Consider the following 115343-nt stretch of genomic DNA (forward strand, 5'->3'; position numbering starts at 1 on the left):
AGGTTTTCTGATACTTCAATTTCAAATCACTAACTTTTCAAAATCGATACGGGGTGGACTTCGCACGACTGCCGTGAACCAAGTCCAGGCAAGCCTAGTCTTGGCCCTGCGGGCTTGCATCCTCACCTCTGCGAGCGCCGCATGCTAGCCCGCGTTGCGGAATATTCGATCTGAGCCTATGTGGCGGCCTATGGACTCTCACAAATCAATTCAAGCTTCAGTCGATATGCTGACGGTTACGCTGGAGAATGCGCAAGATCTTTCCGATGACGTACTTCGCGTGATTATATTCGTGACAAAGGGTATCCAGTAATCGTCTGAAAGAAAGGTCAGTCGCCAGTGATGGGCGGCTTGAATTTTTCCTGAGAGGGGGCTTCGGTGGCCAAAAGCGACGTCTAGATGGTGTTGATCCCTTTTGAACCTCCAATATCGTGACCTACGAAAAGCTACAGGGCTACGTGGTCGCGTGCGCTCTCAACAGCACATGTGTGGTCTGCGATTGGGCAAAAAAACATAATTCTGCCCCACGGCGTGCGGCATGGAATACATCAGCATCGGGCAAGAGGATGTTGGCCGATTTACCGCCTAACTCCTGGCAAACGCGCTTCACACTATCTGCTGCAAGCTTCGCAACAGCGATGCCTGCACGTGTCGAGCCGGTAAAGGACACCATATCCACAAGCGGATGCCTGGCCAACGCAGCCCCTACCTCGACGCCTTCACCATTAACGAGGTTGAAAACCCCGCGTGGCACGCCCGCTGCTTGAAGGATTTCGGCGAACAAAATGGCGCTGAGAGGCGTTTCTTCACTTGGCTTGAGAACCATCGTGCAGCCTGCAGCTAGCGCCGGGAGCACCTTGCAAACGATCTGGTTGATCGGCCAGTTCCAAGGGGTGATAAGCGCGACGACACCTATGGCCTCTCGAACGATACGAGTGGTACCGCTTTGAGTTTCAAAGTCGAACGCCCGTAGTGTCTCGATATGCTGGAGCAACTGGGCGTGAGCACTGCCTACCTGAACGTCACGAGCGAACTCCAACGGAGCACCCAGCTCACGCGAAATGATCTGTGCCATCTCCTCCGCGCGCTCGTTGAAGCACACAAGGATGCGTTCAAGGAGTTCCAGGCGCTCTTGGCGCGTAGTTAAGGAGTATTGAGGGAAAGCAGCGGCAGCGGCCCTGACTGCCCGATCCACATCCACGGTGTTACCGAATGCCACCTCAGCAAAAGGTGATTCTGAGGATGGATCGTAAATGGGAGAGGTCTGAAGGCTGGACGGAGTTACCCAGTCGCCATCGATGAAAAAAGAAAGGGAGTTGGCCATTTTAGTTTCCTGGCCCGGTCGTATCTACTTCCATCCAAATAGCGGACAGGCGTAACCGGGGCGTAGGCTGTCATCTGACCGCGCCTATTTACCCCGTACAGCACGCCCCGAAACGACCGTGTACGGCATTGTCATCACCCCTTGGAAGGAGTGACTGGAACACGGTATACCATAAGATCGGGTAAGCCAATAGACATTTGCGTTCCACTCATCAGCTTATCTCGCCGTGTTGCCAGATGCACCGCGTCCAACGGTAGCTATGAGGGAACCGCTCTATCAGTACATGTTCAGCAGAAACAAGTCGTGATGGAGCTCTGTCCGGAGGAGATCTCGACCCTCATGGCTATGCGCTTTCTCATGTGGCGGTGTACTGGAGATTGAGTCAGCAAGGCTTGATCAATATGAAAACCTAGATGATCGATTAAACCGCAGTGCGTGCAACCCGAGCCTCCTTTTACGCTCGAAAAAAAAGGGGCTGACGTGCCTGCCAATCACGCTCTAGGCAGCAGCCGCGGCGGATTCACAACCAAAATTCACAAGCTCTACGACTCCGACTGGACACCGTTGCGCTTTCTCCTCTCAGGCGGTCATGCCAGCGTCATCAGCTACGCCCAGCCGCTCCTGGACGAGGTCAGCATTCCATCAAGCCAACGTTTTCGGTGCGTAGATTCGGTTTAAATGTTACTTGTTCCAGATTTAGCTAATTGAAGTGGAGGCTCGCTGTAGTTGATAATAACTAGGATGATGCTTTGATGAAAAAAAGGAGGACTTACGTCCTCCTTATTTGTCAGGCGTTGGAAAATATCTTACTCAGCTTACTTGCCGCTTTCTCAAATGCAAATTTCATCTCTTCGATAACAATGTTGCTGTGGTCGAACGAGATGTAAAGGCGGCCATACGGAGATGGCATCAATAGGACGCCATATTCGCGAAGTGCCAAGTGTAATTGCTTACTGAAGTCGGGATTGGCGATTTTCTGGGCTTGCTCATAGGTCATGGGGGCTACGTCGCCCAGCCAGATGCTGAAGACACTGCCGTAACCTGTTGTAGTGATCTTGATGCCATGCGAGGCGAATGTCGATGTGATCGCATCCCTCAATCCGTCACCTTTCTTAATCAGCGCAGTATAGTCCGCAGTATCGAGTTGAGCCAAGGTAGCCATGACTGCGGCGCATGCCATAGGGTTTCCGCTGAAGGTACCGCCCCGAAGTACTCGACCTTCTTCAAAAGCTGCTAGAACATGTGGTTTGCCAACGATAGCGGACACAGGAACACCGTTACCGATGGCCTTACCCACGCTTGCTAAATCAGGATCCAGCCCCGCTTGAAGCCCCGCGAGACCTGGATGAAGCCTGAAGCCCATCAGCACTTCGTCGCATATGACGAGGGCCCCGTGCTTATGTGCTACATCCTGCACATGTTTAAGGTAGCCAGGTAGAGCCATGATGCATCCGGCGTTTGCCAACATCGGCTCTAAGATTACCGCGGCGATGTTATCGTCTTCTGCGAAGATACGCTCGACATCGTCGAAGTCGTTGAAGCGCAGCAACGTTGTGCGGGCAGTGGAAGGGCGATCACCGTCGGCAAAGTTTGCTTCTTTGGAGGTCACATTGCCATAGCTCACATCGTCGAACCAACCGTCGAAGCCTGCAGCCATCTTGGCGATTTTGGAGCGGCCTGTGTAAGCACGAGCGGCCCTGCAGGCCAGGTGTACGGCTTCGCTGCCAGAGTTGGTGAAAATTACGCGACTCAGCTCGCCGGTATGCATGGCCAGCGCGGTTGCAGCAGAATGCTCGCGAACATGCGCCCAAGAAGGTGCTGCGCTGTCTCCGAGAGCCTCGATAACCGCATTGTTGACCACTTCATTGGAGTGGCCGAGGAGGATCGCACCAAAGCCCAGTGCTGTGTCAATGTACTTTCGACCTTGATCGTCCCAAAGATATGCGCCTTTACCTTTATTGATGAAAAGCTTTTCCCCGTTCAGGTCTGGCAAGATGCGCGCGGCACTGGATACATCACCAATTAAGTTTTTCATGTCTGTCTCTGAATCGTTTTTAAAGTGGCGAGCATTGGCGCTGTTCGATAGCTGAGTGCTGTGATGGCTAGAAACAAGCCCAGGCCCGCCTGTCTGAATTTTCGGCTAGCGATTGCTGGCCATATTGATCATAGCGATACGCGTTTTAATTTAGCAGTACTAATAGATACCGAAGGGTTCACTGGTTTACTCCCAAGGAGATTCATTAAGCTTTTGCTCCATGAAATCACGGAACGCCCTTATGCGAGGGCTTAAATGTTTTCGATTTGAGTAAACCATATAAATCGGCTCTTTCTTCGAGATATCAAAATCACTAAGGATTCGCACCAGGCGACCAGCCTTGACATCTGCTCCGATGTGAAACTGCGCCAGCTTCACGATGCCGCCACCACCTAAGGCGATATCTCTAAGTAGGTCGCCATGCGCAAGCGTCGCTTTCGGCTTTATCGGGATCGTCAGCTCATGCCTATCAATTAAAAACTGCCAGTTGTTCCAAATGCTGTTGAAACCAAAGTTGAAGCAGTCATGCTCCAATAGATCCTTGGGATGAAGAGGAGTACCCCGGCGAGCGAGGTAGTCAGGGGATGCGCACGTAATCCAAGCGCTTTCCCCGATCTTCTTGGCAATCCTCGAAGAGCTAGGTAGTACTCCACTGTGGATCGCGATGTCGAGTCCCTGATCGAAGTGATCAACATATTGAGGGCCTACCTGCAAATCGATCGTGACCCCCGGATACATGGCAAGAAATTCTGAGATCCAAGGCACGATCTGATGCTTCGCAAAAGTTGTCATCGTATGGATGCGCAGCGATCCTCTCGCTCGGTTAGGGAATGCTTCTGCCAAAGAATCGGCCTCTGCCATGGCATTGACGACTTCCCTAGCACTGACTAGGTAGGCCGAACCCTCTTCGGTGAGAGTCAGGCTGCGTGTCCCGCGCTGAAATAGACGCACCTGAAGACGGTCTTCCAGGCGAGTAATCAGTTTGCTGATTGCGGAAGGAGACAAGCCGTGCGCCCGGGCGGCGGCCGAAAAATTTCCTTGTTCCGTAGCCCATATGAAGGCCAGCATCTGAGAGTAATTGTCCATCGAGAAACCAGCGTACATAGATTAGGGTCAGCCTGACATCATAGGACTCAACGAACAAGCGCGCCGAAGAGAGGCGCGCTTGGTCATATCCGATCAGCGAATGAACTGCTCGATGTAGTCGTCCGGCAGTCCCAGCTCTTTGTAATGCTTGCGAGCAGTTTCAAGCTTGGTGAACACGTCTTCGTAACCAACCGCGTTGCCCTGGGGGTCTACGTATGTATAGCCACCCTGAACGTGGAACCACGTGATCATTTCCTCGACGTCTTCCGGAACGAAGAGCGTGTGGGTCTCTCCTGGTGGTTCGAACGCGAAGGAGCCCTCCTCAGCAATCCAGTCATGCTCAAGGTAGAACCAGCGCCCCTTCAGTACGATGGCGTGCACGCCACCGGTATGACGGTGGCGCGACAAGACGCCGCTTTTACGAACGCGTAGCAGGTTGATGTAGTAGCCGCCAGACACACTCAGGAGCAGTGGCTTGAATGAAACCGAAGCAGTTACAGGCACCCAAAGTTTGTCATCTTCCAGCCATTTGGTCATTACGCCTGGATGCACCATATCGGGAGACATGAATGGCACTTGTGGCAGTTGATAGGGGATAGCAAGTTCATCAGGTTTTGGCAGGGCGGTCATTGTATGTTCCACGGTCGTATGTGAATTCCCAGTAGCTATGAACTGGAGTTATAAGTAGATTAATCCACCAATTTCCCACTAAAAAGAGTAGTTACGTCATAGTGGGTATGACGGGGCGTCACAGGTGTAGTGGAAAAAAAAGCCGCTGCCCTAAACATTGGATGGCAGCGGCTGGAGTGATGGAACGTCAGGCGAAGGCTCGTTCTTGACTGGTTTGTCCCGGCCTCTCGCTGGTCATAATTGCGCGTTGGGCGGACAGCTCGGGTTGGCTCTTTTGCAAGTAGAAGCCGATCAAAACCAGAGCGGTTGCCAAGCCAAGAGTGGAGAGTAGTTCGATCCGTTGACCAGGGAAGGCTGCCATGATCCCGAACACCACCAAAATGAACCCGATGGTCAAAATGGTGAGGTATGGGAAGAGCCACATTTTCACTTCCAGTGCGTGGCCTTGGGAAACCAATTTACGTCGCATGCAAAGCTGGGTGACTGCAATTACCAAGTACATCAGCAACGCAATGGCACCGCTGGTAGCGAGCAGGAATTCAAATACCTGTTTGGGCATCAGATAGTTCGCCGCCAGTGCTGCCAAGGCAACCACTGAAGTCAGCGCGATCGCGTACACCGGTACGCCCTTCGTTGTGGTTTGCGAGCATGCTTTAGGAGCATCACCACGCTTGGCCAACGAATAGGTCATCCGCGAGGCGGTGTAGATAGCAGAGTTTAGGCAGCTGGTGACTGCTACGAGGACGACAATGCTCATGATGCCCGGGGCCCAAGGGATGTTCATCGCGGTCAGCACGGCTTGGTACGAACCTTTTGCAAGCTCAGGCGCGTTCCAAGGAATCAAGCACACGACTACGAACATCGAACCGAGGTAGAACAGGCCCAGGCGCCATACAACAGCCCGGATAGCCTTTTTAATATTCGCCTTCGGCTGCTTGGACTCAGCTGCGGCAATGGTGACTACTTCGCTCCCTTGGAAGCTGAACATGGCGGTCAAAAGTGCCGCTACGATCGCAACGTTGCCGTTAGGTGCGAATCCACCATTGCTGAATAGGTTATCAATGCCGCTGGTTGAGGATCCCGGAAGCAAGCCAAGAATCGCCAGCACACCCAAGACGATGAAGCCCACGATGGCAACCACTTTGAACAGTGAGAGCCAGTATTCCAAGGTGCCAAAATTCCCTACACTCAAGCTGTTGCAGGCGATGAGAATAAACGTGACGCCGAAGGCTGCCACCCAGTGCGGAATGGCTAGCCAATCTCCTAGAATGTTACCGGCGACGATCGCTTCTATCGCGATGACGAGAACGTAGAACCACCAGTAAAGCCAGCCAATCGAAAAGCCAGCCCAGCGCCCCATAGCCTGGTCGGCGTAAGCCGAAAATGATCCCGTATCTGGGCGAGCAGTCGCCATTTCGCCCAGCATCTGCATCACCAATATCACGATCAATGCAGCGATCAAATAAGAAACGAGCACGGCTGGCCCAGCCGCCGCGATCGCGTTCGATGACCCGACGAACAGGCCTGCACCAATGACGCCACCGATCGAGATCATGGTGACCTGTCTACTCTTTAAGCCGTTCCCTAGCATGTTGTTAGCGATTTGCTTGTTGTTACGCATCGGCTCGCACCTCGGCTCTGTTGCTAATCATTTTTTTTCTAGTCAGCCGCAGTAAGGCGGCGAAAATCCCGGCCACCTTATGACCAAACCTGAGTGTCGATTAGGTCGTTTTTCGTCATAGCTGGTGTGATCTCTCGTCATACATCAACTGGCACGAGTTCTGCGCTGTAATCAGGTTGCACTGCGCCCCATGACTCGAGGGAATGCAAGCCCGCCAATGTTCCGGGGCCTCATCCTCATATTTCCACTGCACCTGGCGTTCACATGCAGTGCGGAAATTCAACGAGCGCACCATCAGGGGGCAAATCAGAGTGGTGCATCTTCTGCGAAAAGAAATTGTGCTGTAAAAACAATTCTTGACAATGTCCGGTGGGTGCTTTAGGCGAATTGCTTACCATCAATTCTTTCACGTTTAGAGCTTCGTAGCAGAGGGGCGGTAAGCCCCATAATCTTGCCTAATGTCCCGTGCACTGCTCTAACTCGGGGCATGCAAGCGACTCCGTGCTCGCTAGTTGCACCTTTTGGGTGTCGGTGATTGTCATTTGAGAGCGTGCGGCCGTTTTTGAAGGCGTTTCACGGCAAATCACGAGCGAATGAGTCCGCCAAGCCCACCTGAGGTCATGCGCGAGACGTGTAGACCCACTGCTCGGGAGTTGAGCTGTAAATGTTCATGAAAAAATGGATGCATTGAGCAGCTCTACTCGACCCTCGTTGGGCTGGGGACGCATTTTCTAGCCCAAATAGATGTTTTTACTGAGAAATTTTTCCTCTTCCGCCGTCGGTCGAGTCGCTATTGAGGCAGGCCTGGAGGCGTCCTTTGCCTTATCTCGATACCGCTCTCGGCGGTCGTGAGCTTGATGCGAACGGTGGGGCAACGGTTAGTAGCTGAGCTGAAAGCCTGCATAAGAATGGCTTAAGGATATAGCTACGCATCGAGATTAGATTTAAGGTCACTCCACAGAACAAGAATTTTGGAGGCGGCATGATCAGCGTGGAAAACTCGTTCCTCATGGATTGAGAGCTGGCACTGTGTTCCGTCCCAAGCCCTTGTAGGTGCGCGACTGACGTAGAGGGAGATCTCGCGTCACACAGTGCAAGCTTCATCAGAAGAACGTCTTTTTTCATAGCTGCCGCCTATCCTCGCTCCGCTGGGCTTCAGGATGTCTGCCCGCGTGAGCAAGCTGGACGACAAAGACATGAAAATAAGCTGGACGTATCCACGCAAGACCGACGTAGCGAACCAGAGCCAACTGCCAGGCAAAGTTCGCGTCCTCACACCAGGTGGCGTTCTGAACCAATTGCGTTTAGAGCTCTTTACGGGTCGGTGGGATGTCAGTGGTCATAAAAAACTGAGGACTTCCCAAGTCCCAGCAATTCCTCCTTTCACCGCTCGCCAATACACTTCGTTGGCGCTTCTGGAATTAGCTACCCATCAGGCTGGCTCTTCCGGATTTTCCTTTGGAAAACCTTCGATAGGCAGTTTTCTGCGGGCTGTGTCATTCCCGAAATAATTTTGGCTATGCAGTTAATGCATTCTCCAGCCTAGACGCTCAAATATTAATAATGTGCGGTAAGGAGACACCTTGAAAGAGTATGACTATATCGTTGTAGGGGCTGGTACTTCAGGTTGTGTTGTTGCCTCCCGACTGGCCCAGCGCTCTGGTAACCGTGTTCTCTTGCTGGAAGCCGGCCCATCTGATCGTCACTGGACGATCCAAATGCCGAGTGCCTTTGGCCGAAATTTCGAGGGTGGCCCATACAACTGGGGCTTCTGGACAACCCCGCAAAAGCATCTCGATGGTCGCAAGGTGTTCCAGCCTCGTGGTCGCGCTTTGGGCGGATCGTCTGCGATCAATGGCATGGTCTACTTGCGTGGTCACGCGCTTGACTATGACCGTTGGGCCAAGAAAGGGGCTACCGGCTGGTCGTATGCGGACGTATTGCCTTACTTCAAACGTGGCGAGCGCTACAGCGGTGGTGGAGACGCATATCGTGGTGGCCAAGGCCCTGTCTCAGTCCTGCGTGGCACCGTGGACAATCCGCTTGATCATGCATTCTTGAAGGCTGGCCAGGAAGCGGGTTACCCGCTCACCAGTGATGTGAATGGCTATCAGCAGGAAGGCTTTGGCTGCTGGGACATGAACATTGATAACGGTGTTCGTGCCAGTTCTGCACATGCTTACCTGAAAACAGCTTCCTGGCATCCTAAAGTCGATATAGTCACTGGTGCACGTCTTCGCAAACTGGAGTTTTCTGGCAAGCGCGTGGTGGGTGTCCGCTATGAACACCACGGTGTGGAGGTGACTGCTCGTGCGCAAGCAGAGGTCATCCTCAGCGCAGGCGCCGTGCATTCGCCGCAGTTGCTTATGTTGTCCGGCATTGGCCCGGCAGATCACCTACGTGACATGGGCATCAAGGTGCATACCCACCTCCCGGGTGTTGGCGAGAACCTGCAGGATCACATGTACATGATGATCCAGTACGAGTCCAAGCAGCCGGTCACACTGAATAAATACGCCCGCCTGGACAAGCAGGCTGTTGCAGGGATTCAGTGGTTTGCTTCCAAAACGGGCCCTTTGAGCACAAATCACGTTGAGGTAGGCGCTTTCTTCCGCAGCCGCGCTGGCATCGAGCACCCGGACGTTCAGATTCACTTCAAGCCGGTGTTGCTTGAAGGGTGGCAACTGAGCAAAACCCATGGCTACAACTTCGGCGCCGGCACGCTTCGAGCTACTAGCGTTGGTTCGCTGCGCTTGAACAGTGCTGATCCGAACGATGCTCCTCTGATTGACCCGAATTACTTGGCGACTCAAGAGGACATCATCGATATGCGTAACGCATTAAAGCTGACGCGTGAGGTGGCCATGCAAGATGCATTTGCACCATTCCGAGGTCGAGAAATCACCCCAGGCAGTCAGCACCAATCGGACAAGGAAATCGATGCCTACATCCGTGCCAATGCGGGTAGCGGCTACCACTTGTGTGGTACCTGCCGGATGGGCACAGACGATCTCTCAGTGTGCGCTCCGGATTTGAAGGTGCATGGGTTGGAGGGCCTTCGAGTCATTGACGCGTCGATCTTCCCCGATGAGCCGAGTGCCAACACAAACGCTCCTTCCTTCATGGTTGGGGAGCGAGGCGCCGACCTGGTGCTCGGAAACGGCATGCTCCGCGCAGAGAACATTGAAATATTCGAATCGCCGCGCTTTGCAGTTGCGCAACGTTGATGAGGTAGTTATGGACTCCAAACTTTACATCGAAGGCCGTTGGATCGAAGCACGTGAGCGGGATGCGATCCCGAACCTCAACCCAGCTACTGATGAAGTGATCGGTGCGATACCGGTCGCAACCGCGGATGACGTTTCGCGGGCGGCAGAATCGGCTGGCAAAGGATTCGATCAGTGGTCTCAATTCACACCTGATGCGCGAGCCAACATCCTCACCAAAGTCGGCCAGCTGCTGCGCGAGCGCCGCCTGGATTTGGCCCGCACGCTCACCTGCGAGCAGGGCAAGATCCTAAGTGAGTCTCTTGTTGAAATTGACGTGAGCGCGGCCATCTTTGAATGGTATGCAGGAGAAGCTCGACGTTTGTATGGCCGACTGATCCCCGCGTCTCAACCAGGTATGGAGCTGAAGGTCACCGTCGAACCGGTAGGCCCCGTCGCTATTTTCACCCCGTGGAATTTTCCACTGATTGAGCCAGCGGCGCACGCCGCAGCGGCGCTCGCTGCAGGGTGCTCGGTTGTTATCAAGGTTGCTGAGGACACTCCGCTTACCGGTGTAGCGCTAATCCAGGCCCTTATTGATGCCGGTGTTCCACCTTTGGCAGTCAACCTGCTGACGGGCAACCCTGGCGCCATTGCCTCTCGATTGATTGAGTCGCCACAAATCAGAAAGGTATCGCTTACCGGTTCTGTGGCAGTCGGGAAGCTGTTGGCAGGCCAGGCTGGGAGCCTGTTGAAGACTTCGACGATGGAGCTGGGTGGGAATGCTCCGGTCATCATCTATGACGATGTAGACGTTAAGGAAACTGCCTCTCTGCTGGCTGTCAGAAAGAGTCGGAATGCTGGCCAGGTTTGCACGGCAGGCAACCGGTTCTTCATCCATGAACGAATCTACGATGAGTTCCTGGAGCACTACAGCAAAGCGTTGAGCAGCTTGGTGGTTGGACATGGCCTTGATGAAGCATCTCATGTTGGCCCTCTGGTAAACGCGCGTCGTGTCGCCGCTATGGAGGAGTTCGTGAGTAATGCACGCAGTACGGGTGCAGAGGTCGCACTGGGTGGTTACCGCATTGGTGACACTGGCAATTTCTTCGCCAACACCATTATCACAGATGGTCGTCCAGATTTGCTCGCGGGAACCCAAGAAGTCTTCGGCCCAATTTCGCCACTTTGGAAATTTTCTGACACGGACGCAGTCATCGCTGCATCGAACGATACGAATGTGGGCTTGGCTGGCTATGTGTTCACGAAAAATCTGTCGCTTGCAAATTACGTATCGAATCGTCTGAAAGTGGGTGTCGTCGCAGTTAACCACTGTACAGCCATGTTTGTAGAGGCACCTTTTGGCGGTATGAAAGATTCTGGTTTCGGTCATATCTGCGGGAAAGAAGGCTTGGATGCCTACCTGAAAACTAAACTGACTTCCATTTGCTATCCCAGCTAAAAGCCTAATAGCCGGCTAAATCGAATAATTAAGGGTTAAGAGGATCTATCATGAAAAAGCGTTCAGTACGAGGTTTGGTAGCCTTAGCTGCTGTGGGTACCATGCTGGCAGCGGGAGTAGCTAGTGCGCGAGATTTTACCGTCGTGTCGTGGGGTGGGAATTTCCAGGACGCCCAGCGTGAAAAAATCTTCAAACCATTCAGCGAGAAAATAGGGAAGCCAGTCCTGGAGCAAAGCTGGGAAGGCGGCATTGGTATTCTTCAGGCGAAAGTTAGAAGTGGTAATCCCAACTGGGATGTTGTGCAGATTGAGTCGCTAGACTTGGTACCTGGTTGTAGCGACGGGCTGTACGAAAAAATTGATTGGAAAGCGATCGGCGGCACCACTGATTTCCTCCCTCAAGCCGTTAGTGAGTGTGGCGTTGGCGCAATCATCTGGTCGATCGGTTTTGCCTACGACGGTGCGAAGCTCTCTGATGGCCCGAAAAACTGGGCAGACTTCTGGGACGTGAAGAAGTTTCCAGGCAAGCGGGGCATGCGTAAGGGCCCAATGTACACACTGGAAGCCGCATTGCTGGCAGATGGTGTCAGCAAGGATGATGTCTATAAAGAGCTGAGCACCCCAGCCGGTGTAGCGCGCGCCTTCAAAAAACTGGATGAACTGCGCCCAAATATCGTTTGGTGGGACGTAGCTGCATCTCAGCTTCAACTGCTGGCTTCCGGTCAGGTCGCAATGACAGCCGCCTACAGCGGCAGGATTGCGAGCATCAACCATAAAGAACACACGAATTTCAAGTACGTGTTCAATCAAAGCCTCTATGGCATGGACTATTGGGTAGTTCTTAAGGGAGCTGAGAACCTGGAAGACGCCAAGAAGTTTCTTGCATATGCAAGTGAGCCTCAGGTTCAAGCTGACTTTTCGGAGTACGCAATCCAGGGTATGACCAACACCAAGGCCATTCCGCTGGTTGACAGTAAGCTGGTGAGCGAACTTCCAACAGCTCAAGATAACATTGATGTCTCCATTCCGTTGGATGCCGATTTCTGGGCTGACAATATGGCTGACTTGACGCGAAGGTTTAATGCCTGGCTGACACGCTGATTTCCGATAAGCCACTAATAATTAAACTCGAAAAAGGGCATTAGGTAAGCAAATGGGCGAATACATCCAGTTTGATAAGGTTGTAAAAAACTATGGCAGCATAAAGGTCATCGATGGTCTTGACCTGGCCATTTCGCGTGGAGAGTTTGTCAGTCTGCTAGGCCCTTCAGGGTCAGGCAAAACTACTATGTTGATGATGTTGGCTGGATTTGAGGACACCTCCGGTGGCAAGATTACGGTGGATGGGCACCGTGTGGACAACCTTCCGGCCCATGATAGAAACATGGGTGTAGTATTCCAGAACTATGCGCTGTTCCCGCACATGACAATCGCTGAGAACATTGCTTTCCCTTTGAAAATGCGCAAGATGCCGTCCAAAGAGATCAAGGCGCGTGTAGATCGTGCACTTGAGATGGTTCAGCTCGGGCAGGTTAAGGATCGCAAGCCGAGTCAGCTGTCTGGTGGCCAACAACAGCGCATCGCTCTGGCCAGGGCATTGGTTTTCGAGCCTCAAGTTGTTTTGATGGACGAACCTCTGGGTGCTTTGGACAAGCAACTACGTGAGCATATGCAGCTTGAGCTCCGCGAGCTTCATAAGAAGCTGGGTTTGACAATCGTGTTCGTAACCCACGATCAAAATGAAGCGATCACCATGTCTGATCGGATCGCTGTGTTCAACAAAGGGAAAATCGAACAAATCGACTCCCCTGAAGAAATTTATCTGCGACCAAAAACTCGATTTGTCGCTGAGTTTGTTGGTGAGACCAATTTGCTTGAGGGGCAGGTCGTCGGCGCAAGTGCGGGCACTGTAACCGTCAAGCTTTCCAACGGCGCTCAGGTGAAATGTGCAACATCGGCTCGCCTGACCAATGGAACGAATGTTTTTGTTTCAGTTCGGCCAGAGTCGCTGTCGCTGACTGCAACGGATCCACATGTCAACGTCTTGGAAGCTGTAGTGGATGACTTGGTATTCCAAGGTGACCACACGCGTGTACATCTACGGAGCAAGAACCTCAAAATCGCTATGCGCCTGGCGGCGAGTAAGACTGATCTGAAAATTGGTCAGAATATCTCGGTTTCCTTTGCTCCAGAGATTTGCTCAGTGGTGGTGTGATGAATTACGAAAGCGTTAATCAAAATGTCGCTACATTGAACAGTTCTCGTCCAACGCAGAATGACACGGGAACTGTCAAGAAACGTCGCGTTGCAGGTAAAGGGCGAGCTTCGTCGCTGTTGCTAATCTTGCCGCTGCTTGCATTCTTGGTGGTGTTTTTCTGGGTTCCTCTGATTACCGTGCTGAAGACCGCGGTGATCAACACCACAGTCACTGTCGGCTTTCCGACAACGACCTCTGTTATTGGGAAGTGGGACGGTCAGTTACCAGTGCCGAAAGAGCTTGATCGAGCGGTCATTGCTGACGTTCTGAAAAGCGATGAGGATCGTATCAAGTTCGGTGACGCAGTACGGCAACTCAACGCGGACTATCCAGGTTTCCGCAGCTTGATCGCTAACACTCAGCGTGCGGTCTCTGGTCAGGATGTGAATAGCGCCCCTTTGCTCAAGGATATCGATCCACGATGGGGGGACATTCACTACTGGAACGTGCTCAGCCGTAACTCCAGTGTCCTGACAGATACCAATCTGCTCTCAGCGCTGGATATGCAGCGCAATGCTGAGGGCACCGTTGAGGCGATGCCGGAAGGGTTGTCCGAAAACAGGGTCATCATTGGCCGCACGTTCTTCATTTCCTTCATGGTCGCGGTCATCTGCCTGGCGGTGGGCGTACCTTATGCAATTATCGCGGCAAGGGTAACCGGCTGGAAGCGCACGTTGATGCTAACAATGGTGTTGATTCCGCTGTGGACATCGCTCCTCGTGCGGTCTGCCTCTTGGGTAGTGGTACTGCAGGACAACGGGATCATCAACAATTTCTTGATGTCCATCGGTGTCATATCCAGTCCACTATCGCTAATCTTCAACCGCACGGGCGTATTGTTGGCTATGTCTCAAGTGCTGCTGCCGTTCATGGTACTGCCGGTCTTCGCAGCAGTTAAGGCAGTGCCCATGAATCTGCTTTATGCAGCGTCGTCCTTGGGGGCTAAACCACATTCGGTATTCTTCCGGGTGCTACTGCCTCTGATTATGCCCGGTGTTGTGTCAGGTGCTCTTTTGGTCTTCATGGCTGCAATCGGCTACTACATCACACCAGCTCTGGTGGGCGGGCCAAAAGATCAGATGGTCAGTTCGATCGTTGCCTTCTACGCCACCGGTACCGCTGACTGGGGCCGTGCTGCGGCATTGGGCTTGATTCTGCTCGCAGTAACGATAGTGCTGTACATCGTTTACTCTCGTGTTTCTAAATCTAATCCGCTCACCGGAGAGTAGCAGCCATGAAGAAAGTCGTATTTTTCTTAGTAGCGCTCGCTACGATCATTTTCCTGATTGGCCCACTGTTGGCAATTTTGCCACTCGCATTTACTTCCAACGTCTTTCTCACTTACCCAATCGGTGAGTTGTCACTGCGTTGGTTTGATGTTGTCTTTAACAACGACGTGTGGCACCGGTCGATGGTTAACAGCCTTATCATGGGCGTGGGGTCGACGTTCCTGGCGACAGTGTTGGGTACCCTAGCTGCTTTGGGGCTTCGCAACAAGAATGTGCCCTGTGTCAGCCTGTTGAAGACTGTATTTCTGCTTCCGATGGTCGTGCCTGCGGTGGTATTGGGTGTAGGCATGCAGATCGTCTTCGCGAAGTTGGGGCTGGCAAGTTCATATACCGGTGTGATCATTGCTCACACTGTCCTGGCTCTTCCATTTGTTCTGATCAGCGTGCTGGATTCTCTAGCGGGTATTCACTCATCTCTGGAGCGTGCGGCGGCCAGCCTGGGAGCGAAGCCGTTTGCCACCTTCCGTCACGTCGTTCTTCCTTTGGCTGCACCGGGCATTGGCACGGGAGCGGTATTTGCGTTTGCCACTTCGCTCGATGAAGTCGTGATCACACTGTTCCTCGCTGGGCCGAACCAGACGACGATGGCCCTAAAAATGTTCTCCAGCTTGAGGGAAAACGTCACTCCAGCTGTTACAGCCGTCGCGTTCATTCTCATCTTGATCACGTTGGTCTTAATTGGCGCAGCTGCACTGATGAAGCGACGATCAAACCACGAAGTAAGTAATTAGTTCGTAGTTTTCAATTAAAGGCCTGGCTCAGTGCGCACCGTTGCATGAGCCATGGCTTAATCTGTAGATGACGTGTGCCGATTGAAGGTTTCTTTGGCGAGGAGTCCACGCACCCCTGTCGTTCAGCTTTGCTATTTACGTTTTTAACAAAAATATATTAACCATAGTGTCTTGGGTTTATTTATGACTGCCAATCTCACGTATCCTAGTTATCAAACTGGGTCGGGTTGGGCTGCGCTGCTTCCGAAGCGTACCCCTAAACTCGTGATGCCTACCGACAAGTCTTTCGATGTAGCTGTCATTGGCGCAGGTGTGACAGGGCTTGCCGCCGCTCGAAGGGTCGCCGAACTGGAGCCAAATAGCCGCGTCCTGTTAATCGACGCCACCACTATTGGTGAAGGGTCTAGCGGGCGTAACTCCGGCTTTCTCATCAACATGCCGCATAACACCAACATGGCAGGGCATGGTAGTCCAGCGGAGTTGGCGAGAGCGCAAATTAAACTCTTGGACGGCGGTTTGAGCTGGATAAAATCGCTGATCGACGAGCATAAAATCGATTGTGGTTGGAATCCTGCCGGCAAGTATCACGCAGCGGCGACCCCACAGGGTGAGCAGTCCCTGCGCGCTGTACTTGAGCAGTACAAAGAGTGGGGTGTCGACTATCGAGAGCTGGGTGGTGATGAGCTAAAGAACACGCTGGGCACGGACTACTATCGCTATGGGTTCTTTTCTCCAAACAGCGTGTTCGTCCAGCCGGCAGCGCTTGTAAGAGGCCTGGCTGATAGCCTCCCCGAAAACGTCTATCTCTGGGAAAACGAGCCAGTGTTCTCTGTTGAGCCTGGTAAGCCCTACGTCATTACCACTCGAAGCGCATCGGTCAAGGCAGGCCGGGTCATCATCGCCAACAACGGCTTCGCACGTAAGTTGGGCTTTGCTAAAGATCGGGTCTTCACCATCTATACCTATGCCGGCATCACGCCGCAGTTGGATGATGATGAACTGGGCAAGCTTGGAGCATCGCCGGAATGGGGGGCAATCCCTGCCAACCGGCTTGGCACGACCTTGCGCAAGATTTCCTCGGGGAGATTCATGGTGCGCAGCGCCTACTCCTATGAGAAAGAGAACAAGATCAGCGATGTCAAGGCGATGCTCAAATCCTTGTACGCAAAACGCTACCCCAACATGAAGTCCCACGAACTGGAGCATGTTTGGGGTGGGGTCACAGCGCTGACGGGGAACGGCGGCTTGTACTTCGGATGTGTCCGAGACGGCATGTATATCTCCATTTGCTGCAATGGCGCAGGCCTTCTGAAGTGCAGCCTCTTCGGCAAGCTTCTGGCCGAAATGGCGTGCGGCCAACAATCCAACGAGCTCGCAACTGTGATGGGCTTTGACCGCCCGAGCTGGCTTCCGCCAGAGCCAGTGAGGAAGCTAGCCATCGTCAGCGCAATCAATTACCAAAAATTCAAAGCTGGCCGCGAACGCTAGTAGAGGAGCAATTATGAGTTCGATCACCCGAGCACCTGGTAACCACCGTTACTCCGAAGTCGTTGCGTACAACGGGACGCTCTATCTTTCGGGCATCGTGCCAACGCGGCTTGACGTTGGCATCGCAGGGCAAGCCGCTGAAGTGTTGAAGTCGATCGAGTCGGTGCTGGAAAATAATGGCAGCGCAAAATCGAAGATCCTGTTCTGCCAGATTTACTTGGCAGATATTCGCCTTGCCAAAGAGATGAATGAGGTCTGGGACAATTGGGTCGATCCGGATAACCTTCCGGCCCGGGCAACGGTCGAGGCGCGACTCGCCAGCCCTGACAAGCTCATCGAGGTTTGCGTCGTCGCAGCACAATAAGATTAACAAGCGGAGGTGTGAGGAGATATAACTGCACCCCGAAGGCGCTCATTTTAGGATGAGGTTGGCCACACACCTCCCACCCCCTTGGGTAGGTTTTGAATGCTTTCATTCCGACCAGAGCCCCGCTATGTGCGGGGCTATCTTGTTGAATCCATCCGCGGCTCGTGCTCATGTGCAATTTGAAATGGAGTCTGTCTGATCACAGTTCCGAGTGCGGCTAGATGCCCATTCAAATTGCAAGATGAGAGGTGGCAGATGACATATCGCGTTATTGCAGCAAGATCAAGGCTTGTCGATGAATCCGGCCAGGGGCCGCAGCTTTTGGCACGTTGACCTTTCACCATGATCCTAAGTGCTATGCATGATCCGTAGCTCGTGACGGTCTTGATATTTGCCGACGATGGCTAGGTGCAGCTGTGTGCAGCTCGGCCACTGGCGTGATTGGTAGCAGTGTGCAATGCCTTGTGATCCTGGCCAGCTCGTGGCGTTCTGCAACTGGCCGGCAAGGTGATCATTTGGATCAAGCTGAGCGATATGGAAGGAGTCGAATGAAGGAGGGTAAGCGCTGGTTACCTGAAATTATTGGTCACCAGCGCTTAGAGCTACGCGAGGTCTATCGGATGCCGTCTTCCCCAAAAACGACATACTCGCCATTGAACTCACTGAGGGCGTCCATCACTGCCTCAATGAAGTACTCGTGTGAGCACCGATCGAACAGCAACTCAAAACGCTGTTTCCCCTCACTGCCCGTGTTGGCCACAACGGCAGTCACCCGAGCAACCTGGGTCTGCGCAATGTGCCCAGCTGGGAACACAGAGGGCCTGAGGTCGACACCACAAATTTTCGCCATCACTTCAGCGATACGTGGGCCATGAAGTGCAACCCAAGCGTGGCTGTCCTGGCGGGGAAGCAGGTAGTTGGCCGTGTCGTTAAGCGTCCAGTTCCGCTCTTCCTGAGCAATACGGGCCCCGTCATCAATCTGGCTGCCCAACAGGAAGTATTCGGTGTTGGACAGCTGCAGTACCAGGGTGCCGTCAGCTTGACGGATGGCACGGTTAGGTTGGCCAGGCAACTCATAGCCCTTGCCGGAAAGGAATGTCGCGCTGTCCATGCCGCGGAAGCCTACCCGTGGCATGTCGGTGAGATCGAGCATAATATGCTCGGCGGTTAAGCGAGCCATCATCACAACTCCTGACGCTTATTGTCGCGATCGAAAAATGGAAGTTCCACAACAGTTGCGTCAACGATTCGCCCACCCTCAACGCGGATTGGAAGTCGGGATCCTGGAGCTGCTTGGTTGGCGCCGGCATAGGCCAGGCCGATGATCAGCCCTTTCGTCTGAGAGAACTCGCAAGAGGTCACGTTGCCGCTGATGTCTTCTCCATCCAACACCAAATGGCCTTCCAGCGGCTGCTCGCATCCCTTCGGCAGTGTGAAGCCCACTAGCTTCCTGGTGAGTGGCTGCTTCGTCAGGATCTCTACAGATCGCTTCCCCACGAAAAAGGGCTTCGATTTTCCGACTGCCCAAGTCATATCGATCTCGGCAGGATGCGTCATGCCATCAGTATCCTGGCTGATGATCACGTGCCCTTTCTCCAAGCGAAGTAATCGTTGCGTTTCGACCCCGAATGGACGGATATCAAATGCCTTGCCGGCTTCCATTAAATCGTCCCAGAGCTTAGCGGCGTGTCGTGCAGGCACGTGGATCTCATATCCCAGCTCACCGACAAAGCCGACTCGTAACAATCGCGCCGGGATCCCAGCGACGGTGCCGAGCCTTACGGCGAGATAAGGGAATCCATCGGGGGAAAGGTCGATATCGCTGCAGAGCTTTTCAAGAACTTTCCTTGAATCTGGCCCCGCCACGTTCACCGCTGAGATCGCGGCGGTCACGTTCGCGATGTCCACATTGAGACGCCACTGGGCATTCCATTTCAGCATTTGCTGATAGATGCGATCCACGCCGCTGGTAGTTGCAGTGACGTAATAGTGGTTGTCAGCAAATCGTGCGCTTACACCATCGTCGACGACCACGCCATGCTCGTTTGTCATCAGTGCATAGCGCGAACGACCGATCGGTTGCTTTGTGAAACCGAAAGTGTACATGCGGTTGAGAAGCTCACCAGCATCAGGGCCCCTTACATCCAAGCCGCCCAGAGTAGATACGTCAATGATGCCCACTTTTGTACGCACATGCCTGGCTTCAGCTTGCATGCACTTCTCGCGCTCACTTGGCTTGCCGTAGTACGCAGGACGCTGCCAGATGCCAGCGGGCATCATTTTGGCGCCTAAGGCGACATGACGCGAGTGCAAGGGAGTTTGGCGGTATGGGTCGAAAGCGCGGCCTGCAACGTGAGCCAGTTTCTCTGGAGCGAAAGGTGGGCGAGCAGTTGTAACCCCGGTTTCGCTGACGGATCGGTTAGTCTCTTTTGCTACCAACCGCGCGGTCGGCAATGCGGAGTGTCGCCCCTGCGACGGCCCCATGCCCACGGTCGAGAAGCGTTTTACCAGTTGGATGTCGCGATAACCGCAGCGGGTAGCATTGACGATGTCGCGCACCTGAAGGTCTTCATCGAAGTCGACGAAATCCTTACCCTTCGGATGAGGGAAGATTGGCCAAGGGAAGTTGAGGCATGGCTCTCCGACGATGCGCGCCTTCGGCTCGGTCATCGATAGCCCCAAGGCCGATACAGCGTCGATCGCAACGTTCCTGCCATCAGCAATCACGTTCTCAAGTTTTTGGTACCCGTTCACCGAGCCGGCAATGCGAAGAATCGGTGGTAGATCTTTAACGCTGAAGCCACAGGTAATGTCTTCGTAGACGAGCTTCCCACCGGCCTGGCAGAGGAGCTGATACACCGGCATGTAGCCAGCCGACATACAGATCAGGTCACATGCGACGATCTCGCTCGATACAGCTACGCCACCTTGACCCTCAATACGACGAATGTCTGCGCCGGTGACATGTTTCATGCCCTTGCTGTGAAAAGCTTCGTACACAGTGCTTTTTATCTTGATCGGAATCCCGCGTTTGGATACGGCCTTGGCAACGGAACGATCATCAGGTTCTGAACGCATGTCCACGACGGATACGACTTCCACGCCCTGTTCTGCGAGGTCGAGAGCTGCCAAATATCCATCGTCATTGCCAGTCAAGACGATCGCGCGCTGTCCGGGTTTCACGGCGTAGTGGCGCATGAGGCGCTGAGCCGCACTGGTCAGCATTACGCCGGGTAGGTCGTTATTGCGGAAAATCACTGGCTGATCGAATGCGCCACAAGCAGCGATGCATTGCTGAGCACGAACCTTGTACATCCGCTTGTCTTTGATAACCGGAATATAGTTATCAGTGAACCAAGCGTTAGCGGTAGCACCGGTCAGAACGCGAATGTTTTTGTGGGCGTTCACTCGAGTGATGAGTTCTTCGCGGAGCGCTACTGCCTTTTGTCCTTCGACGTCGAAGCGTGCGTACGTCAGAGAGCCACCCAGTACTGGATTCTCTTCGATCAGCAGTACCTGGGCACCCGCCTCAGCAGCGGTCAACGCTGCCTGCAATCCTGCGGGCCCGGCGCCAATCACTGCCAAGTCCGTAAACAGGTAAGCCTTGTCGTAATACTCCGGCTTGAACTCCAGATCCAGTATCCCAAGACCCGCTTTCTTACGAATTAACGGCTCCCAACGCTTCCAAACACCTTTCGGTTTGTAGAATGCGCGGTAGTAAAACCCGACCGGCATGAATTTGGAGAATTTGCCTAGGTAGGCATCTTTGTCGCTCTCTAGGTTTCCGTTGCAGTTCTGGGCCGTAGCCGCGAGACCTGGTGCGATGGGGAAGGTATCCGCCAGTACGTTTGGTTCATGCGGCAACTGCACCAGCGTATTTGCGTCCTGACCTGCCATGGTCAAAACACCGCGCGGACGGTGGTACTTGAATGAACGGGACAATAGATGTTGGCCGTTGGCGACGAGAGCGCTCGCGAGGGTGTCGCCCTCTACGCCTTGGAATTCTCGCCCTTCGAATGTGAAGCGAATCGGCTTATTGCGGTCGATCAGAAGGCCCATTGGGGCGCGCAGGCGAGTCATCGTGCAACCTCCAAGGAGTCAAACTCCACGCGCTTGTTGAAGACTTCCCGTGGATCGTAAGTACGAATCACTTGGTCGGTCACCGTGTGGCGTTCTGCCAGGAACCAATAGCTTGAAGGTGAGTGCATCCACCATTCGGTGACGACACCTGCTTCGTTGTCACTATTGAACACGTAGTCAGCCCACTCTTCATCCGAGCAAGTCGACGGGTTGGGCATGGTCTTGAATTCACCGCCGTACGTGAACTCACTGATGTTGCGCGGCCCATTAAGCGGGCAGGTGAGGATTTTCATAGCGTGCTCCGCATTAGTGGCTGGCTGCCGTAGCGCCCATCTCGTTGACTTGGATGAAACGAGAGAAACGTTCCAGAGCAAATGGGGCGATGAGGTCTGGAGTTTTTTGCGTAGCGATCATTTCGGCCATGGTTTTGCCGACGATGGGAGTCGCTTTGAAGCCCCAAGTACCCCAGCCCGCATCGAGGTAGTAGTTCTTCACCGGCGACAAGCCCATGATCGGGCTGTAGTCCGGGGTCATGTCCGTAATACCCGCCCACTGCCGCATCAGCTTTGCATTCGCCAAGAACGGGAACATCTCAATTGCGTGAGCCAGCAAGCTCTCTTTCAGATCCAGGGTCGACCGGGTGTTGTAAAGAGGGTAGGGGTCGGAGCCACCGCCAAACACGACCTCGCCTCGACTGGTTTGTTGGACATAGCAATGGAGAGCAGAGGAACTCACCAACGGATCGAGGAACGGCTTGAAAGGTTGGGTAACCATTGCCTGCAGGGGGTAGGTGTGAATTGGCGCGCGGATACCTGCTTTCTTGAGCAGCAACGAACTACTACCGGCTACGGCCTGCACCGCACAACCACATCGCACCGTGCCGCGATTGGTCTTGATGGCACGGATCGCACCATTTTCAATCACCAGATCTTGCACCTCAGTGAGTTGATGGATCTCAACTCCGCGTTTGGCTGCTTCTTTGGCGTAGCCCCAGGCAACGGCGTCATGGCGTGCAGTGCCGCCGCTCATATGCCACAGACCCGCTAACACCGGAAGGTGGCCAGGGTCGAGGTTCAAGGTCGGCACAAGTTCACGAATCTGCTGCCGATCAATCATCTCGGTTCTTCCACCGAAGTGTTTGTTTACCTCGGCGCGCTGACGGAATGCACGAACGGTCGCATCGGTGTGCGCAAGAGTGAGTTGGCCGCGCTCGGAGTACATAACGTTGAAGTCGAACTCGTTCGACAAGTTCTCGTAAAGTTTCACGGACTCGATGTAGAACTTTACGCCCTCAGAAGTCAGGTAGTTCGAGCGGATGACTGCCGTGTTACGAGCCGTATTGCCGCCCCCTAGATAGGACTTTTCGAGTACCGCAACATTGGTAATCCCGTGGTATTTGGCCAGGTAATAAGCGATTGCTACACCATGTCCACCACCACCAATGATGACCACGTCGTAACTCGACTTCAGTTCTTTCGGCGGTGGTAGGTCGGCTTGGCTCGGATATTCGGCACCCAGGCCGTACTTCAGGAGATTGAAAGGCATGCAGCCTCCTTCGGCGCCTGCGACAGCGCGCGCGCAGCGATGACGGTATTTTTCATGAGGAACGCGATGGTCATTGGGCCAACACCACCGGGTACCGGAGTAATCGCGGCCGCCTGGGTGGACGCACTTTCGAAGTCGACGTCGCCTACAAGGCGCGACCTGCCGTCTTCTTCAATTCGATTGATGCCCACATCGATGACGATGGCACCAGGCTTGAGCCAGCATTTGTCGATCATCCGAGGCCGGCCTACTGCGGCAATGACGATGTCCGCCTGGCGTGTCAACTCAGCAGCATTTGGCGTTCTGCTGTGTACGATCGTGACCGTGCAATCTGCTTTGAGCAGCAGTGCAGCCATAGGCTTGCCAACGATGTTCGAACGGCCCACAACCACAGCGTGTTTTCCACGGAGATCGCCGATCGTCTCTTCCAGTAGGTACAGGCAGCCAGTCGGTGTACAGGGCGTCAGTACATCTCGTCCTTGACTCAGGCCGCCGACGTTTTCAGCATGGAACCCATCCACATCTTTGCCCGGAGCAATGGCCTGCAGTACCTTGGTTTCGCGAATGTGTGCAGGAAGTGGTAGCTGAAGCAGGATCCCATGGATGCGTGTATCTGCGTTTAGGGCGTGAATAAGAGCCAGTAGTTCGGCCTCGCTGGTGTCCGCCGCCAGCCTGTGTTCTACGGAGCGTATGCCACACTCGTTAGCACGAAGGATTTTGTTTTTAACGTACACTTGGCTGGCAGGATCTGCGCCCACCAGGATGACTGCCAAGGCAGGTTGTATGCCATTGGCGGACAATTTCGTTACGTCGCGACTCACCTCGGCTAATACACGCTTGGCCGCGGCCTTCCCATCGATCAAACGTGCCCCGGTCATTTGAACACCACCGTGCGATCTCGATTGAGGAATACGCGGTGCTGTAGGTGATAGTTCACAGCGCGAGAGAGTGCGATGGTCTCAGTGTCTCTGCCGACTGCCACAAGTTGATCCGCTTCATAGGCGTGATCCACCCGTTGAACCTCTTGTTCAATAATTGGCCCTTCATCAAGGTCGGCTGTGACGTAGTGGGCAGTTGCGCCGATGAGTTTGACACCGCGCTCATATGCTTGATGATAGGGCTTGGCGCCTTTGAAGCCAGGCAGGAATGAGTGGTGGATATTGATCGCGCGGCCAGAGAGCTTGCCACACAGATCGTCCGACAAAATTTGCATGTAACGAGCCAGCACGACAAGGTCAGTTCTGGTTTGCTCAATCAAATCCATCAGTGCACATTCTTGTTCGGGTTTGTTCTCTTTGTTCACCGGGAGGTAAACAAATCGTATCCCCTCACGCTCGGCCATCGGGCGTAGATCCAGATGGTTGGACACGATCGCCGTGATTTCCATATGCATTTCGCCACGATTATGGCGGTACAGAATGTCTCTGAGGCAGTGGTCAAACTTACTAACCATGAGCAATACGCGTGTTGGCTTGGTGGTATCTACCAACTCCCATTCCATACTGAACCGTTCGGCGACATCGGCAAAGCCGGCCTTCAATTGCTCAACTTCGTCGGCGACACCTTCGTTGAACCGGAAGACGGCGCGCATAAAGAATGTTTCACTGCTTTGGTCATCGAACTGAGACATCTCACTGATGTAGCAGTTGGCATCGGCAAGATAGGACGTCACCGCCGCTACAATGCCTGAAGTTGCCGGACAGATAACTTTTAGCACGTACATGCTCTTGGGGGTCTGCATCAGATTACCTCGACAAAGGGTGGTTATTCGGCAGTGAAGAGAAAATTTATAGATGAAGAATCCGGATCTGATGTCCTGTTGGCCCTGCCTGCGCAGGTGTCGCTCGTATAGGGTGATTCAGCGGTTAGAAGCCATTTCCGTCATGGTAACGTCGTGGTCATGGAAGGGAAGTAGATAGGTCTTAAAATGAGTGTTTATAAGTGAAATAACAGTCGTTCAAAAGCTGCGCTTATGTGCGGCTGGACGGGCAGTGATAAAGCGCCTGCTTGGTATGCAGGCGCGACTATGTGGCCTAACACCCGCTTGACACGCTAAGAGAAGGTTAATTCGACTTGTAGCCGAGCTGTAGGGAGATCTCGCGAGCGCAACTGATCAGCGCAATCCGCATACTGTCCAATGCCTCTCCTGAAGCTAACATTGCATCAGCTCCGGAGATATTTATAGCTGCAACAACCTGGCCCAAGTGATTGTAAACCCCTGCCGCAATGGCAGTTGCATAATCAGAACGGCTGATCACCCAGCCTTGAGATCGCGCGTGCTCCACCTCAATCTTCAATTCTGGCAAGGTCTTCGGCCCCGTCAGAGTATGACTATCCAACCTGGCGTTTTGGTAGATAGCATTCAGTTCGGTTTCGCTCAGCGCAGTCAGCAATATTTTGCCCATAGCATTGCAATGACAAGGTATCCGCGTTCCAAGGGGGATATTAACGGAAAGGCGCTGAGCGGCGAGCGCACGATAAACGTACAATGTGTCGAGATGCTCCCTAATACTGAGATGGCAAGACAGCGAAGTAAGGTCTCTCAGGCGATTAAGGTGTGGCATGGCTACGTCGACAATGTCGCGACTGGCCAGATAGGTGAAGCCCCGGGAGATCAGTTGCGGCCCAAGTTCGTATGAGTTTTTTGCCGTTTTTTGCAGGTACCCCATGCCTTGCAGGGTTTGGATGATTCTGTAGATCGTGGATACTGTGACGCCCAGTGCTTCGGCTATTTCATTCGTAGAGAGTTCGCGACGTTCGTAAGTGAATAATTCTAATATCCTAAGTCCGCGTTGAAGCGCCGGAACGGTGTAATCCGCCTCCTTGTCTATAATGTTTTCCACACCGTTCATAAGTTTAGACTCCATAGGTCAGGCTGTGCAGCAAGGCTGTTAGATAGGCGGCATCTCAGTGATGCTGTAGGCTTGCCCTTCGACACAAGGCGCCAATAGCTTCATTCTGGGTAAAAGGTGTGAATCGCAAATGTCGCGGCACAGTGTTGCAACTTGGCTGGGAAGTTCTCGCATTTCCCGATGTCGAGCCAGAAGTGTAATGTATCGAGCGTTTGCGCCGTTGTTTAGCGGCATCACCCGGATACCTTGCAAAAGCGACGGGTGCTGAAGCAAGCACAATGCCGTAGTGAAAGCCCATCCGCTTCCAGCTTGCACAAATCTGAACAGCGTTTGTGTGCTGTCCAATTCGTAGGGGGCATTCAGCTCAATGTTAAGTCGGCGCGCGACAATATCAGTCAATATACCAAGCCTGGCTTGGCGGTTGTATCGAACGAAAGGATATTGCTCGGCGAGTTTTTTCACGTCGTGAGCAACGCTTGATGGGATTGACTCGGGCACCAGCATGACAACCGGGTCGCGAAAGACTGGATGGCGCTCAAGTTCCGGGTAGTCAACCATTGGGTCACTGGTAATGAGTATGTCCAGGTCGTGCTCTAGCAGCGCTTTAGAAAGCGGTGAAATTAGTCCAATTCTAAGAGCTAGATGCGAGGCAGTGGGTTTAAGGTGCTCCAGCAATATATGGCCAGCGGCTTCGCCGAAGGAATCAATCATGCCGATGCTGAGATGAGTGGTTCCGTTATTTGAGGCGCTTGCTAACGCAGATAGCATACGCTTTGAATCGTTCAGTATTCTGTCAGCATATTCTTTGAGAATTTGGCCAACTGGAGTGAGGAGTATTGGCCGTGATCGCCTTACGACGAGCTCAGCTCCGACCTGAACTTCTATCTGCTTGAGGGCTTGAGAAACGGCAGACTGAGTGATCGCAAGGCGCTCTGCTGCGTGGGTCAGCGTCTGGGATTCAGCCAAAACCGAGAAGATTCTTAATGCACTGATTTCTATGTGTTTTTCGAGTTTCATCATTTTGGGCACGTCTGAGATCCCTTTGATGATACAACGAACACGCTCCATCAACACCACGTGTTGCGCAAGGTGAACGCGGGCGCCGAGCGCCCGCAGACCGACTAATCAGCTCCAGGGGAAGGGGCTGTTTGACACTGGATGAAGTTTGCCCTCGGCATAGCGGGAGAAGCGGAATGGCTCCAGCAGACGATTCTTGCTGCTACTACAGATTTCCTCAGCAACCAGTTTGCCTACGCCCAGCATTTTGTACCCATGATTGGAGTCGGCAATGATGTAGCAGTTTTTGCGGTATACATCGAACACCGGGAAGCTGTCAGGGGTGAACGCACCGATACCGCCCGATGGCTCATTCTTGTATCGCGCCATTTGACCGGAGAAGCGCTTTTGACAGTGGGCGAGGGACGACACCCACATGTGAGCGAACTCATGACCCACAACGAAATCTGGCGATTCCGGGCCGTAGGGATCAACCTTGACCTCATCGTACGGCTTGTCGATCACGAATGGAGCCGCACCGCCTTGGATGCCACCGAAGTGGAAGTCGGGCTTATAGTAGTTGCCCCACAACTTGTCGGTGATCAATGAACCATCAACATCGGAAAGCAACGGTGCATCAGTGTCCACGTGAATAACCGGGGGCATCTTGCCGTCATTGGTTTTTTGAAGATCAGGGTCAACACCCAAGGTGCCTTCCTGGAGCGACCAATAAGTCCACATTGGCACGCCGTCGGTGATGGCGCCGGTTTCCGGATTCTTAATGCTGACGGTCTTCGGCAGTTCCAGCATGTCCCAGAAATTGCCGACCCATGGGCCTGCGCCGATCACCACGTAGTCACACGCGATGGTGCCGCGGGAGGTTTCAACGGCAGTGATCGAGCCATCGTTCGCGGAGACGAAGCCATTGACTTCAACGCCAGTAATAATTCGAACACCGGCTTCCTCGACCTTGGTGGTCAAACCATACATAGCTTTAGTGTTGTTCGCGTAGCCACCACGCTTTTCGTGGAGCACTGAAGTGATGTTCTGAGCCTGCCAGTCGTGGAAAATACCCTTCATGTAGTTCATGCAGTCCTTTTCACCTTCGATGAAGACGGACTCATAACCAATGGCTTTTTGCTGGTCGTAAATGGATGCAACGTCTTTGTGCATCACTTCGCAACTGATCTGCATGTAGCCGACGGGGTGGTAACTATAAGCCTTTGGATCGCTTTCCCAAACACTTACGCTATGTGCCATCAGCTCACGCATAGCCGGTTGGAAGTAGTTGTTGCGTACTACGCCGCAGGCGATACCGGTAGCGCCTGCTGCAATTCCAGACTTATCCAGGATGATGATGTCGGCACCGCTGCCGCGCTTTGTGCGTTTGAGTTCTTCTGCAAGGTGGTAAGCGGTGCTAAGGCCGTGAATGCCAGCACCAATAATTACATATGGGGAGTGCTTAGGAAATGCCATGTTAATACCTATGTTAGATTGGGTGGCCTAACCATTTAATGGCTGGAGTGAGATTTTTTGCTGCGAAGCCCTGCGGAGCGTTAGCAGGCAACCCAATTGTTGAAATTGGGGCTCGTTGGGTCAACGGTTTTTTGGCGGCATTAGATACTATTATAAGTCGTATTTATGGCGCTAATGGCGAACTTCCCAAGCATGCAAGAATGCCGTGAAAGCAAATCTCAGATAATAGCTTTGAACTACACTTTGCCCTGAATGAGTGCGGTCGCCTGGTGGGTGCATCAGAATGGTGCGGTATTGACGCTTGGATGTTGAAGTTCGGGGCCAGTTCTTATGGTTAATGTTGTATGGTTTGTGACTAGCAATTAAGGCGGCCCTGAATTTTAAGTCCGCCTTAATTTTGCTCGTTAAGGGTTGCTTGAGTGGTTAGCGTGTGAGCCACGCATTAAAGCGTTGGGTGAGTGGTGCAATATTGTCGGCCCAGAAGTTGGCGTCTAGGGGGACGGAGACGTCAAAGTTTTGAGGTGACGAAGGCATGTAGGTTGTTGCCTCTTTGGGGATCAATTCCGAGGCTTTTTTGTTAGGGATGCCTTGAGTTGAATATTCTGCGTACTGTGCCTGGATATCGGGGCGGCTAACAAATGAAAGATACTTCATCGCGTCAGCTTTGTTTTTAGAACCTTTGAGCACTACCCAGTAGTCCATGCCGTAAAGGCTTTGGTTGAAGATGTACTTGTAACTGGTGCCTTCACTCTTGTTGATGTTAGCAATACGTCCACTATAAGCGACGGTCATAGCAACCTGTCCGGAGGCAAGCAGTTGCAGTTGCGATGCGGATACGTCCCACCACACAATGTAGGGACGAAGCTCATCCAGCTTCTTAAGCGCCCTTGCAACGCCCTCGGGGGTGCTAAGTACTTTGTAAACGTCTTCCTTCGCTACGCCATCGGCGAGCAATGCGGGTTCAAGTGTGTACATAGGGCCCCGGCGCATACCACGTTTTCCCGGAAATTTCGCCACATCCCAGAAGTCTGCCCAGTTTTGCGGGCCATCTGGCATCTTCTTGGTGTCATATGCGAAACCGACAGACCAGATGATGGCTCCTACACCACACTCCGTGACAGCTTGTGGGATAAAGTCATTGGTATTGCCAATTTTAGACCAGTCGACCTTTTCGAATAGGCCATCCGAACATCCTGGCACCAGGTCGATAGGTTCAATCTGAACGATATCCCAATTTGGGTCGCCGCCACGGGTCTTAGCTTGAAGAACCCCCAAGCCTCCTTCCCAGCTTTGCTCCAGTACGGGCTTTCCTAGCTCTGCGCCAAAGGGTTTGAAGAATTTCTCTCTCTGCGCATCTTGGAAATTCCCTCCCCAAGAGACGATGGTCAGATCTCTGGCGGAAGCGCTTTGAGATACGAAGATACTTCCGGTAATAGCTACGCAGAGCGCGAACTTTCTGAGGATTCCCATACTCATACCTCGATTGCTGAATTGTTAGAATTATGCTTTTGCCGGCCCTTAAAACGAATGCTTCCTAACAACAGGTTTAAGGGCGGGCTAAGCATTTGGCAGCGGATGGTGTGTACGTTCCTTCTAATTGTTTTGATTGCAGCGTGTAAAGGGTTATAGGAAGGTTGCCTTTTTAACAACTACATCTTCAATAAGCCTGGAGCAGCATGCCAGGCGATATCCTTCCCGCTCTTCCTTGGCACTGATTCCCCCCTGGGCATTCATCTTCACGTCGCCGGCAGTCACTTTGACCCTGCAAGTTCCGCAGACTCCCTGGGTGCAGCCCGTGGGAATGATCATTCCCGCTTTCTTTACCGCGTCTAAAAGCAGGTCGCCTCGCTTGGCTATAATTTCTTTGTTTTCGAACGTCAATTGTATGGCGTCAGAAGAGGCAATAATATTGAGGGCTTCAGTCGGAACTACTTCTGCTTGCGCAGTACGAGGAGGGCCAAAGTCCTCGGTGTGAAAGCTATTAGGGTTTCCACCCTCAGCAACAAATATCTTTTCTACAGCGTCCATGAAGCCTGCAGGCCCGCAGCAGAAAGTTTCTCGTGAGGCCAGGTCAGGCACGATAAGTGACATCAACTTGCGGTCTATGTGCCCTGAGTAGCCCGTCCACGATTGACCAAGAGGGACGGTTGTGGGGATGTAGGCAAGCCTAAGATTGGACATTTCACAGTCGAGCTTTTTGAGCTCTAATTCGAACAGTATGTCAGCGGGCGTTCTGGAAGCGTGGATGTACACGACGTCAACGGTCTCACCGCGCTTGGCGAGCCATCGCAACATCGACATCATCGGCGTCGCGCCGCTACCGCCTGAGATAAGGGCATATTTCGGTGCGAAGTGGTGGGCAATCGAGAAGTTTCCCACTGGCCCAAGTGCGCGCACTGAGGTGCCGGGATGCAAGAACTCATGCATCCATCGAGTTGCTCCGCCTTGGTTCTTGACCGTAATTTCGATCTCAGAGCCTGGGTCAGAGGCTATGGTGAACGTCCGGTACTCTGGCCCTCCAGGGCAAGGAAGCTGCAATGTGAAGGCCTGCCCGGGACGGTGAGCCCCCAGTACGCCTTCTTCTACGTCAAATTGAAAGGTGATGACGTCCGCTGTTTCGTTATGTCTGCCTTTACAGACCAGCCTCAGTTCGCCCATTCCATTTACTCCCCGCTAGCGCGACGTTTAGACGTGGCAGAGAGCATGGCGCGCATGGCCTCCATGTACCAAGTATTGAAATGCTCGACCATGAACTCACCAGTAGGCGAGTAAGGGCCAGGCTCGTAAGCATCGGACTGAACGCCTAGAGCATTCTGCTCTGCCAGGTGTTTGTCCTGCGCATTCGTTGAAAGCCAGACCTCGGCGAGACGGTCAGGATCGTAATCCCAGCCTTCCAATGCATCCGGGTGTACATGCCAAGTGGTGCGTACTTCGGTCTCGTACGGGCCTTTCGGCAGAATGCGAAAATGCATGATGTGATCAGCGAGGAAGTGGTGCCAACTGTTCGGTACGCGGAACATACGGATATCGCCACGATCCGGGTCGGTAAAGTTACTGATCAGTTTCTTGCAGCCAAGCTTACCGTCGAGAGTCATCGACATGACACCTGGGTTGAATGGAAGGCGTATGCAGCGGAACTCATTCCCCCCTTCGACAGGTTCATGTGGAAGCCCCTGGCTCTCCCATTTTTGAATTTTCTCTTCCATGATCTGCAAGAAACCGGGGGTCTTGGGATCATCAGGCAAAGCGGATTCTACGAGAGAAACGAGTAGTTCCGGGTGCGACCCCGCGCAGTGATAACACTCGCGGTTGTTTTCCATCACCAGTTTCCAGTTGGCCTTTTCAATAATGACCGACTCATACACAACTTTGGTTTTTGCTGGCTCGTAAGGTGTAACGAACGGCAGTACCGAAGCGCGGAATTTTTCGATGTCTGGAGGAGCATCCGACAGGCAGATATAAATTAAGCCTGCAATATTGGTCAAGTTGACGGGTTTTAAGCCGTGTTGATTAAAATCAACGTGTTCAGCAACTTGCTGTGCAAAAATTAGTTTGCCATTCAGATCATATGTCCACTGATGATATGGACAAGTCAGTCGACTGCTGCTGCCGCGTTCTTCTAAACAGATGCGAGAGCCGCGGTGGCGGCAGGTGTTGTAAAAGGCTTTTACCGTGTTTTCATCTGATCTCACGATAATAATAGAGTTGTTGCCAATTTCTACGGTGCGAAAGTCTCCCGGTTCCGGCAGTTCGCACTCATTGCAAATAAACAACCATTCCGCTTTCCAGATGGCTTCCATCTCAAAGTCGTAAGCGGCTTGATCATAATACAGAGCCCCCGGCAAGCTGTGATCTGGTTTGTAGGCTTCGAGGAGTTCTTCGACGCTTGGGTTTTTTCTCATTGCGGCTCCTTCATTATTGCAATCACGAGCAGGTGTTTAACTCAGTGCAATTAGTTTTTGTTGTTGTAGTTTACCGGTGCCTGTTGCTTGTTTTTGTAGTGGTGATCTAAAAAACCTGAAAAGATGAGTAATAATTCCTTGGCCCTGATGCTATCGAACGATCTCTGCCATCACCACAGCACACGACGGACTTAACCAAAATTAATGTTTTCGTTCTGTTTTGCTTATGACGATCAGGGAGGTGGTTAGCTTGTAGTCATCCTCTAAGTGGCTGAGAAACCGAGATTTTTTGCAGGCAAAGCCGTATAGGTGCTTACGCTGATGAAGACCTTTTTCACCAGTAAAAAAGTGCGAGCGATGGAGAGCACCTTCTCAATGTTCGTGACAACGCAATCCCGGTTTTGAAGCGAGAGGGTGGCGCCATTTACCTCACTGGCCTTTTGTCCAGGTTAATCACGGCAAGCAGAAACTGATCCATCCCTTGATTTACCTTGCTGGCATCGGGGTGAGGGATCGCCCATGAGAAGATGTTCACAGCCATAGATAAGACTGTGTTGCCGAACTCCTGCCGGGCATTTGCTGCCCAGCCAGACCCATGCACTCGCATTGCGAGCATCAAGTAGGAACCTGACGATGGCTCGGCAAGATGAGAAACCAGTTTGACTGGGCTCGGCTCACAGGAGTCTTCGCGAAACTAATGAATTGGAGGATTATGCTAATTGTGTCTCAGGGAAGCTGCTCAAGTACTTACGTGCGCTTCTCCAAATAGCATCCATAATGACAAGTGCGGTTCTGGGCCAGAGCGCATGCTATGGAGCTGATTGCCTGAATTGTAAACAATCCCTCCCAAACCAGGTGACCACCACTCCTGGTCTTCACGCCACCAGTCGCCTAGCGATAGCGAGATATAGAGTTCTTCAGGTGGATGCCTGTGTATTGGAAAGGTAACTTCGGGGGCCATCAAAGTAAGGCCGATCAATAGCCCGTCAATACTAATCAGTCCTGATTGTCCGACAATTATTGAGTTGAAGTGTCCGTTACTAAATTCTGCGCTACTTTCGTCATCTACCCGCTTGTACCACCTTAATTGTGGAGTGAGTTCTTCAATGTTCGCTATAATTTTCTGTAGTTCTGGTTCTGCAAAGGTGGCGTTTGCAGTAGCTATATCAAAATATTTATGAACCAGTGGCGGAGTGGCGCTTGGTTCATTGATGTGAATGGGTGTGTATGGTCTTCCTAGTAACTCAAGTATGTACGAGCTTTTTTTATGACTTTCCAAATACTCAGCTATTTCTCTGAGGAGTCCCTGCACTGGAATTGGGTCGAGAGGCATGATTGTACTCACTGGCTGGAAGTGGAGTAATCCTAGCATAATCCAATATCTGATGAGCCTCCACCTACACGCTGGCGGCGGTGTTGTGGATGTGTCATCCAATTGGTCGTTGATGCCTTCAATCGTTCGATTCAATAAAACCATTGTGCAATCCCTGAGTGAATCCTTTCGCATCTCATTGCCTAGTGTCACCGCTTACCTTTGCCTTAAAGCCCGCTCTCAGTCGACGTATTACATTTCCTTATCAAGTCGTCCGCAGAAATGTCGCTGTCTACACATTGAATTCATCCGTAACCTTTTCACAGAGCATCTACCGCTCGACGGTTTGGCTGGATCGACCAGCCGAGAACAATAAGGGGTTTTACGATGTCTGCATTCAATTTTTCCGGTGTCAACCTCGCCATCACCACGCCGTTCGATCCCTTGGGCAAAATCGACTATGCGCGATTTGAGCAGCTCCTTGAGCGTTACATTGCGGCCGGCGTTCATGGCTTTGTGCTGAGCTCCGGAACCGGAATGCATGTGTATCTGAGCAAGGATGAGTCCAAGGAGTTGGTCGCCTTCGGCTCTAAAATCATCAACGGTCGTGCTCGCGTGATCGCTCAAACCTCCGCCTTGCTGGCTGAGGAAGTCGTCGAGCGTACCCGCCATGCGAAGGATTGTGGCGCCGACGGCGTCATGGTGCTTCCACCCTTCTTCGAGGGCCCAACCGATGACCAGGGAATTATCGACTTCTATTCCTCGGTCTCCGAGGCCGGCCTGCCGATCATTGGCTACAACGTTCCACAGGCGGTAGGTGTGGAGGTGACTCCATCACTGTTCAAGCAACTGAGCAAAATCCCGAACTTTGTTTCGGTGAAGGACAGCAGTGGTGATCTCGCAGCTCAAGCTTCTCTTGTACGCACCGGCTTGCCAACCATGAACGGTGCCGATCCGCTGGTACCTTACGCTCTGTTCGCGGGTGCCGCAGGGTTGATCTGGGGTGGAGCCAACATGGCACCGAAAACCTGTGTTGCCCTGGTCAATGCCGCAGCTGAACGCAAGTGGGACGATGTGCAAGAGATCTGGAAGTCGTTGGCTCCAGTCATGTCCCTGATCTGGCAGGGTGACTACGTCCAGTCTGTTTACGCAGGTGCCGAAATCATGGGCTACAGCGCAGGTGACCCACGCCGTCCACTAGCCCGCCTGGCCGAAGATAAATTGGGTGCTCTGCGTGAAGCATTGGCTCCGCTGATCGAGCGCGAAGCTTCCGCTTCCTGATCGCTGGAGAGGCCGACATGTTTGTTGCTTCGAAGTTACCCAAAAACAATGGCAGCTCAGGTTGGGTAGAGATGTTGCCTCGCCGCTTGGCCAAGCCAGCATTGGAGAGCTCGATTACGGCAGACGTCGTAGTCATCGGCGGTGGTTTCGCCGGGCTGTCCGCTGCGCGTCAAATCGTTCGACTGGATCCGACCGTCAAGGTAGTAGTTCTCGAAGCCGGCCTGGTCGGCGATGGGGCTTCAGGACGTAATTCTGGGTTCATCATCGACCTTCCACATGAAGTCTCAGCAGAAGGGCTGGGTGGTGGTTCGCTTGACCGCGCACGTCGTGACATCAAGCTTTATCGTACCGCGATTGATCTGGGTATGGAGTTGGCTGAGGAGCACAGCTGGGGCAAAGAGGTCTTTGATCCCTGTGGCCGATACAGCGTTGCTCGAGGTACCCAAGGTGACGAACACATCCTGTCCTATGGGAAGCAGCTCGACGCACTTGGCGAAAAGTACGAACTACTCAACACGCGAGAAATCGGCGATGTAACAGGAAGCCCAGCGTACACATCCGGTATGTTCATGCCGGGTACGGTAATGATTCAGCCAGCGGATTATGTACGTCGCTTCGCTGATACCTTCAGGGATCCTGTTTGCGTGTATGAGCAAACGCCTGCCCTGTCTTTCAAGAACGTGGGTGGTTCCTGGGTAGTGAAAACGCCAAAGGGAGTCATTACTGCTGGCAAGGTCATCTTGGCGAACAATGGGCATGCGCAAAGCTTTGGCTTCTTTAAAGGGCAGCTACTGCACGTCTTTACCTACGCCTCGCTGACCGAGCGCTTTGATCCTAAGCGCCTTCCAGGTCACCGTACTTGGGCTGCGACCCCGGCACTGCCAATGGGGACAACCATTCGCCGCATAAGTGATGGTGATAGCGACCGGATTTTGGTGCGCTGGCGGTACTCCTACAACCCAAGCTTGACCATCGGTGATAGCCAGGTGAACAGTGCCGGAAGGGTTCACGACGAGAAATTCCTCACCCGTTTCCCTACCTTGAAGGGACTCCGCATGCAGTATCGCTGGGGCGGGCCCATGGCTCTGACCTGGAACAGCGTTCCTGCTTTTGGGGAAGTGGCCCAAGGAGTAATTTCGGCCTGTGGCTGCAATGGTCTGGGAGCGTCCAAGTCGAGCGCAGCCGGTATCGCGGCAGCCGATTTGGCTCTGGGCGTCAAGAGTGAGCTGGTGGATATTTTGAAGGCCTATGAAAAGCCCAAGCAGCTACCCCCCCAGCCTTTCTTGACCATTGGCGCGAAAGCGAATATGAAGTTCAAGGAGCTTCGTGCCGGAGACGAGTAAGGCTTTAAGCTTTGACAGCAAAACGAAAAGGGCCTACACGAGGCCCTTTTTCAGTATTATGGGGACAGAATGCGTGCAGGAGCACGTGTTCACGGAAACGGCGTAACGCGTGTTGGGCGTTAACACGACGGGCTGCGTGACGATACAAGAAGAATTATAAGGGGTGAGGCTTGATCAAGACTGCCGTGATGCAAATATCGTATTTTAGTTTGATAAATGGTATAGGCTAATGGTAAAGCATACGGAACCCGATTTGTCTTTGATTCACATGCCTTCACTGCGAGCTGTGAAGGCCTTCGTAGCTGCGGCGAAGTATTTGAACTTCACCCGAGCTGCAGAATCACTGTGTGTTACCCAGGCCGCTATCAGTCGCCAGATTCGCGAACTTGAGAATTTCTTAAATGCAGAATTGTTTATAAGGAATGGGCGGGCAGTAGAGCTGACCTCAGCAGGGGCAGCATTTTTTGATGCGGTTCAATTGTCGTTGAGCAATATATCTCAAGCATCAAGCCGTATTCGCAGGCAGACTAGCGGTAAGCGTGTTGTTACCATCTGTTGTACTCCAGCCTTTTCGGGGTTGTGGCTGACACCTCGTCTTCCAAAATTCCTAGCAGCTAACCCAGATATTGACCTCAATACGGTGGTCACGCAAAATTTTCTGACAATGGAGCCGGGCGTCCAGCCAGACATATTTGTTAATAAGCTTTCGAAGATACGAGAGGGTTATAGTAGCTATCCTCTTGTGTGTGACGTAATTTATCCAATATGCAGCCCTAGGTATCTCGAGCAGAATCCTGATCTCTCAGATTTAGAGAGCATGAGTCAGAAGCCATTGCTCAACCTCAGTCCTTTCGGTAGGTCTCAGATTGCAGAGCACGTAGATTGGTATGTTTGGTTTGAGTACCACCATGTCGATCTGAATTCGCGGGTAGTGAATAGTGCTCAGTTGTATCACTCCAACGACTACAGCTCGCTAGTCCAATTGGCGGTAGCTGGTCAGGGTGTTGCCTTGGGCTGGCACTATTTAGTAGATCCACTTGTTCAACAGGGCTTGCTCGTCAGGCCCGTTGAGCAGGAGTTGACTCACAAGGATAGTCAGCATTTCCTGACTTTCAGGGAGGAGAAGAAAGGGGATGATGCTTGTACTCGAGTCCGCGATTGGATATTAGAAGAGTTTGGAATCGTTCCAACAGTAATGTAGTACCAGGCTTAAGCCTTCTGATTTGAGACCATCTAGGGTAGCCACCGCCTGCGTTCAGGCGGTGGCTGGTGTGGTGCTGAGCTCCGTCAGAACAGCACCGGTCTTGCTCTGATTACGATGCGTTGATCCAGATGGTCTTCAGCTCCGTGTATTGGTCATGGGCCCAGACGGACTTGTCGCGCCCACCAAAGCCAGACTCCTTGTAGCCACCGAACGGCGTGGTTACATCACCTTCGCCGAAGCAGTTGACCGTGACCACACCGGCGCGGATTTCACGCGACAGGCGCAGCGCATTGCGCAGGCTGCCGGTGTAGGCCGAGGCGGCCAGGCCGTAAACGGTGTCGTTGGCCAGGTCGATCGCCTCATCGATGGTCTCGAAGCTGGTCACGCTCAGCACCGGGCCAAAGATTTCCTCGACGAACAGCTTGTTGTCGCGGCCAACGTTGTCGACGATTGTCGGCTGCACGAACACGCCATCCTCGGTCTCGCCACCCTGAACGATGCTGAGTTTCTGCTCGGCCGCATATTCAAGGTACGACTTCACCTTTTCGAAGTGCGACTTGCTGACCATCGCGCCCAGGCGGTTGTCCGGGTCGAGCGGGTCGCCCAGCTTCCAGTCCTTCAGGTGCTTGGCGATCAGGCTCAGCAGCTCGTCCTTGACGTCCTTGTGGACGATCAGGCGCGAGGACGCCGAGCAGTTCTCACCCATGTTCCAGAACGCACCGGCGGTGACGAACTGGGCCACCTCGTCGAGGTCTTCGCAGTCGTTCATGACCACGGCCGGGTTCTTGCCACCCAGCTCCAGGACGATGCGCTTGAGGTTAGACTCGGCCGCGTATTTCAGGAACAGGCGACCGGTGTCGGTGGAGCCGGTGAAGCTGACCATCGGGATGTCCATGTGGCGGCCGATGGCTTCGCCCACTTCACGGCCACCGCCAGGCACAAGGTTGAACACACCGGCAGGAATACCCGCCTCATGGGCCAGTTCCGCCACGCGCAGGGCGCTGAGGGTGGTTTCCTTGGCCGGCTTGACCACGATCGAGCAACCGGCGGCCAGCGACGGGGCGATCTTCCAGGCCAGCATCAGCAGCGGGAAGTTCCACGGCAGCACCAGGCCGACCACGCCAATGGCTTCACGTACCACCATGGTCACGGCGGCGTTGCCGGTCGGGGCGGTGGCGTCGTAGATCTTGTCGATCAGCTCGGCGTGCCAGCGGATGGTGTGGATGGTCTCCGGTACGTCGACGGTCTGGCACTCGCTGACCGGCTTGCCGCTGTCGAGCGCTTCCAGCACCGCCAGCTCATGGGCGTTGTCTTCCAGTAGCTGAGCGAACTTCTGAAGCACGTGCTTGCGGTCGTTCGGCTGCATCTTCGACCAGGTGCCTTCCTCGAACACACGCTTGGCCGCGGCCACGGCGACGTTGACGTCGTTGACGTCGCAGGCGGCAACTTCAGCCAACTGCTTGCCGGTGGCCGGATTGGTGGTGACGAAGGTGCGGCCGGAGATGGCATCGCGGAACTCACCGTCGATGAACGCCTGGGTGCGCAGTTGCAACTCGGCGGCGATGGCCGCGTATTGTTCCTTGTTCAGCAGCGTGGACATGTTCTACTCCATTGTCAGTGTTGAGGTTTAATCAGCCCAGCGAGGCGGCTTGTTGCAGGTTCAACGAGCGAGTTTCCGGAGCGAGAGCCCAGGACATGAACAGGCCTACGAAAGACACCAGCGCGGCGATGTACATGGTTTGTGCGATACCCAGAGAATCCAGCGAAAGGGGAACCAGGTAGGTACCTACTGCAGCGCCGATTCGGGATACAGAGGTACCGATTCCCACCGCGAAGGTACGAATCTCTGTTGGGAAGATTTCATTCGGATAGACCAGTACCAATACCTGGGCTCCACCTATGAACAAGGCGTAGGCAGCAAATAGCAACAGGATGATCATGCCGGGACTGGAATGGAAAATGCCCAGACAGAGCAAAGCGAGGCCCGACAGGAGGAAGCTGTAGATCAGCATGGTGCGTCGGTCGATCACATTGATGATGCGGGTAGCAATCATGCAGCCAAACACGAAGAACAGGGTGATCAGAGCGGAGCCTAGCGAGGCGATGTCCCCTTTGATGTTCAGTGCGCCCAGAACTTTGGGTGCGAACGAATACACGGCGAAAACCGGAATGATGGAGCACGTCCAGAAGCTGACGATGAACAGCATCCTTTTGCCGTAGCCCGAGTGCAGTAGATTGGAAAAACTTAGAGCGTTTCCGCTCTGCTCTTCTGGCAAATGACGGAGGTCAAACGCGTTGCCATATACAGCTTTGATCACAGCCTCGGCCTCGGCATTCCGCCCTTTACTCAGCAGCCAGCGTGCGGATTCTGGAGTGCCCAGCCGAACAACGAACAGGAACAGGCCGACTACAGCGGAGCTCGCCAGCACAAGAGGCCAAGCTTCCGCGCCCAGCGTACGCAGGATCACTTCACCCACCAGGTAGGCCGACGCTGCGCCGGCAAACCACAGAAGGGTAAGCAGTGCTAAGCGTGAGCCACGATATTTACGCGGCATGAACTCGACCAGCATGGACGTTGCGACGGGGTATTCAATGCCTACACCTATGCCGATCAGAAGGCGTAGAAAAAAAATGGCCAGAGCTGAATCCGCCCAGAGATGAGCCAGAGAGGCTCCGATAAACAGCAAGGGGCCTAGAAAATAGACCTTGCGTCGACCCAGACGGTTGGTAAGCCACCCTCCAAAGAAACCACCAAAAAATACGCCGATGAGCGAGGAAGCGGCGATCAAACCCTCCCAGAAGGTACTCAACTGCAAGGCTGCCGAAATGTGTGCCAACGCGACACCAATTACGCAAAGGACGTAGCCGTCAGCGAAACCACCACCACCTGATCGGACGGTCAGAGATCTATGGAACTTATTGAGTGGAACATCTTCGACCGTGATTACAGGACTTATCATTCTTGTCTCCTTTGTTAATTCAGGGCAGCTCTAATGTATGGTTTGTTTGGGTGCACGCCGCAGGTGTTTTGTAGTTTTCCTGCATTACCCAGGATTAATTTGCGTCCTCCCTGACAATGTGATTAGAAGTGGAATAGGCCTCGACACGTTCTGATATGCGTTGAGCTATCTCATCGCTTGTGCTTTTAGCGTCATCTGTGTCGTGGTGCTCAACTGCGGAGACCAGCTGCGCGTAGCGCGAAACGAACCACAGTGCATCGCAATTGGCATCGCTGACGCTCTGCCAGCGATAAATGATGCCTTGGATCCGGGCGTGGTCGATTAGCAGGCGTTTCAAGGATGGCGTTAGGTAGTGGTTGCCTGCTATTTGACCGACCTCGAAGAGGAGGGCGCATTCCAGTAAAACCCCCGCCTGATGGTTGGCTGCATAGCCGGCAATTGCGATGTGTCTGTGGAGTGAGTGCAAGTTTGTGATGTTTTTTTCGGTCGCTGTCGTCGCGGCCAGATGCGCTGTTGCCACATAAATCATGCGGGCCGCTTGTGCGAAACGCTTGAAGGAATCTGCTGTGATCGGAGAAACCCTCGGTGCACGGTTGGCTGCCATTTCGATATAGCCCTCTCCCGCTGCTTGGCGCAGGACTTCCCGCACGGGGGAGCGCGATATACCGAACTCTTTGCACAAGGCAATTTCATCGATGGCACTACCTGGCGCCATGCTCATGTCTAGGATCCGCCGATTCAGTGCGTTCTCGAATATCTTTTTTTTGTCGATGCTCGAGATATTGGCAATGCCATCTACATATTGCATGGAGGTCTTCTGTGCAGCCGGATCTATGCGTCAGCGATCAAGGTTCACTAGCGCGAGTAACAACGACGGACGATGCCGCTGGTGGTCATTCAGATTTCATAACGCATTTCTTTCGATGGAGGTCTTCCGAAAAATCTACTATAGGTTCGACTGAAGTGCGTCGCGGCAACAAAACCACAGGCTAACGCTACATCCATTACTGAAAGGGCGGTATTTTGTAATAATCGCCTTGCTTCAGTGATACGTAACTGCAGATAGTATTGCTGAGGAGTGTTTCCAGTCTGGTCGCGGAATAAGCGTTGGATTTGCCTTGGAGACAGTTTCACGCACTCGGAAATTTGGTGGATGTCTAGAGGCTCTTCCAGGTTTGCTTCCATCAAACGGATAATTTCCCGAAGCGGTTGAGTCATGTTCGGCTGCTGTGTGCGGATAGCACTCTGGAACCGCGTCTGGTCGTAATCCAGCAGCGCAGTGACTGCATTAGCCAGTTTGGGGTCGCAACGCTCCCGGAGCCATTGAACCATCACTTGAAACGCGCCTAGAGGAGTGGCTGCACTCAACCGATTACGGTCAAAAACCACGCTGTCTTGGCTCACAAGAGCTTGTGGTACGTTCTCCGCGAGAGCCAGGCGTTGTTCAGGGTGAATAGCGCATTTGTAGCCGTCGAGGAGGCCTGCATGGCCGATGTACCATGCGCCGTTCCACAATCCTCCGAGCGCCATGGAACAGCCAGCAAGTTTACGAAGAAGATTGCTTAGCCATCCAGGAACCGCGCGGGGGCTTCGCAGGCCTCCACATACAATCATCAGGTCAATCTGTGCGACTCGGACATCTGTCAGGGGGGTGTCGGGTCGAATAGGAATGCCAAGGTCGCTTATCACTTCACCACCGGTGTGGCTGAAGGTGTGAGTTCGCACTGAGCCAGGGCGGATAAGGTTGGCTGTGGCTAAAGCATCAAGTGCCTGAGTGAAGCACGGTAACGAGAAGTTGTCCAAAAGCAAGAAGCCAATTTTCGAGGTTTTGCGTGGTACCCGTTGTTCTAGGAACTTCAGGTTTCGCCCTTCGAATGCAGCGTTGAAGTGTCTGTTCACGGTTTGCATAGGTATTCCGTGTAGCGCTTCGCTCGACAGCTGGAGACGGTTCGGCGAAGGCATGGCGCCTTCGCCGAGGATGGGTCAGATGATCCGATTCGAAGTAGCTTCGGTCAGACGCTTGGTCATCAAATCGCAGTACCAGTCGATGAACTGGCAGACACCATTCTCGATGGTGCTCGAGTAAGGCCCAGGAACGTAGGCCGGGGAGGTGACACCAATCTGGGTACCTTCTACCAATCGCCGATCCTGGTCATTGGTAGCAATCCAGACCTTGGTCAGTCGATCAATGTCGTAATCCACACCCTCTTGAGCATCTTTGGGCACGAGCCACTTTGTCGTGACTACTGTTTCGCCTGGGCCTGCTGGAAGCACGCGGAAGCTCAGAGCGTGATCGCCCAAGAAATGGTTCCAAGTGGATGGGTAGTTGAAGTACAGCAGCGCACCGATGTTTTCGACGCCGCTACGATCCAGACGGCGGGCTACTGCAGGCTTGCCGTCCATGGTATAGCTGCTCGCTCCCGGATTCAGCGGAATACGGGTCATACGGAACTGGCCGTTCGGATCCATGACCATCCGGCTTGCCAACCCAGCTGCTTCACACGTGTCACAGTGTTCTGCAAATACTGGATCTTCAGCGCCGCCCAGCCCTTGTACCGAAAGCAATTCGGTATAGCTGCACAGCAGCTCCGGGTGAGTACCATCGCAATGGTAGCACTCGCGGTTGTTTTCAAATACCAATTTCCAGTTGCCCTTTTCTACAAGGTTTGATTCGAAGGCAACTTTACAGTCCTCAAGGTAATGAGGGCCGATGAAGGGCGATACCGCGCTTTTGAATTTTTCAAAGTCCGGTGCAGTCTGAGCAACGCAGACATAAATGTAGCTGTGAACAATTTCACAGTGAACTGGCATCAGGTTGTGATCAGCTGGATTGAACTCTGAACCCATATTGCCGGCGTACAAGAGTTTTCCGTCTAGTTCGAAAGTCCACTTGTGGTAAGGGCAAACTAATTTTGCAACCTTGCCTTTCGCTTCAGTGCATACTTTGGAGCCGCGGTGGCGGCAGGCGTTATGGAATGCGCGAACATTTCCATCCTTGCCGCGCACTACGACAACAGGGTACTCCCCGATCTGGAGGGTCAGATACTCACCGGGTTTTTCCAGCTCGAAAGTGTGGCCGGCAAAGATCCACTCTTTATACCAAATGTGCTCGAGATCTTGCTGGTAGAGAACCGGGTCGTTGTAGGCGGTGCCAGGTAGGCCATGTTGAGGCTTACGTTGTTTAATCAGGTCTAATGCTTCGGTGTAGTTCTTCATTTTTTATTTGCACTCCTCAAACACAGCTCTCTACCGCAAACCATTCTCCAAGTGCTTTGCACAGCATACGGCTTACCCGCGTATCTCCACGATACGAGGTAGTCATATGCAGTGCTCTGCGACTGAAACGCTTTACAGAAGTCTATGTGGTAACGGCTTGAGCCGGAATCAATTTTTTGGGGGACAGCTTGATAACAAAATGTAATCGCTGGTGCGGCTCAGGGGTTATGAGGCGCAGCGGCGTGGAGCGGCAGTGCCTAGTAGCTGGCCACCGGATTTCCGAATTGCTCTTTGTCTGGTATGACGCCTAGCCCTGGGCCCTTGGGGAGTGGGATGTGGCCATTCTGAATCTTCAGCCCGGCAGCCTCATCGTAATGCCCTTCAATGTAAGGTGAGGCAATCCAAGCCCCCTCGTTAAGATCAGGCCTAACGGTGGAACCCAAGTGGACACATGCCGCTGCTATGATGTCGCCTCCCCAAGCGTCATCGCTTGTGTGGGGAAGGTTACGGGCCGAACAGATATCGCGGAAAGTCCGCATCTGGTGCAGGCCGCCAATTCGGGTTACTTTCATCCCGAAACCATCAACGAGCCCTGTGCCGGCTGCAGTGATCACGGTACTCAAGTTGATCCCGTTTTCATCCATGTAGATGGGATGATTCACTACCTGGCGCAGGACTGAAAGCTCTTCAATCGTGTTGCAAGGTTGCTCAAGGATGAATGGGATGGCAGAGCATTCGCGGCTGAGTCGGATCACATCTCGTGTGTTCCATCCGCGATTACCATCTGCAGCCAGGCGAACACCGGAACCTCGGACTACCTCCCAGACCTTGTGAAGCGTTTCGATGTCGGCTTCGACTGATCGTCCGCCCAACTTGATCTGTATTCGAGGGTATCCTTCTTTCACACGCTCTTTGGCAATCTTCGCAATTTCGTCGGGGTCACCTACCCCTGTGGAGTAGTAGGTAGGGACATTCTCGGTCAGGGCCCCGCCCAGAAGCTCAGACACGCGTACACCGAGCTTTTTGCCAATCAAGTCATGTGCAGCGATATCAATCGCGGCTTTTGCGTAGTGATGGCCATTGAGCAGCGAATCCATTTTTCGATGCAACGACACTGGCCAGAGTTCGGTGCCGATCAACCCAGGGGCCATTTCGATCAAAGCTGCGCGAGCCCCTCCTGCAAAAGACTCCGCGTAAGTGGAGCCCACTGGGCACGTCTCCCCCCAACCCTCAAGACCGTCATCTGAGACTATGCGTACGAGGGTTGTGTCCAGTGACCAAACCGTACCGCTCGACATTACGCGTGGTGGGTTCTTAACTGGTAGGTCGTGCGCGTAGATATGAATTTCGCGAATCTTCATTTGCTTTTATCTCCGGGCGCTTTAGATCAGTGGATGTTCTCGGCAAACAACGCGGCTCGAGCGGCGCTCATTGCTGCAGTTATCGCTTTCTCACGTCCCTGCAGGCGAGCGGCTTGAGTCATCCCCTCGTGCAAGAGAAAAAGGGTGTCAGCCACCTGCTGGGTATCTTGTTCAGGGGCTACGTGCTGCAATCGCTTTCGGAACTCATCGGCCAATTCGGCTTTGTGGGAAAGGACAATCCGAGTAATTGCTTCGTTTTCTGGATACTCAGCAAGAGCATTCAAGAAGAGGCATCCGGTGTTAGCGACTTCGGAAAGCCAGTCGCCTAGGCGCTTGAGTGGGTACAGCACATGCTCGATACCCTCCGCTGGCCCACCTGCTAACCACTCAAAGTAAGTGGTGTGGCGATGCTCTAGCGCACCAACAATCATCGCTTCGCGGCTGGGGAAATATTTGTACAGCGTCCTGAGAGATACGTCAGCCTCAGCGCGAAGTGCTTCAACGCCCTGCTCGGCAAAGCCCTGAGCAGAGAAGCTACGTTCTAGATCACTAGCTATTTGTTGCTTCAAATCCTGCATTGGAAGGCTCCGTCGTCAGGCCGGGGTGCGTAGGTGTGATGATGGTAGAGCGATCATTCTACCCTGTAAATATCTGGGTAGAACGATTGCTCTACCTTGTCGCAAATAGGAATGGAAGAGATCAATCTGTTTTTGTAACTACCTGATTTTGCAGATTTTTTTGAAGGCTGACCTGGCAGTCAGTCTGGAGTGGCTTTGCTTGTCGCTTTCAGGCATGTGTACTCCAAGGCGGTGCTGGAAGCAGTCTGGAGCGGTGGCATCAAGGCGCAAGGGTGAACACGTTGTCTTGGCACCTACCAAACCGTTGCGGTCGAAAGGTGATTGCCGTAACTGTTCATCCAGGCACGGCAGCAACGAGGGCGCTAAGGTAATCTCGCCCTCCGTTCATCAAGAGCTACGACATAGGAGGCAAAGATCTTTTATCAATAGCATTAAATTGCTCCGCGAACCACAAGTGGAAGCGTAAGCAGGCTTTGTCATTAATTTTTTCCAGTTTCATTGCCAAGTAAAGCTTTGTCTCATGAATGGTAGATAGCTCTTTGAACGGATTTATGAGGTTGCCGTTGGCAATCAGTGGTGCGACTTGGGTATGCCAGCCTAAAGCTACCCCTTGATGGTTGATGGCGAAGTCAATGAGCGTGCTGTAATCATCTGTTATGATGTTCGTGGTCTGTTCGAGTTTTAAGTCTTTACCCAGTTTGTGATATTCAAGCCAAGTACTCCACTCCATATGCTCATCAGTTAATTCGGAGCTATGATTCAGTAGGCTTAGCAACGCGCCGCTCGTGATGCTTTTTACGCTTCCATCATACACGTGCTCTTCAGCATAATTAGGTGAGCAGACTGGGTAAAGATTATCAGTAACCAGTGGTGTCGAAATATATCCTGGGACTGATATTCGATTGGTAATAAAAAAATCAGGTTGAGTTCCTTGCTCGGGAGTGAAAGCATTTCTTGTAGTTTTGAGCCGCACCTCAATGTCGGAGTTGTAGTGTGCGAAAGTTGGTAGTCGGGGTACGATAAATAGCCTGGAGAGCAAGGAAGAGCAAGTCAGGGTCACTGGTCTTTTATGATTTTTGCCACTTCGAATCTTCTCGGTGGCCTGAGAGATATTGTCAAGTGACTGCTCTGCGGTTTGGAAGAGGATGCTGCCAGCGCTTGTGAGTGTTACCGATCTGCCTGTTCTCACAAATAAGTTGGTCTTGAACTCATCTTCCAGTTCTTTTATCTGGCGACTAATCGCAGCTTGAGTCACGCAAAGCGACTCTGCTGCGCGAGTAAAGCTTTGATGCTTTGCTGCTGCTACAAAGGCTCTTATGGCGTGCAGTGATGGAAGTCCGCGAAGTGTAAGGTCTGGATTGATGTGTTTAGATATCATGACTTTTCCTGTCTTACACATGCGGGTTGAAAACTTCCTGTTTTACTTGTGATTGCTGCAGTGGGTGGGTGCGAATTCGGTAGCTCAGATTCGCACCTTGATCATGTTATTTGGCCGCAACTGTCGCAGCACTTCGCGAAGCTGCAATCCACTCTTCGAACTGCTGTTTGTGGGCAGTAATCCATTCTTGAGCGTGGCGGCGGATATCTGCGGGTTTGTTTTCGCCCTGCTGCATTTTCAGGTTTTGTGCGCTCTCATCAGCGGCAGTGATGTGGGCGAGAGAGAAGAACTTCAAAGCAGCTGGGTTTTTCTCTGCGAAATTCTTGTTGAGCACTGCATTTGCCGTGTCGATAGCGAAGCCGAGATTCTTGCCTTCATAGGTGGTATTGGCAGTATTATTACCGTCCGGCAAGTCGGTTTTTGGTACCTCGAGCCATACCACGTCGCGCCCTTCTACCAGCACATTAGAGATCCATTGTGGGATCCAAGTGTAGTAGAGGATTGGTTTGCCTTCTTTAAACTTGGTAATGGTATCTGCCATAAGTGCGAAGTATGAGCCTTGGTTAACGTTGACGGTTTTCTCCAAGTTGTAAGCTTTCATGTGATGAGCAATTACGAGCTCGCAGCCCCAGCCTGGATTACAGCCGGTCATATCAGCTTTGCCATCGCCGTCGCTATCAAAGAGCTTGGCAATTTCTGGTTTCTGCAGGTCGGTAATGTATTTGATGTGGTATTGATCTGCAGTTTTCTTGTCAATCAGATACCCTTGCAGGATTCCAGGCATAAAGGCTCCTGCTTTTACCATAGTGTCGTCGCCACCAGCTTTTTGATAAAAGCTCGCGTGCAAGATCTCATTCATCTGGACAGTGAAGTCCGCATCGCCGTAAGCTACCGCAAGTGTCATTGTTGCGTATTCAGCTTCCTTTGGTTCTTGAATCTGATAACCGAGTTCCTTAAGGCCGGCTATAACTATTTCGCCGCGAAAGCGCTCTTCGGCAACCGTCGAGAACATCGGTGTCACCTTCACGCCTTCGCCAGGCTTATCTGCCGAAGCGACGGAGTATGCTGAAATAAGAGTCAGAGCCAAGCCTGTTGCGCAGCTGAGCAATTTGCGGGGAAAGGTAAGTCTGTTCATAGTCTTCACTCGTTCTTGGTTGTTTTAATTAACGCAGTAGATTTTTGAGTCGACTTTCAATGGCTCTTGAGAGCATTAGCGTTAGGGTTTCTGCGGAAAATGCGTACAAGCAGACCTAGTGGGCCTGTTTCATACCAGTTCCGGCTTGGGTCGTTAGTACGTTGGCCCATTGCCTGAGTCAGCCTGTCTAGGAAGATCGCCAATAGCACTAGGCCCACACCACCAACGGTTGCTAATCCCATGTCCAAGCGACCTATCCCTCGAAGCACCATTTGGCCCAATCCGCCCACCGAGATCATCGATGCGATGACCACCATGGACAGGGACAGCATAAGGGTTTGGTTTAGGCCCGCCATGATCGTCGAGGTGGCAAGGGGGAGTTGCACACGTGTCAGCATCTGACGAGGAGTACAGCCAAAAGCACGGGCTGCTTCGATTTTGTCTTCCGGTACCTGGCGGATGCCCAGGTTGGTCAGGCGCACTAGCGGCGGTAGAGCAAAGACGATGGTGACCAGCACGCCAGGCACGTTCCCAATACCGAACAGCATCACCACCGGCACTAGATAAACGAATGCAGGTAGGGTTTGCATCGCGTCCAGCACCGGGCGCACGACACGCTCGATAGCGTCGTTGCGCGCACTGAGGATACCCAAAGGGATGCCTATCACCGCGCAGAAGAACACGGAGGTAAGCACCAGCGCCAAGGTGGTCATGGATTCCGCCCATACCCCAATCAAACCTAGGAGCGTTAGCGTAATGAAGCTCATCAAAGCCATGCGCTTCCCCGCGACCTGCCAGCCGAGGAGGGTGGAGAGAATGATGCCGATGCTTGGGGGAATACTCTTAAGCGTGTATTCGATACCGTTGAGCACTTGGTCGATGGGCCAGCGAATGGCACGAAATACATCACGGAAGTTGTGCACCATGTAATTGAGAGTGCTTTCTACCCAGTCACCCAATGGGACTGTAGCGGATTGAAAGGGATCTAAAAGGCTGAACTCGGACATTTGTACTACCTCTTGAAAGTGCTTAAACGCGGCTCAGGGTCTGCAGCAGTTGGCTTTTGGAGATGGTGCCTTTCAGGGCACCAGCTCTATCCAAAACAGGAACCGGGTAAGGCAGATTGGCAGCGATGTTCAGCACGTCATGGAGGGGCGTGTCGATGTAAACCGGTTGTTTTTCCCTAACGTGATAATGCTCGGAGGGAGCACTCATAAATTGAGGGTCGAATACTTCGGTCTCTACGACATCGAGCAGCAATCCCTCCTCATCAATCAGATAGCTGTAGGGCGTGCACGCATTGGGTGACGGGGCTTTGCCGTTGAGCTTGAAGACGATTTCAGGCTTCAGGGAAGCGACATCGCCAGCTTTGAGGACGCGTGAGCTGTCGAAGCCTTTGAAGAAGGTTCGCACGTAGTCGTTCACGGGGTTGTTTATCAATTCTTGAGGGGTGCCGATCTGCACTACACGGCCGCCCTCCATGATCGCAATTCGATGGCCGATCCGAATCGCTTCTTCGATATCGTGAGAAATGAAGATGATCGTGCGTTGCTGTTCGGCCTGTAGGCGGATCAGTTCACCCTGCATTTCGCTGCGGATCAGTGGGTCGAGGGCAGAGAACGCTTCATCCATCAGCAGGATGGTTGGGTCATTGGCGAGCGCCCGGGCCAGTCCGACCCGCTGCTGCATCCCGCCGGATAGTTGGTGGGGGTAGCTGTGTTCGTGACCGGCTAGGCCAACCTGGCTGAGTGCTTCACAGGCTCGGCTATTGCGCTCTTGTTCGGCGACGCCGGCGATTTCTAGGCCGAAGGCAGTATTTTCCAACACGCTCATGTGCGGCATAAGAGCGAAAGACTGAAAAACCATGCCCATTTCTTTTCGGCGAACGTCCAGCAAGTCTTTATCCGATAGACCTGTGATTTCGCGTCCATTCAAATGAATGCTACCCGAAGTGGGTTCGATCAGGCGATTGAAGAGCCGAACCATGGTCGACTTTCCAGAGCCTGAAAGCCCCATAATCACAAAAATTTCGCCACGTTTTACGGAGAAGGTTGCATCGAAGACGCCGACCACATGGCCGGTTTTGCTGAATATTTCATTCTTATCAGCACCTTTGTTTAGCATCTCCATGGCGACGTCTGGCTTAGGCCCAAAAACCTTGAAGATATTTTTCACCGATAGGATTTCTTCGGCTTGGCTCATACGACTGCGACCTCTTTTTATGTTTATAACCAATAATTTTTTCGAGCTGATCAGCCTCGTCAGCGGAAACATCAATGTATTGGCAGTCTGTTCGAAAATGAACGTAAGTCAGTCGGCTACTTAAGCTAATCCCTTTTTTCTACAGGCATGTCCTTATGCACTTGCTAATTTTTAGGGTGTGCTTGTTCAATTCTTGGCAATTTGGATTCTGTTCACGCTTTGCCTTGTCTGTAGGAACAAACAAATTCACTAATTTTTTGAAACCGTCCTCGGATGTTAATCTTGAATCGTGTCGCCCTACGACTATCATGCGCCAATTTTTTGATAGCTGTATTCGACCAGGTGAGTCGGTCTGGGTGATGATTTTTTACCTCTCAAAGCAAACAGAGGTTGGCGCACCATCATTCGGGAGTCATCCGGTGACAGACACAGCTTGTGTTTTTGTGTTTCACGCTAGGATTTCCTTATGACTGGTAATTTGCCACTGCTTGATAGCCAGTCTAAAACTTGCATTCCATGCATTTGAATCGACATTTTTGACGGTGTACTGATGACAAAATCGAATGGCACCCGCTGAAATCATTTGGAGCCGAGGGAAGAAGAGGACGACGCTGGAGGTAATCCTGCTCACGTCAATCAGTTAGCTCATGTCACCACCTAGATGAGCTCGAGCCCAGCGATGGCATTAGCTGGCTCGATCCTGTATTGTGAGCGAAACGTTATGATATAACATTCTTATTTAAGGCAAATTCATGAGTTTTTCGGCTCAGCAGGGCAGGGTTTGGGTTTTTACTGGAGCAGCGTTGACTGCGGGTTTTGGTGGGCTCGAAGCCTCTGTGGCCGAAGAGGAGGTCAGAGCTTTAACAGAGCTGACGGCTATTGAAGTTGTAGGGGGTGGTGGTGGGGCTGATCCTATCAAGCCCTTGGTTCGTCGTGACGTCAGCAATGATCCAGAAAGCTTGCCTGCTGCGGTATCCATGCTCACCGAGAGCGAAGCAGCTCTCTCATGGTGCCGGCAGGCTCAGCTATTCGCATAGCTGACTCAGGTGTGTTTGAACGCCACTGCATAGAAATTGAACAAGAATGGTGATGCATGCTACAAAATTTAAGTAGGGCGAGCTGAAAATGGTTTACAGTGACCCACTAATTTCATCCGGTATTCGAGGAAACAAACACTATGTCCCGTCTGGCAGAGTTCCGTCAGCTTGAACAAAAGTTGGCCGCGCAACTGGCTGAGTTGGAAGCCATGAAAGGCTCCGTCGAGCTACAGAAAGAGATTGATTTTGAGACCAAACTGCGGGATCTGCTGGCCAAGTACGGCTACAGCCTGCGCGATGTCATCAACCTGCTGGATCCGCAGGCCGGCCGCCGTGCAGCGCCTGCTGCCGTAGAGAAAGCGCCGCGCCGGGCCCGCCAGGTTAAGCAATACAAAAATCCTCACTCCGGTGAGGTCATTGAAACTAAAGGCGGCAACCACTCGCGATTGAAGGAGTGGAAGAAGGAGTATGGCTCTGACGAGGTTGAGAGCTGGGTCTCTAAGTAAGTCGTGATAGCATGCACAAAACCTCCGCTCGCGGGGTTTTTTTACGTCTCGTGAATGAGGTCTCATCTGCTGAGCACGAGTCGCTCCTTTACGCCACTTGATGCGCAGCCCAGCTGACAATGAGCCCGCCCAAGCGGGATATGACCGATGCTTGGGCGTGTGCGGCTTGAGTAGCTTCGTCAGAAAAACGGGCTTTCTGTGAAGGTGTCAGGGGGTTAGGAAAAGCGACTAGAAAAAATATTTCGACGCCCCCCTTGAAATTTTTTTTGCGGGACGGAGTATATATTTTGTAAACAACAAAAAGCAGCGCGACAGGGCTCTCTAACCGTCTCCAGCGCTGCTCCTGCGCTTCAGCCTTTACACGTCAGTTACTACCTACAATTTCTGACTTCTTTTTGATCAGGAAACTTGTCCTGACGTTTTGATTGCTCCGCTGTGGTTTGGCGCTTTTGAAAAACGTCGCTTCCTCCGGCCTTATGGCCGGCTAGCTCTGCATTTGTGCTCAAATTCAGAGCCGCCCCCATTTTTTTGAGCTGAGATCGGTGGAATTCGATATACAGGCTATGGCGGGACAGAGATGGGCTTTACGACCGGCGCCAGGCTGCTTGTCTATGTCGAAAATTGGCTTGGGCTCGCTACCACAGCGCAGGCAAACTGGTAGACGCCCGCCCACATTGAGGCTTTTCCATGCAGGACGACTACAAAGCTCAGCTCACAAAAGCTACGGAAGGGCTGCGCTACTGTGATTTGATCCTGACACCTCAAGAGGCTGATGATCTGCTGGCCCTGGTGAAAGACTTACAGGCATCGGGTATGCACCCTAGTCTCAGTGGCGTGTTCAAAACGATCCTGGAAGAGACCTGGAGCAATGATGAACCGTGGCCAACATTCTCATCAGGATCGAAGCCTGCGCTGGATTGATCTGATGCCATTTCCAGCGGGCGGATCGCCCGAATGTTCTCAGCAGTCAAGTCACTGGAAAGTAGAGCTGTGTTTGCTGAGCCTCCGAGGCCTGGGGTTCGTGAAGCTTGCGAGCAGTGATGCAATGGATGGCGTTTTCCAAGCCCGGCACACCCCCGTCGCATTCCAGGCCTTCAATTTCTGAGCGAAGGTCGTGGATGAGGTCTGCCGCCGGTCTGCCGCACTCTTGGCTTAGGGTAAGAGTCAGCAGAGTCAAGGGGCTCAGCTCAAGCCGTTGGCTCACTTGTTCGAGCTTGTCCAGCGTCAGACTTGATCGAGCGCCTTCCAATTTGGACAGGAACGTCCGACTGGTATCACCAAAGTCGCGCTGCGAGAGTTTGCGCTTGCAGCGAAGCGCTCGAAGGACGATGGCGAATGATGACTTCAATGACATGTGCGGCTCCTTCGAATATGCCTTTCCTCAGTGATCTTGACGCTGCACCCGCCGTTCCCCCTAAGCTTCGCGACTAGCTGGCTAGGTTATTGATGGGGGCGAGCCACTTCGTCGAGATACTGTTGATGCATACAGTATATCTCGCTAAGCTCCGTAGGAGAACATTTGTACTCTTGGCAGTGAACAGCGTTATGAACAACTCGGATGAGATCGTCGACGACCGCTTCGCTTTCTTTTCGCGCGAGGAGCTGTTGGAGCAGCAGTGTCTCCTCCTCCAGAGCGAGCTTGTCGTAATGGGGGAGGAGTTGACGGCCTCCCGCGAGAAAATTGCCACATTGGTCTTGATGTGGACGGGCATCAAGGAAGAGCTACGGCAAGCTGAGGCGGAGTTGAGTAACGCAAGGCAGCAGCTTGATATGAGCTCCACGGCACGATCGTAATTCCCTTTACCCTTGCTGCTCTCCGTGATGGCTTTATGATTTCACTCCGGTTACGCTCATTCGCAGCAGGGAGGAGGTGCATTGAGCTAACGCCGGAAATGCTCCGCACGGCAGATCATTGTAGGGCGATCGGATACCTACCTCGTGCTTCTTCGCTCTAAGCATTCGACTCAAACGAGGAAGGAACCCATGTCGTTTAGCGACTATCTGAAAGGCCCAGCCCATCGACAGCGTGCTAAAGCTCTTGAAGCACAGCTTGCTGAGCTTCAGCTGCAGCATTCGCAACTGCAAGAGCTCGTTACGAAAATCGGCGCCATGGACGTAGTGAATATCCAGCAGCTGATTGAGCAAGAGCAAGCCAGGCTCTCGGGTATACGCGAGGAGACCCAACGTGCGCAGAGGGAGTTGGCTGCTCTCGCACAGCGCTCGACTGATCTGCAGGGACTGATACTCGTCTGGGAAGAGACGTTGCTCCTAGAAAGCTTCGCCCTCTATGAGCCTAAGTTCAAGCTAACCAGCAACCAGGAATACAAGGCTCGACTGGATAACGTCCGTGATCGTCAGAAAGTCCTGATCAAGAATGGGCAGGCGGCCACCGGCAACATGAACTGGACTGTGAACAACAGCCAGGCCCAAGGCCGTAAACTGGTCAACGACATGATCAAGCTGTTGATTCGCTCGTTCAACAACGAAGCTGATGCCTGCGTGGCGAACGTGAAATTTGACAACGTCGAGCTCGGCGAGAAGCGAATCCTCAAATCGTTTGAAGCCTGCAATCGGCTTGGCAAAGTCATGAGCGTGGAAATATCGGGTGTCTACCTCGATCTCAAGCTCGATGAGCTTCACCTTGCTCATGAATTCCAGATCAAGAAGCAAGAGGAAAAGGAAGAGGCAAAACGCGCCCGGGAAGAGCTGCGGGAGCAGCAAAAGCTCGAGCAAGAGATCCGCGCTGCACGGGAGAAAATCGCCAAGGAGCGGAAGCACTTCACGACTGCTATGCGTGATCTTCAGACTCGCCTTGAGCAGGTGCAATCTGACGAAGAGCGTTCAGCGCTGCTGGTGAAGCTGGCCGAAGTTGAGGCTGGCCGAGCCGAGCTGGAGAGCGAAGAAAAGCTCATTGACTATCGCGAGCAGAACGCCAAAGCCGGGTATGTGTATGTGATCTCGAACCTGGGGGCATTCGGAGAGGGCATCTACAAAATCGGTATGACACGCCGCCTGGAACCCATGGATCGAGTGGACGAGCTGGGTGATGCGTCGGTGCCGTTCTGGTTCGACGTGCACGCCTTGGTTTTCTCGAACAATGCGCCTGCTTTGGAAGCCAAGCTGCACGATCACTTCGCATCAGGCCGGCTCAACAAGGTCAACGGGCGCAAGGAGTTTTTCCGGGCTGACATTGCTGAGATCGAGAGAATCATCCGGGAAAATTACGATGCCGTCGTCGAGGTCATTCATGAAGCGCCGGCAGAGCAGTACCGCGAAAGCCTTCGTATGGAGTTGCCTAAGCCGGCTATACAGCAAGCAGAGCGAATGACTGCGCAAAGCTAATCACTGACCAGATGCGTGTACAGAGTAAAGCCTGGGCTGCTGTTACAGAGGTGCTGTGAGTGATACGCGTCTCTCACCACACTGAAGCTAAGGAGTGGCCAGGCAAAGAGATCGACCGCCATCCGTTGCAAGCGGAGCACCTGTATCAGACCGTCATTGACTGTCAATTTCATGTGTCCGGTCAACTGGATGAGTCAATCCGCTCACCAGGTATCTCTTGTGGATGTAAGGAAGCTAAACTCCCTAGCATCCGAAATTGACATTACTAAAGAACAATGCAAATCGCCGAACTAGGCGTTCCAAGGGAAAAAATGGACAATCGAATCGCTCAGTTGGTGAAGGATAGCTACTTCGAGTCGAGGCTGTATGAAGCCGCAGTGCGAAATCTGCAAGATACAGAGAATAGGCTTCGCTTCAACAATTTCGCCTACGCCATGCGAGAGCTCAGCCGGCACTTTCTCAAACGTTTGGCTCCCGATGATCAGGTAGTCAAATGCACTTGGTACAAGAATGTGACTGGTGAGGTAGGCAAACTCGCCCGGTCTGAGCGAGCATCCTTCGCTGTTCACGGAGGCTTGGCAGAAGATTTCGTTCGGAAGAAGCTAAAAATCGACCTTAAGTCGATGAACAAGCGACTGAAGGAAACGATTGATGCGCTGAGCAAATACACACACATTGAGGAAAATGTTTTCAATCTGTCACCTTCGGATATTGATCACCTTGTCGCTGAAACGACCGAGACTTTCGCCGAATTTTTCGAGACCATCAAGCGATGCCGAGATGAGATTGCCAACGAGCTGAACGAAGCGATTGGCAGGGCAGCGTTTCAAGAAATCATCATGAATGCAGTGCCCGGCATGGATGAGTTGTCAACTCATCAGTATGTAGACGATATTTATATCGATGATGCTGAGGTCACGGCGATTGATTGCAAGACTGTTTACGTTAAGGTGAGTGGCACGCTCTATGTGGAATTGCAATACGGATCGGGTTCCGATGTCAGAAAGGGGGAGGGAACTACGATCGACGACTCCTTCCCGTTCGCCTGCAAAATGACATGTCCTACTTCAGATCCCAGCGGAAAGACGCTGCAGCTTCAAGGACGATTGAAGGCAAATTTCGACAGTTTCTATGGCTTGGATTACCAACATGACGAGCCAGAGCAAGAGGAAGACCCTTTTGACGAGTCTTCACGAGCGCAGAGATCCTCTTCTACGGACGAAGATGCACTGGCGTGATCTGTCCCACTTTAGCGAAGGAGTCGGATGATGCAGAGCAGCTTCCAGCTGCTCGATTGTGAGTAGCTGCTGCAAAGGTAGTTATTGGGAGAGGGACTAGTTATGTTGGAGCAACCAGTCTGGACTATAGCTGTCACAAGGCAGTCAACACCCCTTATACGACCTGGTACCACTCCCTTAAAGATGCGGGTTAAATCGATCCTGAGGGCAGCAGGTTGGGAAGCCTAGTCACGCCCAAAGGCTACTCCACTCGTGAGAGCGGAATTTATGCTGCTGGAGAAGCCAGCCCGAGTTCGCCCAAAGCTTTCAGACCGTCAGTGTCCACGACTCGAGCGATATCCGCAGGTGTCCAGGTCGAAATCTCTTGCCTGAAAATCTCGCTCGAGCGGAAAGGCATTGTCGACATAGCGTCGAGCATTCCAACTCTTGGGTTTTGATAGCGATCGATGTCATCTAGCTGCAGAAAATAGCAGTCGGCGTACTCAGAGAAGACCAGCTTAGCTGAGGCACGGAGGCGCAGGTGCTCGCGCAGCAACTCGAGGGCAAAACCTGGGCCTCGGACAGTTTCGGCTGCGATGATCATCCGATTCGGACACAGAGGCAGGTCATGTCGAGGTGCACCTGAGAAGGCCTCGCCGCGATCGATTTCGTCTACCCCAGTCTTTTCCATTTCACCGTTACCTGAATGAGTTGCGTCGTGCTCTCTGACTATCGAGCAGGGTACACGGGATCGGCTAGCATCGCCTATCCCCGAAGGGGCTAAGGGTCACGAACGCTAGATTTGGCCATGAGCATCATTGCGTTCCCGATCTGAGCCTGCGATGACCTTTGGAGGAGCGGGGTGTACCGTAATAGGCTCGACTGACCAACAAGCCAAAGGCCCGGGAATGAAAAGAACACTGCTGGGCATGGCGGAAGCAGGAGAGCCGCTACTGAAGCAAGCGCTTGAGGCAATGAGAGCGTACAACGAAGCGGTGGCCCAGGGTCGATCCGATGCTGAGCTTGAGCGCCTTCGCATCGAGGCAGATCACTTGTTCCAGACCGTGGTCGACTATCAACTGCACAAAGCCGGTACCTTGGGTGAGTCGGTACATTAGATTGATGTGTGCCATCGCCAGACCGCTCATCCGCAGGGAGGCTGCTTTCGGGGCTGTCCTCAATGAGTTCTCACCTGCGCGACAGAGTTCGAAACCGATACCGCAGACGCTGACGTATTCGAGGCTAAGATTAAGCTGGTGGTTAAGACCTTTGGAGTTACCAACATGGTGAAGGATCTCAACAGCGTTTTGCTTCCTGACCATCCGATGTACACGGATGCCGTGGAGGCTATGAAACGCTATCACCAGGCGCAAGCCGACGGTGTCAGTGGGGCGGAGCTCGAGCGCTTGCGGCTGCTGGCTGAGCATAGTTTTCAGGCAGTTACTGACTATCAGTCGCGCGTGCTTGGCGGCCCATCCGAGACCAGCCATTAGCTGCTACCTCCGCGACTAGGCCTTGGAGCGCCGCTTGGAAGAGGGGGTCGTTCTGGGGGCGAGTCATTTTGCAGGGGGAAATTAAGTGTGTGATTGCGGGCGGAGCGCGCCAGCGTAACGGATGGAAGCCCGAAGGGCCGAGACGTCGCAAGGCGATGGCTCGGTTCACGACAGCCGGGCCTGTTAGGGCACGCCATCAACGCTCTACAAGGCTTTCAACATGAGCTCCAGTGTCTGATGCTCCCAAGTCGATAGCAGAGCAACCGGATCTGTCCGGTCACCAGGATCGAAATCCCAGCGCTGCCCATCCGGGCTAACACACCGCTCGCAATAGTCCAGCTCATCACAGTCGTTGTAGATCGTGATCCGCCATCCCTCAACATCGATCTCGAAATGGCAGGCGTACACCTGCTCCCAGGACTGGCTGCCAATTTTGGTCATTGTCCGGCGCCCGAGCACCGCCTCTCGCAACACCTGGCAGACGTCCCGCGCAGTCAACGCGCCTGATGGTACGTCGTGCTGGTTATGTTCAGTCATACGCTGCCTGTATCTCTCTGTGATCAGCCATCGATATTACCCTGTGCGAAAGGTGCTCCGGAAAGCACGCAGGGTCGGGGAGGTTGGTTGTTGCAGTGAAAGCAAGAGGCTGGAGTACAAATCTTCCTGTGGTGAAGGCGCTCAACAAGCGACAGGCTGCAATGGGGTTATCCGATTGCGGCGTAGTCCTGGCCGGTGCACTGGCAGAAGGAGTCAGGAAATCACACGGCTCTACGTCGTTTCGAAATCAACCATAAACTAGGTTCTCAGATGAGAAAGCTTCGTAAACCGCTCTCCAGTCATCGAGCAGTTGAGAGCGTTCCTGCCGCTATGCCAAGCAGTGTGTCGAAGGCCATGCAGACTGAATTTGAATTGGCGATCACTGCTTATCTTTCATCGGCCTCCTACGGGTGGGGGAGATCTATCTGAAGGGTTGGTGTTTGGAGATCGGGAGAAGCGATTCGATGACGGCAGATCCTATCTGCACCTCATTCATCATGGGCACCAGAGAGATGCAGGGTTACGTGGTTGTGCAGACGCTAAATAGCCGGTACGTCGTGTGCGACTGGGCTGGTGATGGGGGTAGGCGAGGCTCCAAGGCTACACAGAGAAGCGTGTTGATAGTCTGATATGCATGCACCGCCACGGTCACCCACCACTGTCCCGTTAAGCAGGTAGCTGGTGATGGGTATGAAGGTCACCTCGGGGCTGCTTACTTCAATCAATGGCACGCCCTGGTTGCCCAGGCAGATGTCTGGATTTCTGGGCATACCCATCTCGCTTTCGAAACTGTTGTCCTGGGCTGCCGGGTCATTTCGAACCCGCGTGGTTATCCAGGAGAGCACACAGGGTTCGTTGATGATTTCATGATCGTGATTTGAAAGAGAGGTCACTAGGCCTGCCAAAAGTGTCTTCGACCGCTTGGCGCTAAGCGCTAAGCGGTCTTTTTTGTGGAAGCGATGGGAGAGCTATTCTTCACCGATCCTTAGAAGCGTACACCGGGCTCCTTCACCAACGTACTCGAAGGTCGACTTGCAGGGTATGGTCAACCACTGGCCCACCATACGCTCTCTCAAAGCTGTTGATTACCCAGCAGCTGGAGCGTCAGATGCCACTACGCCTCGATACACATAGCTATTCGCAGGTACATATTCCTTCCGCTGCATCAGGTTAATGATTTTTACCTTTCCGCTATGCTTGATGTACTTGTAGGTGAAATACCGCGCAACTTTATCTTCATGGGTGGACAAGATAACTTGTTTGTCGCTGAAGTCGTTGCGTAGCAACTCCACTAACGACGACATGTTGATGTCGTCCATGGTCTGAACAGGGTCATCAATAAGAATCGTAGAAAACTTCTTGGAGTACACCCTGTTCAAGGCCAGCGTTAATGATATTACAACTGCTGAAATCTGCCCGGAGCTCATGGTATTCATGATGTCATGATCTGTCTTCCAGTCAGATACCAAGCGCACATTTCTCAGAACTTCTTCGCCCAGTGGATCTTTGATGAAGACCCCTTGGCCTAGGCCTGCCTGATGGCTTTGCAGGATTTTGCCGGAATAGATATAAAAAGGAATTTCGATATCGGTAATGAGTTTCTTTCGATACATCCCGATTTGAGTATTGACGATGGTGATGAGGTCTCCCGTGTCGCTAAGAGCTTTTTCCAGAAAAGAATTCTGTTTCTGAAGTTTGTTGAATTCAGAAATGACTTCAGTCAGCGAACTAAAATATTGAGACCGGATGAAGCGTTCTTTCTGATCCAGTGTTGATGCTTCAAACTTACGAAGTTTGTCTGATTCGTTTTTGAAGTAGTCAGAATAGATCCTTTCGTAGACATCTTCTCCGAACGACTCATAATAGCCTTCTGGTGGTGTTCCGATTCGCGCACGTATGCGCTCGCAGAGAATGTCAGCGTTCTCCGAAATGAAGGCTTCACCACCTTTTACTGGAAAGGTGGTAGCTAATAGATCTTGGTCGAGTATGCCTTCGTTTCCTAACCATGTTCGCAAACGCTCTAGGCGCGTCTTCGCAGCGACTGCTTTTGCGAGTATAGACAAATCTGTTTGTGAAGGTGATTCCTGTTCGTCAAGGAAGCTATTACATGCCTTGATCAGTGGAGTCAGATGATTGGTCTCGAATGCTTCTCGCGCAGCCAATAGTGCACGGTCTTGGTCACCCAATTCGGCACGCAATAGGTGACCATGATCCGCGATTGCCTTCGTCAGGGCTTCATGGGTTTTATGGTCATGCCCGCATAGCCCGCACGCACTCTCGGTAGGCATCATGTCAATTCGTTGATGCATAGCATTGTGATGCTTGAGTAGCTCTGAGTAGATGGAACTCAAGCCTTGCGATTTTTCGATGAGTTCCAATATGTCGGCTATGTTTTTGGTGAAAATCGTTGGTTCGCCAAGCCCGAGAATGCTATAAAGCTGGGTGGTGTCGAGGTTGCGATCGATAAGTTTTAGGTCGCCTTCAGCCAGTATATCCTTGGATCTACTGACTACCTGGTACTTTCGATGGTTGGTTTCTAATTGCTCATGGTTTGCGATTGTGTTCGCATAGCCAATATGGAGTTCGATTATGTCCCTTTGGTCTATTGCTAGATTGTAATGCCTGGATCTTAAAAAGAAATTTTGATGAGTGTTGAGCGCACGGATTTTCGCCAGCTCATTTAGCGCCTTGTTCAACCGATCTTCGTTCAGATGGGAAATAGTAGGTTGATCCCAGAACGGAGACTCGGCATCGGAAAGCCAAGGCAGAGTATAGGTATGTTGCTCAATCTCACTGGTCGATAAGGTGTTGATATCTTCAAGATTGTGAAAGTTTTTGATGTCTTCGATTTTTGCACTGATGTTTCTTTTGCTCGCAAACAGTCTTCTTTTAACATCTGTGAGTTTTTGAAGATTTTGATCGGCCTCTACTGTGTCGCCAAAAAGTTTAGATAACTCTTCAGCGCGGCGCTGTTCATTGTTAGATTTGAGGAAGCGGGAGGTATCTTCCTGTTCAATGTAATGGAAGAGCAAAAAATCCCGGGAAAATTCTTTGCTGTTAAAGAACTGGTTGAGCGTGTCTTCGGTTACAGGCACGGCTTGACCCTCTAAAAGCTCGTGGAGCTCCCATAGGTCGGAGAAGTTTCCGATACGCCTTGCCGCATTTACTATCGTGTGCTTTAGTTTGCGTTGAAAGACTCGCTTGTTGGAGTCTTTATCTTTGAATTCAATAATTATCTCTACATCTTTTCCGCCGTTGTGGGCTACTACAATGTCCGCCGGGTTTTGACGACTTTCCAGGACGATTAGCCTCCGGATGTCGCCGGTAAGCGCGAGCTCAATGGCGTCGAACACCGAGGTTTTTCCGTAGCCGTTCGGGCCGTCCAACAGTACGAGACGACTGTCCTCAAAGCTTATGGTGTATGGCTCCCCGCCATATACTTTGAAGTTTCTAAGCGTGAGCTTGCTCAGCGTAATCATGCTTTATCCCACCAGATAGACTCAACATGCGCCAGGATGTTTTCATCCGACCATTCAACTGAAAGGATCTTATGAAAGATTTCGGTAAGTTGATTTGGTATGGCGTCATTGATTTGTAGGGAGAGGTTTTCTAGCTTCTGTTCCTGAGGGCTGTATGTTAAGAAAGGAAGCTTCAGAACTATTCTTATGGTGAGGTCGTATAGTGGGTTTCTGGTGCGGATTTGGTGCTTGAAGTCTAGGAAGTCCTTACCGTTATTTGAATTTAAAATTTCATTAATTACGTTATTGTGAATGGCGGAAATGGTGTTGCCCGTAAGATGTCTGTTGATAGCTGCCAGCTCTGCTGGCGTGTATGTGATGACATTTTTTTTGAAATTGTATGGGTCTTCCTCAATGGCGAGCACCATGCCGTGATCAAGATTTTTAGACTCAAGGCAAATCAGCATGGTGCAGTTTTTTTCGAAATAGCGCTCTACTTTATCAGATTTCTGGATCTCCTCGAAAATCGCTTGAGCTTTGTCATCAAGAAAGGATTTAAGGGTTTCGCTGCTAGGTGAGCTTATTTCGAGAGTGAGGAAGTACTCTTCTCTGCGTTGATTTTGTGACTTGAAGAGGGAAAGAGGGAATTCCTCATTGGTAAAATCAATATCCACTAGGACGAAGCCATTGCTTGTCATAATGTTGTTAAGGATTGTGATCATTTAGCAAGCGCGTCCTGTGCATTCTCTAGGGGAGGAGGATGATCGTCGGCAAAATTTCAATCTGCTTGGAGCGAGGATCTGCGGCTGTTGAAGGAGGAGCGTCAGTAATTTTTCCCTTGTCCGGTGAGAATGGATGGACTACGTTGCCAGAATAGATGAGGTTCTGAACCTCATACAGTAATTCGCTGAGGCATGGATTGGCGTTTAGTTGTCTGACCGTTTGGCTGAGCTTTGCACTATTTGTAATGGTGGTTGGAAGGTAGTTCTGACGTGGGATTGCAGAGCTTTTATATGAAAATCTATAAAGGTTTGCATCCTGAGACAGCCGAGAAAAGTTAATTTCATGGAATATCTTCAGTAGGAAAAAACGAATCCCATCATCGTTGCTACTGAATGCATTGTCAGTGTTGTTGTCGCTGGCTAGGTCTATCTGAGGCGAAAAATGCCTATAGTGCTCCCATAACTCAAGAGGTGGAAGAGACAGCAACAGTTTTTGCACTGCTTTGAGATTGCACGGTTCCGAGGATTCTAGCTGTGGGTAGTCATCCTCGTCCCCGAGGTACTCATCCATCAAGCGTGAAAACCGATCTTTGAATCGGCAAGCCAAATAATGCTTCCCTACATCCTCATGGTCAAAGCTCAAGGCGCTAATGATTTCCAAAAACGTGATCGGCTTTGCTGTTGCTGCTGTCTTATTTTTATGTCGCTCGATGATGTATTCGTCGATGATGCCAAGGAAATAGTCGAACGCTTTGTCGAGTTGCTCGTCCGTTATCGGTATCTTGCGAGCGGCGAGCGCAACAGAAAGCTGTTCCTTTATTTTTGTGTTTATGTCCTTGAGGTCACAGAACGCTTTGTTGTCGTGGTAAACGTAGCAAGCTATTCGATTCAGTGCGTCATTTTTGACGCTGATAATTTCGTTTACGATGGTGGCCAGTTCGTCGGCGGTTTTGCCAGGGAGTGCTGCTTTTAAAATTGCAGCCTTCTTCTTAAGTTTGCTTTCGTCGCTCGCCGCCTTTTCCAAGATGGTGTTGCCGGCTTTGGCTTCCGCATCTTGATATTCTTTGAGTACGATAGCGAAATCGTTCTTAATTGATTCCAGGAGACCTTTGCAGTCAGGCCTGTCATTGACCTTTTTCCACGTATGGAGGTAACCCTTAACATTCGGTCGTTTGTATAACTCGATGGTCAGTCCGAATAGTGCGTCAGAGTACTCTTCAAACGTGCTTGAGTTATAGGCTTTTACTTGGTGGAATGAAGTCGGCGAGCCACTGACGATGATTTCAAAATCTTCATTGGCCTCAAGCATTAGATTGGTTGTCGAGAAATCGAACTCAACCGGCTGAGCATTTATTAACGTCAATGCATGATGTAAAGCGACCTTACCCTGGTAGTTGAAACCACTCCAGGAGGGTGAAGCATCGAAAGCCATTGGACAATCTCCAGCACCATCACCTAAAAATTTGCGTGGGTCAGCGCGGCCAATTGAACAATGCAGCGTCTCCCTACGCAGCCCGAGATGTTAAGTGAAATGTCTGGCCATGTGCCATCTTTCCGAAGAACGGTCGTTTGGGCGGGGGTAATGCCCTAAGGTAGCGCTGGTCTAGTGGAGATCGCGGGCCATCGTATAGCGGGGCTGGGTGGCACCTTGGAGTCGCAAGTCTGGCTACCCGGTAGCTCTGATACTGGCATCCAAAACTATGGGGACTTGCTCGAGCGCCGGGCGTTCAGACCTCAGCACCAAGACATCGTAGCGACGAAGAAGCAGCACGCGCGTTCTGCAATCTACCCAGACGACTACTTCTCGCTCGCGATGGAGAAGGCGGACATCCTAGTCACTCATGAGGCTCCTAGCTGCCACCCGCACGGTTATTCAGAGATCGATGAGCTCGCCCAGGCAATGGGCGCAAAAATGGTCGTGCATGGACATCATCATGATTGCCTAGATTACAGGTCTGATTGGCCGAAGCTTGGTTTTGAGGCTCATAGCGTAGCGTTCAGATCAATCATGGCCATCGACGGCTCAGTCATCAGCTGAGGTTGAGTGTCTGCACGGTGTCGCAAGCTACTTGGTCATAACCATCGACGCTACGGGCTCGAAGAGGCCGGCTGAATCGTCGCTTGGTCTTCTATCCTGAGCTTGTAGGGTAGGGGGCGAGCAGTTGCGTCAGGTGATAGTTGCCGAGCGGGGTGAGCACATGAAGGTCGGTGAGTTGGTTCAGTTGCTGCAAGCCTTCGATCCTGAAATGAAAGTGCTGATGACACGTTCAGATACGGGCCTGGAGGACGTTGTCGCTTGTTATGACGACCTGGTTTGCCAAGGGCGCGTGGCCGGGTATGACCAGCTCGATGAGTACGTTCTGTCAAAGGGCGCTGACGCAACCACTGCTGAGGCAGTGATCGTGATTGACATGTGCGAGCGCCTAGAAGACTGGCAGAACAAGCAGTGAGCGCTACACAACTGGACGGTGTGGTGTACTTGCGAACGGCCTAAAAGCGAAGCCCTGCTGATGCAGGGCTCGTTTTAAATCCGGAGTCTCCTTTGTGTCATTAATCCACGTCATCGGGCTTCGGATAAAAATACCTTTGGGTGAAATTATAATTTTTGTGCCCAAGATTGGTAGGCACCATGTATACCCTGGCTAACCAGTCTTTTTTCCCAGATTGGCGGATAATCCAGGGCACGACCAAGCTGGGAAGAATGCCGGATTTAAGTGCCCATGACGCGCAGATACTACGAAGCTCGAATACAGACATAGGGGAGTGCTGGATACTATCTGAGGCGAAAAGAAAGTCTTCAGGAGACAGGTTGGCGAGCTCAATATGTCTGCTGATCGCGCCAGGATTTGGGATAAGATGTCGAGCTCTCCAGCCCGCCCCCCTTTTCTTATCAGCTTCGATAAAAATTCCATCGGTTGTGATGAGGATCTGCTTCACCTTTGCTGGCAAAAAATCTGTTGGCCGCAGCCCAGACAACAGGCAGCCTAACAGCGCCTGATCTCGGGGACTACACGAGGATGCGACGGCCGAAGTTATTTGCTGAAGTTGTTGAGAGGTCAGCTGACGATCTGCTGAGAATTGTTTCCGCTCCGACTTATCGGCTGCGCGTACAGCCGGAGCAATCTGAGATGGATCAATTGGAGAAGACTTGAACGCGCGGAGACGATTGACCGGTAGGGCGTTGACGATTCGTTCCCAGTCAGTTTGATTGGTAGCAAGCCACTCGTCTGGCTGGAGCTCAGCTTTGATCGCTGTGAGAATGCCGTGCCGGACTTCAGTTTCGGTCGGACAATCTTTTTCACGAGGCCCTCGCCTAGAGGATTGGTAGAGATCATGGTAATTGAGATAACCCAAACCCTTAGAAATTATTTCACGAGCAAAAGAGGGTGAAATAGTTCTGGGGCCGCACCATGTGTTTTGCAGGATGGATACAAGATTGCTAAAGCCGAATTTTGGATAAGTATCATTTGGGTAAATAGGTACGCGCATGGAAGTTCTCCATTAGGCAAGGTAGTGGTGGCAGCGTCTAGGGATAGGTTCGGGATAGTTTGTATTTCTGCGCTGAAGGTGTCTCGTAAAATCGGAGAAGAGTTTCAAAAAGGCTAGCGGTAGATCAATGCAAAGCGATAAAGCCATTGGGCTCAAAGAATGCATAAATTACATCCTCTGCAGCTCCCCATTCCTGCCAGGCGATCTCTAGGCCTTGACCTGCCCGTAGCCAACTATCGATTGATACACATTTTGTTGATAAAACAAAGTCCCGGCTCTCTTTTGCGGTTAGATGTAACTCGCTCAAGCTGCCGCCGGGACGTTGGTTAAGTAACCCAGCCATGAAGGTGCAGATTACGACAGCTTCCACTTTGCCCTGCCTCTGGCTTTTTCGATTCAAGTGCTTTGCTAATAATGTGCAAAATTCCGTCATGTCCGCCACGCTCAATAATGGTTTAAGAGCGCTGAGGTCTACCACTATTGCTTTATCAGGCTCATTGCAGCCAAAATGAGAGTTGTAAATTTCGATCTCGTGCTTTGAAGGTTTGCACAAGAGATATTGCTCATCGCAGTTAGGTTGTGGTTCGTTCAACACGCGAGTAATGCTTTCAGAGGTCAGGGCGCCTAATGAGATGTACACGGTTAGTGCGGAGCTTAAGATTTTGACTGCGTCTTCAGTGTTTAACCCTATTTCTAGGTTGAGAAAGCCTTTGAAGGCTAGCAGTGTGGAGTGCTTACAAGGCGTTAATGGTTTGTTTGCGCCAAAAGCCACCTTCAGAAAAGCGACGTGTACTGCGTAGCTGTTGATCAGTTCGACTTCCTGCTCGGCTGTGGGGTTGCCGCATAGGTTCAAAAAACCCTGGCGTTTAGCTCCAGTATGTCTAAACGAGTTGCGCAACTTTATTTGTTCCAATGTAATCATGTACGCGATTCCCTGAAGATAACCGAGTGGAGTCTAAAGCACTGGTGGTTGTAGGTGCTTAGCTGGTCTTTGTCACGGCTGGCCGTTTGATGATGAGTGACTTCCAGACTGTAGAATTTTCTATCGGAAAAGCAAGTTGCGCGGTCGATGTCATCTTTTCATCTTGGAGGGCCCTGCAGTTGATAGTTGTCAATACATATATATTGTTTATAAATTTTATGTTTAAAATCAATTGGTTGTGAAAGTAGCTGGTCGGCTTTTAACCGCCTGTTTTCGGCAGGGTGTAGGAGGAGTTTTGCCAAGTTTACCGATGAGTGGTCGTGTCCCGGTGGGCCCGGTCTTTGAGGAGTGTTGTAGAAGTCTCTGCTTGGCTTACATTCCACCCGCTCATCTTACCGGTCAATTAGACGCACATGGCTTACACTGATTTTTCGACCATTAGCGGAGTCTTGGCCATGCCTCAATCGCCGTATGAAATTCATCGGGATATCCTCCTAGACGGTAAGTATGGTACTGCCTACCTCCTTCAGGATTTCGTGCTGCACCAGTACGACAGTGACCTGTACCCCTTCGATGCTAGCCGGCATCTCGGAGGCTTCGATACCCGTCATCTACAGATCTATAAGGATCTCAAGCGGTTCTACTGGGATAACGGCCCAAGCACGGCGCAATTGGAAATTACCCGTACGCTCATCGCCAGGCGCACTGCCGAAGCCCAGGAAAATTTTGACGAGCTGACCGTCCTCAGAGCGATGAGGCCAGAGGATTATCCAGCTGAAGGCGGTGAGCGACCTGTTGATGGCTATCGCTCTGCGGTAAAAGCGTGTGAGATGCACCATCGGCGCTATGCAGAAATGGGGTTTGAGATTTTTAGGGCATCGCCCGAACTCAAGATCTGAGACCCCAAGTCCTGTCTTTTCAGATTGAGTTAACTGAGGTGACTGCATACAAAGCTAGGAAGATGAGCAGCTTAAGGGCGCCCAGTTAATGCTGGTTAAAGCGCCCTGCATGCTTAGAGGGTGGAACTAGAACAGTCGGAGCCGGCTGCCATCGATGCTCCCGCAGGGCTATAGCTTTGGTTGCCGAGGCTAGTAATACAATCCTGTCATAGCGTGACGCCCTAATTTCTTGACGTCAGCGTCGTATCGTAGCCGTTGAGGTCGGGTCGGTACATCTGGCATCGCAGGCAGGATGTCAGACTTTCTGACAGCTCCGGTGGCAGCTCGAACGTCGAAATGCACCCTCCGATCAATGTTCTTCGGCTACTTTCGGCTTGCATCCGGTTTACTTGCACGGCTGTGGTTGCCATGAGCACAGAGAGAGGCAAGTACGCCACCAATCGCTCCAGTTCAGCATGGTCAACAGCAAGCAAATTCTTGGGACTCATAGCAGCTTTCGCAGCAGTCAGTATTCCGTATCTGATGTCAGTCAATCGCGGCGAAGGGGCGCCAGGTGTCCAGTTTTTCGACTCTTGTCGAAGGTCATAGAAGTCCCGGTAACCGAATCCTTTGGCTAGAATCTCTTGAGCCAGTTCGAGTGAGATCGGGTGAGGGCCGCACCACTGCCTCCAGAGCCTTTTAGCCAGGGATTTGAAACCGCGATTGCGGGCAAGATCTTGGGGATAAACAGGAACGCGCATGGCATTTCTCCAATGGCGTCAGGGTGTCGGCTGCCCGCTGACCTTGGTCGAAATGCGTGCATAGAAAAAGAGGATACCTGTGGCATAAGCCGCCGCGAACCGACCGCGCAGATGCAGGCTGCATCAATGCTGAACGCTAGCATGGCACCTACTGGGCGTCCAGCAGCGGCAGAGGGCTGAGCTTCAAGTGTCTGATAACTCTTGATTTGTCAGTTGCATGAGGTGTTCGTAGCATTTCCAATTCCGAGCTAGGGATCTGTAGGTGCATATGCCTGCTCCTCTGTGGGGTTACCCAGGACTCTGCTTAGGTCATTTCTTAGGTGTGGGGAAGGGGTAGACGTTCTCATGTTCGCTAAAGGGCTGCTCATAACGACGAAGATCGCGCTGTGCTTCATCCAGCGCTCGGATCAACATAAGCTCACGTGCCAGCGATTCTTTGTAGCGCCGTTCATAGCTACCAGCTGCAGCTTTCGCTTTCTTGGTTTTCTGCTGTGCATCCTTGACCTTCTCCTGGCCTGGAGCTTGACGCTCTGCCATCTGCCTGGCCATTTCTTTGATGTCCTGGATAAGCGGGATGAAAATGTCTCGGTCTTTTCTGATGCTACTCGGGGACTTCCCGGCTTCTAGCGCTACGTTCTTGACTGTCATCTTTGATCCTTTGGGCAAGATCACGGTGGCGTCAGTGAAGATGCGAAGCGCCGCATCGTTGTATACCTTCAGTGTCGAGTGTTCTTGTTCAACTGACATACCTCTGCTCCCTATCATAGGAAAGTGGATTTAGCCGCGTGCGATGACCCGATCACGAAAGGCCTTGAAATCTTCGAGATTTTGGAGCTCAGCGCGGTACTCGATGGTTCCAGGCTTGATCTCCGCCAAATCGAATTCCATGATCTCGATCGTTTCGGCCATTTTGGCCTCTTGCCCTACAAATTGCTTGCACGTGATGCAAGTGTCCATTTTTGCATGTGCCCGCTTATCGCATGGTAACGGAGATGTGCACCCTCCTGCTGGGGTTTCCTGGTAAGCCGTCAAGCCAAGCTTAACTTGCTGCTTTGTCTCTTCCAAAGTCCCAGCTAGCCAAGGGGAATTTTCTCGCGCTTCCATTGCTCGACGTCCGGCGAAACCGTACATCTGTTCTGCGGACTTGAGGACGTCACGAATGAACACTGCAGCGTCAGCCTCTTCCTTAGCTCGCTTCAGCTCACGCGTTAGATCAGGGTTGATATCGCTGAATAGATAGTTTTTGGCAGAACAACCCTTCATGTAGTAGGTCGACATGGCTTTGGTGATATGTCGAAGCAGGCGTTTCAACGAGGGGAGGGTGATTAAGCCGCTTTGGCCAGCAAAAACAGCGATTGAGCGCCGGAACTGGTGCGTAGTAATTCGCCAAGGCTGACCTATCTTGAACTTTTTATCATCACGCCAGTTTCGAAAGGGATCAATGGTCTCCAATTCGCTGATGTCGGCTTCGGTAATCATGACGGGGGGGAATTTATAATCGAGGTTTGTGCGAGCGACGCCCTCTTTTTTCGAACAACCTGAAAATGGCAAGTTTGATGCTGCCAAGAGTAGCCAGTTTACTTGAGTGTCCTCTTCGGCGTGAGACGCTACGAGCTTTTGAATGGATTGAAGTACCTGTACTGGCTCGCGGATGTCGCCAGTGGTTATCCATTTTGCATCTGTTTTTTCACCTTCAAGCTTGGTTGAAAATCCACAAACGTAAAGAGCCTCGTCGTTCCAGCCCCGAATGGACTCCAGGCAGTCGACTGGAAGATTGTAAGCTTCGCTGTCTCGCATGAGGGTGAATAAATGGATCAAGCATTTTGCTGAATACTGTACAAGTGATAGAAAACGCGTCGCGCACATTGTCACTTTCCAGTTATATTTTTGAGCAAGTTTTGTCAGATTGTATCTTTCAATGGATTCTCCAAAAATAACCGTTTCTTGGTCGTGCGCTAATTTTGGGTCTATAGAAAGCTTAGAGTATTCGTCATCATATTTATAGCGGGTCTGCTCACATCTCCCAAAAAATCTATTTTCGATCGTTTTTTCAATGTATCCGTGAATTGCATCTTTGTTCGTTAAGTAGTCGTGTAGACATTCTTTGTACTGTTTGTATTTGATCCAGAGAATTCTGCTGGGGATTACTGGGTGCTGTTTGCCCTCGTTGCGAGAGTCGCGAGTGTTTTTTGCAAGGAACGGAAGTATAGAGCCATCGATCGCGAACCCTCTGTCTCTAGTGTCGATGCTGACAAGTGTTCGGACTAAAGCAAGCAATTGTTTGTTGTATGAGATAGGTATGCATTTCAGCATGTCCTCGAAAATTTTCCTTGAGCCAAATACTTCTTGGATTGGAATGTTGCATTTGTTGCTATATGAGTTTGCGTGATGCAGTGCTACCATTATCGCTTGCATGGTAGTTAGGCGTATAGCTTTGCCAGTTTTGGATTTTGTGGAAAACATTTTTATGGAAAGAATTCTTTTGCAAGTTTCAACGTTTTCAGTGCTGAATTTTCCTTCTTGTCGGAATGGCAGGAAGTCAAAATAAGGATTGTCCTTGACGCTATATGCGAAAGCAGGAAGAAACCACTGGTCATCATCAAATACTGATATGATGGATCCTTCTATTGAGCGGGACATTACCAGTCCTGGGCGTATCCGAGATAGTGCCATTCCATAATAAGCATCTGTGTCCAAGTGAGCCTTTTTGAGAGGAAAGGCAGTGCCGATCATCGAGGTTTGTCGTTTAGCTATCATTTCATCACCTTCAACTGAATCATGCGATGGTAGAAGCGCTTCCAGTAATCAGAAAGTTTATACTCATTACTGATTTCTGCGCTGATTTGACTAACTAATTGTGACAGGTCAGGCCGCTGCTCCAGAAGTTCTGAAAGGATGCGGTCAATCTGCGTCACAGCTGCGCCATGAATACTTTCGAAATGACTTCTATCAGCGCAAGAGTTCAAATATTCCAAAGTGACGAAACGCATGCTCAGGAGCTTACGAATAGCTGGTTCAGTGGCATGGGTTCTAAATTGGCTGCAGAAAATGCAACCTTCAAAGTTTTTGCAGTTTGGCTCATAGTCAGGAGGCGGAGAGATTGCTTCCGAACGACCAGAGATATCTGCACAGTCACCAGCTGGGGTTTCTTCTCCGGAATAGTCATTTAATAGATCAATCAACCGCCTCATCATGGTTGTTATTTCAGCTATGGCCGTATTTTCATTAGCTTGAGCATAACTATTGAGCACCGTTCTCTCGCTAGTTTGTAGCAGTGATGAAACGACTTGGATGGAATGGCCTTTGTTAAGCAGGTAATTGCTTTTGTATTTTCTGAGCTTTTGGTAACTCAAGCCTTTAAAGTTGGGAATCAAAATGCGTTTGATTCTGTCGTTAAGCTTTGAGATTTCTCCTAGGGCTAGCTGGCCGCCTATGGATTGTTCGTTAATGGTGATGCCGATAAACAAATATTTCTCTTCTGTTCCGTCGCCGATGAATTTACGTAGCTGGATAAATTTGTCAAATTGCTTGGTGAAAGTTTTTTTTATGGAGAATTTTACCTCCCTTCCTCCGGCGCGTATCTTGATGCCGATAAAACCCTTTTCCCCCGAATCAAAGGTTTCATAGTTTTCATCGAAAATCAGATCTCTCAGAGTTTGCTCGTTAATTCCGCTATTGGCTACAAACAAAGGGATAAATGAATCGTGTGCTATTTTAGCAAGCTTTATTCGTTTCTCGTGCCTTTGATTACTATTGGCCTTGTACATGTCTGTATTTGCGGCCGCGAGATCAGCCTGCACCTGATAGAGAGAGCGGCGACTAAGTCTGGCTGCTTCCTGAATTGCACGAATGTTGCCATTTTCGTAGTTCCAGCAAATGTTGTTTTGAACTTTCGGTTTCTGTGAAAGCACAATTTTGCTTATGAACGGGTATTCTGCAGGAAGTAACCAGAGGTATTCACTCATGAATGGAATGCGAGTGGGAAATCTTCTGAAGTTAAGGACGAATTCAGTTAGGCCGTCAAAGAGGTATTGGCAGGGCGTAAGATATGCTTCCATTTCGCTTTGGAGAGGCGGTTGGGTGGGCTTAGACCTGCCCCCTTTATTAGAAATGATTGGAAGGTCATCTCGGAAATTAAATGCCGTCCCTGGGAAGAAAATATATCCACTGTGTAGCGCCATTGACTGGTGATTGCTCGCAGTCAATAATGATTTTTCCTTTGTCCCAACCTGACGAAGCAAGTTTTGTGAATAGGCTTGCAAAGCTTGATGGTAGTTTTCTGGAGATTTCAGGAAGTCTTCAAAGCCATTGGAGTCCGCCCAGTCAAAGATTCCGGAAATTTTGGAGGCGTTGGCGAAAATGGTGGTGGCAGTGTTGCAGGTATAAGATTGTGTGACCTGCTGCACAACCCAGGCACGCACAGCGCTCTTACGCTCTAATCGCAGCGTATGGAGATCTACTTTTTTTGTCAGTGCTCGGGTGGGTTTGGTGCGAGTTTGGTAACAAAGTGCGCCTATATCGGCTTTGCGCTCTTTAGTGCATTCTAAAATAAGACCCTCAATAGGTATGTCAGCGATTTCTCGCTGGCATTCATCCAGTTCAAGGTTGTGTAAGTCGACTTTATAAATTTCACGATCGAATACCCTCATGTCGTTTCATTTCCGTTGTAATAACGCCCTCAAGATGAAGTTCAAACTCCGATTGGGCGTTGGCAATCAGAGGATGATCAGACCTAAACCTCAAGTAGCGCATGGAAACGTCAACGCTGCTGTGGTTTAGTCTTCTCCTAACCAAATCCAGCAACTCGAGTTGCGATATTTCGCCTTTTTCTACTAGTTTCATATTGTCCTCGATTAAGTTCATGCCGAAAGTAGCTCGTAGATCGTGGAATTGATATTTGAATGCAAGGCCTTCTTTTGCGAGCTCCTGTAGGATTTTTGTGGCGAACTGTCGGACTGCTGATCCGCGCTCGTTGGAGTATCCGAAAAGCTCGCTGTCTTCCTCTGCTACGTAGTACGGCTTGCCAGTTCTCGTCAAAAAGAGATATTGGTCATAGATTTTGCTGATCGGTGATTTCATAGCTCTGTCCTTGTGTCGTTGAGAGTTTAGATAGATCGTAATTCGGTAGTGCAGCCAGGCAGGCATGAGTACGCTTTGTTCCTTGCCGCCTTTTGCTCCCACATTCGTTAGCCCTCCAATGGTAATCGCGTACAAGGCATTCCTATTTTGATCCTCTGGTGAACCTACATCTTGTCGAATGCAATGGAAGCGCAGATTCAGGATAGACTGGATTCTCATTCCTGTGGCCAACGCTATGATATAAATTAGCAGCATCTCAGGATTACGCAGTCGCACCAGTGCAGACATGAGAGCTTGCTGGTTCTCCCGGGTGATTGGGTGGAGCTTCCCTCCATCTTCAATGTGGTCGCCCATGGAGATCGCGGCGACCTTCCTAAAGGTGAGGTCAGTACAAATGATTTCGCGAGATTGTCGAAAGCCATGGCGGTCGTCATACGAGATATACTTTGTAGTGCTAACCCACATTGCCTGTTGGGGCTTAAAACGTCCTGTGTTTACCATCCAGCGATAGAAACCAATCATGCTGGTGATCTTTCGATTAGCTGTACCTCTTCCTAGCTTCTCACCACTCCCCGTCGTACCGCTCCGTTCCTTACGTTGAATGGCCTTTTTCATCTGAGCTTTGTAGTAGTAGGTCGGGCGGCTGTATGACTCTCCCTCAAAATTCAAATAGTCTCTTCCGCCCTCCTGCATTTTGTTCATGAAATCGCATAGGTCGCCTGCGATGTTCTCGAGCGTAGGCGCCTTCTTACCTTGCTCTACTGAGAGCCAGTACAGGTATAAGCTACCGTCGCGCCAAATACTTCCGTTAGGCTGAAGGATTACGTAAAGGGTGTGGATGCTTGAGTTTTCGTACGGCAGGCGTTCGACAGGATAAGGCTCAATGCCGAGTCCGTCTTCTGAGATACCCCCTACCCAATCCATAGCTTGATCGGAGGCACAGGGCTTCCAAAGCTTGACGTTGCTCAGCACCACCTTTGAGTAGGAACTGATCGGTTCAGGGGGGGCTTCTTCGGGAAGGTGTGAGGTCATGGACATCATCCAATCGGTGATGTCTGTCAATTCAAGTTTAGCTCACGGGTTGTGTCAAATAGTAGGAGCTCACGCGTGGTTCTGCACCTTGACCGTGTGCAAGGTGATATCCACCACGTCGCCATCGGCACCCACCTGCGGCATCTCGATCCAGTCGCCCACGTGCAGCATGTCGTTGCTGGTCAGTTGCACGCTGGCGACGAACGACAGCAGCGTGTCCTTGTACACCAACAGCAGCACCGCCGACATCGCACCCAGGCCCGACAGCAGCAACAGCGGCGAGCGGTCGATCAGGGTGGCGACGATGACGATCGAGGCGAAGATCCACAGCATCATCTTGGCCAGCTGCACGTAGCCCTTGATCGAGCGGGTGCGGGCGTGTTCGGTGCGGGCGTAGATGTCCAGCAGGGCATCGAGCAGGCACGACAGCGCCATGGTCATGAACAGCAGGGTGAAGGCCAGGGCAAGGTTGCCGAGGAAGTGCTGGGCGGTGTCGGACAGCTCCGGCACCAGTTTCAGGCCGAACTGGATGACCAGTGACGGGGTGGTCTGGGCCAGGCGATGGAAGACTTTGTTGTGGCGCAGGTCGTCGAGCCACTTGAGTGCCGTCTGCCGGGCCAGCAGGCGAGCGCCGTGCAGCACCAGGAAGCGTGCCAGGCGCCCGAGCACCAGTGAAACCAGCAGCAGTACGGCCAGGCCGATAGAGGCGTGAAGCAGCGGATGTTGGTCGAGTGTGCCCCACAGGTCGAGGCTGTCACGCCAGATGCGTTGGATGTCCATGAGCTTGTAAACCGGTCTATTGCAGCAAAACGAAGCGCCATTAGAGCGCGGAAGCCGACGAAGTTGCCAAAAGAAATTCGGCTAAGGCGGCAGAAAACGTTACCCTATGCAACTGAATTTCCCGCACTTGCCTGAGGTTACCTCCGTGTTCTCCCAATTCGCCCTGCACGAACGCCTGCTTAAAGCCGTGGCCGAGCTTAAATTTGTCGAGCCAACCCCGGTGCAGGCCGCGGCCATCCCCCTGGCCCTGCAAGGGCGCGACCTGCGTGTGACCGCGCAGACCGGCAGCGGCAAGACCGCGGCATTCGTCCTGCCGCTGCTCAACCGCCTGGTCGACCTGAAAGGCGGGCGCGTCGAGATCCGCTCGCTGATCCTGCTGCCGACCCGCGAGCTGGCCCAGCAGACCCTCAAGCAAGTGCAGCTGTTCTCGCAGTTCACCTACATCAAGGCCGGCCTGGTCACTGGCGGTGAAGACTTCAAGGAGCAGGCCGCCATGCTGCGCAAGGTGCCGGACGTGCTGATCGGCACCCCGGGCCGCCTGCTCGAGCACCTCAACGCCGGCAACCTCGACCTGTCCCACGTGCAGGTGATGATCCTCGACGAAGCCGACCGCATGCTCGACATGGGCTTCGCCGAAGACATGGAGCGCCTGTGCAAGGAGTGCGAGAACCGCGAGCAGACCCTGCTGTTCTCCGCCACCACCGGCGGCGCGGCCCTGCGCGACATCATCGGCAAGGTCCTGAAAAACCCTGAGCACCTGATGCTCAACAGCGTCTCGCAGCTGGCAGAGGGCACCCGCCAGCAGATCATCACCGCCGACCACGACCAGCATAAAGAGCAGATCGTGCAGTGGCTGCTGGCCAACGAGACCTTCGACAAGGCGATCATCTTCACCAACACCCGAGCCCTGGCCGACCGCATCTATGGTCACCTGGTGGCCAAGGACGTGAAGGCCTTCGTGCTGCACGGCGAGAAGGACCAGAAGGACCGCAAGCTGGCCATCGAGCGCTTCAAGCAGGGCAGCTCCAAGGTACTGGTGGCCACCGACGTGGCAGCCCGTGGCCTGGACATCGACGGCCTGGACCTGGTGATCAACTTCGACATGCCACGCAGCGGTGACGAGTACGTGCACCGTGTGGGCCGTACCGGCCGTGCCGGTGGCGAAGGCCTGGCGATCTCGCTGATCACCCACAATGACTGGAACCTGATGTCGAGCATCGAGCGCTACCTCAAGCAGCAGTTCGAGCGCCGGGTGATCAAGGAAGTCAAAGGTACCTACAGCGGGCCGAAGAAGGTCAAGGCCTCCGGCAAGGCGGCGGGTGCCAAGAAGAAGAAGGTCGACAAGAAGACTGGCGAGAAGAAAGCCGCTGCCAAGCGCAAGCCGACCGCCAAGCCACGGCCGAATGCACCGCTGGCCAGTGCCGATGGCCTGGCACCGCTGAAGAAGCGCAAGCCGGCGGCTGAGTAAGCTGCCGGGATCAGCCCCGTCGCCAGCATGCCGGTGATGGGGCTTGCAGTGCCTGGTTCCGGCTGTCGGTTATTTGGCGGATTTTGCAGGTGAAAATTTGACGCAAGTGTAGTGGCACAATAATATCGCCCCCTGTTTTTTTCCAGGGAGTGGATATGCGGGCGCATGTTCAACTGGCGCCTCGCAAAGCGCTTTTCATCTTGCTGTTGGCATTTTCCGACGATACCGCACTTGCGGCCTCGCCTGGCGACCAGGACCTGATCCGCGACCGCCAGGACCGTCTGCTCCAGGAGCAGCAGCGCCGCCTCGAAGAACTGCGCACCTTGCCCGGCAAGTCGGCGCTCCCTTCCGCGCCGCAACCTGCGGCCGATACCCGCTGCTTCACCATCCACACCATCGAGCTCAAGGGTGCCGACAGCCTGTCGGCGGCTGATCGCGATGCGCTGCTCAAGCCCTTCATCGACCAGTGCCTGGGCGTTCCCCAACTCAACGCCTTGCTCAAGGCCCTCACCGACCACTACCTGGGCCGTGGCCTGGTGACCAGCCGCGCCTACCTGCCACAGCAGGATCTGTCTTCCGGCCATTTGCAGGTGCTGGTGGTGGAAGGGCGCGTGGAAGGGCTGCGCCCTGAAAAGGACAGCGGCCTCAGCGCGCGCGAGCTGGCCATGGCCTTCCCGGGTGACGTCGGCCAGCGCCTGAACCTGCGGGAAATCGAACAGATGGTCGACCAGCTCAACCGGCTGCCGTCGAACAAGGCACAGATGGAGCTGACCCCGGGCAAGGCGGTCGGCGGCAGCGAGGTGCTGGTCCGCAACACGTCGCAGAAACCCTGGCGCGCCTCGCTGTCGCGCAACAACGAAGGCCAACGCAGCACTGGCGAGCAGATGGCCAATGTCGGCCTCGAATGGGACAGCCCTTTGGGCCTGGCCGACCAGTTGATCCTGCGCGGCGGCCACGACGTGGTCAGCGATCACACCGTCGGCTCGAAGAACGGCGTGCTGGCCTACAGCCTGCCCTGGGGCTGGTGGAACTTCAGCTACAGCTACAGCGAGACCGAATACCGTGCCAAGGCCCAGGTGAGTGGTTTTGACTTCAAGCAGACCGGCGACAGCCAGAACCATCAGTTGCGTGCCGAGCGCGTGGTGCACCGCGATGCCACCAGCAAGACCTCGCTGAGTGCCGGCGTCGCTCACCTGCGCACCAACAACTACATCGAGGACTCGCGCCTGGCGGCCAGCAGCAACCGCCTGAGCGAGGTGCAGTTCGGCATCAACCAGGGTCGCCGCCTGGGCAATGCCTTCGTCAACCTCGACCTTGGCATGCAGCACGGCATCGGTGCTTTTGATGCCCAGGGCAACGGTGACCCGGCCCCGGGTGAACCGGTGGCGCGCTACCGCAAGTACAGCGCCACGATCAGCTATGTGCAGGGCTTCGAGGTGCTTGGCGAGCGCTTGAGCTTGAGCAGCCTGGCCACCGGCCAGCGCAGCGAGGACGTGCTGTTCAGCCCGCAGCGCATCAGCCTCGGCGGGTTGTCGTCGGTGCGCGGCCTGAAAGACCAGTCGTTGTCCGGCGACAGCGGCGGCTACTGGCGCAGCGACCTGCGCTGGACCCGCCCGGTCACCTGGCCGGCCCTGCAGCCGCTGGTGGCTGAATACGGCCTGGGTTTGGGCTATGACCTCGGCGTGATTCGCAATGACCGCTACAACGGCGAGTACCACGGCCGTGCCAGCAGCCATTCGCTGGAGCTGTTCGCCCGTGGCCAGCACCTGGCCGCCAGCGTGACCTTCGCCCACAGCCTGGAACGCCCCGGCGTGCTGACCGAAAAGGAACGCCCGGTGTACTTCCGCCTGGACTTCTTCATTTAAGCATCTGATTGACGAGACCTGACATGGACGTTCGCCTGTTCGCCTTCCTGGCCCGCCAACGCTCGGCCCGCATTCAGCCGCGCGAGTACTTCTGCGGCCTGCCCAAACGTGCCCTGGCGCTGCTGCTGGCCAACGTCATGTTCTGGCAGCCGTTGTGGGCGCAGGCCGAAGGCATCGCGGTCAGTGGGGCCGGTACCAGCCTGGGGCAGGCGGGCAATGGCGTGCCGATCGTCAACATCGCCGCGCCCAACGGCAGCGGCCTGTCGCACAACCAGTTCAGTGACTACAACGTCGGCCAGCAGGGGTTGATCCTCAACAACGCCACCGATCGCACGGCCTCCACCCAGCTGGGCGGGATCATCCTCGGCAACGGCAACCTGCAGGGCAGGGCCGCGCAGATCATCCTCAACGAAGTCAATGGCGCCAATGCCAGCCAGCTGCGCGGCTACACCGAAGTGGCCGGGCAGGGTGCCCATGTCATCGTCGCCAACCCGCACGGCATCAGCTGTGATGGTTGCGGCTTCATCAATACGCCGCGGGCCACGCTCAGCACCGGCACACCGGTGATCAGCAACGGCCAGCTCACCGGTTACCGGGTCGACCAGGGCCAGATCGCCATCGAAGGCGCAGGCGTCAACGCCAACAACGTCGACAGCTTCGAGCTGATTGCCCGCAGCGCCAGGATCAACGCCGAGATCCAGGCACGCAACCTGACGATCATTGCCGGGCGCAACGACGTCGATGCGCATACCCTGGCGGCCACCGCGCGGGCCGATGACGGCAGCGCCAGGCCGGCGCTGGCGATCGACTCCAGCGCCCTCGGCGGCATGTATGCCGGTGCGGTGAAACTGGTGGGCACCGAGGCCGGCGTGGGCGTGCGCCTCGATGGCCAGATGATCGCCAGCGGTGGCGACATCCAGCTCGATGCCAACGGTCAGTTGCGCATGAACCAGGCCAGTGCCAGCGGCAATGTACGGGTCCAGGCCCGGGCCATCGATGCGCAGGGCCCCGTGCATGCCGGGCAGCAGTTGCAGATGAGCAGCCAGGGCGACCTGGTCAACCGCCAGGGGCTGACAGCGGCCGGCCAGGTGCAATTGAGCGCGGGTGGCCAGCTGAGCAACCTGGGCGGTATCCAGGCGGGTATTGCAACCGATGGCAGCCGTGTTGCCGACGCTGACTTGAAGATCTCCGCAGGCGCGGTGGACAACCGCAACCAGAAGCTGATCGCCAGCCGCGACCTGGCGGTGAACGCCGGTAGCCGTCTGGACAACCAGGGCGGCAGCGTCAATGCCGGGCGTAACGTCGTCGCCAATGCCGCGACCGTGGACAACCGCAAGGGCCGCATCGCCAGCCAGGCTACCTTGAGCCTGGCCGGCGGCAGCCTCGACAACAGCAGTGGCCAGCTTTACAGCGACGCCGCGCTGACCGTCCGCCTCGACCAGGTGCTCGACAACCTCGATGGCGTGGCTTCCGGCGAAGGGTTGAATATCCACGCCCTGGCCCTGAACAACCAGCGTGGGGTCGTGACCAGCGACGCGGGCCTGGTATTGGTCACCGGTGCCGGTATCGACAACCAGCAAGGCGAAATTTCCAGCAGCGGCGACAGCCAGCTGCGTGCCGCCAGCCTCGACAACCGCAAGGGTGTCCTCAGCAGCAACCAGACGTTGCAACTGGACCTCAACCAGGCCCTGGACAACCGCAATGGGGTCGTGGCCTCGGGTCAGGCGTTGGCGGTGAATGCCGCCAGCCTCGACAACCGCGAGCAAGGCAAGGTACTGGGCGAAGGCTCCGTGACGGCCAAGGTGGCCGGGCTGCTCGACAACCAGGGCAACGGCCTGATCAGTGGCCAGGGCGCCACCGAGATCGATGCCGGCCAGCTGGACAACCGGGGTGGGCGCCTGGTGGGCAAGGCGCTGCTGACCCTCAAAGGCCAGCAATGGGATAACCGCGGCGGCCGGATCAATGCTGCCGGCGCGCTGACGCTGACCGTCGACCGCCTCGACAACCGCGACCAGGGACTGGTCAGCGGCCAGGCCCTGGTGCGCTACAGCGGCACCGAACTGCTCAACCGCCTGGGCGTGTTCGGCGCCCAGGGTGACCTGTACTTGCAGGCCGAACACCTGGATAACAGCGGCGGCAGCCTGACCAGTGCTGGCGACCTCGACGGGCGCATCACCCGTGTCGAGCAACTGGGCGGCAAGCTCTCTGCCAATGGTCAACTGGGCCTGCTCGGCAGCTCGCTGGTGAACCAGCAGGGCGGCGTGGTGGGCGCGGGGCAAGGCCTGCGCTTGACGGTTGCCAACGTCGACAACCGCGGCGGCGAACTGTCGGCTGCCCAGACGATCGGCATCGACGGCCAACAGTTGGACAACAGCGGTGGCCAAGTGCTGGCCGGTACCGACCTGGCGCTGACCGTCGGCCAAGTGATCAACCAGGCCCAGGGCCTGTTGCGTGCCACCCGACAGCTGACCCTCGACGGGCAGGCGCTGGACAACCGCAGCGGGCGCCTGTCCGGTGTGCAGGGCACGCGCCTGCAACTGAGCCAGGCCTTGGACAACGGCAAGGGGTTGATCACCACCGAGGGCAACCTTGCCATCGGCGCGGCCAGCCTCGACAACCGCGACGCCACCCTGACCAGCGCCGGCACATTGACCCTGGCGACTACCGGTGCGCTCGACAACCAGCGCGGCTCGATCACCGCCGACGGCGCCCTCGACCTGCGCAGTGGCAGCCTCGACAACCGCGCCGGCGAGCTCGGCGCCCAGGGCGCGATCGACCTCGCCACCGGTGCGCTGGACAACCGCGACAATGGTCATGTGGTCAGTAACGACCGCCTGACCCTCAAGGCAGGCCAGGTCAGCAACGCGGGCAGCGACAGCCGTATCGACAGCGTCGGAGCCTTGTCGCTCAGTGCCAGTGGTTTCGACCAGCAGGCCGGGCGCCTGCTGAGCAACACCTCGATCACCCTCGACCTGGGGCAGGGCGCGCTGGTCAACCATGGCCTGATCAAGGCGCCGGTGCTGGTGCTGAACCACCTCGGCAGCGTCGACAACCAGCGCGGTATCATCGCCAGCCCGCAAGCCTTCAGCCTGGCCGCGACCACGCTGGACAACCGCCAGGGCCAGGTGCTCAGCGACGCAGGCCTGACCGTGCGCATCGCCCAGGCCCTGGCCAACGCCAAGGGCCTGGTCTCGGCCAATGGCCTCGACCTGCGCGCCGCCAGCCTGGACAACCAGGGCGGCGTGGTCAGCAGCCGTGGCAACCTGGCCCTGGCCATCGATGGGCGCCTGGACAACCGCCAGGGCACGCTGGTCAGTGATGCCGCCAGCCAGTTCAGCGCCGCAGTGCTGGACAACAGCCAGGGCCAGGTGTCGAGCAAGGGGCGTCTCGATATCGACGCCGGCACGCTGGTGAACACGGCCGGCACGCTGATCGGCCTGGATCAGTTGCAGGTCAAGGGCGCCCAGCTGGACAACCGTGCCGCAGGCCTGCTGGGCAGCAATGGCGCGCTGACCCTGAGCGTGGGCCAGGTCGACAACCGTGGCGGTGAAATCACCGGCAAGGCCGGCGTCGAGGTCACCGGCAGCCTGCTGGACAACAGCGACGGCGGCCTGCTGGTCGCCGGCAGCGGCCTGACCCTGGCCTTGCAGCAACTGCTCAATCGCAACCAGGGCGCCATCGAAGCCCAGGGTGGCCTGACGCTCAGCGGCGCGACACTGGATAACGATGGCGGGCGCCTGACCAGCCAGCAGGACATGACCCTGACCTTGACCGGTGAAGCGCTCAACCGCCTCGGCATGGTCAGTGCCGAGGGCCAACTGGCCCTGATGGCGCAACGGGTGGACAACAGCAGCGGGCAGATGAGCAGCGCCGGCCAGCTTCGGCTGACCAGCCAGGGCGAGCTGTTGAACCAGGGCGGCGAGCTGCTCGGCGACGCCGACATCGTGCTGGCCAGCGCCAGCCTCGTCAACACCGACAGAGGCGTGGTATCGAGCAAAGGCGCGCTGGCCATCAACACCGGCCACCTCGACAACAGCCGCCAGGGCAGCCTTAGCAGCAACCGTACCCTCGACCTGCGCGCCGGCCAGCTGGACAACCGCGACGGCGGCCGCATCGGCAGCCGCGAAGCGCTCACCGCGACGCTGACCGGCCTCGACCAGCAGGGTGGCAAGCTGTTCAGCGACAGCTCGGTACACCTGGACCTCAACCAGGGCCAGCTGGACAACCGCGGCGGCCTGATCAACGCCCCGTTGCTGGTGTTGCACAACCTGAACGGAGTGGCCAACCAGGGCGGCGAGATCTCCAGCGCCCAGGCCTTCAGCGTGGACGCCAAGCAGCTGGACAACAGCAACGGTCGGTTGCTCAGCAACCAGGGCCTGATGCTGCGGGTCAAGCAGCGGCTGGATAACCTCAAGGGCCTGATCGGCGCCCAGGCGCTGGATGTTCACGCCGGGTCGCTGGACAACAGCGGCGGCACCCTGAGCAGCCAGGGCGGCATGCAGTTGGCCATCGATGGCCTGTTGACCAACCGCGGCCTGATCGAGGCCCGCGGTGCGCTGGCCCTCTCCAGCCAAGGCCTCGACAATCGCGACGGCAAGGTACTGGGCAGCGCGATCGACCTGACGCTTGGCGGTGGCGACCTCGACAACACGGGTGGCCTGATCACCACGGCCGGGCAGTTGACTGTCAAGCAACTGGGCACGCTGATCAACCCGAACGGCGAACTCTCGACGGCCCAGGCGCTGCAACTCGATGCCAGTGCCGTGGACAACCGCGCAGGCAAGTTGATCAGCGAGCAGACGCTGGCGCTTACCAGTGGTGCAGTCGACAACCAGGGGGGCCTGATTTCCGGTTGGCAGGGGCTGACGGTCAGCGGCCAGCGTCTCGATAACCGCCAGCAAGGCACCTTGTCGAGCCGCGCGGGGTCAGTGCAGGCCAACATCGGCGGCGCGCTGCGCAATAGCGAGGGTGGCGCCCTGGTCGCCCAGCAGCGCCTGGACGTCAGTGCCGCCAGTCTCGACAACAGCGCCAAGGGCGTGCTGTCCAGTGCCGGTGCGCAACACCTGGCGGTCACTGCTGCGCTGGACAACCATGACGGTGGCCTGATCGATGCGGGCGAGCAGCTCGACATCGATGCCCAGACCCTCGACAACCGTGGCGGGCGCGTGGCCGCCCAGCAGGCGCTGAAGCTGAGCGCTTCACGCCTGGACAACAGCGCCGGCAGCTTCATCGCCCAGGGCGACCTGACCCTCGACCTGCTGGGTGACCTGATCAACCGCCAGGGCAAGCTGGCCAGCGGCAAGGCGCTGCTGATCCAGCGTGCCAACCAAGTTGATAACCAAGGCGGCGAGATCGCCAGCCAGGGCCTGCTGAAACTGCTGGCCGCCAGCGTCGACAACAGCCAGCACGGCACCCTGGCCGCCAGCGGCCTGCTCACCCTCACCAGCAACGGGGCGGTGAACAATGCGGCCGATGGCCTGATCTATAGCCAGCAAAGCGATGTGAACCTGCAGGCTGCCAGCCTCGACAACAGTAACGGCACCGTTCAGGCAAGCGGTGCGCTCAGCGTCAAGAGCCTGGGTGATTTCGCCAACCAGCGCGGCAAGCTGATCGCCCAGGACGGCACCCTCGACCTCGGCGCGGCCAACGTCGACAACCGTGGCGGCACCCTGGCCAGCCTCAAACGCTCCCTGGCCGTGCGCACCACCGGCGTGCTGCGCAACGGCAGCGACGCGGCCGGCCAGCGTGGCATCCTCCAGGCCTTGAGCCTGGACCTGCAGAGCGCCAGCCTCGACAACCACGGCGGGCGCATCGCCGCGCTGACGGGCGATGCCCTGATCCGCACCGGCCAGCTCGACAACCGCGACGGCGGCGTATCGGCCGGCGGCCTGCTGAAGGTGACTGGCAGCAGCCTGCTCAACGGCGGCGATGCCCGTGGCGAGATGGTTGGGCAGCGTATCGAACTGGGGCTCACAGGCGCGCTGGACAACCGTAGCGGCATCATCGAAAGCTCGACCACTTTCGCCATCAGTGCCGCCAGCCTGGACAACCAGGGCGGCCAACTGCGCGCACTGGGCACCAGCGGCCAGAGCCAGTTCGCCATCGGCGGCCTGTTCGACAATCGCGCCGGCGTGGTGGAAGTCGGCAACACCGACCTGACCCTAGGCGCCGGCGTACTGCAGAACGTTGGTGGCAGGGTGCTGCACGCGGGCAGCGGCGTGTTCGACATCGACACCCTCAACCTGACCCGTGCCGGCGGCAGCCTGATCACCCGCGGCGGCCTGACCTTGACCGCCGACACCTGGACCAATGGCAGCGCGATCCAGGCCGGGCGCCTGACCGTCAACGTCAACAACCTCACCCAGACTGCCGACGGCCAGCTGTTGGCGTTCGACAGCCTGGTGGGCAATGGCGGCAACTGGAGCAACGATGGCCTGATCGTCAGTGACGGTGACCTCCGCCTCAACCTGGGCGGCCTGTACAGTGGCAATGGCCGGGTCAGCAGCCTCGGCACCCTCTGGGTAAGCGCGGCGCAGATGGACTTGGGCAGCAACGCCAGCATCACCGGCGTTGGCAACACCACGGTCAACGTGACCGGCCAGCTGAACAACCAGGGGCGGATGAGTACGGCAGGGGACCTGCTGGTCAATGCCGGCAGCCTGAACAACCTCGGTACCCTAGGCGGCAACCAGCTGGTGCGGGTCACCACGGGCAGCCTGCGCAATGATCATGGGTTGCTGTTCAGTGGCCAGGACATGCAGCTGTATACCGGTAGCCTGACCAACTTCTATGGCGATGTGTACAGCCTCGGTGGGCTGACTGTGGCGCGGGATGGGGCGGGTAATCTGGCGGATCTGCTGGACAACGTTTCCGGCAGCCTGGAAAGCGCCGGGGACATGCGCCTGAGTGCGGCGCGTGTCGACAATCGCAAGGAGTTCATCAAGACCTCCAGCAAATTGGTGTCGAGCGCGATCGGTCTGCGTTCAACTGCTGCAACCAGCGGGCATTTCGTGTTGCAGGAGCACTACGAGAACGTGCTGGAAGCGGATTCGCAGGCGGCTAGAATCGCCGCTGGGCAGGATCTGGTAATGAATGGCGGTGATTTCACCAACGATGCTTCGGTGGTCACGGCAGGACGCAATTTGCTGGCTAATTTCGACGACTTCAATAACGTCGGTCGTGCGTTGGGCAGCTACTCGACACTGAGGTCTTTCAACCTCCAGGGCCAGAACCCAGACTTCTGGTCGGAGGCGGTGCACTACAACGCCGCCAACGATCCTGACTATCGCCTGCAAGTGGTTGACGGGTCTCGTTATCGAGGTGGCGTTGGGACATTTCGACATTGGGATGCAGGTTGGAATGAATCGACCGTTGCTCCTCGGCTGACCAGTTCTCCACAAGCGTATGAAGAGACCATGAGCGTTGGGTGGTATCGTTCATGGGGTTGGAGAAAAGGTGTTGAGTTCTTCCATGTTGCACCTTCATACAACAGCGGTGTGCGGGCAGCACTGCCCGCGTCGGTAGCCAATGCCAGCTTCTTCGATACCCGGACTCTTTCCGATCCAAACACGGGCACTGCAATCAATGCCGTGGTCCAGGCCGGCAATCTGGTCCAGATCAACGCTCGACAGAACCTGAGCAACAGTGTCGTTCAACAGAGCCAGCCGGTCGGCACTCCAACCGGCAGATCATTCGATCCTCAGTTACCAGGTGCTGGCAACAATACGGTCATCACCGTTCACAGCCAACTGCCACCCGACCTGGCACGCCAGCAGGTCAATCCGCTGGACCTGGGCGGTTTCACCTTGCCCATCGGGCAGAACGGTTTGTTCCGCCTCAGCGGGCAAGGCGGTAATGCTGCGACCGTATCGGGCCAGCGGTGGGACCTCGGCACGGGCAGTGTCACCACCCAGAGTCGTCAGGGCAACGTACCCGGTTCGATGCCGGGCGGATTGCAAGCGGCAAATGCGGGCGCTTACAACCTGACTGACAGCGACATCGCTGATGTCGCTCACCAAGGCCGGACGGTCGGCGGCCGTGCCAGTGCCCTCGTGGTAAACGCGCCGGGAGATACCGCAGTCGATTTCGCGATGCCGCAGCGGCACGCAAACACCGGTGGCGATCTGGGTATCAATATCCCGGGCGTCACTCGCTTCCCGGCCAGCCAGTACGTCAGCAAACCCCAAAAGTACTTGATCGAGACCAATCCGGTGCTCACCGAACTCAAACAGTTCATGAGCTCCGATTACCTGCTCGGTAGCCTGGGCTACGACCCGGATAACAGCTGGAAACGCCTGGGTGACGGCCTATATGAGCAACGTCTGGTCCAACAGGCAGTGGTGGCCCGTACCGGTCAGCAGTTCATCGATGGCAAGACCTCGGGTGAGCAGCAGTTCAAGTACCTGATGGACAACGCCATCCGTAGCAAGGACGAACTCAACCTGAGCGTCGGCGTAGGCCTGACTGCTGCCCAGGTGGCGGCGCTGACTCACGACATCGTGTGGATGGAGCAACATGTCGTCAACGGTGAAGCAGTCCTGGTGCCGGTGCTCTACCTGGCCAATGCCGACAACCGCTTGGCCCCCAACGGCGCGCTGATCGCCGGCCAGGATGTCGAGTTGATCGCCGGCGAGGACCTGAGCAACGTCGGTACCCTGCGCGCCAGCCGCAACCTCACCGCCACGGCGGGCAACGACCTGGTCAACGGCGGCCTGATAGAGGCCGGCGAGCGCCTGGACCTGCTGGCGGGCAATAACCTGGTCAACAGCGCCGGCGGCATCATTGCCGGGCGCGATGTCAGCCTGACCGCAGTCAACGGTGACATCCTCAACCAGCGTGACCAGCAGCGTCACAGCATGACCTATGGCGGCATCACCAACCAGTGGGACTATCTCGACAACGTCGCGCGCATCGAGGCCTCAAATTCCCTGGAGTTGAAGGCCGGCCAGGACATCAAGAACATCGGCAGCGTGATCCAGAGCGGGGGGGACTTGTCGCTCAGTGCCGGGCGCGATATCAGCGTTCTTGCGGTGGAGCAGCGTGAAGGCTTCTATTCCGGGTCCCAGCGCAACAGCACCGTGCAGCAGTCGGGCGCGACCCTTGAAGCCGGGCGGGACCTGAGTATCGGTGCCGGACGCGATATCTCCGCAGTCGCCAGCCAGATCGACGCAGGCCGCGACATCGCCATGGCTGCCGGTGGCGACCTGAACCTGACCTCGGCCGCCGACGAAGCGCACAGCTTCAGTCGTAGCAAGAAAGTCACCCAGTCCAAGGACCTGGTTACCCAGGTCTCGACCACGCTAAACGCTGGTGGCGACATCTTGCTCAGCGCCGGCCAGGACATGGCCATCGTCGCCAGCCAGGTCAAGGGCAAGGGGGATGTCGACATCGACGCCGAGCGCGACCTGACCATCGCGTCCGACCAGGACGAAAGCGCCTCCTACTACCTGAAGAAGAGCAAAGGCTCGTTCGGCCGCAGCAGCTCGACACAGAAGGAGAGCTACCACAGCACCAACGTCGCCTCGGTGATCGAGGCCGGCGGCGACCTTACCGTCAACGTCAGCAAGACCGACAGCGGCGGCATCAGGCTGGACGGCGGCCGCGATGTCAGCGTGATCGGCAGTCAGCTCAAGGCTGGCGGCGATCTGATGCTCGGCGCCACCGGCGATGTGGCGGTGCTGTCTGGGGTCGAGGAGCATGGCGAGTACAGCAAGAAGACCAAGTCCGGCTTCCTCGGCCTGTCGAAGAGCGGCAAGAGCCAGCTCAAGACCAGCGCCACCCAGGTCGGCAGCGAGCTGAACGCCGGCAACGACGTGGTCATCGCCGCCGGCAGCGACGTGCGCCTGCGCGCCAGTGAAGCCAATGCCGGCAACGACGTGGAGTTGCGCGCGGGGCTGATCGACAAGGAAGGCGACATCAACCTGGTGTCAGCCAACGACGCCGCTTATAGCTACAGCGATTCCTATAAGAAAAAAGTCGGCATCTCGGTTTCACCTGGGGCCGTCGTCATTCCTTCGGTATCGGTGGCGTCGGCAAAAAAAGCTGGCCAGGAAGCACGCAGCAGCACCAGTGTCGCCAGCCAGGTCTTAGCAGAGCGTGATGCCACGCTGCAGGCCGAGCGCGACATCAACCTGCTGGGCAGTGGTGTCAACGCCGGGCGCAACGTCAGCTTGAATGCCGGGCGCGACGTCAACGTGGCGGCGGCGGAGAACCAGAGCGATACCCGCAACTGGTCGCAGACCTCGAAAGTCGGCCTGAGCACCAGTGCCGATGACAACGGCATCAAGGCCTTCGCCGGTGTCGAAAAGGAAATCGCAAAGGACCGGCTGCGCGAGCAATTGGCGTCGGCCAGCCAGATCAAGGCCGGGCAGGACCTCGACATCAAGGCCGGTCGCGACATCAACCAGACCGGTTCCGACCTGGTGGCCGGGCATGACATCAGCCTGGATGCCGGCCGCGACATCAACATCGACGCAGCGCGCGAAACCCGTGTGCTCGAGCAGGAGCGCGAGTACGCCAGCCAAGGTGTTGGCGGTTCGATCAATCACAACTTCGGTAAAACCAAGGACGCCCTGAGCAACGCTGGCAAGGGCGAGAACGCGGTCAGCCAAGGGTCCAGTACCCTTCAGGCAGTGGACTCGCTCAACCAGTTCCTGGCCGGCCCGACGGGTGATGTCAAAATTGGCAACAGCTCGCAAAAGAGCCAGCAGACCAGTATCGAGCAAAGTAACCGTGGCTCCAGCCTGGACGCCGGCAACGACATCCGATTGCAGGCCGGCAACGATGTCACGATCACCGGCAGCGGCGTCAAGGCTGGGCGTGATCTCGACATCAAGGGTCGCGACATCAACATCGATGTCGCCCATGGCAGCAGCAGCCAGTCGAGCCGTGAGTCGCAAAACTGGGCTGGTATCAGTGGTGGTAGCAGTGGCGGCCTCAAGGTCGGTATCGGTGCCAGCCATGGCGCCGCCGGTGCCGATGGCACTCAGGGGACTTCGTCGCCAAGCCAGCTCGAGGCAGGCCGCGATGTTCGCCTCGATGCCAGTCACGACCTTAACATCGTAGGTTCCGAGGTCAAGGGCGGGCGCGATGTCGAACTCGCTGCCGGTAATGAACTGAACATCCGCGCTGCGCAGAACGATTCCAGGTACGAGCAGAATCGCCACAGCGGGGGCGGTGAAGTGGGGCTGGCGTTTGGCTCGGAAGGTATCGGCGTCTATGCCAGCGTCAATCTGGGCAAAGGCAACCTCGAGCGCGAAGCCCAGCGCCATCAGGAGGCCTATGTCTATGCCGGTGACCAGCTGAAATTCACCAGCGGCAAGGACACCAACATTCAGGGCGCCCAACTGCGCGGCGACGAGGTCATCGGCCGGGTCGGCGGCGACCTGAACGTGGCCTCGGCGGTCGATACTGGCAAGGTCAAAGGCAAGGAATTTGATCTCAGCGCGACTGTCACGATCGGCCCCGGCTCAGGCATCAGTGGCTCGGTCGGCTATGGCAAGACCACCGGCAAGACCGAATGGGTCGAGGACCAGACACGTATCACCGGGCGCGACAAGGTCGATATCCGCACCGAGCACCACACCCAGCTCGACGGCGCGTTGATCGCCGCCGACAACGGCAACCTCAAACTCGATACCGGCACCTTGGGTTATAGCGACATAGCCGGCAAGGACCAGGAGCACGGGTACTACCTGAACGTCGGCGGGAGCTGGAAGCAAGGCTCCGGCACGACGCAGCAGGATGCCAGCCAGCAAGGGAAGGGCGAAAAAGGCGAAAACGGCTGGAGCGTCAGCGGTTGGGAGTATGAGAAAGACCGTGAGCAGATCGTGCGGGCGACGGTGGGGGCGGGGGAGATCACCGTTCGCCAGGATGCTGGGACCGGGCAGGACTCCACGGTTGGGTTGAATCGGGATCTGGATAAAGCCTACGAGATCACTCGCGATAAAGAGTCGCGCACCGATCTCTATGTCACCGACAGTTCGCTGCATGATTCGTTGAATCCGAAGGAAACGTTACAGAAGTGGAGCGACGGACTGCTCAACTATGACGAGACAGCACTGAAGAATTTCGAAGCGGCAAGTGTTGGTATCAATGCCACGCTCAACCGCCTTGATCGCTTGATGGGGCGGCAGTGGGCGCCAGGTGTCATGGGTGTTACAACTCGTGAGTTCGCTGAACAGACCCTGGAGCAATTGATTCTCAGTGGTAAGAGTCGCAGCGAAGCCATGGCGCTGATGGCGGATGAAAACTTTCAGAACAATGTGCTGGGTGAGTTGAGCCGCTTCTGGAACATCAAGCCTGAGACCATAGCAGAGGCAAAGGAAATTGTTGACCAGGCCATGAAGCCGATGGGTGTTGCGGGCACCGTTTTACTACCTGAGACAACCGTCTATACAAAGGAATTGACCCTGCTGCAGGACAGCCTGCGCTCGATGTCGTACATCAACGATTACATCGAAAATAATCCGGAAAAAGCCCAAGCGATTGGTATTATTCTGGCTCTGACGCAAGGTCCCAAGGGGGTCGTCCAAGCGGTAGCGATGAGCGCTGCAGAGCAGACTCCGTTGGGCCAGGCACTGATGGAGCGGCTGCAGGGATATCAGGACTATGTAGGACAGAAAATTGCTGAATACATGGAAGGTAAGGATCTTAGTAAAGATGAGAAATTCGATCGGCTGCTGATGGGCGGCGGTAACCTCATTGCCAGCATCATCGGAACGGGCATCTCGTCTATGCACAAAGGGGGCACTGAGAAAGCACCCAATGAGGGGCATGCGCATAAGCCGGACGGGAAGGATAGACCAGAGGCCAAGGGAGGGGAAGCTCCGGATCCCCAGGCGGGAGATACACCAAAGCCACTCTCAAAGCTGGAAAAGCTCGCGAATGAGCGTATGGATGAGATAATTTCGCAGTTTGCGGATAAATCACAGCATCCTAAGGATTTCAAACTGACGATTGATGGTAAAACGCTGAAAACTGATCCTAAGGTTAGTGACAATGCACCCGTATTTATTGGCGCTTCTGACGATATGGTGAAGTCCTACTTCCTGCAGCTTGGTGGAGTAGAGCATTTGCCGCCTGTACAAACGATCAGTATCCGGGGGGAATCAACCAACCTCTATGTGCTGACGCGGGAAGATGGTGTAAAAATTAATCTGCGCGACAGGTCAAGCTCCGGGATGGAGACCGGCGCGAACTGGACTATAGATATTATAAAACATCCAGATCTGAAAGCTAAAAAGGTAGAGGTAAAGTTCAAATGATTTCTTGTTCTCGTGATTCGGAAGAATTTAAAGAAATTGTAGGGCGGAGTGAAGGTTTTGCGGTGGATGCGCTTTGGCTGAATGTGTGTGATATATATTCACATGCAAATTATGAAGACCAAAAAAGAATTTTTCTGCAGGTGCTAAGATATCTTCTCTTAGACAGTCGTGTGTATTTAGCTGCAAAAAAACCTTTGACTGGCACACTTGAGGAACAAATAGCAGAATTTGAGTCGGCTTGGCCTGCTGAGGAGGATATTCACGACGATATTTTCTGGGCAACTAAAGCCGGAGAGTGCTGGGTTCCAGGAGGGCTTGTCTGGGTTTACGAGGATGGCCATGAGGTTCCGACATGATCGAATCGCCCCCCATAGCGGCCTCACGGATCAAGTTATCAACTGGCTGCTTGGCATTCCATTCAACATGCATAACTCAAATGGATGCCACGTTTGGCAGTTTGGATGTCAGCAAATGTGACTGTCGTTTGCGCCTTTGAGCGTTACCTAAGTATAAGTCATTAAACTCTGCCTTCTTCCTCGCGTCCTCCCAGTCCTTGATCCGCTTGCCATGCATGCCGAGGAGCTAGGTGGAGCCAAACGGATATGCACTCAATCCAGCCACCGGTGTGTGGGAAACCATCACGATTTTCCCGGTGAGATGATAGTTATGAATAAATATTCATCAGTTGAAAATGCGCTCGAGTCACTGTTCTTCGTAGAGGTGGGGTTGAGCGACGAAGATGCCTTTACGCTCTTCGATGGAATGTAATAAGGACTATCGAGATAATTTCGAGGCAGAGTTGCGGGCGATATTTGCAGATCCGTCGGTCATCATAGATGATGCTTCTAGAAAATCAGCATTACTGTGTTTATCCCGCTGACAATGAGAGCAACGAAAAGATTCTTTATAAGTTTGATATGGAGCAGAGTGGTTCTCCCGCAAACTCTGCCTTGAAAATATTTCAGGCGTATAGTTGTTTATCGAGTAGAGGCTCAACAGGGTTGGCTGCTTCAGCAGGTTTTATTAAGCCTGCTGAAACAGTGCTCGCTTGTAGCAGTGGTCCAAAAGCAACGACAGCGGCTGGGGAGCTTGCTGGCGTACCTCCCAAAAACCCATTGCTTGATGATTCAATTCCGAGAAATGGTGATCGTCTGGTCGTGAACCAAGGGCCCGTGCCTTTGCAGACACAACTCTTGCGGTATGGTTTTGGATACGTTGGGTAAGGAGGTTGATATCGGATCTCTTATCCAAACGATTGCGCCTTCTGAGGGGTGGGATTTACACTCGAGATGTTGCAAGCCTGATGACTTCTGAAGGTGTTCCTGCAAGTGCCTTTGGGAGCAGAAATGTTGCTGATTTGGCTAGGTACACCGGTGATGGAGCTTCGGTGGTTGTCCGCATTGTTGACAACACGAAAGGTACTGACTTTTCCCATTTTGTAGTGGTGGATGGGGTTACAACTAGAAATGGAATCTCCGTTGTAGCTATTCGCGATCCGCATGGTACCCAACATTTTAGTCCCGTCAGTACCTTTCAAATAAATTTTTCAGGTGAGGTTGTTGTTCCTCGGAGTGCACTTAAGTGAAATTAAATATCGACTTCCCTGAAAACATGATGACGGATGAATTACTCAGACAGGAACGAATACCCTGCTTTTGCAAGGTTTCAAAAGAATTTGAGATTTCGTTTTCGGATACTGTTCCTGAGTCATCGGGGGTGGTATCAGAATGGGATCGTAGAGAGCTGGAATTGAGAGCCGTTGCAGGGGCGGGCGGTCGGTATACGCATTTTGCTAATGGTTTGATTACATTGCAGAAGATTAATGAAAGCATTTACAAGATCCTTGATCTTGAGATGTTTTGTAGAAGTTACGGCTGGTGCGCTGTCTTACGTGGTGGGGAGTATGCGCCTCCTGGAAATTTTTGGGATGAAGAGTAAAGATTTTCTGATGAATGCTAGGCTAGGGATTCAATTGCATGAACGGACTCTCCTAGTCGAATTTCGAATCCAATCATTGATATGGTTTAACTGAAGCTCCCTAACTTTGTACCACGCTAACACCGGCTTTGTGCCGGTGTTTTTGTACCCGGTCTGCACCCCTTTTGCCGCCTTCCTGCACCCATCCTGTAGCCCTTTTGCACTCAAGCTGCACCCTTTCTGCAGTCAAGTTGCACCCCTTTTAGCTGGACACGCTCGACGGCATCGCAGGTTTAGGCCTTCAGGCCGGCTTCACTGGTGTTGCGTCGGGGGTGACGCAGACCGTCATCAAGGGCGGAAGCCTTGGCGACAACCTGATGCAGAGCCTGGTGTCGCAGGCCGGCAGTGTGGTTGCAGCGGTGGCCTTCAATAGCGTCGGCAGTTATGCCCTGGAGCAGCAGATCAAGGCCGAGGGCCTCGGGGACAGCAGCGGGGCGGCCTTCTGGCGCGAAGGTGGCGAGGGCCGGATTGCCCTGCATGCCCTGACCGGTGGCGCGATCTCGGCTGCCACCGGTGGTGACTTCACCACTGGCGCAGTTGCGGCCGGGGCCAACCAGGCCATGGCCAACGTGCTTGACCAGACCTTCAAGAGCCAGCCAGCGTTGCGCCAGGCCTTCTCTCAGCTGGTGGGCGCCGCCGCCGCTGGCTTGGCCGGTGGCGATGTGAACAGCGGGGCGTGGATCGCCCAGATGGCCGACCAGTACAACCGCCAGGCGCACCCCGACGAAACGCGCCTGATCAAGAAGGAGGCGCAGGCACTGGCCGACGCGGCCGGCATCAGCCCCGGCGAGGCCGAGCAGCGCATGGCCCAGGCGTTCGCCTACTACACCGACAGGCAGTGGCAGGAAGTACTGACCAAGCAAGGCCTGGTGATCGATGCCGTGACCATGGACTACCTGGCCAGGGCGCTTACACCGATGGCTGCCGATTACGATGCGGCGCAAGCGGTGGGCGACGTTCCTGTTGTCGAGGGGGCCGGCAAGCAGTACACCCCTGAACAGACGTTGGCGTTGCTCAAGGGGTATGCGAGCAACCATAGCGGCTACTTCAACGACAACAAGATGTACGGTGAGTACCTGCTGGCGGGCAAGGAGAATGAGGACTACTACAACCGTAACCTGAATTTCGGCAAGCTCGACCCAAATGCCCAGGTGCTGGGCGCGGGGAAGGGCATTGCCGACTCCGTGGTGGAACAGATCAAAGGCCTGTACGGGCTGGGCGAAGGCCTGGTGACGAACCCGGAAGGTACCACCACCGGCGTCTTGCATGAACTGATCAAGTCTGCGAGCAACCCGCAGGATGTGGTCAAGGCGTTCCTGCAGGCCGAGCAGAATGCCGACATCCAGGCACGGCTCTTCCGGCTGCAAGGTGAGCCCGGGAAGGCAGCCGAGGTAGAGGCGAAGTGGGCAACGGATTTCGTTTCGACTTTTGTTGCCGTCAACGGTGCTGCTAAGCTTGGGCAGGTCGCCGAGTCGCTCATGAAGCGGGAAAGCGCGGCGCGGGTGGCTGCGGAAGGTAGCAGTGGTGCGAAAGGTATCGAAATTGCGCCGGGTAAATTTGACTACCTCTTTGGCAGAGTAGCCAGTAACTCCCATAATGCTTCTCGTTCGAATCAGCTTGCGCTAGAAATGAAGAGGCTTGGTGTTCCTGACAATGCCGCTGGTCGTCAGATGCTAACGGATCACTTGGCGCTTTCGGCTAAAACTGAAGGTAATGTGATAAATACGTTCTCAAACCAATATGGAAAATTCGAGGTTAAGGAGTCATTATTCGTGGGCCCGTCGGGCAAGGCTGCTAACTTCCAAAGCACGTTCCAGGTACTTGGTGATGGAACTCGTAAACTAAGCACGGTCATACCGCTTCACTGAGGATTCAGTAATGGAATTTCCTAGCGAAAATGATTTTTTAGAAGAATTTGGTATTGAACCTATAGAGGTTGACAAAGATTTGGCTTTGTGTCGCTATAAACTAAAATCCCAAAATAGCGATCTTGAGTTGGATTTTTCTTTTAGCGCGGTTATGGAGTCGTTTCAAGTTGTATTGAAACTTGCCAAGAAGGAGCTAGCTATCATTTCGTCAGAAAGCGTGAAGTCTATCGAACTCGTACGGGGTAGTTCAGAGGCTGGAGTTCGTGTTGTCTTTGATATTCGTGATTCGATTTCGGAGGCTATGGTTACGTTCGAACCTGATTTGAGCTGTCGATGGTGGACGTTGCGTAAAACATAGCTGCGATCCTTTAATTCTCCTGTTAGATTGGTGCAAAAGGCGGAGCTTCTAGCTACGGCTCTGAAAATGCGACCTTGTATGTAAAACCGAGGGATCAACAAGAAAAAACTGAGCAATATTGCTGCTCAGTGCTTAGGTTAGTTGCGGCTGTGAACGGAGTGGAACGAAAAATTCGAACTTCTCTATAGGTAACGGTACATCTTTCGAAGCCAATCAGTTGGGTAAAATATGGGTTGGAGATGGTGCAGTAAAAACAAGTAATGGGCTTGGTTTTATTAGCGCGGACGGCACTCGTGTATATAGGCCGCCAACACCAAAAGATTCATCTTCTGCAAAGACAGGCGTGCAGGCAAATTTTGAAGCATACAAAATCAACCCGGTAACAGGTCAGCGCGTAAAGTAAGTAACGGCCATCTGGATGTGGCTGACTAGGAGGAATGATGCGTGCTGTTGTAAAAGGTATTTCTAATGATATTTTTGATGTTGAGACCTACGTTCCTGAGAATCTGGACAGATTTTCTTTAAGTCTTCGTATTCGAATTGGTCTTGATTGTACACAAGGCGCAGATGATTTTGAGCTTTTCATCTGCAATCCAAAGTGGTTAGAAGAGACAATGTGGGAGCCTCGTTGGGGTAGAGGTCTATTAATTGTTCGAGAATATGATTTTCCGACTATTAATGGATTGATTCATGAATATGTGAATCGCTGCGAGGGTGATAGCTGGGAAGCAATCGTGATAAAGCTAGGGAAGGTATTTTCCTGGGAGTTTGATGATTACCAGTCCTAATCAATAGGATTATTTAGCTACGCCGGCCTCGTGCCGGTGTTTTTTATCTGCTTGCTGCAAAATCTACCTTCCTGCGCTCTTGCTTTGGACGTGGCCTGAGCGATCAGGGTATCGAGCATCTGCGCAAAAAATTTCTGTTGACTCTTCGGCAGTTGGTCGATGGCTTCCAGTTGCTGTTGTCATTTCGGAGCCGGGTCACGCTTACGCGCAGTGGTTTCCTGCTGCTGACCAAAAAAGCTCTTCTAGTGTGGCCGAAAGCAACCGGGCCAGCTCTGGCAACGCTGCCACCTAGATACGCCGGTTGCCGGATTCATAGGTTTGGATGGTCTGCTGGAACATGCACAGCCTTTCGGCCAGTTGGGTCTGGGTGTTGCCGTGTTCTTTGCGCAGGCGGGCATGCGTTCGCCCAAGGGGATGAAAATTCACGTTCTTCGCTGGTGATGCTCATGGCTGTCGTCGAGCCAATCTGTAAAGATGGGCGGCTCTGGAAGTTTACGCTCATGCTTGAGTAGCGGAGCATCCTTGGTTTAGTGCGTGCTTTTTGCGGCACTTAAAAGAGCGTCCTTCGACCGGTAATGCTTACCAGCCCGGTCGGCATGCACGGTGGTACGTTAATCATCTTTGTGATCAGTCTCTCTCTACGCCTTGATCCGCTTTCCGATCAACTGACATTTTTCCGGCGAATCATTGCTCGCCGTCCCCAGCTCCATCCGTTGGAGCTCATCGTTGATTTCCTTGGCCTTCTGCGGGTTCTGTTCGGTCAACTGGCTGAGCAACCCGGCCAGCTCTTGCCGTTTCTGTGTTGCAGAAACCAATGCCGACAACGACGTGGAGTTGCGCGCGGGGTTGATCGACAAGAAGGGCGACATCAATCTGGTGTCGGACAACGACACTGCTTATAGCTACAGCGATCCGAGCCATGTCTCTGATGAGCGTGGTCGCGTTCAGATGGCGCTCACGTATGCGAGCAACCATAGCGGCTACTTCAACGACAACAAGATGTACGGTGAGTACCTGCTGGCGGGCAAGGAGAATGAGGACTACTACAACCGCAACCTGAATTTCGGCAAGCTCGACCCAGATGCCCAGGTGCTGGGCGCGGGGAAGGGCATTGCCGACTCCGTGGTGGAACAGATCAAAGGCCTGTACGGGCTGGGCGAAGGCCTGGTGACGAACCCGGAAGGTACCACCACTGGCGTCTTGCATGAACTGATCAAGTCTGCGAGCAACCCGCAGGATGTGGTCAAGGCGTTCCTGCAGGCCGAGCAGAATGCCGACATCCAGGCACGGCTCTTCCGGCTGCAAGGTGAGCCCGGGAAGGCAGCCGAGGTAGAGGCGAAGTGGGCAACGGATTTCGTTTCGACTTTTGTTGCCGTCAACGGTGCTGCTAAGCTTGGGCAGGTCGCCGAGTCGCTCATGAAGCGGGAAAGTGCGGCGCGGGGTGGCTGCGGAAGGTAGCAGTGGTGCAAAAGGGGGAGCTGTTAGCTCCGGCGCTGAAAATGCGGCCTTGTATCCAAAGCTGAAGGATCAACTGATACGAGAAAATCTGAGCAATATTGCGGCCCAGGACTCAAGGTTAGCTGCTGCTGTGAACGGCAGCGGAACGAGAAATCCGAATTTCTCCATAGGTACTGGTTCCGCCGCTGAGGCTGACAGCCTCGGTCAGATATGGGTTGGTGACGGTGCTAGACCTATTTCGGGTGTTCCTGGAGGCTTAATTAGTGCCGATGGAGCCCGTGTGTATAGACCCCCAACGGCAAAACCTAATACTCCTGCTCAATATAATCCAACAGGGGTGCAGGCTAATTTTCAGACGTTGCAAGACGGAAAAGTTGTTGGTAATGGCCACTTGAGTGTTACGAACTAATGAAGGCAGTCATAAAATCAATCGACCTGAACGATGCCATTGGTTTTGATCAATATTGGCCCGATGACGAAAAAATCTTTGGGATATGGCTGACAGTTCAAATTGGACCTGATGATCAAGAGGGCGGGCATCTGTTTCAGATACTTGTATGTACTCCCGACTGGATTAAAAACAAGTATTGCTCCCAGGGGGCTGTGTGGGGGCGACATATGCTGATCGTTTTTGAATACGACAAGGATCTGATAGTCAAAGAAATTTCAAACTACGTTGATGGTTGCTCGGGAAAGGAGTTTTGGGATGTAGCCCAAAAACTATCTCGTATCGGGGCATGGGAATTTGAAGATTACGAACCATAGCTAACAAAAATATGCATGCATACCTGACACCGGCCCTGTGCCGGTGTTGTTTTATCTGCTTACTGCAAAGTTTCCCTTCCTTCGCTGCTCGCCTTGGTCGTGGCCTGAGCGATCAGGGCATCGAGCATCTGCGCAACAAATTTCTGCTGGCTCTTGGGCAGTTGCCCGATTTCTTTCTGGAGCCTGCCGAAGATGATGCGCCCCGACGCCAAAGTCGAAAAAGTCTTTCTCTACCCCAAGCCCGTCGACTTCCGAAAGTCCATCGATGGCCTGGCTGCGCTGGTCGAACTCGATATCAAAGTGGCGGTGTTCGACCCGGTGCTTTTCGTCTTCCTCAACAAGCCGCGCAACCGCGTGAAGATCTTGTACTGGGAATGCAACGGCTTCTGCCTCTGGCCCAAACGCCTCGACTCCGAACGGTTCAAAACCTCACCCGATCTGACTGTCGTGGCCATCGTGCTGACCGTTCAGGAACTGAACTGGCTACTCGACGGCTTCGACCTCTGGCGCAACCGTCCGCATCAGGTTTTGACGCCTCGATACGTCGCCTGATTCGGTATAATCCGCGGCATGATTTCCATGCCCGAAGACCACCACCAGCCGAGCGCAGGAGGTGCCGACGCGCCTGCTGGAAGGCTATCGCGGCTATGTCATGACGGACGACTACGCCGGTTACAACGCGTTGGCTGCACAGGATGGCGTGGAGCGGTTGGGCTGCTGGGCGCACGCACGCCGCAGGTTCGTCGAAGTGCAGAAAGTGCAGCCCAAGGGTAAAACCGGGCGCGCAGACATCGCCCTGAATTTGATCAACAAGCAGTATGGCATCGAGCGCGACCTTAAGGACGGCAGCGATGAAGATCGTAAGGCTGCCCGCATGGAGCGCAGCCTGCCATTGCTGGCTCAACTGAAAAGCTGGGTAGAGAAAACGCAACCTCAGGTCAGGACGCAGAATGCCTTGGGCAAGGCCATTGGCTACTTAGCCAGCAACTGGAGCAAGTTGGAACGCTACATCGAGCACGGCTGCTTACCGATCGACAACAACGCAGCCGAGCGTGCGATCCGCCCGTTTGTTATCGGCAGAAAGAACTGGTTGTTCAGTGACACGCCCAGAGGGGCGACGGCCAGTGCGCAACTTTACAGCCTGGTCGAGACGGCCAAAGCCAACGGCCAAGAACTCTATGCGTGGCTGCGCCACGCGCTGGCACTCCTGCCGCAGGCGTCCGCCGTGGAAGACTACCAAGCGCTGCTGCCGTGGAATTGCACGCCTAATATACATAGTTAAGTGCTCCCCCATTGTGGGTCAGATGGAGCCTGCGACGCGCTTGAATGACAAGAGCGGGGTAACGACCATGGAATACGACGAAAAACTGATTGAAAACGCAGTGCTTGCCTTGTTGGCAGCCTATAGCTCCGACAAGGGTAACGCGTGGAAAGGATTTGACTTCGAGATCATGAATAGACTGCATGAACGGGGTTTCATCAGTGATCCAGTTAATAGAAACAAATCCATCTGGTTGACGGCGGAGGGGTTGGAGCGAGGCCGACAGTTAGCTGACCAGTTGTTCGGGTTAAAGACTCAAGCGGGGCAGGTGCCCGACTCGAATACCTGATTTCCCCGTCCTTGATGTAACGGGTGAGGTTTAAGGATCGCTTACGATGAAACGCGCCTGATCAAGACGGAGGCGCAGGCACTGGCCGACGCGGCCGGCATCAGCCCCGCCGAGGCCGAGCAGCGCATGGCCCAGGCATTCGCCTACTAAACCGACAGGCAGTGGCAGGAAGTACTGACCAAGCAAGGCCTGGTGATCTATGCCGTGACCATGGACAACCTGGCCAGGGCGCTGACACCGATGGCTGCCGATTACGATGCGGCGCAAGCGGTGGGCGACGTTCCTGTAGTCGAGGGGGCCAGCAAGCAGTACACCCCTGAACAGACGTTGGCGATGCTCAAGGGGTATGCGAGCAACCCGAGGTAGAGGCGAAGTGGGCAACGGATTTCGTTTCGACCTTCGTTGCCGTCAACGGGTTTTTCAGTTGTCGATATTGCATGGCTCGTCGACGATCAGCCGATAGACCCTTCATTTGCTTTTTCTGATGGTCCAAGAGTGGGTGTATTTTTTTATTCCTCGTCTGAGCCTTGGATTATGAGTTTGCTAGATAATCGCGTTTATGTTGGTAATGCATAGGTACATAAGGCATAGTGGCTGTCTGAGCACCGTTGCCAGAAACATTCATACTAGGCAGCAAGGCAAGCATGTTCTGGAACCGCCAGGCAGGGGTGATTGATGGAATGGGTGGTACTGCTTGGCTTAGTGGGTAAGGGGCAGGATGACCAAGTTTTTGTGAGTCTGGTCAGTGCACTTGGTGAAAAGCCGCAGGTAAGCATGTCACCGTCAGTTCGTGACGATCTCGAGGATAGGACGGTTTATCAAAAATTTCTAAAAAATGGGATTGAGTTGGGTTTCCGTGCCCGACGTCTCAATCAGATTCATCTTTTCGTACAGCGTCACGAAGGCTACTCTCGATTTACAGGGGAAGTGCTCGATTTGCCTGCTCATCTTTGGACGCGAGATAAGCTTGTAAAAGCTCTGGGGAAGCCGAATGCACACGGTGGGGACAAGATGGATGGTCTGTTGGGCTATATCCGGCCTTGGCTACGCTATGAAAAAGTTGGCGTGGCGTTCCATGCTGAATTTTCTCAAGATGGACGGCTCTGGAAGTTTACTCTCATGCTCGAGTAGCGGAGCATCCTTGGTTTAGCGCGTGCTTTTTGCCGCGCCTTTTAAGGGTATCCATTCGACCGGTACTGTTCACCGGCCCGGTCGGCATGGGCGGTGGTCCGTTAACCAGCTTTGTGATCCACCTTTCTCAGTTCTTGATCCGCTTGTCGAACTGACACTTGGGCGCAGCACAGGGCGGTGGCACAGGCGATCCTCAGCAGCGGCTTTATCCTTTCCGCCTCCGGCGGTGGTGTTGCCGATTGAGGCCAACATACGGCGGTTGGTCCGGCCACAACGACCGGCGGCTATACCTATGCGTATATTTATTGCGCTCCCTCCTCGGCTCGCCAGTACGATGCTGCTATCGAACAAATGTTAAGGTACGCAGAAACACCTCGATCCCAAGGATTCTATCAAGGGTTGAACTTATGAAATTTACATACTGCGCCCGAAACGGGCTGCAGGTTTTTGCGGGAATTCGCGCGCGCAACGACGTAAGAGCAAGGCTAGGACTGCCGTATAGGATATTTGCCAAAACCACATTTTCCGAAAATTCGACTGATGCCTTCGGCGGCGTTTTGCTGCAGGCATGGTATGACAAGAATGATTACGTGACAGGCGTGCAGTTGTACGAGCCAGAGGCTAGATTTGAGTTTCGAGGTCAGTCAATTCTTGGCGCTTCAGTGCGTGAGGTGGAAAGGGCGCTGCAAGGCCTCAATGCTCATTACGAATTCGAGGAGGATGGTTCTGGTCTGAAGCTGCTTGCCGATGGTTTGGAATTAGGTCTATATGCTCCGGATGCGAAAGATGATAAAGAAGCCAAAGTAGAAGCAGTTTATATCCCTATTCCCCGCTTGATGGACGATGATGCAGCTTTTTCTACACAACGATAAATCAGGCGAAGCCTCCGTTGAGTAAGACCAGAGGCCTCGCCGCTGCTCTGCATGCGAGGTTCGTTTTTTCCACGTGATGATTACTCACTCAGCCTTCTTCCCTGCCTCCTTCAACTCCTTGATCCGCTTGTCGATCAACTGACACTTGTCCGGCAAATCCCTACTCGCCGTCCCCAGCTCCATCCCCTGGAGCTCGTCATTTATCTCCTTGGCCTTCTGCGGGTTCTGCTCGGTCAGCTGACTGACCAACCCAGCCAGCTCTTCGCGTTTCTGCGTCGCTTCTTCCGGCGTGCAAGCCCAGGCGGGCAGTGCGCAGCACAGGGCGGTGGCACAGGCGATCCTCAGCAGCGGTTTCATCCTTCCTACCTCCGGCGGTGGTGTTGCCCGGTGGAGGCCCGCATTCGATGGTTGGTTCAGCGCCAACGACCGACGGCTATCCCACTGGGTGCCCTCTAGTCTCGCCCTCAAGCAGAGTATTGAGGGTTGAAGCATCAATGGGCCAGATGCGGTTTTGCAGCCATGTCGATACCCAGAGCCTTCATCACTGCCAGAAAAGATTTCAGTGTAGGGTTGCCGTGCTCGCTGAACGAGCGATAAAGCTGTTCACGTGAAAGGCCAGTCTCTTTTGCCAACTCACTCATGCCCTTGGCCCGTGCCACGACGCCTACGGCTTTTGCAACATAGCCAGCATCGCCTGTCTCCAATGCATCTGTCATGAAATGCGCTATGGCCTCAGGTGTGGTGAGGTAATCCGCTGGATCGAATTCGAAGAATTGTTCAGTCATTTTGCATCCTCCACGAACGCAGAATCTGGTGGGCAGCCCTGATGTCTCTTTGTTGGCTGCTCTTGTCTCCACCACAGAGCAGGATCACCCAAGTATCGCCCGATTGGTGAAAGTACACCCGGTAACCCGGACCATAGTGAATCCTGAGTTCACTAACGCCGTGGCCAACGGGCAAGACATCGCCGGGCAAACCTTCAACGAGACGGTTGATGCGAGAGATGATCCTGAACCTGGCATTGGCATCTCGAAGCCCGACCACCCATTTTCTGAAACTGCTGGATTCGATTTTTTTCATCGGGCGAATGTAGTTTATAAAATACATTCGTGGGATACAGCAAATAGTTTCTACCTTTTGCCACCTGATACACGGTGTGAGCGACCTTGTTTCAGCCCACTCCCGTTGCGGACTTAGCCGTAGTCCAATTCGGAACGTTCGTGTCTAGATAACTTTTGGAACACTCCCGCCTGCCAACAGGTCCCAACCTGTGTATCCCCCCTTCGTCCACAGCAGGAGGCCATCTCCATGAGCAGCACCTACGACTGGGACCTGATCGAGCGTTTGCTGCACGAAGTGCAGAACGGCGCCGGTCACAGCTTCACGCCACGCCCCTATGCCGAGCAGCACGCTGCGGCGCTGGCCGCCAAGGGCCAGCCAGTGGGTGACCTGGACCACTTGAAGACCCGTGCGTGCGAATACGAGAAGCTGCTGTTCGAGCGCGGTTTCATAGAAACTCGGCCGCCGGAGGATGGCGGCAATGGCGAAAACTTCGTGCTCACCGAGCGTGGTTCGCGCTTGCTCAGCCTGATCGACAGCAGCATCCCCGGCTTCGAGCACCCGCGCCAAGTGCTGGATGAACAAGAAGACGCACTGGATGAAACCACCTTCGAGCAGGTCTCGGCCAAGGCACAGATCGCTTGAGGTCGTTTTGAGGCTGGCAAGGGCGGGCCGGGAAACCCGATAATCGGTATTCCTTGACCACTGCCGAGCCCTTGCCGATGCCCTCGACCACCCAAAAGGCCCGCCCATGAGCGCGGCCCGCAAGAACCCCGACGCCTTTGCCTTCCAGGTGATGCTGGGCCTGTGCCTGATCTGGGGCTGCCAGCAGGTGCTGATCAAGACGGCGGCGGTGGACATCGCGCCGGTGATGCAGGCGGCCCTGCGTAACTGCATCGCCGCGGTGCTGGTGGGGCTGATGATCTGCTGGCGCGGTGGCTGGGAACAGGTGGGCAGCACCTGGCGGGCGGGGCTCGTGGCCGGAGCGCTGTTCGGCCTGGAGTTCCTGTTCATCGCCGAGGGCCTGAAGTTGACCTCGGCAGCGCACATGTCGGTGTTCCTCTATACCGCACCCGTTTTCACTGCGCTGGGCCTGCACTTCATGCTGCCCAGCGAGCGGCTGCGGTGGTTGCAGTGGCTGGGTATCCTGCTGGCGTTCGGCGGGATAGCCGTGGCCTTTGCCGGCGGCCTGTCGTTCGCTGACATGGATGGACGAATGTTGCTCGGCGACGCCTTTGGCGTGCTCGCCGGGCTCGCCTGGGGCGCGACCACGGTGGTGGTGCGTGGCTCGCGCCTTTCGGAAGCTCCGGCGACCCTGACCTTGTTCTATCAACTGGCTGTAGGCTTTGCCGGATTGCTGCTGATCGCCCTGGTCAGCGGGCAGATTGGCGATGTGACATTGACGCCGCTGGCGGTGGGCAGCGTGCTGTTCCAGGGGATCGTCGTGTCGTTCGTCAGTTACCTCACCTGGTTCTGGTTGCTGCGTAAGTACCTGGCCTCCAACCTGGCGGTGTTTTCCTTCATCACTCCGTTGTTCGGTGTGACGTTCGGCGTCGTACTGCTGGGTGAGCCGTTGAGTCTGAACTTTGTGCTTGGGGCGGTGATGGTGCTGCTGGGGGTGATCCTGGTCAGTGCCGAGCCATGGGTGAAGCAGCAACTGCGCAAGTTTGTCGGTTAAGCGGCGCTCTGAGGTTCAGCCTGGCACGCTTGGAGGCTGCGGCCACTGGTCAGCACCAGCGCACCCGCTACCCCCAGGCCCACTGCCGCCAGCACCAGCGCCGGCTGCAAACTCCCGCTGTAGTGGTTGCTCAGCGCCGCCAGCAACGGCCCGCTCAACTGCCCCAACGCAAAGCACGCGGTCAGCAGCCCGGCATTGCGTTGGGTGGCATGCGGCGCCAGTTCCCGCGAGCGCTGCATCACCAGCTGCATGCACGCCAGGAAGGGCCCGCCGCACAGCACCACGCCCAGGGCCAGGCCAACGCCACCCCCCATCAGGCAAGCCAGTACGCCCAACCCTTGCAGCCAAAGGGTGACAGTCAGCCAGGTCGAAGTGCGGCCCGCCCGGCGCAGGCTCACCAGTACCACACCCAGCGCGGCTGCCAGGCCGAACGCTGGCCAGAACAGGTCAGCCATCCAGTGGCCGCGAAACTGCTGGTTGGCCATCTGCGACAGGAAGGTGGCCGGCAGGATGTAACCCACGCCATACAAGGCATAGACCAAACCGAGGCGACCGATACCGACGCTACGGGTTGGGCCCTGCTGCGCGGCAGTGGGCAGCACGGCAGGCTGCAGGGCGCGAGGCAGCCAGGGGCGCACGGCCAGCAGCATGACCAGCGCTGCAACGGCATAGATCAGCCAGAGTGCCGCCGAGCCAAGCCCCAGCAAATGCGCAGCCAGTGCCAGCAAACCGGTCAGCGCAATGCCCAACCCAGGCCCGGCGAACACCATCGCCCCAAAGCGTTGGCGGTTGTGGGCATTGGCCACTTGCTGGCTGAGGCTGGTGATCATCACCAGTACCCAGGCACTGGCCACGCCCGTGCCGAAGCGCAGCAGCAGGTGGCTCCAGAAGCCGTCGGCAGCCCAGGAAGCCAACGTCAGCAGCACGCACAGCCACAGGCCGCCGTGCAGGCGCAGTTTCACCTGGTTGGGCCGACGGGCGTACATGGCGTCCACGGCGCCTAGGAAGTAACCCAGGTAGTTGGCTGCCGCGACCAGCCCGGCGGCAGTCAGGTCGAACTGCCCTTCGGCGATCAGTTGCGGCAGTTGCGGGGTGAGGGCGAAGCGGCCAATGCCCATGGCCATCATCAGGGCCACGGCGCTGGCCAGCAATTGTACGAGCGGCGACATGAGGACTCTCCTGCGCGAATCGATGCGATGGATGGCAGGTTAGGGCGGATTGACTTTCAATAAAATTGAATAATGATGATCAAGTTGTTCTGTTTTGGAGAATGTCATGGAGTTCAGCCAACTGCGCATCTTCCAGGCCGTGGCCGAGGAAGGTTCGGTGACCCGCGCCGCCGAGCGGCTGCATCGGGTGCCGTCGAACCTGTCGACGCGCCTGCGCCAGCTCGAAGAGCAACTGGGGGTGGAATTGTTCCTGCGCGAACGTCAGCGCTTGCAGCTGTCACCCGCTGGCAAGGTGCTGCTGGATTACGCCAACCGCCTGTCGGCGCTGCGTGATGAAGCGGTAGCGGCGGTGCAGGGCGGCCAGCCGGCCGGCGATTTCGTGCTGGGCACCATGTACAGCACTGCCGCCATCCACTTGCCGGCGCTGTTGGCGCGCTACCACCAGCAATACCCGGCGGTGAACCTGCAGGTACAGGCAGCCCCCAGCGGCGACCTGCTGGAAGGCCTGCTCAGCCATCGCCTGGATGCCGCACTGGTGGACGGCCCGCCAAGCCTGGCCGGGCTGGATGGTGTGCCGCTGTGCGATGAAGTGCTGGTCTTGATCACCAGCCCGGAACACCCGGCGGTGCGCAGTGCCAGGGACGTGGCCGGCAAGGCGGTGTTCACCTTCCGCCAGGGCTGTTCCTACCGTATGCGCCTGGAGGCCTGGTATGCCCATGACCACACGCCGATGGGGCGGGTGATGGAAATCGAGTCGTACCAGAGCATGCTGGCCTGCGTGATTGCGGGTGCGGGCGTAGCCTTGATGGCGCAATCGATGCTCGACAGCCTGCCTGGGCGTGATCGAGTCAGCGCGCATCGGTTGCATTCACCCTTCGATCACGCAGAAACCTGGTTGATGTGGCGCCAGGGCATGCGCGGGGCGAATTTGCAGGCCTGGATCGATCTGCAACAAACCGAAACGATTAACCAGTCGTCGGAATGCGCCGTTTCCGCTTGATCCGCGTCAATCTAGACCATATCTGTAGGAACAAGAGCATGCGTAGTACAGGACATCGGACTATGATCTGTATGAAACATCGCAAGATTGAATTTGCCGTGAGGCTGACCCGTCAAGGGGGCATTATGAAAAACCCAATGTTCAACTGGCTCCACGACCTGGCCGTCGCCTTGGGGCTGATTCCACCACCTTTGCAGCCGGTGCCGATCCCGACTGATGAAGAGCAGCGCAAGCGCCAGCCGCGTCGTCGCTGAAATGCAAAAGGCCGCAGCATCTGTCCGATGCCGCGGCCTTGTTGTTTCTGCTGTTATGGCCTGATCAGGCCAGCTTCACTTCACCCAGCGGCTTGCGCGACAGCACGCTCACCAGCACGAAGCTCACCAGGCCAACCGCCAGGCTGTAGTAGATCGGCGTGTTGGCATCCAGCCCGTCCTTGAACATGAAGAACAGTGCGGTGGCAAAGCCCAGCGACATGCTGGCGATGGCGCCTGCGGTGGTTGCACGCTTCCAGAAGATCGCCCCGATCAGCGGGATCAGCATACCGCCGACCAGCAGGTTGTAGGCCAGGGTCAGGGCGCTGATCACATCGTTCACCGCCATGGCGATGCCCAGCACCACCAGGCCGGTGATCAGGGTGAACAGGCGGCTGACGCCCAGGCTCGACTGCTTGCCGCCACGCAGCTTGGGCAGCAGGTCTTCGGTCAGGGTGGTCGAGGCTGCCAGCAAGCCAGCACTGGCGGTCGACATCATGGCCGCCAGCGCGGCTGCCATCAGCAGGCCACGAATGCCTTCCGGCAACTGGCCCTTGATCATCTCGGCAAAGGCATTGTTCGGGTTGGCCAGGTCCGGCATCAGCACATGGGCGGACATGCCGATCAGGGCGCACGCCAGGCCGTACAGCACGCAGTACACACCGGCGGTGGTGCCGGCGCGCTGGCAGACCTTTTCGTCACGGGCAGTGAATACTCGCTGCCAGATGTCCTGGCCGATCAGGATGCCGAAGAAGTAGATCAGGAAGTAGGTGATGATGGTGTCCCAGCCGATGGTGGTCCAGCTGAAGCTGGCCGCCGGCAACTTGGCCACCAGGGTATCCCAGCCACCGGCCTTGTACAGGCAGATGGGCAGCAGGATGAACATCAGGCCAACGGTCTTGATCACGAACTGGACGATGTCGGTGAGGGTCAGCGACCACATGCCACCAATGGTCGAGTAGATCACCACCACACCGCCGCCGAGCAGCAGCGACGCCCAGAAGGGCAGGTCGAGCAGCACTTGCAGCACGGTTGCCATGGCCAGGGTCGAGGTGACGCCGATCATCAGCGCATAGGCCAGCATGATCGCCGCGCTGGCCTGGCGGGCCATGGGGTTGTAGCGGCGCTCCAGCACCTGGGTCACGGTGAAGATCTTCAGGCGCAGCAGGGGTTTGGCCAGGAACAGGTTGAGGGCGATGATGCCCAGGCCCAGGGCGGCACACAGCCAGAAGCCGGAAATGCCGTGGACGTAGCCCAGGCGCACGGTGCCGACGGTGGAGGCGCCGCCGAGCACGGTGGTGGCCATGGTGCCCATGTACAGGGTCGGGCCGAGGTTGCGCCCGGCCACGAGGTAGTCTTCGTGGGTTCTAGCGCGCCGCATGCCATACCAGCCCAGCCCGAGCATGCCGACGGTGTAGATCATTACAACAATGATGTCCAAGGCCATTGGGGGTCTCCCGATTATCTTTATTATGGCGAGATCGACCGCAAGGCGGGTTCACGGCGCCCGGCGGTCTTGTCTTGTGTTGGCGGGCCTCTATGGCCCTCCCTCATGGCTCCTGCCGGGGTACTTCAGGCAAAGCTGATCAGCGACGCACGACGCCCGGCAGCACGCAGAGCATCTCGAACAGCAGGTTGGCGCCAAGCAGCGAGGTGTTGCCGGTGGTGTCGTAAGGCGGGGAGACTTCGACCAGGTCACAGCCGATCAGGTCCAGGCCGTGGCAGCCGCGAATGATCTCCATCGCCTGGATGGTGGTCAAGCCGCCGATTTCCGGGGTGCCGGTGCCTGGGGCCCAGGCCGGGTCGATGCCGTCGATGTCGAACGACAGGTACACCGGGCCACCGCCGACCTTTTCGCGCACTTCGGCCATCAGCGGTTCCAGTGACTTGTGCCAGCACTCTTCGGCCTGCACCACGCGGAAGCCCTGGCGGCGGCTCCAGTTGAAGTCGTCGGCGGTATAGCCTTGGGCGCGCAGGCCGATCTGCACCACACGGTCGCAATCGAGCAGGCCTTCTTCCACGGCGCGGCGGAAGGTGGTGCCGTGGGCGATCTTCTCGCCGAACATGTGGTCGTTGACGTCGGCGTGGGCATCGATGTGCACCAGGCCGATCTTGCCGTGCTTCTTGTGCAGGGCGCGCAGGATCGGCAGGGTGATGGTGTGATCGCCACCGAGGGTCAACGGGATGACGTTGTGTTCGACGATCTCGTCGTAGGCTTGTTCGATGATGCGCACGGCGTCGAGCAGGTTGAAGGTGTTGATCGCCACGTCACCGATGTCGGCCACCGATAGCGAGTCGAACGGGGCGGCACCGGTGGCCATGTTGTACGGGCGGATCATCACCGATTCGGCGCGGATCTGCCGCGGGCCGAAGCGGGTGCCGGAGCGCAGCGAGGTACCGATGTCCAGGGGTACGCCGATGAACGCGGCGTCAAGGCCTTCGGCGCTTTGCAGGTGGGGGAGACGGAGCATGGTGGCGATGCCGCCGAAACGCGGCATTTCGTTGCCGCCCAGTGGTTGGTGGAGAACTTTGTCCACGGTGGGCCTCATCAGTCGGTCGATTGTTCTGTTTGTTCGAACCTGTGCCGCCGCACGCCTCTCAGCTTCGTATATGCCGGCGGGCAGGGCCATTTCGGCCAAGTCTGCGCAAGGTAGTGCGTGAGAAAAATCGCTACCGGCAAATACTTACTTCAGGAATTTCTGAACTATCGCCCACAGGAGCGGTTAGACTGCGCGCAGATACCTTGCGGAACCGTTGCCCATGGCCTCGACCTTGCCCGACCTGAAACTGCTGCGCATCTTCGTCAGCGTGGTGCGCCACCAGGGGTTCGCCAATGCCCAGCGCGAACTCAACCTGTCGACCTCGGCCATCAGTACCTACATGAGCCAGCTCGAAGGCGCCCTGGGGATCGTGCTGTGCCACCGTGGCCGGGGCGGCTTCAGCCTGACCAGCAAGGGCGAGCTGTTCCATCAGGAGACCCTGCGCCTGCTGGCCGAGCTGGACGGTTTCGAACAGTACGCCGCAGCGCTCAAGGGCGAGCTGCGCGGCACCCTCAACCTGGGGGTGATCGACTCCACGGTTGGCGACCAGGCGCTGCCCTTGGCCGAGGCCATCGGGGCCTATAGCCAGGAACACCCGGCGGTGCACCTGCACCTGTCGGTGTCCAGCCCCTACGAGCTGCAACTCGGTGTGCAGGACAACCGTCTGGACCTGGCCATCGGCGCGTTTTCCTCGCGCATGAGTGGTTTGCTCTACCTGCCGCTTTACCGCGAACAGCATTGGCTCTATTGCAGCAGCCGCCACTCGCTGTTCGCCGAGCGGCGCATCCCCGAGCAGGTGGTGACGCAGCAACGCATGGTGGGGCGTGGCTACTGGAGCCAGGCCGAACTGGCCCGGCACGGCTTCAAGCACAGTGCGGCGACGGTAGAAAGCATGGAGGCGCAGCTGATCCTGATTCTCTCGGGCGCCTACATCGGCTACCTGCCCGAGCACTACGCCCAGGCTTGGGTCGACAAGGGCGACCTCAGGGTGCTATCGCCGGCGACTTTCGGGTATCAGGCGCCATTCTCGCTGATCGTGCGCAGGGGGCGTAGTCGTGAGCCGCTGATTCAAACATTCCGGGACCTGCTCAAGAGCCAGTTGAATGTCGGTTGAAGGGTGAGCTTCGTAGGACAATCCGACTGAGTGCGCTAAATAAATTTCCAAATTAGCCGCTAACCCCTCCACGCTCTGCTAGATATTTAGTTGCGCTGCACCCTCAATACCCCCTCTTCGAAGGACCGTTCAAGATGCGCATGAACTTGCCCGTCACTGAGCACGAAAGAACCTTTCCCCACGAGCAGCGCCTGATCTCCACCACGGACCTCAATAGCCGCATCACCTACTGCAATGACGCCTTCGTCGCGATCAGCGGTTTTACCTACGACGAACTGGTCGGCCAGCCACACAACCTGGTGCGTCACCCTGACATGCCCCCCGCCGTGTTCGGCCATATGTGGGAGACCATCAAGCAAGGCAAACCCTGGATGGGGGTGGTCAAGAACCGCGCCAAGAACGGCGATCACTATTGGGTCAGCGCCTATGTCACGGCGATCTACGAGAATGGCCGCATCAGTGGCTACGAGTCGGTGCGTTCGGTGCCGACCCGCGAGCAGATCCGCCGTGCCGAAGCCCTGTACGCGCGGCTGCGCGCGGGCAAGTCGCCGGCGCCCTGGGCAGCCCGGTTGGCGCGTGGCGTGGCCCACGGCGGGCCGTTGATCGGCGCCGGCCTGCTGTCGGCTGCCGGCTACCTCTGGTTGCCGCCTTATCTGGCGCTGGGCGTGCTGATGACCAGCTTGCTGGTGGCCTGGTACCTGAGCGAACGCCAGCAAGGCCAAACGATCCGCCGCACGCTTGCGGAGCACCCGAAGGCGTTCACCAGCCCTTTGGTGGCCCTGACCTACAGTGACAATCCTGGCCTGCTGGGCCAGCTCGACCTTGCCATCATCAGCGAAGAAGCGCGCCTGCAAACCGCGCTTACTCGCCTGGTGGATGCCGGCGTCGGGGTCAAGTCGCGGGCCGCTCAGTCGGCCGACCTGTCCGATGCCCAGGCGCAGATGCTCGACCGCCAGCGCAGCGAGACCGACCAGTCGGCCACGGCCATCGCCCAGATGGCCGCAACCATCCAGGAGGTCACCCACAACGTGCAAAGCACGGCCCATGCCGCCGGTGACGCCGACCAGCTGGCCCAGCACGGCAGCGAGCTGGCGCAGCAGAGCCTGAAGGCCATGGGCAGCATGAACGAGGCGGTCAGTGACATTGGTCAGGCGGTCAACGCCCTGGCCGAGCAAACCCAGTCGATCGGCAGTGTGGTCGATGTGATCACGTCGATTGCCGAGCAGACCAACCTGCTGGCGCTCAACGCCGCGATCGAGGCAGCCCGCGCCGGCGAGCAGGGCAGGGGCTTTGCCGTGGTCGCCGACGAGGTGCGTTCGCTGGCGCAGCGCACACGTGCTTCCACCGACGAAATCCACCAGATCATCGCCTCGCTGCGTGCTGGCGCCGAGCGTGCAGTGAGCACTGCCAGCCGCGGCGAGCAGATTTCGCGCGACAGTGTGCAAAGTGTCGAGGCGGTGCAAACGGCGCTGGCCGGCATTGCCCAGGCGGTCAGCCGCATTACCGGCATGAGCCAGCAGATGGCCACGGCGTCGGAGCAGCAGAGCCATGTGGCCGAGGATATCAACCAACAGATCGTGCGCATTGCCCAACTGTGCGACCAGTCGGCGGGGCAGGCCAAACAGGGGGCCGAGATCAGTCAGGACCTGGAACGGATGGCCGAGTACCTGCATAGCCTGGCAGAGCGGTTCAACCGCTGAAGACGTTGGGGCCCGCAAAGCGGGCCCAAATTTCCAGCCTGTGGCAAAATCCCTCCGCCAACGGAGACCTCCATGCCCAGACCCCGCTGCGAACGCTGCCAGCGCCCGCTCGACCATTGCCTTTGCCCGCTGATCCCCAGCCTCGACAGCCGCACCCGCGTGGTCCTGCTGCAGCACCCCAGCGAAACCACCCACGCGCTGAACACCGCCCGCCTGGCCGCCCTGGGCCTGGTCAATGCCGAACTGCGGGTCGGGGAAGTGTTCACTGACCTTGGCGAGCTGTTGGCCAGCCCAGGCTACCGGCCTGTGCTGCTGTTCCCGGGCGAACAGGCGCAAGCGCTGACGGCGTACGGCGAAATGGACGACAGGCCATTGATGCTGATCGTCCCCGACGGCACCTGGCGCAAGGCACGCAAGCTGCTGTACCTGAATCCGCTGCTCGACGCGCTGCCTCGCGTGACCCTGGCCGAGGTGCCGCCTTCACGCTATCGCCTGCGCAAGGCGCCGGAGCCGGGGGCGGTGTCGACGATCGAGGCGGTGGTGCAGGCGTTGAACGTGCTGGAACAACCCGTGAATTTCGATGACCTGTTGCGGCCGTTCGAGGCGTTGATCGATGGGCAGATCAAGGCCATGGGCGCTGATGTGTTCGAGCGTAACCATGGGGCATGAGGGCGCATGCCTTGGCATTTTCAGCGCCTGTGAGACCGAGCGCCGCGCGGGCGGCGCGCGATTTCACAGGCGCCGACCATCCCCCGTCCTGCACCCGCCCGCCCTCACGCAATCCAAACCAGTCACCGCTCCCGTAACGCCTCGGTCCGTGCCTTGAGCACCGGCTTGAGCAAATAATCCAGCACACTCTTCTGCCCGGTGATGATGTCCACCGTGGCCACCATCCCGGGGATGATCAGCAGCGGCTTGTTGTCCCCGCCCAGGTGGTTCTTCTCGGTCCTCACCTGGATCAGGTAGAACGCATTGCCCTTGTCATCGGTGACGGTGTCGGCGCTGATCAGCTCCAGCTTGGCCTTGAGCCCGCCGTAGATGGTGTAGTCGTAGGCACTGAACTTGACCATCGCCGGTTGCCCCGGGTGCAGGAAGGCCACATCTTGCGGGCGCACCTTGGCCTCGATCAGCAGGTTGTCCTCGATCGGCACGATCTCCACCAGGTCGCTGCCCGGCTGCACCACTCCGCCGATGGTGTTGACCTTGAGCAACTTGACGATGCCACGCACGGGCGACACCACCGTAGTGCGGTTGACCCGGTCGTCGATGGCGATGCTGGTGGCGGTGATCTTGGACAGCTCGGTGCGCTTGTCATTCAGCTCCTTGGCTGCGTCCGAGCGGAAGCTTGCATCAGACTCCTCGATCTTGCTCTTGATCTCGGCGATCGCTGCCTCGGCGCGAGGGATGGCCAGGCTGGTGGCATTGAGCTGGCCGCGGGCTTCCACGGTGCGTTGCTTGAGGCGCAAAATCTCCACCGGCGAGATGGCGCCCTTGCTCACCAGCGGCGCCGACATGTCCGTTTCCTGCTGCAGCAGTGCCACGGCCGAGCGGTACTGGTCGACCTTGGAGCGGAACTCGGCCAGCTCCTGGTTCTTCTGCCGCAGTTGTTCGTTGAGGGTCTGTTTTTCGCTGGCCAGGCGCCGCTGGCGCGAACCGTACAGGGCGATCTCGTCTTCGGCGACCTGCGGCGCCTTCGCACGTACTTCATCCGAGAGCACGAACGGGCGGCCCTCGGCTTCCGCCGACAGGCGCTCGACCTGGGCGGTCAGGGCATAACGGTCAGCCTCGCTTTCGCCTTTGTTGGACTTGAAGCGGGTGTCGTCCAGGCGCAGCAACGT

95 protein-coding genes and 4 pseudogenes (1 of these 99 running past the window's edge) are annotated in these 115343 nt (G+C 54.9%); 49 read left to right on the forward strand and 50 right to left on the reverse strand.

What is annotated here, in order from left to right; translation table 11 throughout:
- Positions 1–454 precede the first annotated feature (454 nt).
- On the reverse strand, positions 455–1324 hold the full coding sequence (locus HU738_RS17200; RefSeq protein WP_186603617.1) for an aldehyde dehydrogenase family protein: 870 nt from the start codon (positions 1322–1324) through the stop codon (positions 455–457).
- Positions 1325–1698: 374 nt separating this feature from the next.
- On the opposite strand from HU738_RS17200, the pseudogene HU738_RS26030 reads away from it, so the two are divergent.
- Positions 1699–1987, forward strand: a pseudogene (locus HU738_RS26030) (transposase family protein); the annotation flags it as partial.
- Between the two features lie 124 nt (positions 1988–2111).
- Here HU738_RS26030 and HU738_RS17205 read toward each other — a convergent pair.
- The 4 genes from HU738_RS17205 to HU738_RS17220 all read right to left on the reverse strand — a co-directional run bounded on the left by HU738_RS17205 (position 2112) and on the right by HU738_RS17220 (position 6696).
- The gene (locus HU738_RS17205; RefSeq protein ID WP_186603618.1) at positions 2112–3359 is read right to left on the reverse strand and encodes an aspartate aminotransferase family protein; all 1248 of its coding nucleotides are present in this window, start codon (positions 3357–3359) and stop codon (positions 2112–2114) included.
- Positions 3360–3545: 186 nt separating this feature from the next.
- A complete protein-coding gene (locus HU738_RS17210) occupies positions 3546–4445 on the reverse strand; it encodes a LysR family transcriptional regulator (RefSeq protein WP_186603619.1) in 900 nt (299 codons plus the stop codon).
- A 93-nt stretch (positions 4446–4538) separates the two neighbouring features.
- Positions 4539–5075 (reverse strand): 2,4'-dihydroxyacetophenone dioxygenase family protein, encoded by a 537-nt coding sequence (locus HU738_RS17215; protein ID WP_186603620.1) that lies wholly within the window; start codon positions 5073–5075, stop codon positions 4539–4541.
- Positions 5076–5262: 187 nt separating this feature from the next.
- Positions 5263–6696, reverse strand: a complete 1434-nt coding sequence (locus tag HU738_RS17220) for an amino acid permease (protein ID WP_186603621.1) — start codon at positions 6694–6696, stop codon at positions 5263–5265.
- A gap of 1172 nt (positions 6697–7868) precedes the next feature.
- Here HU738_RS17220 and HU738_RS17225 point away from each other — a divergent pair.
- From HU738_RS17225 to HU738_RS17265, 9 genes are all read left to right on the forward strand, one after another.
- Positions 7869–8207, forward strand: coding sequence for a hypothetical protein (locus tag HU738_RS17225; RefSeq protein ID WP_186603622.1), 339 nt, complete (start codon positions 7869–7871; stop codon positions 8205–8207).
- Positions 8208–8279: 72 nt separating this feature from the next.
- Positions 8280–9923, forward strand: coding sequence for a choline dehydrogenase (locus tag HU738_RS17230; protein WP_186603623.1), 1644 nt, complete (start codon positions 8280–8282; stop codon positions 9921–9923).
- Positions 9924–9933: 10 nt separating this feature from the next.
- Complete coding sequence (locus HU738_RS17235) at positions 9934–11364, forward strand: NAD-dependent succinate-semialdehyde dehydrogenase (protein WP_186603624.1); 1431 nt, start codon at positions 9934–9936, stop codon at positions 11362–11364.
- A gap of 50 nt (positions 11365–11414) precedes the next feature.
- On the forward strand, positions 11415–12464 hold the full coding sequence (locus HU738_RS17240; protein WP_186603625.1) for an ABC transporter substrate-binding protein: 1050 nt from the start codon (positions 11415–11417) through the stop codon (positions 12462–12464).
- Positions 12465–12516: 52 nt separating this feature from the next.
- Positions 12517–13578 carry an ABC transporter ATP-binding protein gene (locus tag HU738_RS17245; protein WP_186603626.1) on the forward strand — a complete coding sequence of 354 codons (1062 nt, stop codon included), beginning with the start codon at positions 12517–12519 and terminating at the stop codon, positions 13576–13578.
- Positions 13578–14849, forward strand: a complete 1272-nt coding sequence (locus tag HU738_RS17250; protein WP_186603627.1) for an ABC transporter permease — start codon at positions 13578–13580, stop codon at positions 14847–14849. The genes HU738_RS17245 and HU738_RS17250 overlap by 1 nt, the downstream gene beginning before the upstream one ends.
- Positions 14850–14854: 5 nt before the next feature.
- Positions 14855–15640, forward strand: coding sequence for an ABC transporter permease (locus HU738_RS17255; RefSeq protein WP_186603628.1), 786 nt, complete (start codon positions 14855–14857; stop codon positions 15638–15640).
- A 183-nt stretch (positions 15641–15823) separates the two neighbouring features.
- On the forward strand, positions 15824–17128 hold the full coding sequence (locus HU738_RS17260; protein WP_186603629.1) for an NAD(P)/FAD-dependent oxidoreductase: 1305 nt from the start codon (positions 15824–15826) through the stop codon (positions 17126–17128).
- A gap of 13 nt (positions 17129–17141) precedes the next feature.
- Positions 17142–17492 carry a RidA family protein gene (locus tag HU738_RS17265; protein ID WP_186603630.1) on the forward strand — a complete coding sequence of 117 codons (351 nt, stop codon included), beginning with the start codon at positions 17142–17144 and terminating at the stop codon, positions 17490–17492.
- 616 nt (positions 17493–18108) lie between these two features.
- Here HU738_RS17265 and HU738_RS17270 read toward each other — a convergent pair.
- The 13 genes from HU738_RS17270 to HU738_RS17330 all read right to left on the reverse strand — a co-directional run bounded on the left by HU738_RS17270 (position 18109) and on the right by HU738_RS17330 (position 33679).
- Positions 18109–18675 (reverse strand): sarcosine oxidase subunit gamma family protein, encoded by a 567-nt coding sequence (locus HU738_RS17270; RefSeq protein WP_225923487.1) that lies wholly within the window; start codon positions 18673–18675, stop codon positions 18109–18111.
- Positions 18676–18677: 2 nt separating this feature from the next.
- Complete coding sequence (locus HU738_RS17275) at positions 18678–21575, reverse strand: 2Fe-2S iron-sulfur cluster-binding protein (protein ID WP_186603632.1); 2898 nt, start codon at positions 21573–21575, stop codon at positions 18678–18680.
- Positions 21572–21868 carry a sarcosine oxidase subunit delta gene (locus tag HU738_RS17280; protein WP_186603633.1) on the reverse strand — a complete coding sequence of 99 codons (297 nt, stop codon included), beginning with the start codon at positions 21866–21868 and terminating at the stop codon, positions 21572–21574. The genes HU738_RS17275 and HU738_RS17280 overlap by 4 nt, the downstream gene beginning before the upstream one ends.
- Positions 21869–21881: 13 nt before the next feature.
- Positions 21882–23120: an FAD-dependent oxidoreductase gene (locus HU738_RS17285; RefSeq protein ID WP_186603634.1), complete on the reverse strand. Its 1239-nt coding sequence runs from the start codon at positions 23118–23120 to the stop codon at positions 21882–21884.
- Positions 23102–23998: a bifunctional methylenetetrahydrofolate dehydrogenase/methenyltetrahydrofolate cyclohydrolase FolD gene (gene folD / locus HU738_RS17290; protein WP_186603635.1), complete on the reverse strand. Its 897-nt coding sequence runs from the start codon at positions 23996–23998 to the stop codon at positions 23102–23104. Before folD ends, HU738_RS17285 begins: the two co-directional genes overlap by 19 nt.
- Positions 23995–24861, reverse strand: a complete 867-nt coding sequence (purU, locus tag HU738_RS17295) for a formyltetrahydrofolate deformylase (protein ID WP_186603636.1) — start codon at positions 24859–24861, stop codon at positions 23995–23997. Before purU ends, folD begins: the two co-directional genes overlap by 4 nt.
- Positions 24862–25183: 322 nt before the next feature.
- A complete protein-coding gene (locus HU738_RS17300; protein WP_186603637.1) occupies positions 25184–25972 on the reverse strand; it encodes an IclR family transcriptional regulator in 789 nt (262 codons plus the stop codon).
- A 39-nt stretch (positions 25973–26011) separates the two neighbouring features.
- Positions 26012–27040, reverse strand: a complete 1029-nt coding sequence (locus HU738_RS17305) for a LysR family transcriptional regulator (RefSeq protein ID WP_186603638.1) — start codon at positions 27038–27040, stop codon at positions 26012–26014.
- 57 nt (positions 27041–27097) lie between these two features.
- Complete coding sequence (locus tag HU738_RS17310) at positions 27098–28444, reverse strand: NAD(P)/FAD-dependent oxidoreductase (RefSeq protein WP_186603639.1); 1347 nt, start codon at positions 28442–28444, stop codon at positions 27098–27100.
- A 423-nt stretch (positions 28445–28867) separates the two neighbouring features.
- Complete coding sequence (locus HU738_RS17315) at positions 28868–29920, reverse strand: ABC transporter substrate-binding protein (protein WP_225923488.1); 1053 nt, start codon at positions 29918–29920, stop codon at positions 28868–28870.
- A gap of 147 nt (positions 29921–30067) precedes the next feature.
- Complete coding sequence (locus HU738_RS17320; RefSeq protein WP_186603640.1) at positions 30068–31102, reverse strand: FAD-binding oxidoreductase; 1035 nt, start codon at positions 31100–31102, stop codon at positions 30068–30070.
- Between the two features lie 5 nt (positions 31103–31107).
- Positions 31108–32346 carry an aromatic ring-hydroxylating oxygenase subunit alpha gene (locus tag HU738_RS17325; RefSeq protein ID WP_186603641.1) on the reverse strand — a complete coding sequence of 413 codons (1239 nt, stop codon included), beginning with the start codon at positions 32344–32346 and terminating at the stop codon, positions 31108–31110.
- A gap of 739 nt (positions 32347–33085) precedes the next feature.
- Positions 33086–33679, reverse strand: a complete 594-nt coding sequence (locus HU738_RS17330) for a dimethylsulfonioproprionate lyase family protein (RefSeq protein ID WP_186603642.1) — start codon at positions 33677–33679, stop codon at positions 33086–33088.
- 366 nt (positions 33680–34045) lie between these two features.
- Here HU738_RS17330 and HU738_RS17335 point away from each other — a divergent pair, with 366 nt between their 5' ends.
- From HU738_RS17335 to HU738_RS17345, 3 genes are all read left to right on the forward strand, one after another.
- Positions 34046–34939, forward strand: a complete 894-nt coding sequence (locus HU738_RS17335; protein ID WP_186603643.1) for a dihydrodipicolinate synthase family protein — start codon at positions 34046–34048, stop codon at positions 34937–34939.
- A gap of 17 nt (positions 34940–34956) precedes the next feature.
- Positions 34957–36282, forward strand: coding sequence for an NAD(P)/FAD-dependent oxidoreductase (locus tag HU738_RS17340; protein ID WP_186603644.1), 1326 nt, complete (start codon positions 34957–34959; stop codon positions 36280–36282).
- Between the two features lie 229 nt (positions 36283–36511).
- On the forward strand, positions 36512–37483 hold the full coding sequence (locus tag HU738_RS17345; protein ID WP_186603645.1) for a LysR family transcriptional regulator: 972 nt from the start codon (positions 36512–36514) through the stop codon (positions 37481–37483).
- 112 nt (positions 37484–37595) lie between these two features.
- Here the strand turns inward: HU738_RS17345 and HU738_RS17350 are convergent, their stop codons facing one another.
- The 11 genes from HU738_RS17350 to HU738_RS17400 all read right to left on the reverse strand — a co-directional run bounded on the left by HU738_RS17350 (position 37596) and on the right by HU738_RS17400 (position 50316).
- On the reverse strand, positions 37596–39086 hold the full coding sequence (locus HU738_RS17350; RefSeq protein ID WP_186603646.1) for an aldehyde dehydrogenase: 1491 nt from the start codon (positions 39084–39086) through the stop codon (positions 37596–37598).
- 31 nt (positions 39087–39117) lie between these two features.
- Entirely contained in the window at positions 39118–40446 is a 1329-nt protein-coding gene (locus HU738_RS17355) for an MFS transporter (protein ID WP_186603647.1), read from the reverse strand.
- A gap of 94 nt (positions 40447–40540) precedes the next feature.
- Entirely contained in the window at positions 40541–41254 is a 714-nt protein-coding gene (locus HU738_RS17360) for a GntR family transcriptional regulator (protein ID WP_186603648.1), read from the reverse strand.
- Positions 41255–41343: 89 nt separating this feature from the next.
- Positions 41344–42354 carry a GlxA family transcriptional regulator gene (locus HU738_RS17365; protein ID WP_186603649.1) on the reverse strand — a complete coding sequence of 337 codons (1011 nt, stop codon included), beginning with the start codon at positions 42352–42354 and terminating at the stop codon, positions 41344–41346.
- Between the two features lie 75 nt (positions 42355–42429).
- Complete coding sequence (locus HU738_RS17370; RefSeq protein ID WP_186603650.1) at positions 42430–43662, reverse strand: aromatic ring-hydroxylating oxygenase subunit alpha; 1233 nt, start codon at positions 43660–43662, stop codon at positions 42430–42432.
- 257 nt (positions 43663–43919) lie between these two features.
- Positions 43920–45023, reverse strand: coding sequence for a mandelate racemase/muconate lactonizing enzyme family protein (locus HU738_RS17375; RefSeq protein WP_186603651.1), 1104 nt, complete (start codon positions 45021–45023; stop codon positions 43920–43922).
- Between the two features lie 26 nt (positions 45024–45049).
- Complete coding sequence (locus tag HU738_RS17380) at positions 45050–45601, reverse strand: TetR/AcrR family transcriptional regulator (RefSeq protein WP_186603652.1); 552 nt, start codon at positions 45599–45601, stop codon at positions 45050–45052.
- A gap of 394 nt (positions 45602–45995) precedes the next feature.
- Complete coding sequence (locus HU738_RS17385) at positions 45996–46979, reverse strand: LysR family transcriptional regulator (protein WP_186603653.1); 984 nt, start codon at positions 46977–46979, stop codon at positions 45996–45998.
- 106 nt (positions 46980–47085) lie between these two features.
- Positions 47086–48114, reverse strand: a complete 1029-nt coding sequence (proX, locus tag HU738_RS17390; protein ID WP_186603654.1) for a glycine betaine/L-proline ABC transporter substrate-binding protein ProX — start codon at positions 48112–48114, stop codon at positions 47086–47088.
- A 56-nt stretch (positions 48115–48170) separates the two neighbouring features.
- Positions 48171–49121, reverse strand: a complete 951-nt coding sequence (gene proW, locus HU738_RS17395; protein WP_186603655.1) for a glycine betaine/L-proline ABC transporter permease ProW — start codon at positions 49119–49121, stop codon at positions 48171–48173.
- Positions 49122–49143: 22 nt separating this feature from the next.
- The gene (locus tag HU738_RS17400; RefSeq protein WP_186603656.1) at positions 49144–50316 is read right to left on the reverse strand and encodes a quaternary amine ABC transporter ATP-binding protein; all 1173 of its coding nucleotides are present in this window, start codon (positions 50314–50316) and stop codon (positions 49144–49146) included.
- A 752-nt stretch (positions 50317–51068) separates the two neighbouring features.
- Here HU738_RS17400 and HU738_RS17405 point away from each other — a divergent pair.
- The 3 genes from HU738_RS17405 (at position 51069) to HU738_RS17415 (ending at position 52780) form a co-directional block, all read left to right on the forward strand.
- Positions 51069–51353 (forward strand): hypothetical protein, encoded by a 285-nt coding sequence (locus HU738_RS17405; protein WP_186603657.1) that lies wholly within the window; start codon positions 51069–51071, stop codon positions 51351–51353.
- A gap of 140 nt (positions 51354–51493) precedes the next feature.
- On the forward strand, positions 51494–51859 hold the full coding sequence (locus tag HU738_RS17410; RefSeq protein ID WP_186603658.1) for a histone-like nucleoid-structuring protein, MvaT/MvaU family: 366 nt from the start codon (positions 51494–51496) through the stop codon (positions 51857–51859).
- A gap of 687 nt (positions 51860–52546) precedes the next feature.
- Positions 52547–52780 carry a hypothetical protein gene (locus HU738_RS17415; RefSeq protein WP_186603659.1) on the forward strand — a complete coding sequence of 78 codons (234 nt, stop codon included), beginning with the start codon at positions 52547–52549 and terminating at the stop codon, positions 52778–52780.
- Between the two features lie 46 nt (positions 52781–52826).
- Here HU738_RS17415 and HU738_RS17420 read toward each other — a convergent pair whose 3' ends face one another.
- Positions 52827–53213, reverse strand: a complete 387-nt coding sequence (locus HU738_RS17420; RefSeq protein WP_186603660.1) for a helix-turn-helix domain-containing protein — start codon at positions 53211–53213, stop codon at positions 52827–52829.
- 191 nt (positions 53214–53404) lie between these two features.
- Here HU738_RS17420 and HU738_RS17425 point away from each other — a divergent pair, with 191 nt between their 5' ends.
- From HU738_RS17425 to HU738_RS17435, 3 genes are all read left to right on the forward strand, one after another.
- Positions 53405–53653: a hypothetical protein gene (locus HU738_RS17425; protein WP_186603661.1), complete on the forward strand. Its 249-nt coding sequence runs from the start codon at positions 53405–53407 to the stop codon at positions 53651–53653.
- 189 nt (positions 53654–53842) lie between these two features.
- Positions 53843–55201: an SNIPE associated domain-containing protein gene (locus tag HU738_RS17430; RefSeq protein ID WP_186603662.1), complete on the forward strand. Its 1359-nt coding sequence runs from the start codon at positions 53843–53845 to the stop codon at positions 55199–55201.
- Between the two features lie 275 nt (positions 55202–55476).
- On the forward strand, positions 55477–56439 hold the full coding sequence (locus tag HU738_RS17435; protein WP_186603663.1) for a pPIWI-associating nuclease domain-containing protein: 963 nt from the start codon (positions 55477–55479) through the stop codon (positions 56437–56439).
- Between the two features lie 265 nt (positions 56440–56704).
- Here HU738_RS17435 and HU738_RS17440 read toward each other — a convergent pair whose 3' ends face one another.
- Positions 56705–57109, reverse strand: a complete 405-nt coding sequence (locus tag HU738_RS17440; protein ID WP_186603664.1) for a hypothetical protein — start codon at positions 57107–57109, stop codon at positions 56705–56707.
- Between the two features lie 217 nt (positions 57110–57326).
- On the opposite strand from HU738_RS17440, the gene HU738_RS17445 reads away from it, so the two are divergent.
- Positions 57327–57536 carry a hypothetical protein gene (locus tag HU738_RS17445; RefSeq protein ID WP_137137463.1) on the forward strand — a complete coding sequence of 70 codons (210 nt, stop codon included), beginning with the start codon at positions 57327–57329 and terminating at the stop codon, positions 57534–57536.
- Between the two features lie 165 nt (positions 57537–57701).
- Complete coding sequence (locus HU738_RS17450) at positions 57702–57911, forward strand: hypothetical protein (protein ID WP_186603665.1); 210 nt, start codon at positions 57702–57704, stop codon at positions 57909–57911.
- A 204-nt stretch (positions 57912–58115) separates the two neighbouring features.
- On the opposite strand, the gene HU738_RS17455 is transcribed toward HU738_RS17450, so the two are convergent.
- Complete coding sequence (locus tag HU738_RS17455; protein ID WP_186603666.1) at positions 58116–58448, reverse strand: DUF7693 family protein; 333 nt, start codon at positions 58446–58448, stop codon at positions 58116–58118.
- A 638-nt stretch (positions 58449–59086) separates the two neighbouring features.
- Between HU738_RS17455 and HU738_RS26035 the strand changes: the two are divergent.
- Positions 59087–59329, forward strand: a pseudogene (locus HU738_RS26035) (serine/threonine protein phosphatase); the annotation flags it as partial.
- Positions 59330–59533: 204 nt separating this feature from the next.
- On the opposite strand, the gene HU738_RS17460 reads toward HU738_RS26035, so the two are convergent.
- Genes HU738_RS17460 through HU738_RS17470 form a run of 3 tightly spaced genes read right to left on the reverse strand, consistent with a single transcriptional unit; the run spans position 59534 to position 64060 of the window.
- Positions 59534–61927: an AAA family ATPase gene (locus HU738_RS17460; protein WP_186603667.1), complete on the reverse strand. Its 2394-nt coding sequence runs from the start codon at positions 61925–61927 to the stop codon at positions 59534–59536.
- On the reverse strand, positions 61924–62628 hold the full coding sequence (locus tag HU738_RS17465) for an ABC-three component system middle component 1 (RefSeq protein ID WP_186603668.1): 705 nt from the start codon (positions 62626–62628) through the stop codon (positions 61924–61926). Before HU738_RS17465 ends, HU738_RS17460 begins: the two co-directional genes overlap by 4 nt.
- A 25-nt stretch (positions 62629–62653) precedes the next feature.
- A complete protein-coding gene (locus tag HU738_RS17470; protein ID WP_186603669.1) occupies positions 62654–64060 on the reverse strand; it encodes an ABC-three component system protein in 1407 nt (468 codons plus the stop codon).
- Between the two features lie 766 nt (positions 64061–64826).
- Between HU738_RS17470 and HU738_RS17475 the strand changes: the two genes are divergently transcribed.
- Positions 64827–65078, forward strand: a complete 252-nt coding sequence (locus HU738_RS17475; RefSeq protein ID WP_186603670.1) for a hypothetical protein — start codon at positions 64827–64829, stop codon at positions 65076–65078.
- A 100-nt stretch (positions 65079–65178) separates the two neighbouring features.
- On the opposite strand, the gene HU738_RS17480 is transcribed toward HU738_RS17475, so the two are convergent.
- Together HU738_RS17480 and HU738_RS17485 are read right to left on the reverse strand one after the other, a co-directional pair.
- Positions 65179–66117: a hypothetical protein gene (locus HU738_RS17480; protein ID WP_186603671.1), complete on the reverse strand. Its 939-nt coding sequence runs from the start codon at positions 66115–66117 to the stop codon at positions 65179–65181.
- A gap of 124 nt (positions 66118–66241) precedes the next feature.
- The gene (locus HU738_RS17485; protein ID WP_186603672.1) at positions 66242–67039 is read right to left on the reverse strand and encodes a hypothetical protein; all 798 of its coding nucleotides are present in this window, start codon (positions 67037–67039) and stop codon (positions 66242–66244) included.
- 455 nt (positions 67040–67494) lie between these two features.
- Between HU738_RS17485 and HU738_RS17490 the strand changes: the two genes are divergently transcribed.
- Entirely contained in the window at positions 67495–67938 is a 444-nt protein-coding gene (locus tag HU738_RS17490; RefSeq protein ID WP_186603673.1) for a hypothetical protein, read from the forward strand.
- A 1049-nt stretch (positions 67939–68987) separates the two neighbouring features.
- Here the strand turns inward: HU738_RS17490 and HU738_RS17495 are convergent.
- From HU738_RS17495 to HU738_RS17515, 5 genes and pseudogenes are all read right to left on the reverse strand, one after another.
- Positions 68988–69425, reverse strand: coding sequence for a hypothetical protein (locus tag HU738_RS17495; RefSeq protein ID WP_186603674.1), 438 nt, complete (start codon positions 69423–69425; stop codon positions 68988–68990).
- Positions 69426–69455: 30 nt separating this feature from the next.
- Positions 69456–71411, reverse strand: a complete 1956-nt coding sequence (locus HU738_RS17500; RefSeq protein WP_186603675.1) for an integrase — start codon at positions 71409–71411, stop codon at positions 69456–69458.
- A 20-nt stretch (positions 71412–71431) separates the two neighbouring features.
- Complete coding sequence (locus HU738_RS17505) at positions 71432–73327, reverse strand: hypothetical protein (RefSeq protein WP_186603676.1); 1896 nt, start codon at positions 73325–73327, stop codon at positions 71432–71434.
- Complete coding sequence (locus HU738_RS17510; RefSeq protein WP_186603677.1) at positions 73308–74789, reverse strand: tyrosine-type recombinase/integrase; 1482 nt, start codon at positions 74787–74789, stop codon at positions 73308–73310. Before HU738_RS17510 ends, HU738_RS17505 begins: the two co-directional genes overlap by 20 nt.
- A gap of 78 nt (positions 74790–74867) precedes the next feature.
- A pseudogene (locus HU738_RS17515) lies at positions 74868–75569 on the reverse strand (mechanosensitive ion channel domain-containing protein); the annotation flags it as partial.
- A 106-nt stretch (positions 75570–75675) separates the two neighbouring features.
- Here HU738_RS17515 and HU738_RS17520 point away from each other — a divergent pair.
- From HU738_RS17520 to HU738_RS17560, 9 genes are all read left to right on the forward strand, one after another.
- Positions 75676–77037 carry a DEAD/DEAH box helicase gene (locus HU738_RS17520; RefSeq protein ID WP_099815967.1) on the forward strand — a complete coding sequence of 454 codons (1362 nt, stop codon included), beginning with the start codon at positions 75676–75678 and terminating at the stop codon, positions 77035–77037.
- A 155-nt stretch (positions 77038–77192) separates the two neighbouring features.
- Entirely contained in the window at positions 77193–78902 is a 1710-nt protein-coding gene (locus HU738_RS17525; RefSeq protein WP_186603678.1) for a ShlB/FhaC/HecB family hemolysin secretion/activation protein, read from the forward strand.
- 23 nt (positions 78903–78925) lie between these two features.
- A complete protein-coding gene (locus tag HU738_RS17530; protein WP_186603679.1) occupies positions 78926–92167 on the forward strand; it encodes a hemagglutinin repeat-containing protein in 13242 nt (4413 codons plus the stop codon).
- Positions 92164–92523 carry a DUF596 domain-containing protein gene (locus HU738_RS17535; RefSeq protein WP_176507894.1) on the forward strand — a complete coding sequence of 120 codons (360 nt, stop codon included), beginning with the start codon at positions 92164–92166 and terminating at the stop codon, positions 92521–92523. Before HU738_RS17530 ends, HU738_RS17535 begins: the two co-directional genes overlap by 4 nt.
- Before the next feature lie 480 nt (positions 92524–93003).
- Entirely contained in the window at positions 93004–93390 is a 387-nt protein-coding gene (locus HU738_RS17540) for a hypothetical protein (RefSeq protein WP_186603680.1), read from the forward strand.
- A gap of 358 nt (positions 93391–93748) precedes the next feature.
- Positions 93749–94105 (forward strand): hypothetical protein, encoded by a 357-nt coding sequence (locus tag HU738_RS17545; RefSeq protein WP_332262034.1) that lies wholly within the window; start codon positions 93749–93751, stop codon positions 94103–94105.
- 263 nt (positions 94106–94368) lie between these two features.
- A complete protein-coding gene (locus HU738_RS17550; RefSeq protein ID WP_367616173.1) occupies positions 94369–96012 on the forward strand; it encodes a DUF637 domain-containing protein in 1644 nt (547 codons plus the stop codon).
- Between the two features lie 10 nt (positions 96013–96022).
- The gene (locus tag HU738_RS17555) at positions 96023–96370 is read left to right on the forward strand and encodes a hypothetical protein (RefSeq protein ID WP_186603681.1); all 348 of its coding nucleotides are present in this window, start codon (positions 96023–96025) and stop codon (positions 96368–96370) included.
- A 440-nt stretch (positions 96371–96810) separates the two neighbouring features.
- Entirely contained in the window at positions 96811–97158 is a 348-nt protein-coding gene (locus HU738_RS17560; RefSeq protein ID WP_186603682.1) for an immunity 8 family protein, read from the forward strand.
- 288 nt (positions 97159–97446) lie between these two features.
- Here HU738_RS17560 and HU738_RS26210 read toward each other — a convergent pair whose 3' ends face one another.
- The gene (locus tag HU738_RS26210) at positions 97447–97515 is read right to left on the reverse strand and encodes a hypothetical protein (RefSeq protein WP_367616174.1); all 69 of its coding nucleotides are present in this window, start codon (positions 97513–97515) and stop codon (positions 97447–97449) included.
- Between the two features lie 369 nt (positions 97516–97884).
- On the opposite strand from HU738_RS26210, the gene HU738_RS17575 reads away from it, so the two are divergent.
- From HU738_RS17575 to HU738_RS17615, 9 genes and pseudogenes are all read left to right on the forward strand, one after another.
- Positions 97885–98616, forward strand: coding sequence for a hypothetical protein (locus HU738_RS17575; RefSeq protein WP_367616175.1), 732 nt, complete (start codon positions 97885–97887; stop codon positions 98614–98616).
- Complete coding sequence (locus HU738_RS17580) at positions 98600–99025, forward strand: hypothetical protein (protein WP_186603686.1); 426 nt, start codon at positions 98600–98602, stop codon at positions 99023–99025. The genes HU738_RS17575 and HU738_RS17580 overlap by 17 nt, the downstream gene beginning before the upstream one ends.
- Positions 99025–99381 carry an immunity 8 family protein gene (locus HU738_RS17585; protein WP_176507896.1) on the forward strand — a complete coding sequence of 119 codons (357 nt, stop codon included), beginning with the start codon at positions 99025–99027 and terminating at the stop codon, positions 99379–99381. Before HU738_RS17580 ends, HU738_RS17585 begins: the two co-directional genes overlap by 1 nt.
- A 192-nt stretch (positions 99382–99573) precedes the next feature.
- The gene (gene tnpB / locus HU738_RS17590) at positions 99574–99933 is read left to right on the forward strand and encodes an IS66 family insertion sequence element accessory protein TnpB (RefSeq protein ID WP_225923489.1); all 360 of its coding nucleotides are present in this window, start codon (positions 99574–99576) and stop codon (positions 99931–99933) included.
- A gap of 40 nt (positions 99934–99973) precedes the next feature.
- Positions 99974–100663: pseudogene (gene tnpC / locus HU738_RS17595) on the forward strand (IS66 family transposase); the annotation flags it as partial.
- Positions 100664–100730: 67 nt separating this feature from the next.
- Entirely contained in the window at positions 100731–100991 is a 261-nt protein-coding gene (locus HU738_RS17600) for a DUF6429 family protein (RefSeq protein ID WP_186603687.1), read from the forward strand.
- 192 nt (positions 100992–101183) lie between these two features.
- Entirely contained in the window at positions 101184–101357 is a 174-nt protein-coding gene (locus HU738_RS17605; RefSeq protein ID WP_186603688.1) for a hypothetical protein, read from the forward strand.
- A 309-nt stretch (positions 101358–101666) separates the two neighbouring features.
- Positions 101667–102122, forward strand: a complete 456-nt coding sequence (locus HU738_RS17610; protein ID WP_186603689.1) for a DUF6392 family protein — start codon at positions 101667–101669, stop codon at positions 102120–102122.
- Between the two features lie 407 nt (positions 102123–102529).
- On the forward strand, positions 102530–102994 hold the full coding sequence (locus HU738_RS17615; RefSeq protein ID WP_186603690.1) for a hypothetical protein: 465 nt from the start codon (positions 102530–102532) through the stop codon (positions 102992–102994).
- Between the two features lie 84 nt (positions 102995–103078).
- Here the strand turns inward: HU738_RS17615 and HU738_RS17620 are convergent, their stop codons facing one another.
- The 3 genes from HU738_RS17620 to HU738_RS17630 form a co-directional block, all read right to left on the reverse strand.
- Positions 103079–103351 carry a hypothetical protein gene (locus HU738_RS17620; RefSeq protein ID WP_186603691.1) on the reverse strand — a complete coding sequence of 91 codons (273 nt, stop codon included), beginning with the start codon at positions 103349–103351 and terminating at the stop codon, positions 103079–103081.
- 134 nt (positions 103352–103485) lie between these two features.
- Positions 103486–103779: an addiction module antidote protein gene (locus HU738_RS17625; protein ID WP_186603692.1), complete on the reverse strand. Its 294-nt coding sequence runs from the start codon at positions 103777–103779 to the stop codon at positions 103486–103488.
- Positions 103772–104074, reverse strand: a complete 303-nt coding sequence (locus tag HU738_RS17630; RefSeq protein ID WP_186603693.1) for a type II toxin-antitoxin system RelE/ParE family toxin — start codon at positions 104072–104074, stop codon at positions 103772–103774. The genes HU738_RS17625 and HU738_RS17630 overlap by 8 nt, the downstream gene beginning before the upstream one ends.
- A gap of 228 nt (positions 104075–104302) precedes the next feature.
- On the opposite strand from HU738_RS17630, the gene HU738_RS17635 reads away from it, so the two are divergent.
- Complete coding sequence (locus HU738_RS17635) at positions 104303–104698, forward strand: transcriptional regulator (protein ID WP_176507909.1); 396 nt, start codon at positions 104303–104305, stop codon at positions 104696–104698.
- A 106-nt stretch (positions 104699–104804) separates the two neighbouring features.
- The gene (locus HU738_RS17640; protein ID WP_176507910.1) at positions 104805–105731 is read left to right on the forward strand and encodes a DMT family transporter; all 927 of its coding nucleotides are present in this window, start codon (positions 104805–104807) and stop codon (positions 105729–105731) included.
- Here HU738_RS17640 and HU738_RS17645 read toward each other — a convergent pair.
- The gene (locus tag HU738_RS17645; RefSeq protein ID WP_186603694.1) at positions 105728–106900 is read right to left on the reverse strand and encodes an MFS transporter; all 1173 of its coding nucleotides are present in this window, start codon (positions 106898–106900) and stop codon (positions 105728–105730) included. The two genes, HU738_RS17640 and HU738_RS17645, sit on opposite strands and share 4 nt — an antisense overlap.
- A 106-nt stretch (positions 106901–107006) precedes the next feature.
- Between HU738_RS17645 and ptrR the strand changes: the two genes are divergently transcribed.
- Together ptrR and HU738_RS26160 are read left to right on the forward strand one after the other, a co-directional pair.
- Positions 107007–107900, forward strand: a complete 894-nt coding sequence (gene ptrR, locus HU738_RS17650; RefSeq protein ID WP_099815964.1) for a putrescine utilization regulator PtrR — start codon at positions 107007–107009, stop codon at positions 107898–107900.
- 125 nt (positions 107901–108025) lie between these two features.
- Positions 108026–108154, forward strand: a complete 129-nt coding sequence (locus HU738_RS26160; protein WP_302468944.1) for a PA1414 family protein — start codon at positions 108026–108028, stop codon at positions 108152–108154.
- Between the two features lie 64 nt (positions 108155–108218).
- Here HU738_RS26160 and HU738_RS17655 read toward each other — a convergent pair whose 3' ends face one another.
- Both HU738_RS17655 and speB read right to left on the reverse strand, forming a co-directional pair.
- Positions 108219–109598 (reverse strand): sodium:solute symporter family protein, encoded by a 1380-nt coding sequence (locus HU738_RS17655; protein ID WP_176507913.1) that lies wholly within the window; start codon positions 109596–109598, stop codon positions 108219–108221.
- Positions 109599–109737: 139 nt separating this feature from the next.
- Positions 109738–110688, reverse strand: coding sequence for an agmatinase (gene speB, locus HU738_RS17660; RefSeq protein WP_054885670.1), 951 nt, complete (start codon positions 110686–110688; stop codon positions 109738–109740).
- 223 nt (positions 110689–110911) lie between these two features.
- On the opposite strand from speB, the gene HU738_RS17665 reads away from it, so the two are divergent.
- The 3 genes from HU738_RS17665 to HU738_RS17675 all read left to right on the forward strand — a co-directional run bounded on the left by HU738_RS17665 (position 110912) and on the right by HU738_RS17675 (position 114174).
- Positions 110912–111805, forward strand: coding sequence for a LysR family transcriptional regulator (locus HU738_RS17665; protein ID WP_152953938.1), 894 nt, complete (start codon positions 110912–110914; stop codon positions 111803–111805).
- A gap of 134 nt (positions 111806–111939) precedes the next feature.
- Positions 111940–113505, forward strand: a complete 1566-nt coding sequence (locus HU738_RS17670; protein ID WP_186603695.1) for a methyl-accepting chemotaxis protein — start codon at positions 111940–111942, stop codon at positions 113503–113505.
- A gap of 72 nt (positions 113506–113577) precedes the next feature.
- Positions 113578–114174 carry a tRNA-uridine aminocarboxypropyltransferase gene (locus HU738_RS17675; RefSeq protein WP_186603696.1) on the forward strand — a complete coding sequence of 199 codons (597 nt, stop codon included), beginning with the start codon at positions 113578–113580 and terminating at the stop codon, positions 114172–114174.
- A gap of 122 nt (positions 114175–114296) precedes the next feature.
- Here the strand turns inward: HU738_RS17675 and HU738_RS17680 are convergent, their stop codons facing one another.
- Positions 114297–115343, reverse strand: the 3' portion of a protein-coding gene (locus HU738_RS17680; protein ID WP_496198495.1) for an HlyD family type I secretion periplasmic adaptor subunit. Its footprint extends 297 nt past the window's final position; the window shows 1047 of its 1344 coding nt (coding positions 298–1344); its start codon lies beyond the right edge, outside the window; it ends in the stop codon at positions 114297–114299.

Origin of the sequence: Pseudomonas vlassakiae (genome assembly GCF_014269035.2) — a bacterium.
Lineage (GTDB): Bacteria > Pseudomonadota > Gammaproteobacteria > Pseudomonadales > Pseudomonadaceae > Aquipseudomonas > Aquipseudomonas vlassakiae.

What these genes read in the sequence shown, in the direction of transcription:
- HU738_RS17200 (WP_186603617.1), bottom strand. Translation starts at nt 1,324, where the DNA reads ATGGCCAACTCCCTTTCTTTTTTCATCGATGGCGACTGGGTAACTCCG.
- HU738_RS17205 (WP_186603618.1), bottom strand. Translation starts at nt 3,359, where the DNA reads ATGAAAAACTTAATTGGTGATGTATCCAGTGCCGCGCGCATCTTGCCA.
- HU738_RS17210 (WP_186603619.1), bottom strand. Translation starts at nt 4,445, where the DNA reads ATGGACAATTACTCTCAGATGCTGGCCTTCATATGGGCTACGGAACAA.
- HU738_RS17215 (WP_186603620.1), bottom strand. Translation starts at nt 5,075, where the DNA reads ATGACCGCCCTGCCAAAACCTGATGAACTTGCTATCCCCTATCAACTG.
- HU738_RS17220 (WP_186603621.1), bottom strand. Translation starts at nt 6,696, where the DNA reads ATGCGTAACAACAAGCAAATCGCTAACAACATGCTAGGGAACGGCTTA.
- HU738_RS17235 (WP_186603624.1), top strand. Translation starts at nt 9,934, where the DNA reads ATGGACTCCAAACTTTACATCGAAGGCCGTTGGATCGAAGCACGTGAG.
- HU738_RS17240 (WP_186603625.1), top strand. Translation starts at nt 11,415, where the DNA reads ATGAAAAAGCGTTCAGTACGAGGTTTGGTAGCCTTAGCTGCTGTGGGT.
- HU738_RS17245 (WP_186603626.1), top strand. Translation starts at nt 12,517, where the DNA reads ATGGGCGAATACATCCAGTTTGATAAGGTTGTAAAAAACTATGGCAGC.
- HU738_RS17250 (WP_186603627.1), top strand. Translation starts at nt 13,578, where the DNA reads ATGAATTACGAAAGCGTTAATCAAAATGTCGCTACATTGAACAGTTCT.
- HU738_RS17255 (WP_186603628.1), top strand. Translation starts at nt 14,855, where the DNA reads ATGAAGAAAGTCGTATTTTTCTTAGTAGCGCTCGCTACGATCATTTTC.
- HU738_RS17260 (WP_186603629.1), top strand. Translation starts at nt 15,824, where the DNA reads ATGACTGCCAATCTCACGTATCCTAGTTATCAAACTGGGTCGGGTTGG.
- HU738_RS17265 (WP_186603630.1), top strand. Translation starts at nt 17,142, where the DNA reads ATGAGTTCGATCACCCGAGCACCTGGTAACCACCGTTACTCCGAAGTC.
- HU738_RS17270 (WP_225923487.1), bottom strand. Translation starts at nt 18,675, where the DNA reads ATGGCTCGCTTAACCGCCGAGCATATTATGCTCGATCTCACCGACATG.
- HU738_RS17275 (WP_186603632.1), bottom strand. Translation starts at nt 21,575, where the DNA reads ATGACTCGCCTGCGCGCCCCAATGGGCCTTCTGATCGACCGCAATAAG.
- HU738_RS17280 (WP_186603633.1), bottom strand. Translation starts at nt 21,868, where the DNA reads ATGAAAATCCTCACCTGCCCGCTTAATGGGCCGCGCAACATCAGTGAG.
- HU738_RS17285 (WP_186603634.1), bottom strand. Translation starts at nt 23,120, where the DNA reads ATGCCTTTCAATCTCCTGAAGTACGGCCTGGGTGCCGAATATCCGAGC.
- folD (WP_186603635.1), bottom strand. Translation starts at nt 23,998, where the DNA reads ATGACCGGGGCACGTTTGATCGATGGGAAGGCCGCGGCCAAGCGTGTA.
- purU (WP_186603636.1), bottom strand. Translation starts at nt 24,861, where the DNA reads ATGCAGACCCCCAAGAGCATGTACGTGCTAAAAGTTATCTGTCCGGCA.
- HU738_RS17300 (WP_186603637.1), bottom strand. Translation starts at nt 25,972, where the DNA reads ATGAACGGTGTGGAAAACATTATAGACAAGGAGGCGGATTACACCGTT.
- HU738_RS17305 (WP_186603638.1), bottom strand. Translation starts at nt 27,040, where the DNA reads ATGGAGCGTGTTCGTTGTATCATCAAAGGGATCTCAGACGTGCCCAAA.
- HU738_RS17310 (WP_186603639.1), bottom strand. Translation starts at nt 28,444, where the DNA reads ATGGCATTTCCTAAGCACTCCCCATATGTAATTATTGGTGCTGGCATT.
- HU738_RS17315 (WP_225923488.1), bottom strand. Translation starts at nt 29,920, where the DNA reads ATGAGTATGGGAATCCTCAGAAAGTTCGCGCTCTGCGTAGCTATTACC.
- HU738_RS17320 (WP_186603640.1), bottom strand. Translation starts at nt 31,102, where the DNA reads ATGGGCGAACTGAGGCTGGTCTGTAAAGGCAGACATAACGAAACAGCG.
- HU738_RS17325 (WP_186603641.1), bottom strand. Translation starts at nt 32,346, where the DNA reads ATGAGAAAAAACCCAAGCGTCGAAGAACTCCTCGAAGCCTACAAACCA.
- HU738_RS17330 (WP_186603642.1), bottom strand. Translation starts at nt 33,679, where the DNA reads ATGCCTCTCGACCCAATTCCAGTGCAGGGACTCCTCAGAGAAATAGCT.
- HU738_RS17335 (WP_186603643.1), top strand. Translation starts at nt 34,046, where the DNA reads ATGTCTGCATTCAATTTTTCCGGTGTCAACCTCGCCATCACCACGCCG.
- HU738_RS17340 (WP_186603644.1), top strand. Translation starts at nt 34,957, where the DNA reads ATGTTTGTTGCTTCGAAGTTACCCAAAAACAATGGCAGCTCAGGTTGG.
- HU738_RS17345 (WP_186603645.1), top strand. Translation starts at nt 36,512, where the DNA reads ATGGTAAAGCATACGGAACCCGATTTGTCTTTGATTCACATGCCTTCA.
- HU738_RS17350 (WP_186603646.1), bottom strand. Translation starts at nt 39,086, where the DNA reads ATGTCCACGCTGCTGAACAAGGAACAATACGCGGCCATCGCCGCCGAG.
- HU738_RS17355 (WP_186603647.1), bottom strand. Translation starts at nt 40,446, where the DNA reads ATGATAAGTCCTGTAATCACGGTCGAAGATGTTCCACTCAATAAGTTC.
- HU738_RS17360 (WP_186603648.1), bottom strand. Translation starts at nt 41,254, where the DNA reads ATGCAATATGTAGATGGCATTGCCAATATCTCGAGCATCGACAAAAAA.
- HU738_RS17365 (WP_186603649.1), bottom strand. Translation starts at nt 42,354, where the DNA reads ATGCAAACCGTGAACAGACACTTCAACGCTGCATTCGAAGGGCGAAAC.
- HU738_RS17370 (WP_186603650.1), bottom strand. Translation starts at nt 43,662, where the DNA reads ATGAAGAACTACACCGAAGCATTAGACCTGATTAAACAACGTAAGCCT.
- HU738_RS17375 (WP_186603651.1), bottom strand. Translation starts at nt 45,023, where the DNA reads ATGAAGATTCGCGAAATTCATATCTACGCGCACGACCTACCAGTTAAG.
- HU738_RS17380 (WP_186603652.1), bottom strand. Translation starts at nt 45,601, where the DNA reads ATGCAGGATTTGAAGCAACAAATAGCTAGTGATCTAGAACGTAGCTTC.
- HU738_RS17385 (WP_186603653.1), bottom strand. Translation starts at nt 46,979, where the DNA reads ATGATATCTAAACACATCAATCCAGACCTTACACTTCGCGGACTTCCA.
- proX (WP_186603654.1), bottom strand. Translation starts at nt 48,114, where the DNA reads ATGAACAGACTTACCTTTCCCCGCAAATTGCTCAGCTGCGCAACAGGC.
- proW (WP_186603655.1), bottom strand. Translation starts at nt 49,121, where the DNA reads ATGTCCGAGTTCAGCCTTTTAGATCCCTTTCAATCCGCTACAGTCCCA.
- HU738_RS17400 (WP_186603656.1), bottom strand. Translation starts at nt 50,316, where the DNA reads ATGAGCCAAGCCGAAGAAATCCTATCGGTGAAAAATATCTTCAAGGTT.
- HU738_RS17405 (WP_186603657.1), top strand. Translation starts at nt 51,069, where the DNA reads ATGAGTTTTTCGGCTCAGCAGGGCAGGGTTTGGGTTTTTACTGGAGCA.
- HU738_RS17410 (WP_186603658.1), top strand. Translation starts at nt 51,494, where the DNA reads ATGTCCCGTCTGGCAGAGTTCCGTCAGCTTGAACAAAAGTTGGCCGCG.
- HU738_RS17415 (WP_186603659.1), top strand. Translation starts at nt 52,547, where the DNA reads ATGCAGGACGACTACAAAGCTCAGCTCACAAAAGCTACGGAAGGGCTG.
- HU738_RS17420 (WP_186603660.1), bottom strand. Translation starts at nt 53,213, where the DNA reads ATGTCATTGAAGTCATCATTCGCCATCGTCCTTCGAGCGCTTCGCTGC.
- HU738_RS17425 (WP_186603661.1), top strand. Translation starts at nt 53,405, where the DNA reads ATGAACAACTCGGATGAGATCGTCGACGACCGCTTCGCTTTCTTTTCG.
- HU738_RS17430 (WP_186603662.1), top strand. Translation starts at nt 53,843, where the DNA reads ATGTCGTTTAGCGACTATCTGAAAGGCCCAGCCCATCGACAGCGTGCT.
- HU738_RS17435 (WP_186603663.1), top strand. Translation starts at nt 55,477, where the DNA reads ATGCAAATCGCCGAACTAGGCGTTCCAAGGGAAAAAATGGACAATCGA.
- HU738_RS17440 (WP_186603664.1), bottom strand. Translation starts at nt 57,109, where the DNA reads ATGGAAAAGACTGGGGTAGACGAAATCGATCGCGGCGAGGCCTTCTCA.
- HU738_RS17445 (WP_137137463.1), top strand. Translation starts at nt 57,327, where the DNA reads ATGAAAAGAACACTGCTGGGCATGGCGGAAGCAGGAGAGCCGCTACTG.
- HU738_RS17450 (WP_186603665.1), top strand. Translation starts at nt 57,702, where the DNA reads ATGGTGAAGGATCTCAACAGCGTTTTGCTTCCTGACCATCCGATGTAC.
- HU738_RS17455 (WP_186603666.1), bottom strand. Translation starts at nt 58,448, where the DNA reads ATGACTGAACATAACCAGCACGACGTACCATCAGGCGCGTTGACTGCG.
- HU738_RS17460 (WP_186603667.1), bottom strand. Translation starts at nt 61,927, where the DNA reads ATGATTACGCTGAGCAAGCTCACGCTTAGAAACTTCAAAGTATATGGC.
- HU738_RS17465 (WP_186603668.1), bottom strand. Translation starts at nt 62,628, where the DNA reads ATGATCACAATCCTTAACAACATTATGACAAGCAATGGCTTCGTCCTA.
- HU738_RS17470 (WP_186603669.1), bottom strand. Translation starts at nt 64,060, where the DNA reads ATGGCTTTCGATGCTTCACCCTCCTGGAGTGGTTTCAACTACCAGGGT.
- HU738_RS17475 (WP_186603670.1), top strand. Translation starts at nt 64,827, where the DNA reads ATGAAGGTCGGTGAGTTGGTTCAGTTGCTGCAAGCCTTCGATCCTGAA.
- HU738_RS17480 (WP_186603671.1), bottom strand. Translation starts at nt 66,117, where the DNA reads ATGCGCGTACCTATTTACCCAAATGATACTTATCCAAAATTCGGCTTT.
- HU738_RS17485 (WP_186603672.1), bottom strand. Translation starts at nt 67,039, where the DNA reads ATGATTACATTGGAACAAATAAAGTTGCGCAACTCGTTTAGACATACT.
- HU738_RS17490 (WP_186603673.1), top strand. Translation starts at nt 67,495, where the DNA reads ATGCCTCAATCGCCGTATGAAATTCATCGGGATATCCTCCTAGACGGT.
- HU738_RS17495 (WP_186603674.1), bottom strand. Translation starts at nt 69,425, where the DNA reads ATGTCAGTTGAACAAGAACACTCGACACTGAAGGTATACAACGATGCG.
- HU738_RS17500 (WP_186603675.1), bottom strand. Translation starts at nt 71,411, where the DNA reads ATGATCGGCACTGCCTTTCCTCTCAAAAAGGCTCACTTGGACACAGAT.
- HU738_RS17505 (WP_186603676.1), bottom strand. Translation starts at nt 73,327, where the DNA reads ATGAGGGTATTCGATCGTGAAATTTATAAAGTCGACTTACACAACCTT.
- HU738_RS17510 (WP_186603677.1), bottom strand. Translation starts at nt 74,789, where the DNA reads ATGACCTCACACCTTCCCGAAGAAGCCCCCCCTGAACCGATCAGTTCC.
- HU738_RS17520 (WP_099815967.1), top strand. Translation starts at nt 75,676, where the DNA reads ATGCAACTGAATTTCCCGCACTTGCCTGAGGTTACCTCCGTGTTCTCC.
- HU738_RS17525 (WP_186603678.1), top strand. Translation starts at nt 77,193, where the DNA reads ATGCGGGCGCATGTTCAACTGGCGCCTCGCAAAGCGCTTTTCATCTTG.
- HU738_RS17530 (WP_186603679.1), top strand. Translation starts at nt 78,926, where the DNA reads ATGGACGTTCGCCTGTTCGCCTTCCTGGCCCGCCAACGCTCGGCCCGC.
- HU738_RS17535 (WP_176507894.1), top strand. Translation starts at nt 92,164, where the DNA reads ATGATTTCTTGTTCTCGTGATTCGGAAGAATTTAAAGAAATTGTAGGG.
- HU738_RS17540 (WP_186603680.1), top strand. Translation starts at nt 93,004, where the DNA reads ATGATGCTTCTAGAAAATCAGCATTACTGTGTTTATCCCGCTGACAAT.
- HU738_RS17555 (WP_186603681.1), top strand. Translation starts at nt 96,023, where the DNA reads ATGGAATTTCCTAGCGAAAATGATTTTTTAGAAGAATTTGGTATTGAA.
- HU738_RS17560 (WP_186603682.1), top strand. Translation starts at nt 96,811, where the DNA reads ATGCGTGCTGTTGTAAAAGGTATTTCTAATGATATTTTTGATGTTGAG.
- HU738_RS17585 (WP_176507896.1), top strand. Translation starts at nt 99,025, where the DNA reads ATGAAGGCAGTCATAAAATCAATCGACCTGAACGATGCCATTGGTTTT.
- tnpB (WP_225923489.1), top strand. Translation starts at nt 99,574, where the DNA reads ATGATGCGCCCCGACGCCAAAGTCGAAAAAGTCTTTCTCTACCCCAAG.
- HU738_RS17600 (WP_186603687.1), top strand. Translation starts at nt 100,731, where the DNA reads ATGGAATACGACGAAAAACTGATTGAAAACGCAGTGCTTGCCTTGTTG.
- HU738_RS17610 (WP_186603689.1), top strand. Translation starts at nt 101,667, where the DNA reads ATGGAATGGGTGGTACTGCTTGGCTTAGTGGGTAAGGGGCAGGATGAC.
- HU738_RS17615 (WP_186603690.1), top strand. Translation starts at nt 102,530, where the DNA reads ATGAAATTTACATACTGCGCCCGAAACGGGCTGCAGGTTTTTGCGGGA.
- HU738_RS17620 (WP_186603691.1), bottom strand. Translation starts at nt 103,351, where the DNA reads ATGAAACCGCTGCTGAGGATCGCCTGTGCCACCGCCCTGTGCTGCGCA.
- HU738_RS17625 (WP_186603692.1), bottom strand. Translation starts at nt 103,779, where the DNA reads ATGACTGAACAATTCTTCGAATTCGATCCAGCGGATTACCTCACCACA.
- HU738_RS17630 (WP_186603693.1), bottom strand. Translation starts at nt 104,074, where the DNA reads ATGAAAAAAATCGAATCCAGCAGTTTCAGAAAATGGGTGGTCGGGCTT.
- HU738_RS17635 (WP_176507909.1), top strand. Translation starts at nt 104,303, where the DNA reads ATGAGCAGCACCTACGACTGGGACCTGATCGAGCGTTTGCTGCACGAA.
- HU738_RS17640 (WP_176507910.1), top strand. Translation starts at nt 104,805, where the DNA reads ATGAGCGCGGCCCGCAAGAACCCCGACGCCTTTGCCTTCCAGGTGATG.
- HU738_RS17645 (WP_186603694.1), bottom strand. Translation starts at nt 106,900, where the DNA reads ATGTCGCCGCTCGTACAATTGCTGGCCAGCGCCGTGGCCCTGATGATG.
- ptrR (WP_099815964.1), top strand. Translation starts at nt 107,007, where the DNA reads ATGGAGTTCAGCCAACTGCGCATCTTCCAGGCCGTGGCCGAGGAAGGT.
- HU738_RS26160 (WP_302468944.1), top strand. Translation starts at nt 108,026, where the DNA reads ATGAAAAACCCAATGTTCAACTGGCTCCACGACCTGGCCGTCGCCTTG.
- HU738_RS17655 (WP_176507913.1), bottom strand. Translation starts at nt 109,598, where the DNA reads ATGGCCTTGGACATCATTGTTGTAATGATCTACACCGTCGGCATGCTC.
- HU738_RS17665 (WP_152953938.1), top strand. Translation starts at nt 110,912, where the DNA reads ATGGCCTCGACCTTGCCCGACCTGAAACTGCTGCGCATCTTCGTCAGC.
- HU738_RS17670 (WP_186603695.1), top strand. Translation starts at nt 111,940, where the DNA reads ATGCGCATGAACTTGCCCGTCACTGAGCACGAAAGAACCTTTCCCCAC.
- HU738_RS17675 (WP_186603696.1), top strand. Translation starts at nt 113,578, where the DNA reads ATGCCCAGACCCCGCTGCGAACGCTGCCAGCGCCCGCTCGACCATTGC.